Below are 115,343 nucleotides of genomic sequence, written 5' to 3'. Positions count from 1 at the left end.
TTTTCAATATATCCATGGTATACATTATTATTCATGTGTCTTGGGTGCCCATCCGTGGTAATGAAATGTACACGATTTTTTCCGTCAGAAGCATACCTCAAATAGGACCTTCCAGGAAATTCAAAAAGCCTCCCTCCAAATGTCCAGCTATCTCCATAGTCTTTAGAGACCATATAATGTGGGTTGTTGCCATTTCCTCTAAAAAAATTATAGGTTAAATCAGCCTCTTCCAAATAATAGGTGTTGGAATAACAAACCTTGGCATTGGCGATAAAAGAAGATTCATCTGTCCATTCACTAATATCGAATGGGTTAACGGTTGTTCTATACCTAACGGAATCGTCATAGGTGTGTCCAGAGTATACGGTTAAAATTTTACCGTCAGGTCTCAACATAAGTGAACCTACGTTGTGATCATCTGCAGGCAAAGAGCCTTCGGTGATTACCGTGGTTTTAGAACTGTAATCATCCAAATTCCACTCGCTAACGGTGTTGTATCCTTTTGCAGTGACTCCAGTGAAAAACACTTTGTTATCAATCAACAGCGCCCTTTCATCCTGAAACCAACACCAGCTACCATCTTCAGCTATTTTCACTGGTTGATAAGGGTCAAAATTTTCCCCTAGTGAACTTTGAGAATAAGTATTTGTAAACTGAAGGAGTATTAAAACTATGGCAAAAAAGAAGTTTTTTGGATGCGTGATCATATTAATAAATTGGATTGGGGGATAAATCTTACAATAACCCAATTTAAGACATGAAAGTCATTCCTGCATCATAAAAATTATAAAATTAAAAAATACGCTGACCATCGGTTGATTAACGTTACCAATTTATAATCTTAGTGGTGTATTTCTTCCCTTTCAGGCTCATATACATCCACACTACCTTTGTCATTTATTCCTATCAAAGTCACCCTTTTCAATTCATTTATTAAAAGAGGGTCATATTTGGCACTTACCCTAATGTAGTTTTCTGTAAAACCGAACATCTTACCATCTTCAACATCCCCTTCAAACAAAACGGTGTATGTTTTGCCAAGATTCTCTTCATAAAAAGCCCTCTTTTTCTTTTCAGAAAGTATTCTTAGCATTTTTGAGCGCTTATTTCTGGTTTTCATGGCTACTGCTTCGTCCATTTCTGCAGCCCTGGTATTGGCCCGTTCAGAATAGGTGAAAACATGAAGATAAGAAATGGGTAGTTCCTTGAGGAATTCATAAGTTTCCAGAAACAATTCTTCTGTTTCACCCGGAAAGCCGACAATTACATCACCCCCTATACAGCAGTGAGGCATAAGGCCTTTGATTTTGCTGACCCTATCTTCATAAAGTTCCCTTAAATACCTTCTACCCATTTTTCTTAATATTGTATTGCTTCCAGATTGAAGCGGAATATGGAAGTGAGGTACAAAGTTTTGGGATTGGGCGACAAATGAAATGGATTCATTTGTTAGTAAATTGGGTTCTATGGATGAAATTCGGAACCTGTTGATCCCTTCAACCTGGTCCAATGCCTGAATAAGGTCTATGAATTTTTCTTTTCTTTTGCCATTATGAATGCCAAAGTCCCCAATATTTACACCCGTAATTACTATTTCTTTTACTTCGGTAGCTGCAATTTCATTGGCAGCCGCTAGGATATTATTAATGGTATCACTTCTGCTTTTACCTCTTGCAAGTGGAATTGTACAAAAAGCGCAACCATAGTTGCAGCCGTCTTGAACCTTTAGAAAAGTTCTAGTTCGATCATGAATGCTATAAGCGTTGTTAAATACCTCCGCTTCAGTAATGGAAGATGCGTAGACTTTGGCCTCCTGACCAACTGAAAAATCATCTAGTAATTCAATCAACCTGAATTTTTCTGCCGCACCCAAGACCGCATCAACCCCCGGTATAGTGGCTATCTCCTGAGGCTTAAGTTGTGCATAACACCCAATAATAGCAATAAAACCGTTTGGAGAGATCTTTTTGGCTTCTTTAACGATTTTCTTACATTTTTTATCAGCATTTTCGGTAACCGAACAAGTATTGATAATGAAAATATCAGGTGTTTCCTCAAAACCTACCTTTTTATAGCCCTTTTTTTCAAACATACGGCTAATAGTAGAGGTTTCTGCATAATTTAATTTGCAACCGAGGGTATAGAATGCTACTTTTTTCAAACTTTTGTTTTCTTTATATTCCGGTGCAAATTTAGTGAATATCATTGAGTTTTCCATTTTTGCAATAAATTTGACGAATTCGAAAAAAAAGAACCATTCTGATAGATATTTTGAGTGTGTTTGTTGTCAATACTGTAAATATTACCGAAATTGCTTCTAAAAATCACCATAAACGAAAAAAATTCAATTATTTTTCTAATTTTGTAATTAGTTTTTAAACCATAAACTATTCAAATGGCAACATTAAGACAAAAAGCGTTAATGAAAGTGCAAGGCAGAGCTAAGTTAACTGCAGTAGCACCTTCTTTAAAAATTTCTGATTATTTCGGATCTCAGGTCTTTGGCTTAAAAGAGATGCAGGAAACCTTAGCTAGTCCTGTATTCAAAAAAGTCAAAGCTGCGATTGAAAAAGGAACGAAAATCGATATGTCCACAGCTGATGAAATCGCAACAGCAGTAAAAGGATGGGCCATGTCTAAAGGTGCAACGCATTATACTCACTGGTTTCAACCCCTTACGGGATCAACTGCTGAGAAACATGATACCTTTTTCGATGCCATGACCGGAATGGAGAGATTTAAAGGAAGCACTTTGGTTCAACAAGAACCTGATGCATCTTCTTTCCCAAACGGTGGAATAAGAACAACTTTCGAGGCTCGTGGATATACTGCTTGGGATCCTAGTTCACCGATATTTATTTTCGATCAGGCGCTATGTATACCCACTATTTTTGTTTCGTATACAGGTGAAGCACTTGATTTTAAAACACCGCTTATCAGGTCTACTGAGTCAATCAATGCAGCGGCTGTAGAGATTTGTCAGTATTTTGACAGAAATGTAAAAAAAGTAAATCCTTCACTGGGTGTAGAACAAGAATATTTCGTTGTTGACAGAGCATTATATGCTACTCGTCCAGACTTAGTAATGGCTGGTAGAACTGTTTTTGGACATAATCCAGCTAGAGGTCAGCAATTGGATGATCATTACTTCGGGTCGATTCCTTCCAGAGTTAAGGAGTACATGAAAGACTTTGAAATTGAATCATTGAAATTGGGTATTCCTGTTTCAACGCGTCACAATGAAGTTGCTCCTGGACAGTTTGAGGTAGCGCCATTATTTGAAGACATCAATAAAGCCACTGATCACAACCTACTTTTGATGGAGGTAATGGAGAAAGTGGCAGAAAAGCACAATCTTAAAGTCCTTTTCCATGAGAAGCCATTTGCAGGCCTTAACGGTAGTGGAAAGCACAATAACTGGTCATTGATTACGGATACAGGTGTTAATCTTTTCCAGCCTAGTAACTCAGCAAGAGAAAACCTTCAGTTTTTATGCTTCTTGGTAGCTACTATTAAAGCGGTATATGTGAATGCTGATCTTCTTAGGGCTAGTATAGCTTCTGCAGGAAATGATTTCAGATTAGGTGCAAATGAAGCTCCTCCTGCTATCATTTCTATCTTCTTGGGAAGTACGCTTACTGATATCCTAGATGAATTGGAGAAAAATGGCAATTTAAAAATAGAAAAAGGTGACAACATGTACATGAAATTGGGGATTTCTAAAATTCCTGAAATCATTCTTGACAACACTGATAGAAACAGAACTTCTCCTTTCGCCTTTACTGGAAACAAATTTGAGTTCAGAGCAGTTGGGTCTACTGCAAATCCTGCAGGACCAATGACAGCACTCAATGTGATCGTTGCGGATGTCCTTAAAGACATGAAACGAGACATAGATAAGGAAATAGGTGCAGGTAAAGAAAAGAAACTTGCCATAGTTAATGTACTTAGAAAATATATCAAGGAAAGTAAAAAAGTCCGTTTCGAAGGTGATGGCTATTCTGAAGAATGGGCACAAGAAGCTGAGAAAAGAGGCCTTTCTAACTTGAAGAGTACAGCAGATGCCTTGGATGTACTTATTTCGAAGCAAGTAACAGACCTTTACAAAAAGCATGGAGTGCTTAATGAAAGAGAATTACATGCAAGACATGAAATCAGATTGGAGAATTACATAATGAAAGTTCAGATCGAATCCCGTGTAATGGGCGATTTGGCCTTGAACCACATTATTCCTACCGCTATCCTTTACCAAAACAAGCTTATTGCCAATGCAAATGGTTTGAAAGGCTTAGGCCTAGATCATTCAGCAGCCCTTGATACAATTGAGGAAATCTCTAAACACCTTGAGTCACTCAAATCAAATGTAGGCGAAATGGTTGAAGCTAGGAAGCGAGTGAATAAAGAAGAGGATATTTCTAAAAAAGCCAAGCTTTATAGCGTGGAGGTTAAAGATGCCTACTTTGACGTTATCAGGTATGCAGTAGACAAACTCGAATTGCTAGTGGATGACGAGTCATGGCCATTAGTGAAATACAGAGAAATGCTCTTTTTGAAATAAAAAAAAATAAGTTTATTGAAAAGCCCGATACAATCGGGCTTTTTTTTTTGGCTTTTTTTGATAGGGTTAGTGAGGGGCATTCTTCTATTGTATAATTCCACTTAACGCTTTAAAGCCTTCAAATAGCGCTAACACTGTGGCCCAATGAATGCAAATTGAAAAGTATTGCTTGGTTATAATTAATATTGGTACAATGGGATATACCATGAAATGAATTTATCTTCCAGTTTAGGAAGGCATTCATCATTTTGGGCTATTTTATATTTCCTTTGGATGGTCATTGCAAGTTCTGCAAAGTCTATCCCTTGATCTTTAGGATCATTTTCACAGATGAAATAAAGGTCCCTGATGTTACCTTGAATGTCAACGTAAACCCTGGCCTGGATTTTCATGTTTCTAAAGAGGATTTGTGTCTCCTCATCAAAATAACTTGAAATATGACCAAAGTTTAACTCACTACTAAGATTCGTTGTGGAGCAATCAAGGCTCATACCTTCCGTGTCTATCCTTGTAAAGTCCTTTGATTGGGGCTTGACAACGTAGGCATTATTGGTCTTTAAAATTTGGTAGTTACTATTCATTTGTCCATTAGCAAATAATGGAAAAACGATGAAACCGAGGGTCAGAATTAAAAATGAAAACCTATTCATAGATTAAACGCTTTAATTTTCAAATTTCGTAAATAAATTTATCAAGAAACAAAATCAATTTACAAATGGTGGGAAGGGTTTTTGAATGGTAGAAAACCCAATAACTGAATTACACATTCTAAATCAGCACATGTTTTCCTCTTTTGAATTCCTGTTCATGCAACTTTTGGTTTTACTGAAGTAACCATGCAGTAAAACCCCAATAAACCAATATACACGTAGGCATATCCGATTTCAGAGGGTAGAGTAGAGAGGGTTATTGGTAACCTTTAGGAAGTAAAGCTTTAAAATTCTATTAAAGCTTTGATGACTTGGTTTTCAGGATGGGTAAGTTCAGGGAATTTTTCTTTTGTTTGTGAAAAGTCAAATTTATTCGTGGTATAGGAACTAGTAGGAAAAGATTTTCTTTCTAAGGTGGAAATGACATATTGAAAGTCATCTTTAGTGGCATTTCTACTGCATAGTAAGGTTAATTCTTTGGCATGTATTGAAGGGTGGTGAAAAGACAATTGATCTTTGTATAGCCCTACCAAAACGTATTTTCCGCCATGCCCTACGTAGTAGGGCCCTACCTCCATCGCTGATTTGTTGCCAGTGGCATCAATTACAGCATCAAAGCTATTTTTATAGGACTCTTTTAGCGCTGAATTGGCCTCAACTTCTTTGGCATTGATTGTATGACTGGCTTTGAACTCGTCTTTGGCCAACTTTAATCTCCATGAATTGATGTCCAGGGCAGTTACTACTGCACCTGCAAGCTTAGCAAAAACCATGATTGCCAACCCAATCGGTCCGCAGCCCATGACCAAGACCTGATCTCCTTTTTGAATGCCAGCTCTTCTTACTGAATGTGCTGCTACAGAAAGTGGCTCTACAATGGCCATTTCATCCCAGCTTAGCTGAGGTGTTGCAATAAGAATAGACTCAGGAAGGGCCATGAATTCCTGCATGGCACCATCCGTATGAACGCCCAATACTTTGAGTTTTTCACAGCAATTGGTTTTTCCTGCTTTACAAGCACTGCATTGCCCGCAATGAAGGTAAGGAATGACTACAACTGGCTCTCCTTCCTTGAGTGAAGATCCATTGGGTTGGGCTACTTGGGCGGCTATTTCATGTCCAAGTATTCTTGGATAAGTGAAAAATGCTTGGTTTCCTGCAAAGGCATGCAAATCAGTGCCACAAACCCCTAGTTTTTTAATATTGACCAAAACCTCACCCTTTATGGCTTGCGGCATTTCAGTTTCCTTATTAGAGAACAGACCCGGACGTTCACAGCTGATAACTTTCATATAGACGGAGAATCAATTTTTAGTCATGCAAAAAGTAAAAAAAGAAGGAATTAACCAAAAATTTAATTGAGATGATGACTATATGTATTTGATATCAATTTATTTCAAACGATTATTTAAGTAAATTCATATAACCCTTACGGATTCAATAAAGCGATTTCCGACATGGTTTTACTTCAATCGATAGCAAATAAGCCCTATCAAATCCATATTATGAAGAAAAAAGTAGTGATAGTCGGTCTTATATCGCTAAAAATTCTAATGAGTATTTTTTACCCCTGATAAAATTCTTTTACTTTTAATCTGAAAATAAATCTTGACTAAAAAACCGCATGGGCACTAGCAAAAGGATTCCCTTTAAAGTTTTAAAAACCACTTTCACCAAAGTGTTAATAAAGAATGGCTTTGATCAGAAAAAGGCAGAAGTTTGTTCCAAACTATTTGCTACAGCAAGTCTGGATGGGGTGGCCTCTCATGGGTTGAACCGTTTTCCAGCTTTTTTGGAGCAGGTGGAAAGAGGAAGGATATTACCGGATAAAGAGCCGATAAAGGAGTTTACACTACCTATAATGGAGCGATGGAATGGTCAGTTGGGAGCTGGGATGTACAATGCCTCTTTAGCCATGGACAGGGCCATAGCCATGGCTACAAGTAATGGGATGGGTTGTGTAGCCTTGAGCAATACAAATCACTGGATGCGTGCAGGCAACTATGGATGGCAAGCAGCGGAAGCGGGATGTATTGGGATTTGTTTTACCAATACCACACCCAATATGCCAGCATGGGGCGGGAAAGAGCCAAAATTGGGCAACAACCCCTTGGTAATTGCCTTGCCTTATTTGGACAAAGCAGTAGTTCTGGATACTGCAATGACCCAATACTCCTATGGAAAAATGGCGATTTACAGAAAAGAAAATAAAGAATTGCCCTATGATGCCGGTTTTGATTCAGAAGGCAAGCTTACAAAAGATCCATTAGAGGTGATGGCAGAGCAGTTGGCTTTGCCTATTGGTTTATGGAAAGGAGCGGGGCTGTCTATGATGCTGGACCTCTTGGCATCGGGGTTATCAGACGGACAATCTACCCATGAAATTGGTCGGCAGAAAGAGGAGTATGGGGTCTCTCAGTTTTTCTTATGCCTACATCCTGAAATTTTGGGAATCCAAAAGGATAAGCTTGACGAAAGAATTGGTAATGTACTAGCAGATTTGAAATCTTCTAAAGTTTTTGAAGGCATGGGAATAAGCTATCCGGGAGAACAATCCTTTGTTAGGAGAGAAGAAAACCTTCGACTTGGCATCCCTGTAGATGCTGATATTTGGGAAAAGGTCGTCAAAATGATTGAATTACCTTAAAAAATACTCCTCAGAGGCCTCAAATCAGAATCAAATAGATTACTGATTTGAGGTATTATAAGCCAAAAATAATCCCAAGATCAATCAATGTGACTTGTGAAATGGTAAGTGCCAGACCCTAATTTGACAGCCTGTTTCCCTTTGTAAAAGTGGCCCAGTTGTATGTCTTGATGCTGATCTAAACGTATGTCATCTAATGTTACTTCAAGTTCATTTTTAGCGGGGATGTAAACAGTTGCCTGCGTATTCACAGGAATGCTGACTTCCATAAGAAGTTTTCCCTTTTCTTTTTTCCATGAACTTGTGATTTTTCCATGAATAGATTGATGACTTGCCGCCACATAATTTATCGCGTTTTGGGGTATTTCTGGTGCGATTATAAATGTCTTGTACGCCGGCTCTTCTGCCCTAATGCCTGCCATGGTGTTAAACATCCATTCAAATACTGAGCCGAAGGCATAATGGCTAAAGGAGTTCATTCCATTGTTGAGGCTGGCCATTTTTTCGGGATCATCTTTTACATAACTGTCCCATCTTTCCCAAATGGTAGTGGCGCCATTCTTTATTTCAAAGCCCCAAGAAGGGTACTCTTCGTTAAGAAGAAGCTGGTAGGCCAGGTCACTGTGACCTGTAGCGGTTAAAGCAGGTAAAAGTTGTTTTGCCCCAAGGAAACCTGTAGCCAATTTCCCATCATTTTCATAGATTAACTGTGCCAGATGCGCTCCTGCTTTCTTTTTTTGTTCTTCGTTTAGAAAATCTAGAGAAATGGCATTGGCATAAGCAGTTTGTGTATGGCCTGAAAATCCCATTTGGCCATCCACATATCCTTTGCCGTCACCATAAGCAGCAGCATTGGTAATAAGCCTCACGCTCTCTTTGTCCATGTAATGCTCAGCAAAAGCCGATTTAATCTTTTTTGATAAATTCTGGTAATGCATCGCCCTTCCTGATTTGCCTATGGCGGTTGCCATTTCTGACATAAGCTGTGAAACATAACCATAATACATGGTGGCGAGCATATCAGGAGGAGTTTTTTTACCAATTGAAAGCCAGTCTCCATAGCCTCCTTTAGGGCTGAGGTCTGCAAAAGATCCCTCTGGGTAAAAGAAGGTGCCTTTGCTTTTTTTGTCATGGAAAGCCATGAATCTTTCCATGTTTTCCCATCCCTTTTCTATAATGCGCGTATCTCCATAGGCCCTATATTGTTCATAAGGGTTAATTACTCCTGCCTCCATCCATCCTGGGGCATAGGTATCAGAAATTCTAACCCCTGGAGCGGGTGCATAATCTGGGTAAGCACCATAATCCCATTGGGCATCATTTAAATCCTGGATCCATTTTGTAAAAAAGGCAGAGACATCCATATTAATGGCGGCTGTACCCGCGTAGGTTTGCGCATCGCCAGTCCATCCCATTCTTTCATCCCTTTGAGGGCAATCTGTGGGAATGTCTACAAAATTTGCTCTTTGGGTCCAGACAATGTTTTTGTAGAGTTGGTTCACCATTGGGTGATCTGTCTCAAAATGACCTACCCTCGGGGTATTTGATCCCAAAACCAATCCTGTAATACTCTCTTTTTTAGGTTTTTCTGGAAATCCGGTAACTTCTACATATTGAAATCCATGGTAGGTAAAAGAGGGAGTCCATTCTTCTCCATTGGGATCTCCATTGAGAATATAGGTGTCCGTAGCCCTGGCCATGCGTAGGTTCTCATCCATAAGCCTGCCGTCAGGGTGTAGCATCTCTCCAAATCTTAATACAACCTTATCTCCAGCCTTTCCTTTCACTTTTAGCTTGACTAAACCGGCAAAATTTTGTCCCATATTAAATATGAATTTACCATTTTCCCGCTCATAAATATCTACTGGTTTTATAATTTCTGTGACTTGAACAGGCTGTGCTGGGTAAAGTTCCAAATTACGATTTCCGGCACTAATGATTTCAGCATTGCTCCAGTTATTGTCATTGAAATTGGTTTTGCTCCAGTCCTCCGGGACCTTTCTGGCATCGAAAGTTTCCCCGTGAAGAATATCTGATTCCACTAGTCCTCCTGAAGCTGCTTTCCATTCCTCGTTGCTGGAAAAGGTGGCTGTTTTTCCATCGGAATAGGTAACCTCCAATTGTGCTCTCAAGGCAGGAGTGTCGCCATAAAATGCCCTAACTACCGGATTGCCTATCAATAAAGCGTAACCAATATAGCCACTGTACCAGCCTGGAGAAAGGATGGCCTGTAAAACATGTTCTCCTTGGTCCAATCGATCTGTGACATCATAGACATTGTAATAAACCCTTTTGTCGTAATCTGTCCAGCCTGGAGCGAGAAAGTCAAGCCCCACTTTTTCGCCATCAATTCGGTATTCATACAAACCCAGAGAAGTGATATACAATCGGGCTTTGGAAACTTTTTTGGTCAGGTTTATTTTATTCCTTAGAATAGGGGAAGGGGGGAGCAATAATTCCTTGTTCTTGTAGGGAATAGGTAAGGTATTTGATGAAAAATCTTTGCCTATCCATTTACTTTTCCAATCGCTAGCCATTAAGAGACCCATTTCCCAAGTGGAAGCCTCACTCCATTTTCCTGGCTGGTCTTTTTTATCCCAGCTCTGAACTTTCCAGTAGCATTTTTGACGGGAAACAAGCGCCTTTCCCTTGTATACTACTTGGTTGGTTTGGTCACCAGATATTTTGTTCGAGTCCCATAAATCTGCCTTTCCTGGCTCTAAAAGCTCCATTTTACTAGCCACTAAAATGCGATAAGCCGTTTGGTGTTGATTCCTTACTTCAGAAGCTAAAACCCAACTCAAGCGTGGTTCTCTTTCATCAATAAACGGATTTTCAAGGTATTCACACCTTAAGTATTCTGGTGTCAAGTCAGATATTGCCATCGCTTTACTGGAAAGTATAAGTGAAAACAATACCAAGAAAGTTGAGATTTTCATGGGTTTACTTTTGTTTTGAAACCTAAAGTAAGTGAATTCTAAATTTAAAGGCGTCCTGCACTGTGCTGTACAACAATGACCTTTAAAGTACCCTGTACCGATCAAAAGTAGGAGGCAATGGGAACCCTACTTTCGCTCTGGGATTGGCTCCAATCTATAGATGTTATTGGAATCTATAAAGTCGATTGCGATACTTAATGGACGAAAAATAAACCTTTTTTTAGTCCTATGTCCGGCTGTTCTAAGCATGATCTCCTTGAGTGTTTTCAATACCCGAATGGTGTGATTGCCTTTATTGATCATGATACATTCTGCCAAGGAAGCCTGTCCTGCATCCGTGATCTCCGAGCGGGTGGGCATGCCCGATTTTTGAAGGGTTTCGAGCACTTGAGTTGCCCAAACTACTGGTACATGAGCTGCTTCACATATCCAAGAAATCTGATCTTGAATTTCCCCCATGCGCCCAAACCCAATCTCGACGGCCAAATCTCCTCGTGCAATCATGATTCCAAATGGTGGATTTTTCATCGCCTCAAGTAAAAGAGAGGGCAGGTTTCTAACAGACTCAGGCGTTTCTATTTTTAAAATGATGGGAAGAGGTTTTTTAGGTGAAAGTTTTTTTAGCTCATTGGTTAGTTTGGTTACATCACCTGGTGTTTTTACAAAGGAATAGCCCACTAAATCTGCATTTTTGCATATAAAGGGTAAACAGGCTTTGTCATAATCCGTCAGGGAGGGGATATTCATAGGGGTATCGGGGAAATTAATTCCTTTCTCTGATTTTATCTTCCCTTTTTTGGAGGCAACACGAAGCAACGCTACAGCCACTTTTCCTTGTTCCACCTTGGTCACAATACCACTGATTTCACCATCATCGATAAATACCCTTTGCTTCTCTTTTAAAAAAGAAATTATTCCAGGTTCATTGGGGCTTATCACTATGTCTTCAGCTGAAAACCCTTTATTGGTTTCTGCTAACCAAATGATATCACCCTCATGTACCTTAACCTTTCCTTCTTCTTTTCCTTTGGCCAATAGGCAAGTTCTGATTTTTGGTCCGGCTAGGTCAAAGTATATTTTACAGGACTTTCCTGTTTTTTTCTCAGCTGTTTTGACCTGTTTGATCATCGCCTTCCAAACCTTTTCATTGTCATGTGCACAATTGATGCGTGCTACTTGCATGCCGTTGAGTAGGAGCCTTTCCACAAGATCAGCGTTATCGGCAAAATCTGTAGCAAATGTGACCATAACGGAGGGCATTTTCTCTTGCATTGGTTTACCAAACAAGCGTTTGCTGTTGTGTTCTAGTTTCTTCCTGCTAAATTTATAAGTGCATGGGTTCAGAGCCGCTTCTGAATAGACATGACCTAAACGTTCTCTTATCGTTTGTATTTGCCTATGAAGATGATTTTCAGAATTGGAAAGGGCAGAAAATCCATAGTAGTGAAGATGTTCCTGCAATGTTTTTCTATCCTTACTTCTGAAATACAGGTATTGAATTAAATTGGTGGCAGAAACAATCTGAGATTCAGGAAGAGTGTCCAAATAAACATCAAACTCATGGGTAGTTTGTAGTAAAGCCTCTTCCAATTGTGCCATTTCTTTGGCAAGTTGATTTATGGTAGTTTTCATTGGGTTTATATTATAAACTGTTAACTAAATATCCAATTAAAAAGTATAAAGTAAACAGTGTTTTTATTTTGCAGTTAACTAATTCTTGTTTTAAAAACAAGAATTAGAATTTACTTTACTTCTGATTGAAATTTACCATAGCTGTGTCCTGTGAAGAGACTCTTTTACTACCCATGCTCTTTTATCTCCTGAATTTAATTTTTCTGCCAGTCTTTCCAACCGCCTGCATAGTTAAAAACATTTTCAAAACCATTGGCTTTCAATATCGAATAAGCAATAGCAGCCCTGCTGCCTGAAAGGCAATGAACGATAATCGGCTGATCTTTACTTACCTCCTCTAGGTTCTGCTGAAGTTTCCCTACGAATATGTTTTTTGCGCCTTCTATATGACCGTCTTTAAATTCTGTAGCGCTCCTGACATCTATAACCTGAGCATTGTGGTTGAAAATTTTGTCCTGAACCTCTTTCTTATCGATTGGAGTATAGGTTTTTAAATTGCTGTTTTCTGCAGTTTTTAATTCATCAGCACTGATGTAACCAAAGGCATCATCAAGACCAATTCTCATCAGTTTTCTCGACAAGTTTTCCAATTCATGTGACTCAGCAATGAGGGCGAATGGAAGGTCATAATCCATAAACCAACCCATCCAGGTGGCAATGGAATCATTGTTTTCAATGTTAACACTTCCCTTCAAATAGCCCTTCGCAAAAGCCTCAGGAGGTCTGGTGTCTATTATTGGCATTTGACCGAGGACCTTGTCTCTAAATAGGTCGATTGACAAGTGTTTGATTTCTGGTACTTTGGTAAGCAGTTTGCGCTCAATTTTATTGAGTTCTTTCATTTTAGCAAAATAGCGTGGAGGTTCTGGTTGGTCCTCAAGTAAAGTCTTAGTGAAAGTCGCTTCATCGTCCAATAACTGAAAGGCCCAATTCCTTATTTTTTCATAACCAATAGTACTTGAGGGAACAGCACCAAGTGCTTTACCACAAGCTGAACCTGCACCATGTCCAGGCCAGAGTTGAATGAATTCTGGGTTTTTTTGAAATTTATGAAGCGAATCAAACATTTGTGCAGCACCTATTTCCTGACTGCCCTTTACTCCGGCGGCCTGCTCTAATAAATCCGGCCTTCCGACATCTCCTACAAAAACAAAATCCCCTGTAAAAACCATGACAGGTGCATCAGTTGCAGCCTTGTCAGTCAAAAGAAAACTTAAGCTCTCAGGCGTATGGCCTGGAGTAGCTATCACACCAAAATCTAAGTTTCCGAGCATTATATGGTCTCCGTGGATGATTTTTTTATGAGGAAACTCATACTGCCAATCTTCACCCCCCATATCTGAAAGGTACATTTCTGCCCCTGTTAAAGCTGCCAATTCCCGAGATCCCGATAAAAAATCCGCATGGATGTGGGTTTCTAAGATTTTGGTAATCGTAAAATTGTTTTCTTCAGCAATTTTCAAGTAAGTATCTACATCCCTTTTAGGATCTATTACTGCAGCAATACCTCCAGCTTGACATCCAATTACATAACTTGCCTGTGCTAAACTCTTATCATATACACGTTCGAAAAACATATCGTTATAAATTTTATTGATCTTCAGATTTAATTTAGAAAATTGAATCCTTAATTTTAATGAACTTATATAAGGTGCCAATAAGGTGCCAAGATTAAATTAGGCAAAACCATACCATTGAAATGGTTTAACTGGCTGCTCACCTACGTAAAGCAATCTCTGTTCTATTTATTCAACCACCCTAAGCGCTTTGTTGAACATAAAGCTAGCTTAAAATTGGCGGGAATACTGTGACATTAATTACCTAAGCGTGCTTTTACTAATTTTAAGCCCTATTCTTTAATTGAAATTCTAAATGTTTGCTTAAAGATAAGCACGAATGAACCTAGCATCTTGTTTTGATTATTTTAATAAAAGCGAATTTTTAAGGGTTTTACTTTCACTGAATTTCAGTTGATTTTTGTCATGTTTTGATTTTTTTTGCAATGCTTTCCCTTCTCGCGAACTTACAAGCTGTATTTATTGGTTATAAGCTTACAGGCAACATAATTTATTCAATCTAAATAAAGGCGAAAATCCTTATTTTTCCGAGAAAATTATGTTAAAATTGCGCATTGAAATCAAAGATGCAGATTAGTATTTAAAACCGAATCCCCATGACTGCAGCACGACTGAATAACAATACGGTACACGAAATTGCCAGCATAACCAGTTCAAACCTTTTGGTGAGGATGATGGAAATGGGGGTTTTGCCAGGTAAAAAAATTAGCTTATTGAAAAAGGCTCCTTTTAATGGCCCCATGGCATTTATCATAGACGGAAATATACTTGCCTTAAGAATAGAGGAGGCTGATCTGATTCATTTGAAAGCAGAATAGCGAATGGAAATAGCAGAAAAATTGGGCACACGAAGAGTTGCCATAATTGGTAATCCAAATGTTGGAAAGTCAAGTATTTTTAACCAACTCACAGGCTTAAGCCAAAAAATTGGCAATTATCCTGGAATGACTGTTGATAAAATGGTTGGTTATTTCCAAAGCGGTGAGCAGCGATTTGAACTAATAGATTTGCCAGGTACCTATAGCCTTTTACCCAAATCTGAGGATGAGGTAATTGCGCATAAAGTCCTCAACGGCCAAGGAGAGGATAAACCTGATGCTGCGCTAGTGATTTTAGATGCCTGTAATTTGGAGAGAAGCCTATTGCTGGGTACACAAGTAATGGATTTGGGAATACCGATTGCTTTCGTGATCAACATGAAAGATTTGGCAGAAAAAAGGGGCTTAAACATAAAAACATTTGCCTTGTATCAGGAGTTAGGAGTTCCTCTGGTCATGACAGATGCAAGAAACAATCAAGGGTTAGACACGGTAAAGTCTTTGTTTGTTGATGATAAATTTGTCGTTGGGAAACCTTTCCATGAACTGGAATTCCCTGAGTTGCTAGAAGAAGTTCAAGAAAAATTTGGTTTTAGCCAGCCTTATCAGGCTTTTCAACAATTAATCTTCGCTTCTTTTGATCCTACTTTACCTGAGGAAAAAAAGTTGTGGTTAGAAGATCGTGCCTCTGCATTTAATTTTGATACGCAGGAACAGCAGACAAAAGAAACTACTGACAGATACCGAAAAATAAAGGAGCTGCTTAGCAAATCTGTACTTTCGGGAACAAATGAGCCACGAAAATTTCATGGCAAATTGGATGCTATTTTTCTCCATCCAATTTGGGGATACGTAACCTTTTTTGGTATCATGTTGCTTATTTTTCAGGCCATATTTGCCTGGGCTGAGGCACCAATGGATTTTATAGATAGCACTTTTGCTTCTTTAAGCAGTTGGGTGGTAGAAACGTTGCCCCCCGGGGTCTTCACCAATTTATTGGCAGAAGGAATCATAACAGGTATTGGAGGAGTAGTGATTTTTATCCCCCAAATAGCCCTATTGTTCGGTTTTTTGGCTTTCCTGGAAGATACTGGTTACTTCTCAAGGGTGGTATTTCTTATGGACCGTATCATGCGCCCATTTGGATTGCATGGTAAAAGTGTGGTGCCTTTGATCTCAGGAATGGCTTGTGCCATTCCAGGTATAATGGCCAGTAGAAACATTAGCAACAGCAAAGAACGTCTAATAACCATTTTGGTGACTCCTTGGATGAGTTGTTCTGCACGATTGCCAGTCTACATAATTTTGATAGGATTGACGGTGCCTGATGAAGCTTGGATGGGTATTAATTTTCAAGCAATTGCGCTTTTGGTCATGTACCTTTTTGGGACTGCTTTCACCTTGCTAGGAGCCTTTGCGCTTAAATTTATCATTAAAACGAAAGAGAAAAGTTTCTTGATGACGGACCTGCCAATTTACAGAATGCCACGACTGCAAACTGTATTGATGACCATGTTCAATAAGTCTAAAATATTTGTTCTCGAAGCAGGTAAAGTGATTTTGGCAATTTCCATTGTTTTGTGGGTTTTGGCTAGTTATGGACCATCAGGAAGAATGGAAGCTGTGGAGGCCGAAAAAATAGCCATGTTGGAGAAAGCAACAGACAGCGAGAAAGAAGAATTAATGCATATGTATGCTTCAAAGGAATTGGAGTCATCTTATATAGGAATCTTAGGAAAGGCTATAGAACCAGCCATTCGACCTTTAGGTTATGACTGGAAAATAGGCATTGCGCTGCTAACTTCCTTTGCAGCCAGAGAAGTATTTGTGGCAACCGTGGCTACAATATACAGTGTTGGAGAAGAAGTGGAGGATGAATTAACGATCAGACAAAAGCTGGAAAAACAAGTGCATGCAGATACTGGCGAAAAAGTGTTTGACAGGGCTACAGGGTTCTCCTTGATGGTGTTTTATGCCTTGGCGATGCAGTGTATGAGTACTGTAGCCGTGGTTTATAGGGAAACAAAGAGTTGGAAATGGCCAATTCTACAGACTATTTTCATGACGATTATTGCCTATTTAGGTGCTTTAGCAACTTATCAAATATTCTCTTAGGTTATGTGGCAAGAAGTATTGGTTTTCGTTTTATTTATCACCGTTATAGGTGGCTGGGTTTACAGAACCTGGTTTCGCAAGTCAGCTAAACCGCAGACCGGCTGTGGTTGCGATAAATGTGGATAAGCAGCTTAAAAGAAGTAGTTTAAATTAAAAAATTAAGGGGTACTATAAATTCACCAAGTATACTTCATTTGGAGCTATACTTGGTGAATTAAATAGTTTGATAAAGAATCAATAAAGCTGTTTTGATTCAGCCAATGTTAACATTTTTCTGAATTCACTTTTTTGAAAACCAAGCTGCTAACTTAGTTCCAACCACCTCCAAGGTTTCGGTATAATTCTATATTTGCTACCAGCATTTGCATTTTGACATCTACCATATACAGTTCACTTTCTAATGCATTGCTTTGGGCATTGATGACCTCTAAATAGGTGGCATACCCACTGCTAAATAATAAATAGGATTCCTTCACAGCTTTTCTAGCGTTGGTTAGCCGTCTTTCAGCCAATTCATATTCTTCTTCCAATTTTTGGATAGTGATCATTCCATTGGATACATCAGCTACCGCCTGAATCACTTTCTCTCGGAAGGCAAGTTCAGCTATGTCTCTTTCCGAGAGAGATATTCTGTACCTCGTTTTTAATTTTCTGTTTTGAAAGATAGGCTGTGTAAGTGACCCAATAAAGACTCCAAACAGCGAGCTGGGATTCGTGATGTTGGACAGGTTTATCGCATCATAACCCAGCTGGGCATTCAAAGAAAGGGAAGGGTAGCGCATGGCTTGAGAGACGCCTACCTGAGCATTTGCCTCAACCAAAGCCAATTCAGCAGCATAGACATCTGGTCTATTTTTAATAAGTTCCAGTGGTACCCCCACAGCTACTTCACTTAGTAACCTGGTGTCACCCAAACCTCTTTGAACATCAATGGATTCTTTAGGGTACTCGCCCAATAATTCATTCAGCTTGTTTTTTTGCACTTCAAGTTCACGCTCTATTTGAGGTACTAATGATGCGGAGATCAATTTTTGGGATTCTGTTTGTGTAATCGCCAAAGAAGACACTTCACCTGCTCGGTACTGAAGTTTTACAATACTTAGCGTAGAGTCATTCAACCTTAAATTGTATTCAGCAACTTGTTGCTGTTCTTTCAGCATAAGTAATTTATAATAGGAGGTAGCGATTTCAGCGACAACGTCCGTTTTTACTGCTTTGGTATAGGCATTCCTTTGTTCCCATTGGGCTAAATTAGCCTCCTTTAGGCGTCTTAGTTTTCCCCATAAATCTATTTCCCAACTAGACTGCAGTGCAGCCATATTGCTGGCCCTGGTTACATACCATTGGTTGGGTGAATTTGTATCGCCATAGAAATTGACACTTTCTCTAGTGGAAGAATTTCGCGAATAACGATCCTCTCTTTTTTCTAGTACGGCTGTTATTTGGGGTAAGAAGTTTGCTTTTGATTGCTTAAAAGATTCATTGGCTATTTCACTTTCCTTTTCAATTTGCTTTAAATAAAGGTTATTGCTCAACCCATCATCGATCAATTGCAGCAAGGTCGTGTCTTCGAAAAACATCCTCCATTCCACTTTTCCTATGTTAGTGGTGTCTCTTGTAAGGTTGTCTGATTCGTCGGAAGAAAAAGACTTAAATGCGTCAGGAAGGTTTAAGTTTGGTTGTACATAATTTTCTCCTGATTTGCACCCCCATAAGGTCATGATTACCAATAATATAATCGAATGAGCTGGTAGGGAAGCGTATTTTAATTTATTTTTGAATGACATATTTTCAAATTTTAAGCTTCGACAGGATTATTTTTACCTGATTTTCTTCTGGTTTTTTCATGCAGATACTGGAAAACCATATAGAGGGTAGGGATGATAAAAATACCCAGAATTACCCCGAAGAGCATTCCTCCAGCTGCGCCAATACTTACCGATTTGTTTCCCTGTGCCGATGCTCCTACAGTTCTCATCAAAGGGATTAACCCTGCGATGAACGCAAAAGAGGTCATGATAATTGGCCTGATTCGTAATCGAGCAGCTTCTACAGCAGCATCGAAAATGCTCATGCCTTGCTTCCTTTTTTGAGCGGCAAATTCAACAATCAATATGGCATTTTTGGCTAATAGTCCTATCAGCATGATAATACTAACCTGCACATATATATTGTTGTCAATCCCTGCAAGATTTATAGCGACAAATACACCTAAAAGCCCACAAGGTATAGATAGCAACACCGCAAAAGGCAGTAGGTAACTTTCATATTGGGCTGCCAGTAGGAAGAATACAAATACGATACTCAAGATGAAGATAATCGCTGTCTGAATACCTGATTCTTTCTCTTCCAAACTCATTCCCGTCCATTCGTAACTATAGTTGGTAGGAAGTTCTGCGGCAATGGCTTCTATGGCATCTAAAGCATCCCCTGAACTGTAGCCTTCCGCAGGGGTGGCGTTGACGGTGATCGAATTAAATAAATTGTAACGATTTACTATTTCAGGCCCATTCACCTCTTCAAGTGTGACCATCGTATTTACTGGTACCATTTCTCCAACGTTATTTCTCACGAAAATCGCATCCAAAGATTTCTTCTCTGTCCTATAAGGAATATCCGCTTGAACAAAAATTCTATACTGTCGGCCAAATCGGTTAAAGTCACCAGACTGCAACCTTCCAAAGTAAGCCTGCACAGATTTCATCATGTCTCGCACACTGACTCCCATGTTCTTAGCTTTTACATAATCAATGTTCATTTGATATTGTGGGAAATTTGCATTGAAAGTCGTAAATGCCTTTTCGATTTCAGGTCTTTCATTTACAGCTGCGATAAATTTATCTGCTTCTTGGTTGAAGTCGATAAAGCTTTCACCAACACGGTCCTGAATAATCATTTCCAGACCCGAGAATTCACCAAAACCCTGAACAGTTGGTCTTGCAAATACATTGATTTCAGCTTCAGGAATATGGGACAATTCTCTAATTAATTCAGAAATTAAAGAATTGATTTCCTGGGTTTCTCCACGTTCAGCTATAGGCTGAAGGTTGATATAACCCATCCCAAAAGAGGGGCTTGGTGCATTTTCCATTACATTAAATCCTGAAATACTATTGACACTCTTTACGGCTGGGTGCTTTCTAAGTATGGAATCAACCTGGTACATCGGCCCGGAAGTTCTATGCAAAGAGGATCCAGGAGGCATGGTGAGGGAATAGGTTAGAAAACTATCGTCTTCTGCTGGTATAAAAGCACTAGGTGTACTTCTAAACATTATAACCGTCAGCGTCAGCAATACGACCAAAGCACTGAGCGGTATCCATTTTTTATGAAGTAAATAGGTGACCGATCCCACATATTTATTGGTGAAGGCGTCAAACCCAGTTTCAAAAGCAGTAAAAACCCTATGTTTGATGCGAGAAAATTTGCTAGCCGATTTATCTTCATATTCTTTTGCGGGCTTCAACAATAAAGCACATAAAACGGGGCTCAAAGTCAAGGCATTTAAAGCAGAAATAAGAATTGCGAAAATCAAGGTGTAAGCAAACTGTCGGTAAAATAAGCCCACAGGTCCCTCCATAAACCCTACTGGTACGAATACAGCCGCCATAACAATGGTAATGGAAATAATTGCCGTTGATATTTCCTTCATGGCCGCAATGGTAGCCTTTTTTGCAGGCATTTTATCATGGGTCATCTTATGGTGTACCGCCTCTACTACCACAATAGCATCATCCACTACGATACCAATGGCAAGCACCAGTGCAAACATCGTAAGGACATTGACTGAGAAACCGAGTAGTTGTAAAAAGAAGAAGGTACCAATTAACGAAACGGGAATGGCAATGGCAGGAATAATGGTTGATCTTAAATCCTGTAAAAAAATAAATACAACAATGAATACCAGAATACATGCTTCAATGATGGTGTGTACTACCTGGTCTATAGATTCATCTATTTGATTTCTTACTGAATAGGATATTTCATAAGTGATTCCCTCAGGGAAATTTTTGGAAATTCTCTCCATTGCCTCCCTGATTTTCTGATCTATTTCTTTGGCATTTGAATCACTGGTCTGTGTTATATTTATCGTAGCGGCAGCTTTACCATTCACGGTGTTGTCACTACCCATGTTTGAGGCGCCGAGCTCTACCCTGGCAATGTCTCTCAGATAGAGTATAGAGCCATCTTTGTTGGATTTTATAACTATGTTCTCATACTCCTCAGGAGTACTGAAGCGGCCTTTGTGTTTAATAATGGTTTCAAAGATCTCATCAGAAGTTTCTCCAAAACGACCCGGGGCTGCTTCAAAATTTTGATCATTGATTTGATTGGTTACGTCTTGGGGAACAAGCCCATAGAGGGCAAGTTTCTCGGGATTTAGCCATACCCTCATGGCATAGGTTCTTCTCCCAACGAATGAAGCCTGGGCGACCCCTTCTACCCTTAAAAGTTCTCGCTTTACATTTATCCTGGAATAGGACTGGATAAAAGTTTCATCATAGGGAGAATCTTCTTCTGTGGCTATAATGTTGATCGTCATTATATTGCCACTTAGCCGCTTCACCACCGAAATTCCTTCTTGGATTACTTCAGGAGGGAGCTCGCCGATTTCTCTAGAAATACTATTCTGGACATTCACGGCAGCAATGTCTGGATCTGTTCCTGGTTTGAAAAATATATTGATACTTCCTCTTCCGGAGTTGGTGGCTTTGGAACGAATGTAGGTCATGTTCTCTACACCGTTTATGGCTTCCTCTAATGGTAACAATACAGACTTGGCTACCGTTTCAGCATTTCCTCCGGGATAACTTACACCAACATTTACACTTGGTGGGGCAATGTCCGGGAATCTGGTCACTGGGAGGCGCATCAAACTGATCAGCCCAGCGAGAACTATTAATATTGAAATAACAGAGGCCAGGACAGGCCTGTCGATTATTTTCTTAATCATACATCTAAAAGTTGGTGGTAGTTAAATTTTAATCCTCAAAGTGGGGAACTTAAGGAGTAGCTGTCAATTGGTAGCCTTCCACTTTCATCCCATCTTTAATTTTATTGACACCTGATTGAATAATGGTTTCTCCCTCAGAAAGATCACCCTCCTTCAAAATATAGTTTTGACCGGCTTTGCCTGAAATATTTACCTCCTGTCTTTTTACCGTGCTGTCAGCTTTTAGGAGAAAGACAAAGTTTTTGTCCTGAATTTTTGTGATTGATTCTTGAGGAACCATCAAAACATTAGGATGTACTTGTTCCAAAATAATTTTACCTGTGTTTCCACTTCTCAAAAGTTTGTCAGGATTGTTGAATTTTGCCCTTAATGTAATGGCACCTGTGTTACGGTCTATCTGTCCGGCATCCGCATCAATTATTCCTTCCTCTGAATGAATGGTTCCATCCGCTAAGATCAATTTTACATTGGGATTTAGCCTACGAGCGGTTGAATCTTCTTTCATCCTCTTGTAAAACAAGTAGTTGGATTCACTCATTGCAAAATAAACATAGACCTCGCTAATTTCTGATAGTGTAGTTATTGGTTCATCGTCTCCTTTAGACAATAGATTGCCTACTCTCATTGGGATTAGGCCAATATAGCCACTCACAGGAGCTTTTATTTGTGTAAATTGCATGTCTATTTGACTGGTACCTTTCAATGCTTCTGCTTGAGAAAGTGATGCCTTCGCTACTTCATAATTCGATTGTGCCGTTTTCATTTGCACCTCCGAGATGACTTCATGGTCAATTAAAGGTTGGAGCCTCTCCATCTCAATCTTGGCATTTTCGAGTTTTGCTTTTTCAACCTCTACTGCAGCTTGTGCATTTTTGAGACGCTCAACATAAGGCAGGGAATTAATACTGAATAAAAGCTGCCCTTTTTCTACAAAATCTCCTTCATCTACATGTATCTTATCCAATAAGCCCTCAACTTGTGGACGAATTTCAACGTTTACCTTGCCTTCAATTGCTCCCAGGTATTCAAAAGTAGTGACTGCAGAATCTTTTTGAACAGTAGTAACAGGTAATGAAAGTGTTTCTACTTCTACCTGTTCTCCTTTACTGTCGCAAGAATAATTTACCGAAGAAATCATTAAGATTATCGGAATCAACAAAATGTTCTCGTTGAAAATTGATTTAATTAGTCTCATTATTTATATAAAATTTTATTATCCTTATGGTCTGATTTGTTTATAATTGACCATTTGAATGATTTGATTTATCAGTTAATCAAAAAGTATTCCAATAAAGGCTGTGATGAAAGGGTTGAAATTTATTTAACTGGTTTCCTTGTGAGGTGATTTATTAATATACAAAGAAAAAATAGCTTTTAATTGTGTTTAATTGCTTTTTTCAAAATCGACTTTGGATTTTTCTATGAATCCAATAGGGATTAAAAAAAAGTAAATATTTCCCGAATTAATTTTAAAAAATAGAGTTAGGGGTAATTTAGCAAATATTGGTAGGGTTAGGTATAACTTGCATAATAAACGGTTATAGTAGTTTCAATAGGCCTTTTTTTAGGATAATGTTTATAAATTCCAAGCCCTATTCCCGTTGAATCAGTGGAACAAGGAGGGCATAAAAAAACTCACGTAGGATCCCTATATGAGTTTTTGAAATAAATGCTGGTCAAAAGGCCTTTTTGACTAATCCTTACAATTGATAGGCTAGATGAATAGTGTGGTTTCTAAATGGTAAAATAAGGTTAACCATTCTGGTGGTAGTGACCCTTTTGGATTACCTTAGATCCATCAAGAGATAATCAAGCCGAATGAAAGACCGAAAACAATGGTGACTAGTTATTTTATTTCCTAATTACTTTGATTTCGTTAAACATAAATGAATTTTCACTTAACCTTATTTCTTTGCCACTTTTTGTGGTGACATCTTTAAGAATAACCTTTTTGGATAAAACATAAGGGTACTTTTCCTGATAGGACGCGTTTGTATTCTTAGAATTGAAGTTGGTGAAAATAACAGGGCCATTATAGTCCTCTGGATGATTGGAATCATCGATTTGAAGGTTTTCTATAGTGATCTTTTCGGGCATATAACTGGTGTATCCAAAATTATGTTGGCCTGAGTAAGACCCACTAATTAAGGCTGCGCTGCTTGATTTACCCCCGTTTGGAATGAAAACACAGTTGCGGATAATCAACTCGCCTTGCCAGGTACTTCCATAGTCGGAGCGAAGGTTGACTATACTTCTTCCCCGTAATGTAGAATTTTCTACAAGAAGTGTACCGCTGCCAATGGCATTGATGCCCATATGACCTAAAGTGGAATTTCTAATAGTGGCATTTGCAACCCCTTTGTGTGCATCAAATCTAGAAAAGGTACAATTGTCAAATAGCAGGTTCTTACAGTAATTAGACCCCATTATTCCCCAATAATCTCGGTCATCGATGTCATTCGTTTGGCTACAATTAATGAAGGAAACATTTAGGGCATTGCCAACGAGTATATCATAGGTGCCCATGGTGACTGGGTTTCCAGCCGACCCAATGGTAGAGTAGGTTTTATGTCCGGTAAGGATGGTGTTTTTAACCGTTACATAAGAACAGTTTCTAATACTTAAAAACCCCCCATAAGGAGCACCATGTTCGCCTTCTCCTGTTACCTTGTGTTCAAGTCCGTCGATAATTACATTAGAGCGGTTTACAAGTAGGTTTCGACTGTAATAGTTGTATTTCGATTCCGCTTTGTTGGCGATTGTGATGAAATGTCCACCAGTGATTGTTAGCGTTTCTTCATCTATAGGAAGAGCCATTATTTCCGTGATTTCATCAAAGTCCCAAATAATGGGAGCATCCATATCTACTTTACCGTTCTTATCAACAATAAATATATCTGATTGTGCAGAACCATTGTCTTGGTTACTTCCATACCTTATGTAATGTTTTACATTAGAGTTGGATACAGTAATCAGCGATGTTCCGGGTAAGGATGCATTAATTTTTTTCTGATTTCTTTTGAGAGTGGCTATCCCCTCAAGTTTGAAAGGTTTCAAGTTGGAATTAACGGTGAAAACAGCAGCCTTAAGGTTGTCAACGTTGGTGTCGTCAATTATAAAAGTAGCTGTCCCGAAATCAGTGTCTGTCTGGATATAGGCTGTTCTATCTTTTTTTCCTATATAATAGCTCGCTCCATCATCTGCTTTTACTTTTAGGGAATGCTCATTCGCGTAGGCATGCGCTCCGGCGATAGCTTCTATATCATCGGTCTTTCCATCACCTTTGGCACCAAAGTCACTGTACTTGACCAATTTATTTTCTTTGAATTTAAGGATGTCATTTGGTGATACGTTTACGATCAATTCCCCTTTTTCATTGCTGTGGACTTGGGTTATATCTTTGTCGGAGGTGATCACAACAGTTCCAAGTGGGTTTTTGCTCTCCCCCTGGGATACAAAAACAGAGGTGAATACAAAAAACAAAAGGAGCAAATTTTTCATCATGGGTTCATTTAATGGTAATTAGTTCAATTGATAAACCCGAAACAGGCAATGGAAAAACCATCACGTATTTTGGATCATATAGTAAGTTTAAGTATTTAACTGCTCCCAAACTGGTGATTTTTATGGATAAATGCAATAAACATTCCACCAGTGTTTGCCAAAAACTTAAGTAGTTTGAATCTGGAATTTCATGGCATAAAAAAAGGATAGGTAGAAGTTAATCACCTATCCTCATTCTTTAAAGAATATAATTTTTCTTACTAATGGGTTTGCTTGGAAAGGGATTTCAAAGCTTTAGCAGTGTATTCCAGTGATTTAAGCCTTTTGTCATGCTCATAGATATTCGTAGTTACCATCACCTCGTCCAAATCATATTGTTCAATAAAGCCTTCTAAGCCTTTTTGGACTTTTTCAAAACTCCCAATAAAAGCAAATTTTGTCATTTGTTTGATGGCTGCTTCTTCCTGAAGGGACCAAATCTCATCCATATCTTTTACAGGTGGAGACAAGGGGTAGGATCTACCTCTTACAATGCCTAAAGCCATTTGGTAGAATGAGGTGGCCAAATATTCGGCTTCTTCATCCGTGTCTGCAACGATTACATTTACACATGCCATTAGAAATGGGTGCTTACTTTGTTGAGAAGGTTGGAAATTTTGTTTATAATAGGTTGATGCCTGGGCAAAATAGGCAGGAGCGAAGTGACTTGCGAAAACGTAGGGAAGCCCTTTTTTTGCAGCCATGAAAGCACTGTCCATGCTTGAACCCAACAAATAAAGGGGTATTTCATGTCCTTCAGCAGGGTATGCACGAACAGGGGAATCAATGTTTTCATCAGAAAAAAACATTTGCAATTCCTCCAAATCTTGAGGGAATTCTTGGACGGTCTGCATTCTTCCTCTTCTTAATACAGAAGCAGTTTTCTGGTCAGTTCCAGGAGCTCTCCCTAATCCCAGATCTATTCTGCCAGGATAGAGTGCATCAAGTGTTCCGATCTGCTCGGCTACAATCATGGGGCTGTGATTGGGAAGCATAATGCCTCCTGATCCAACTCTGATAGTATTTGTTCCTTGCGCAATATGGCCCATTAAAATTGTAGGCGCTGAACTTCCCACATAAGGCATATTGTGATGTTCTGCTAACCAAAATCGCTTGTAGCCCCAGGACTCTGCTTTTCTTGCCACATCCAAAGCTCTTTTATAAGCGTCTGTGGCATCGTGTCCTTCTTTCAGTAGTGCTAAATCTAAAATTGAATAATTCATATCAAATTGTATTGGAATTAAACCTTAATTTTCTGCTTTTGGTTCCTGAAATTCAACCCTGGCCGCTAAGCCCTTTCGAAGAAAATTTCTAAGAGTATAGGGTCTGTTAAAAGGTAAAAAAATGATTATCTGTGTTTAAAATTAAAAGCATTAATTTTTTAAAAAGCCTCACCATAATTAAGTTACGGTGAGGCCCTTCAAATCAATAAGTAAATTAATGTTCAATTGACGCTATTTCTCTTCTAGTTTAGGATAGTCTGTATAGCCCTTTGTTCCAGGCGTATAAAAAGTGGCCTCGTCCCAAGGAGCCAAATTTTCGTTTTTTGCAAACCTTTCGACCAAATCAGGATTTGAAATATATAACTTGGCATAGGCTACAGCGTCCGCCAAACCTTCCAAGATAAATTGATTGCCTTTTTGCTGATCAAAGCCTGCATTAATAATTATTTTTCCTTTGTAAAGGGGGCGGTACCTTTTGGCGATTTCAGTTTCCGCATAAGGTATTTCTGAAACATCATTGAATGGCTCTGAAAGGTGTAGATAAGCCAGGTTATACCTGTTGAGGCGTTCTATGATGTAGTCAAATGTAGGGATACTTTCTTCGTCCATGGTCATCCCGAAAATTCCATTTAGTGAAGGGTTCAATCTTAGACCAATTCGGTTCTCTGGTACAACTTCTTTTATGGCATCTATTATTTCAAATAAGATTTTAGCCCTATTGGGAATACTTCCTCCATATTCATCCATTCTCACATTTGAGGTACGGCTAAAGAATTGGTGCAACAAGTAACCATTTGAGCTATGAATTTCTACACCATCAAATCCCGCTTCCCAAGCATTGGCAGCTGCATTTTTAAAGTCCTGAATGGTTTTTTTTATTTCGGGGAGGGACATTTCTTTAGGAGTAACAGTGTCCTTAAATCCTTTAGGTGTAAATGATTTCGCTTTGGGATTTATCGCAGAAGGAGCTAAAGGTAGTTTTCCTTCATGGAAATCGGGATGCGAAATTCGTCCTACATGCCATAGCTGTATAAAAATTTTCCCACCTTCATCATGAACAGCCTTTGTTACTTTTTTCCAACCTTCTACCTGCGCCTTCGTGTGGATGCCGGGGGTATTGATATAACCCACTGCCTCTTGAGAAATTTGTGAACCTTCAGTTATAATAAGACCTGCTGAAGCTCTTTGGGTGTAATATTTCACATGTATGTCAGTGGGAGCTTTCTCTTGATTGTCTGCTCGGCTTCTTGTCATAGGAGCCATGACAATTCTATTGTCTAATAATAAATCATCGAGCTTTAACTTTTCTAAAAGTGGTTGGTTTTGCATAGTAAATATTGGTTTTTAAACGAATCTGAAAATAATTTCTGTTCTTAATCAACTAAAAACTTACAATAATGTTGACTTTTTATTGCGACGACTTGATGGCTACAATATCTGAACCAGTAATGCGAAAAAGTGGAAATTAGGTGAAAAAGGGTTGGAAGTGAAGATGCAACAAGTTTTTTAATACGCTTTTATCCTGCCCCCAGGATTTTAGGGTGATTAGGGAATACTAAAAAAAAGCTGGCTTTCTGAAGCAATCAGAAAGCCAGCTTTTTTTAATTTATTTAAAAATGATTAATGAGAACTATGGTCTATAACCCAGTTTTTAGCATTGATAAAAGCAGTTATCCACGGGCTTACGTCTTCTTTCTGTAATTCTTCCGGATAATATGGCCAGTTCCAAGGAGCAATTGCCCGCTCTATATGCGGCATTATTGCAAGATGTCTTCCGTCTTTTGATACCAGGCCTGCTACATTGTGATCTGATCCGTTAGGGTTGCCTGGATAGGCTTCATAGGAATATTCCATACCAAAATTGTAGCTATCTTTTTTGGCAGGCAAGTCAAACTTACCTTCACCGTGAGCCACCCAAACACCCAGTCGTTGACCTGATAAGGTGCCGAACATGACGGAATCATTTTCAGGAATGGTAACATTCACAAATGAAGATTCAAATTTATGGCTGTCATTGTGAAGCATCTTGGTTTTCTTTTCATGTTCAGGATTGATAAGGTCCAAAGCTACCATCAACTGGCAACCATTGCACACACCTAAGCTGAGGGTATCCTTCCTTGCATAAAAATTGTCTAAGGCATTCTTAGCTTTCTCATTGTAAAGAAAAGCTCCGGCCCATCCTTTGGCAGAACCAAGCACATCTGAGTTGGAGAAACCACCAACAAACACAATCATGTTTACATCCTCAAGATTTTCCCTTCCAGAGATAAGGTCTGTCATGTGGATGTCTTTGACATCAAACCCTGCTAACCACAATGAATAGGCCATCTCTCTGTCTCCATTGACGCCTTTTTCACGAATAATCGCTGCTTTGGCACCTGTGGCTGTTTTTCGGTTTGGTGCTAAGCCTAGTGCTTCATAAGTACCCTTCCAATTTACAGGGAAACTATAATGTAAAGGTTGATTTTTGTAATTCTCAAATCTTTCTTTTGCAAGGATTTTACCAGATTGTTGTTGATCCAATAGGTAAGAAGATTTGTACCAAATATCCCTCAAAGCTGAAACTTCCCATGACTTATTTAAACCCTCAATTTTAATGGTCCCTGTAGCATTTACAGTTGCAATTTCCACAGCTGAAATTCCTTGTGAATTTAAGAAAGTAGTAATATCGGCAGCATCATTAACCTGAATGACCAAGCCTGGATTTTCTGCAAACAATGCTTTGACCAAATCTTTTTCATTAAGATTGGAAGCATGAATGTCTATCCCCGTATTCTGGTTAGGAAAACACATTTCTAATAAGGTAGTGATCAAGCCGCCAGATGAAATGTCATGACCAGCTAGTATTTTGTTTTGATTAATAAGGCCTTGAATGGTCGAAAAGACACTTTTGAAATAGGCGGCATCCTTTATGTCCGGTACTTCGTTGCCAATTTTATTTAGCGATTGAGCAAAGGAACTACCACCTAATTTTGCATCATCCTTCGACAAATCTATGTATAGCAATGTTGATCCAGGGCTAGCCTTTAAAGCTGGAGAAATAACATTATTAATGGCTGAACATTCACCTACTGTGGATATGATAACTGTCCCTGGAGACTTTACTGTCTGCCCACTTGGGTACTTTTGAGTCATAGACAAGGAGTCTTTTCCGGTAGGAATGTTTATCCCCAAGGCGATAGCAAAATCACTTGTTGATTCAACTGCTCGGTATAACCTGTCATTTTCGCCTTCATTTTTGGCTGGCCACATCCAATTGGCACTTAGGGATACCCCTTTTAGCCCATCGGTAAGTGGTGCCCATATTAAGTTGGTAAGTGCTTCTGCTATTGCCAATCGAGATCCCGCTTCAGGACTTACTAGTGCGGCAATAGGAGAATGGCCGATAGAAGTAGCAATTCCTTTATTTCCAGAGTAATCCATGGCCATCACTGCCACATTATTGAGCGGGAGCTGAAGTTCGCCAGTTGTTTGTTGCTTGGCCACTCTACCTGTTACTGACCTGTCTACTTTGTTGGTAAGCCAATCTTTGCAAGCCACTGCTTCTAATTGAAGCACATTGGTTATGTACTGCTCAAAATCCTGAACATTGTATTCTGGTGCTTTAAAATCTTGGTGGGCCTTTTTGTCCACCAATACAGTTTTTGGGGAAGACCCAAACATATGATTCAAACTCCAATCAACAGGTTTTTCTCCTGTCTGGGTGTTTTCAAATTTGAATTGCATGTCCCCAGTGGTTTGGCCAATATTATAAAATGGCGCTCTTTCTCGGTCAGCAATCTTTTTAATTTTGTCGATGTGAACATCTTTTACTACCAATCCCATTCTTTCCTGGGACTCATTTCCAATGATTTCTTTGGCAGAAAGGGTAGGGTCACCTACGGGTAATCTCTCCAAATCAATGGTTCCGCCAGTATTCTCCACCAATTCTGAGAGGCAATTTAAGTGGCCACCTGCTCCATGGTCATGTATAGATACGATGGGATTGTCCTCACTTTCAGCCAAAGCTCTGATGACATTTGATACTCTTTTCTGCATTTCAGGATTTGACCGCTGAATGGCATTCATCTCTAAGGAAAGACTAAGTTCCCCAGTGTTCAGCGAGGATACAGCACTACCCCCCATACCTATTCTGTAATTGTCGCCGCCCATAAGGACTATACGGTCACCTTTTTCGGGATTTTTCTTAAGACTATATGGGGCTGCAGTAAATCCAACTCCTCCAGCTTGCATGATTACCTTATCAAAACCCCAATGCAAGTCGCCCTCATTGTGCTCAAAAGTCATAAGGCTTCCGCAAATGATTGGTTGACCAAATTTATTACCAAAGTCACTGGCACCATTAGAAGCTTTAATAAGGATGTCCATGGGAGATTGGTAGAGCCATTTTCGCTCTGAAAGGTCCTTCTCCCAACTTCTTCCAGCTTCCGATCTCGGGTAAGAAGTCATGTAAACTGCTGTACCAGCTAGAGGAATAGAGGCAGTTCCACCTGCCATCCTGTCTCTGATTTCCCCACCTGAGCCCGTAGCCGCACCATTAAATGGCTCTACTGTTGTAGGAAAATTATGGGTTTCCGCTTTTAATGAAATTACAGTATCTATTTCTTTAGTTTCAAAATAATCTGCTTTATCGGAAGACTTGGGCGCAAATTGCAATGCCTTAGGACCTTTTACAAAGGCGACATTGTCACTGTATGCGGAAACGATTCCATTTTTATTGGCCTTAGAGGTTGCCTTTATCAACTGAAACAGTGTCATTGATTTTTCCTCACCATCCAGGATAAAAGTACCATTGAAGATTTTATGCCTGCAATGTTCGGAGTTCACTTGGCTAAAGCCAAATACTTCACTGTCTGTCAATGGCCTGTCCAGCGATTTGCTTACCCCTTCCAAATAGGCTACCTCTTCAGCATTTAATGCTAGGCCTTCCTTTATATTATAGGAGGTAATGTCCTCAATAAACTGAATAGGATCTGGAGTTTTGGCTACTGAATAGACATCTTGACCCACTCCTTTGTAATGTCTCTGAAGCATAGGATCGAAAGAACTGCCTTCAATCCATGGGTAGAAGGCCTCGATCCTACGGATCCCACTTATCCCCATATTTTGACTGATTTCCACCGCATTGGTAGACCAGGGAGTTATCATTTCCTTTCTGGGGCCAATAAATTCACCGGAAATCTCCAGTTTATTTAAATAAACGGAGCCTCCGAAAAGCCAGTTTAATTTCTCCAGTTCATTATTTTTCAACGCCTCATTGGTTTCCAAGGCGTAAAGGGTCTTCTCCGGGGATTGAAAAAACAAAATCTTCATAAAGGGATCAATAGCTTTTTTGAATGGGCAAATGTACAAAAATGGTTTTAAAATTATGCAGTAGACAAGCAGGAAGAAAGGGTTTATGTAGGATATCTTACTTAAACGAGAAAATGGACAATGATAGGAAGTGAGAATCTGAATTTTTCGCTCTTTTTGTCTTCAGTGTTGATTGAGATAAATTTTTAAAAGCCCAATTTAATATAGCATTTTTTCAAAATAGACAGAGTTCCTTTGTACTGTAAAGAATTTTGTACCAAAAAAAAATAGATTTAGCTGAAAAAACTCTGAACCTTTTAAGAGTTTCTCTAGTTTATTGCCTAGGTTTATAATACAATTAGTTGGAGACAAGAAAAAAAATTATACGGTTAGCATTAGGAAATTTCCTAACCTATGGAATCAGGGCGGTTACCATGGATGAAATTGCCAGACTTTCAGGGGTATCTAAAAAAACAATTTATGAAGAATTCTCTAGTAAAGAAGAATTGGTAAATGCAGCTATAGAGGCGATTATTTGCGACTATAAGTGTGATTTAGATGAGATGGAGGCTATGGACGATAGTGCTATTGATCATTTGTTTGGAATGACCAGGTACTTAAGGGAAACGTTTACAAGCATGAATCCATTGTTAATGCAAGAAATACAAAGGTTTTACCCTAATTGTTGGCAGAAGGTAAATGAATTCAAAACAGAAAAAGTACTTCGGAACATAATAATGGTTTTGGATCAGGGAAAACAATCTGGGGATTTCAGAAAGGAAATCAATTCGGAGTTATTGGCACTCATGAGAATGGATCAGATTACCAATACATTTTTCACTAATTACTCCAACGCTGATAGCAGTTTCCTTGATTGTCAGTTGGCGATTTTAGATCATTTTATACATGGAATTCTTACAGACCAGGGAAGGTCTAATTATTATAAGAAACTACAAACACAGGAATTTTAATTTTATGAATTTTAAACCGATTATTTTCACCGTGGCAATTTGGGTTTTTGGCCATTGGTTTACGGATGCTCAGGCCCAGCAAGTGACTTTTACCTTAGAAGAAAGTGTGAACTTTGCATTAGAAAACAATGCTGAGGCCAGGGTTGCCAGTCTAGAAATACAAGCTGCAAAAGGATTAATTGGAGAACGTACAGCAGAAGGCTTACCACAAATTACCACAAGGGTCAATGCTACTAAAAACCTCGAGGTACCTATTTCCCCATTCCCTGCTCAATTTCTAGATCCGGAAGCTCCTGTAGGAACATTTGTAGGAATTCAATTTTCGCCCATCTATTCCGCCAACCTGACGGCCACTGTAAGTCAAATGATCTTTAACGGATCTTACTTCATAGGGCTAAAGGCGGCAAAAACTTACAAGCAATTGGTGGAATTTGACAAGGCCTTTACAGAACTTCAAGTAATTGAAAACGTGAAAAAGGCTTATTTTTCAGTTTTGGTGAGTAGAGAGCGTGAGACTTTAATCCAAGCCAATCTAAATCGCTTAGATAATCTTTTGAAGGAAACAGAGGTTTTGTACGAAGAAGGATTTGCAGAAAAAATTGATGTCACAAGGATAAAAGTTCAAAACAACAATATCAGGACAGAATTAAATAAAGCCAAAACTTCTACTAGCGTGAGTAAAGCTTTATTGAAATTACAAATGGGATTTCCAGAAGAAAAAGAAATTGCATTGGCCAATGACCTTGGGGATTTCAATCAATACTTGGATACCCAAAGCTTATTAAATGAAGAAGGGCAACAAAGAATAGAGGTGGATCAAATTAATACCAATTATGACTTAGCAGTTTTAGATTTGAAAAACAATCAAATTCAGTACATGCCTCGCCTAGATGCCAATTACACATTTCAGAGGAATGCTTTTGGTGGAAATTTCTCTAAGCTATGGTCAGGTGACTGGTTTACAGGTTCAATTCTAGGCGTTACTTTGGAAATTCCAATATTTGATGGATTTACCAAAAGGTATAAAATCCAACAAAACAGGGTGCAAATGAGGCAACTTGAAGTTCAGAAAGAATTTACGATACAGAATATCCAACTTGAGAAGTTCCAAGCCAAACAAAATTTAATAAATAGTTTAGAGGAGTTGGAAGTTCAGCGAGAAAATAGAGATTTAGCTTTAGAAGTATTTGATATGGCTAAGATAAAGTACCAAGAAGGAGTAGGCTCAAACCTGGAAGTTGTAGAGGCTGACGCTACCCTAAAAGAATCGGAAACGAATTATTTTTCTGCACTATACGATACATTTATTGCACGAGTTGATTTAGAAAAAGCTTTGGGAATATTAAAATAAGAAAAGGATTATACATGTTTATGAAAAATACACTTAAGATTTTAACCCTTTCCCTAATGCTGGGGATGTTTTCTTGTGGACAGCAAGAGGATGAACTTTCTTCCAAGAAAAGCCAATTGGATGAATTCAAATCTGAATCAGCAGAATTAAAAATAAAGATTCAGGAGTTGGAACAGGAAATAGCCACATTGGATCCTGAATTCCGAAAAAGTCAAAGAAAATCAGTTCTTGTGACCACATTGAAACCTGTTAATGGGAAATTTGATCATTTTGTGGAAGTGACAGGCTCTGTTCTTTCCAAAAAGAATGTCAATATCAGTGCTGAAGTGTCAGGTAGGGTAGAGGAGATTTTGACCCGTGAAGGCATGTCGGTGAAAAAAGGGCAGGTCATTGCCAGAATAGATGCGGAATCTGTTAAAAGGAACCTTGATGAAATCAAAACGCAGCTTGAACTGGCCACTACGATTTATGAAAAACAAGAAAGACTTTGGGACCAGCAAATAGGAACTGAAATTCAATTGCTAGAGGCTAGAAACAGAAAAGAAACGCTTGAAAAAAACCTGTCTTCCATTGAGCTTCAAAAAGACAGAAGTGCCATAAGTGCGCCTTTCAATGGCACTGTAGAAGAGCTCATCGTTAGGGTGGGCGAATTGGTTCAGCCAGGATCACCAGTACTCAACTTTGTCGGTGAAGATGACCTTTTCATTGAAGGTGATATTTCTGAAAGGTATGTAGGAATTCTAGACAAGGGGGATTCGGTTAGCATTTATTTCCCATCCATTGATAAAACCTTAAAAACCAAAGTGACGGCCATTGGAAAGGTAATCAATCCAGACAACAGAACTTTTAAGATTGAAGTCTTTTTACCTAAAATGGATAAAGTTAAACCAAATATGATTTCGGTTTTAAATATTCAGGATTACAGTGTTGAAGATGCAGTAATCGTCCCATCTTATTTGATTTTAAAAGACAATAATGGGAGTTATGTGTTTGTAGTTGATAATGGGGTAGCCCATAAAAAATACATTGAAAGAGGAATGACATACGATGGCAAAACGGAAATCACTAGTGGTCTTACTGGGTCTGAGGAGCTTATTGATAAAGGATTTAGAGAAGTAGGAGATAACTTTAGTGTAAACGTCTCATCTTAATTAGAATATGGCTTCAGAAGAAAACAAGAAAAAAGGAGTAATCAGGGAATTTGGGATATCTTCACTTTCTGTTGACAACAGAACAAGTGTGGTAATACTTACACTGATCATTACCTTCCTCGGGATGTTTGCCTACAGGACCATGCCAAAAGAAAGTTTTCCGGAAATAGTGATTCCAACGGTTTATGTTGGTACAGCCTATCCGGGAAACTCACCAGTTGACATGGAAAACCTGATTTCAAGGCCAATTGAAAAAGAGTTGAAATCGATAAATAACCTTAAGGATGTCAGTTCTACCTCTATTCAGGATTTTTCATCTATTGTAGTTGAGTTTAATCCCAATGTGGAAATATCCAAAGCCATTCAGGATGTAAAGGATGCTGTGGATAAGGCAAAAAGTGAATTGCCAAATGACCTGGATAGAGATCCTGATGTTTTGGAAGTGAATACATCGGAGTTCCCTATTATGAATGTAAATATTTCAGGGAATTACACAGAGCAAGAGCTTAAAAAATATGGAGAGTATTTAGAGGACGAGATAGAAAAATTAACTGAAATATCAAGTGCAGACTTGAGTGGTACCATTGAACGAGAGATTCGAATTAATGCAGATCTCTATAAAATGGAAGCACTTGGGGTCACTTTTTCAGACATTTCAGGTGCAGTCTCAGATGAAAATGTAACGATTTCAGGGGGTAATATTTTATCCGGAGATTACAGGAGAACCCTTAGAATTGACGGAGAATTTACTAATCCTCTCGAGATTGAGGATGTAATTGTAAAAATCGAAAATAACAATATCGTTTACCTTAGGGATGTGGCTGAGGTGGACGATACTTTTAAGGAACGTGAAAGTTTTGCTAGAAGTAAAATGCTTCCTGTAGTGACGATCAATGTGGTAAAAAGAAGTGGCGAAAATTTATTAGATGCTTCTGATAAGATCAAAGCGCTTATTGAAGAGGTTAAAATTAATAAATTCCCTGAAGATTTAGAAGTTACGATTTCGAATGATCAGTCTAAAGCGACTCGTTCCCAGGTCGATAACTTGGAAAATAGTATAATTTCCGGTGTAATACTCGTGGTATTGGTTTTGATGTTTTTCCTAGGCTTTAGGAACGCACTCTTTGTTGGGATTGCCATCCCATTATCCATGTTCATCTCCTTTTTAGTGCTGAACTCATTAGGGGTGACGCTAAACCTAATGGTATTGTTTTCATTAATCTTGGCCTTAGGTATGTTGGTGGATAATGGTATCGTTGTGGTAGAGAACATTTACCGTTTAATGCAGGAAGGTAAGTCTGCCGTGCGAGCTGCAAAGGAGGGAGTAGGAGAGGTTGCATGGCCTATTATCACCTCTACGGCTACTACATTGGCTGCTTTTCTGCCATTGGCCTTTTGGGATGACATCATAGGGGAGTTCATGAAATACCTTCCTATTACATTGATCATCGTTTTGTCCTCTTCATTATTTGTAGCACTTGTGATCAATCCTGTATTGACAGCATTGTTTATGAAAATTCAGGACGTGGATAAGGAAAAGCCTGTTCAGAAACCTATGATTGTAGCTACGGTTCTGACCACCCTGGCTATAATAAGTTATTTTATTGCCTGGATAGCCGTTGGAAATTTACTTTTCCTTGCTGCCCTATTGGTTATTTTTAATGTTTTCTTTTTACGAAAAGCCATTAAATGGTTTCAGAACGTATTATTGGTTCGTTTAGAAAATTTTTACGAAAAGACGCTTTACTTTGCATTAAAAGGCGTTTGGCCTATTGTGTTTTTAGGAGGTACTGTGGTATTATTGATTATGTCATTGTTTTTACTTGCGGTAAGTGCACCTAAAATCTTGTTCTTTCCTGACAATCAGCCTACTTTAATAAGCATCTATATAGAAAAGCCTATTGGTACGGACATAACCTCTACCAATAAGTTTGTTGAATCTTTTGAAGATGATCTTTTTAAACTTCTGAATCCATACGATGAAATCATAGAATCTGTGATTACTCAGATAGGTGAAGGAACGGCTGACCCAATGGAGGGGCCAAGTCAAGCCTCAACTCCTCACAAAGCCAAAGTTACTATTGGGTTTGAGGAGTACCAATACAGAGAAGGGATCAATACCAATGAGATTATGGAGAAAATCAGGCGATTGGCTGAAGGATATCCTGGGGTATTACTAACTGTTGGGAAACAGCAGAATGGACCTCCTGTAGGTAAACCTATTAATATAGAAGTGTCTGGTGAAGAGTTTGAAAAACTTATAACCTATGTCAATTCGGTTAGAGAGCATATCAATGAATCAGGAATTCAAGGCATAGAGGAATTAAAGACTGATCTTGAGTTAGGTAACCCTGAATTGATACTGGATATAGACAGGGAAAAAGCAAGGCGTTTTGGTCTTTCAACGGCGACCATTGCCAATGAATTGAGAACGGCTCTTTTTGGCTTGGAAGTTTCCAAATTTAAGGAGGGGGAAGATGATTACCCCATACAGCTCAGGTTGGCAGATAAATTTAGGTACGATATTGATGCCTTGTTAAACAAGAAAATAAGCTTTAGAGATAAGTTTGGCAATCAAAAAGAAATACCGATCTCTTCCGTAGCAACATTGGAATACAGCTCCACTTATGGTTCTGTTAAGAGAAAAGACCTAGAAAGGGTGATTACCATTTTTTCAAATGTAAATGATGGATTCAATGCCACTGAGATAAACAACGAAATTAAGCGGTTATTACAAGATTTTGAGGTTCCAGAAGGCATTACACTTAGTTACACAGGTGAACAAGAGGAACAGGCAAAATCTGCCGAGTTCTTGACAAGGGCACTATTGATTTCGGTTTCTTTAATTTTCTTAATTATTGTGGCCCAGTTCAACTCTATTACAACTCCTTTCATTATCATGGCATCGGTAATTCTGAGTACCATTGGTGTGTTTTTGGGACTGGTAATTTTTAACATGGATTTTGTCATTATCATGACAGGAATAGGAATTATTTCGTTAGCTGGAGTAGTCGTAAATAACGCGATCGTACTGATAGATTATACAGACCTGATTCGTTCAAGAAAAAGAGATGAATTAAATCTTTCTGAAGAAGAAAATCTTTCAAAGGAAGATCTTTTAGACAGTATAGTTAAAGGGGGGAAAACGAGACTTAGACCTGTATTGCTAACAGCTGTAACTACAGTATTGGGCTTGATTCCACTGGCAATAGGGATGAATATTGATTTTTATGGTTTGCTGTCTTCTTTTGATCCTAAGTTCTATATAGGAGGGGACAATGCAGATTTCTGGGGGCCGATGGCTTGGACTGTAATATTTGGTCTAACCTTTGCGACCTTTTTAACGTTAATAGTAGTACCTGTCATGTATTTATTGGCAGACAAATTAAATACGGCTGTTCGCAAGAGCAGTTGATTAGATTTAATTAAAGGTTGGTGGTTTTTTTAAGTGTTCAAACCTCCGAGACAATGTCTCGGAGGTTTTTATTTTTATTTCGACCAAAATAGTGCTTTCTTGTTATAACCCTTCAAAAGCTCAAATAGGAAAGGACTTTGATTGATAGAAGGGTAATAAAGCCATTTCTAGAGGCCTAACTGAATTTAGGTCTTGGTTTGAAATTTCTTTTTGCAAACAATATTAGGAGATGCTATTGCATTTAAGTTCAGGCACGCTATTGTCCATAATATGCACCTTCACCATGTTTGCGTTCATAATGTTTTTTGATCAAAGCTTCTTTTAAACGAGGTGCATTTGGATTGATTTGTAGAGTTAAATAGGCCATTCGGGCAATTTCTTCAAGAACCTTACTATTGTAAACTGCCTTATTGGCATCTTTTCCCCAGGTAAAAGGTCCATGATTACCAATAAGCACCATCTCTACTTCTTTATAAGATATTTTTTTTTCATTGAAACAATCCAGAATTTGTTGGCCGGTCATGTGTTCATAATCTCCTGCGATATTGGCATCGCTCATTGGAGGTGCACAAGGTATGTCACTGGTGTTGTGATCGGCGTGGGTGGTTCCAAATAGAGGTATGTCCATTTGTGCCTGGGCCCAAGAAACAGCGTAGCAGGAATGGGTATGACATATTCCTCCAATATGTTCCCAGTTTTTGTATAAAAAGGCATGGGTTTTCGTGTCCGATGAAGGTCTCATTTTTCCTTCCACTACTTTGTTTTCAAAATCGACAATTACGATATCCTCCTCACGTAGGGTTTCATAGGGTACCCCGCTTGGTTTAATGGCAAATACTCCCTGATCCCTGTCTACTGCACTAACGTTGCCAAAAGTGTATAACACCAAATCCAGCTTAGGCAACTCCATATTGGCATTATAACAATCTCGTTTTAGTTCTTTGTAATTATTCATGGTTTATTAAAGGGTTTAATAAATATCGCTTAAAAGAAGTAATGAATTGAACGGAATCCCTTTTCTGAATTTCATATAAATGGTGCAAATTGCAATGAACACAGCTTGGTACTTGCCCATTTTATGAGGGGAGTAACTGATGTTAGGATGACAAATATGTAAAAATGAAATTTAGGATTTAATTTTAAGCTCGAATTTTTCTAGAAATTTTGTTAAAACAGTATCCTATACTTAATTTAAAAGGATGAATTTGAAACAAAAAGAGGTGTGGCTTCTCACGGGAAGCCAACATTTGTATGGAAAAGATATATTAAAGGAAGTAGCTGCACATTCGCAGACCATTTGCAATCATTTTAATAAAGGGAATACCATTGCAGTCACAATAAAGTTTAAGGCAGTAGTGACCACCCAGGAAGAAATTCTACAGGTATTTCTGGATGCAAACCGAGATCAGGCATGTGTTGGTTTGATGGCTTGGATGCATACCTTTTCTCCAGCCAAAATGTGGATCAACGGACTTAAAATACTTAATAAGCCTTTGCTTCATTTGCATACACAGTTTGGTGAAAGTATTCCATGGGAATCCATCGATATGGACTATATGAACTTGCACCAAAGTGCTCATGGGGATAGGGAATTTGGTTTTATTTGCACCAGAATGAAAATATCGAGAAAGGTGGTAGTTGGTCACTGGAAAGACATTGAGGTCCATACAGAAATTGATCATTGGAGTAGGGCTGCATGTGGATGGGATGATTGGCAAGGCGCGCAATTTGTACGCTTTGGTGATAATATGCGGCAGGTAGCTGTCACCGAAGGAGACAAGGTGGAAGCCCAGTTTAAATTTGGCTTTGCGGTAAACACCTATGGGGTAGGTGACTTGGTAAAAGAAATAAGTGAGGTGAATGATGCGGAAATAGATTTACTCATGGAGACCTATACCAACACCTATAAATTGTCTGAGGAATTAAAAGAGGCTGGGCCCATGCATTCCTCTCTTTTGGAGGCAGCAAGGATTGAGCTAGGTTTGAAACACTTTTTAAGGAAAGGCTCGTTCAAAGGGTTCACCAATACTTTTGAGGATTTACATGGAATGAAGCAGCTTCCAGGTCTGCCAGTGCAACGACTCATGAATGCTGGTTATGGATATGCTGGTGAAGGGGATTGGAAAACAATGGCCTTGGTCCGTGCAATGAAGGTAATGGGGACAGGACTTTCAGGCACGAATGCTTTTATGGAAGATTACACTTATGATTTTAAAGAACAGGGTGGACTTGTTTTAGGTGCCCACATGCTTGAAGTAGATGAGGGGCTGGCTGAGGGAGCCATTCGATGTGAAATTCACCCGTTGGGAATCGGAGGTAAGGAAGATCCAGTGAGATTGGTTTTTGATGGTGGGGCTGGTTCAGCCCTAAACGCTTCTTTGATCGATCTTGGCGATAAGTTTAGAATGGTGGTGAATGAGGTAGAGGCAGTGAAACCTCCTAAAAGCCTCCCAAAATTACCTGTTGCCCGTACAATGTGGCGCCCCAAGCCCGACTTTAAAAGTGCTGCCACAGCCTGGATTTTGTCTGGTGGAGCGCACCATACTTGTTTTAGCCAGAATTTGAAAGTAGAAGTTTTAGAGGATTTTTGTGAAATGGCTGGAATTGAGTGTGTCTTGATAGATGAGGAGACCAATCTTAAAAGCTTTAAAACCTATTTGAAAGGTTTTAATTAATTGTATTCAGACAATATATTAATGAAGCTAATAGAAATTCGTTTCTCATCAAATAGAAAGCCTGGTAATATCCCCCCTATTTTTAACCCGAAGCATGGAACAGTAAGTCTATTGCATGTTTCGGGTCAAATCAATCAGGCGTAGGTAGAATAATGAGAGGGGTGTTTCCATCATGGATCAGGTCATTAATAAAAAACCTTCTGAATAGTTTGTCATCTAGATTTCGGGAGCCTTTCTGTAAGACGATAAAATCATCCAAGCATTTACTAAACCTCATTTTAATCTCCCCAAAGGCATCTTTGTTTTCATAAATACTGATTTTATACTTATAGCCACCACCTAATTTGGATCTCATTTGCTCCAGGTATTGATTGCTTGACTCTAATTCTTTTTTGTTTTCGATTATGGTTAATAATTCTATTTCTTTTATTTCCTTTCCTACCGTTTTTAGTATAGCATCTAGTGCTGTTTCATTAACAGGGTGCTTCTCCTGACATGATAGTACCAACTTCCTAGGCACTGTATTATCTATTGTGTGAGGAACAGCTATTATTAAGTGATTTAGATGATTTATTAAAGTTGTTGCCGTACTTCCTATTAATATTTTTTTCAAAAAACCAGTCCCCTTCAATCCCAATAATACGATGTCATTTGGCTTAAGAAATCCCTCCAGAAAGTGAGCAAGTTGGCTGGAAACAGCTTCAAAACTCGTCTTATTGCTATCTGGGGAAAGGGCCCCTTCTTCAAGGCATTTCAAAAATTTAGTATTTGACTCTTTCTTATTAAATTCAATGATTTCATTTATTTCTTTTTTATTAGAAATAGGGAGGGTAGGGGCTATTCCATCCATCTTATGGACAAAAACCAAATCCAGATTAAATATTTCTTGCCAACTACAAGCCAATCTCAATTGAGTAGGAGTATACGGGGAAAAATCTAATAATACGACTAATCTGTTCATCTTGAGTTAAAATAAAGAGGCGTTATTTTTAGTTTGAATATATAAAATTCCTCTTGAAATAGAGAACCTTTGCTGGTATTTATTAATTGAGCCGCCTCTTTGGAAATAATTATTTTTGCTCTGTTTAGCCCCTTCTTCATGGGTTAGAGTCAATGTTGTATTCCTCCCTAAAGCAGCTTTCAAATAAAAAATCACCTGCTTGTGGAATAAGCAGGTGATTTTTTATGGACTGAGTGTACGTACAAAGTCCTAGAATTCACTTAATACAAATTATACCTTAGGAGCCCAATAAGTGCAATAAGCATCAGCGTTTACAGGTCCTTTGAACAATTGGCATCCGCCACATTTACGCTTCGCTGTGGGAGGCAAATACAATTGGCAATTGTTGCAATTGTCATCCTCTAAAGGTGATTTTTCTTCATAACCCAAGCTTTTTCTTTTGGCTATTTCTTCCTCGCTCAGCCCAGTGAGGTCGGAACAGTCGCTTATGTTCTCCAGTTTGTACTCTTCCTGTGGCTTTCCACATTGGGTCATGAAAAACACTACTCCAGTAGAAGCTAATAGGGTTTTTATTGATTTTCTTCTATTCATACTTAATGTGCGGTGGTGCTAATTAATGAAATTAAGTGGACTTAGAAGTGAAAATCAATTCACTTCCAGTGAGAATCCAAATGAAATATTTTAATTATTCTGCTTTAGCCCTTTCGCCTTTACCTACAAGTATATGATTTACTTCTTTCAGGTAATCTTCCTTCCAAGCGGCTTCATTTTCAGAAAACTTGTAATCGTCATGTAGAACTTTCAATATCTCTTCACTTGATCCTACGTTTGAACTTAAAACGCCAAGCCTGAACCATTTGTTTTCTCCTTTTTCTACCAGGGCCTTAGCAAGTTGGTCTGTGGTGAAATCATCCTCAAAATTACCTAAACTAAGAATTGCTTGGAGGGCTACAATTGGGGATTCATCATTGATTTTTGCTGCAATTTCTTCTTTTAAATTAGGGAAGTTTTCAGCAAGAATCAATGCATTTTTTCTAACACCATAATTCGTACTTTCTAAAGCAAGGGCTACCATGCTCTCCTCCAAAGCACCCATTGATTGCAACAAATACAATGCATGAAGTTGCGCATTGGGACTTTCATTGGTCACTAATTTTTTTAGTAGGGGCACATATTCAGGTTTTGGACTTTCCAATATCATTCTTTGAGCAGTCGTTCTCCACCAGCCATTCTTATTGGCCAGGTGAGAAACTAGCGTTTCTGCATCCATTTTAGAAAAATCTTGAACTTGAGCTGTAGAGACTCCTGTTTTAGGAACAATTTTATAGATTCTTCCATGCTCCATTCCATGCATGAAATCCATGTCTTCTTTCAGGTCATCAGGGATCGAAACAGGTGTTTCGATGTGTTGTCTGTAAAAATCCACCAAAAATAGTGCGCCATCAGGGCCTACAGTAAAACCAACTGGTCTGAACCAAGGATCCGTAGAAGCAATAAACTCTTTGCTTACTTCCTCTGTCGCTCTTTTTGCAATTAGCGTAGGACTATTTTTGTCGGCAACAATAATATCTCTGTGTACTAAATTGCCAGCAACATCTCCTGTGAAAACATTTCCATTAAAGCCTTCGGGAAAGCTTCCTCCATCATAAACTGTTCCTCCTGAGGCACCAGTAAAATGATCTTCAGCATATTCTACTCTGTCTAGCTCTTGTTCTTGATATTGTATATTTCTCCTTCGAGTACGTTCTGCTCTCCAATATGGGGGAGGAGTGATCTGAAACATTTCAAGCTCATGGTCTGAAATGTTATAATTTACTGAACTGCTTGACAATTTCCCATGTCGCTCGAGATACCTGCTTGGGATTACCGTTTGTTGGATATGAAGTGTGTTTTGAGTGAAGAATTTATTTCCCCAATCATCAAATGTTTGACCAAACTGTGCCGTACCGCTTTCCTTCTCAAACAATTCTTTATCTAATCGAAATCTAAAATCTGCGCCTCTTAATTCCAAAGGTCCTTCACCAGGAGCCTCGACATAGGTAACATCACTTCGCTGTCCATTATTTGCAGCATAGACCCAATTGTCAATACCTAAACGGAGGTTGGTTATTTGTGCTTCTGAATTATTTTCAAAAAAACCTGAAAAAATCGGCCGCTTCGTGTCAGCCACTCCATCACCGTTGTCGTCTTTTAAATAATAAATATGAGGTGCGGCTGTTACCAGTAGCCCACCTTTCCAAGGCATTAAGAAGGTTGCATCAGCCAATCCTTCTGCAAATACAGTAGAGGCGTCTATGATCCCATCCCCATCAGTATCTTCCAGCCTTTTTATTACCCCTTTTCCTTTGCCTTCTTCAGGTTTGTAAGGATAATCAGGCATCTCCACAGCGTAAGCAATTCCTTTTTCGTCAAAAACCAAACTTACTGGATCCTTTATATGGGGTTCAGAAGCAAATAGTTTTACTTCGAAATTTTCATGAATATCAAATGTAGCAATGGATTCCTCCGGACTGAGGGCTTCAGCATATTTGTCATCCTGACAGGAATATAAACCTATAAAAACGATTGCAAATAAAGTATGGGTAACGTTACCTTTCATAATTTTAGCTAATTATTGACTGATTAAAAGCCTAATATCTTATAATTTTTAAAGGAAATGAAATTTTAGCCTTTACAAAGGGGCGTAAACTTCCTTTTTTTATTTAAATGGGTAATTCAAGTGATTATTTTTCAAAGTCCAGTTTTTTCACAGGCGTAAAACCAAAAACATTATCTAAAAAAGAATAAGCTTCTTTTCGAATGTCTGACGGGAAATCATGGGCAGCTTCAGGATACCTCACAATTAAATTATCTGGGTAACCCAGCCAGTTGTATACTGGTTGTATCTCAGCAATTCCATCTTTAACGCCTTTTACTGAAAAGTTACTGTCATTTATTGGCGCATTGGTAAAAACAGGCCTTGGAGCAATAGAGGCGATAATATGAGTAAAATCAAAGGGTAGCTGTGCTTCAGGCAGTAGTTTTTTGATAGCTGGCATGTACCGGTCTTGAGCCCAAGGACCTAATCTTCCGCCATAATTCTTGATTCCTGCCTCTCCAATATCGTAGTAATCAAACGGTGTCCATCCACAGCTTGTAACCACTGCTTTTATTCTCGTATCATGTGCTGCGACGAACAAGGAATTGTGCCCACCTAAAGAATGACCGATAACTCCTATCCTTTCCGGGTCTACTTCAGTCCTATTGGTAAGTACATCTACGGCCCTCATGTGATTCCATACCGCTAAAATGGTTCCTGAAGCAAATCCATCTGTAGCAAAATCATGTTCCTTTTGTTCTCCAAAGCTTGGGTAATCGGGAGCGATAACTACATAACCTTTTTCTGCCAATTCACTGGCCAGCCCTCTGTTTTCCAGAGGACCTTGTCCATCAACTATCTTTTTCCCTAGGTCGCCTGTACTGTGGAGTACCAACATAGCTGGTGCTTTTACTTTAATGCTGTGTGGAATATAAAGGAAGGCCGTAACCTCATTTCGCTTATCGCTTGCAAAGGAAATATGATGCTTTGTATAATTTGCTTCTACTGTAGCGTCCAAATATTTTACTTCTGGACTTTTTAAGTGAGCTCTTGAAGAAAGCGTACCCATGATTGAAGCCATGTTGTTTTTCCATGAGGCTTTCCTTTCTTCCCATTGTTCCAATGTTCTCAAAGGATTTTCGCTCTCAGATGCCAAAACAAGCGGACTATCCAATTTGTTTTTTGGAATAGCGCTATGAAGCATTTTTTTAATGGCTCCCATAATAATGGGTTCTGCTTCAGCAGTTACGGGGCTGGTACCCACTTCATATCCTCCTTCTGAATAGGCTGAGGAGGGGCCTATATAGAAAGGGCCATAATCCCCATAGGCTGCCATGGTCACAAACAAATCTTTTCTTTCGGCTTTGGCGGCCAACTGGTATTCGATAAAAAGTTCTCCAGGTAAGTGTAGCATTCTTACGTCTCCTATGGCCAAACAGCTAACATCTATCTTTTTACCAAGTGCTTGCCTGTTGTACCAAGCCAACTTTTGAACATTATTGGTAAGCCACCTGGCATTTTGCGTAAGCATTTCTTGGGCAATTTCGGGTAGGCTTTCTTTTGGACTTAGAAGAATGGGTTCTTGTTGCCAATAAACATCCTCTTTGGTGATTTTAGTTTTTACTGTATTTTTCCAAGCCTTTTCCATACCTGCCGCTAGCCTTTCAGCAAGAATTTTGCGGTTAATTTTGGCGCCGTCATTGTATTTTCCGGCAGTTACATTTGCTCCAGCACCATTAAAATGAACATGCATTGCTTCTGGAACGGCCAATTGACGCATGTACCTCGCTATCCCTGGAAAATCTGGATTGGCAATTTTGGTCAGGTAATAACTTTGGGGATGCACTGCATAGTAGCTAAATACCGCCACTGGCTCTTCTTCATTCCAAAAGCTTACCAATGAAACCTCAGGATCTATTATACCTTCTGGGAAATCTCGGATTTTCTTGTCCTTGGTAGCAGATGTTCTAGTATAAGCTACATGTCCATCATCCCCTAGAATTCTTCTATTTGAAGCGACCTTCTCAACAATCCCTTTTCCAGTACCAATATGGCTTATAGGTTTGGCATTCTTTATGCCCTCTTTTATTGCCGCTTCTAAATTTTGCAGTAACACCTTGTCGTAAGAACTTTCATACCCTTTAGGATCTAATCCTGCATCCTTTAAAATTTTCTCCGCCCCCCAATCACTTATAGGAGCATCGTGCTGGTGCAAGGTATGAACTGCAACTCTTGATGGAATGGTAGAAGCAGCTTTAGCAAGCGTTTCCTTAAATGCATCCTGACTTTCATTTGCGATTCCTATCCAGTCAATGGCGCAAATAACGATAGGCAAACCACTTCCAGAAATCACTACGCCTTTAGCACGTAATCCTAAGTCATCTTTCTTTTCTAAGGGATCATAAGCCAGTAAGCTACCGATAGGGGGTGTCGCATCTATATCAAAAACTGCCAAGGTAAGCCCATTTTCTTGACCAAAGCCAACAATAGGGGACTTGCAGAAAGCAATTAGAAATAAAAATAGGTGCAAATTTGATTTGATAAAATTCATAGTGGTTAACTTTAGTAATGCATGTAAGAATTATTACACTCTTTTATGTGATGGCAATGGTCCTACTTTTGCGCCATACGGCTTGTTTAATATTTGATATTCAGTAGGCTTTGCTACTGTACCTTCTATAAAGGAGGCCCTTATCTTTTAGTCAGTTTGATGGCATTTAATCTAAAGCAAATACCAAAATTTTATTAATTAAATCCTATCAATGATTAATCAAGCGGTAATTTTCTTTCTTGACCTATGGTTATTTGCTGGTAAAGTGTTTTGTCAAAAAATCATCATTTTGGCGATTTATTTGATTTTTTGTTGAAAATTACGATTTCATTCGATGTTTTGTCATTAATAGTGCAATCCTACTGAGTTTTGATAGAATATTACACTAATTGTGTGCGATTAGTATCTTTTAGCAATACTTTCTTGAATGGAATGGGAATAATAATATCTTTGTCGAAATTAAAAATAAATCCAATTCTTTATAACAGTTAATAATGGAACAATTATTTCTCTATTTGGTCCCTTTTTTGGGTATTCTTGGCCTAGTGGTTATGGCCGTAAAATCAGCCTGGGTTACTAAACAACCTACAGGTGATGAAAACATGGTGGAGTTGGCTGGTTATATAGCCAAGGGAGCGATGTCTTTTCTTAAAGCAGAATGGAAAGTGATGGGCTACTTTGTGGTGATCGCTGCCATTATTTTAGGTTGGTCCGGTACTTTATTAGACAATTCCAGCCCAGTCATAGCGGTTGCTTTTGTAATAGGAGCTGTGCTTTCCGCCTTTGCCGGATACTTAGGGATGAAGATTGCCACTAAATCAAATGTAAGAACAACCGAAGCAGCAAAGACAAGCTTGGCCAAGGCCTTGAATGTTTCCTTTACTGGAGGAACTGTTATGGGACTTGGAGTTGCTGGACTAGCCGTTTTAGGTATGGGTGGTTTGTTCATTATTTTTTATAACATGTTTGTTGTTTCTACAGGGGGAGATGTCAATGGGCATGAGATGGAAACCGCGCTGGAAGTTTTGGCTGGATTTTCTCTTGGAGCTGAGTCCATCGCTCTTTTTGCTAGAGTTGGTGGAGGTATATACACTAAAGCAGCTGACGTAGGTGCTGACCTTGTAGGAAAAGTAGAAGCAGGAATACCAGAAGATGATGTACGTAATCCTGCTACTATTGCAGACAATGTTGGTGATAATGTTGGTGATGTTGCCGGAATGGGAGCAGATTTATTCGGTTCTTATGTAGCCACTATTTTGGCATCCATGGTGTTGGGTAGAGAAATAGTAAGTAATGATAACTTTGGGGGAATTGCACCAGTGCTATTGCCATTGGTAATTGCTGGCTTGGGTCTTGTGTTCTCTATCGTAGGAACCTTGTTTGTAAAAATTAAATCTGAAAATGGCAATGTACAGGCAGCGCTAAATAGAGGCAATTGGTTTTCAATATTATTGACGGTCGCAGCTTCCTTTTTTGTAATCGATTATATGTTGCCAGAGGGCGATTTGGTAATGTCACGGTTAAATTCAGCCTCATTTACTAAAATGGGCGTATTTGGAGCAGTTTTCATTGGTTTGATTGTGGGTGCTTTGATGAGTATCATTACGGAGTATTACACCGCCATGGGAAAAGGTCCGGTGAATGCTATCATTAGGCAATCCTCTACCGGTCATGCCACGAATATAATTGGTGGCCTGGCTGTAGGCATGCAATCTACAGTACTTCCTGTTTTAGTATTGGCCGCAGGTATTTTTACCTCTTATATGGCTGCAGGTCTGTATGGCGTGGCCATAGCTGCTGCAGGCATGATGGCTACTACTGCCATGCAACTTGCTATCGATGCATTTGGTCCTATTGCTGACAATGCAGGTGGTATTGCTGAGATGGCTGGCCTTCCAAAAGAAGTAAGAGAAAGAACAGATATTCTTGATGCAGTAGGTAACACCACCGCCGCCAGTGGTAAAGGTTTTGCAATTGCATCCGCTGCTTTGACTGCCTTGGCATTGTTTGCTGCTTATGTTGGTATATCTGGTATCTCAACCATAGATATTTATAAAGCAGATGTGCTCTCAGGATTATTTGTTGGAGCCATGATTCCTTTTATTTTTTCTGCCTTGGCTATAGCAGCAGTGGGGAGAGCTGCCATGGACATGGTCAATGAAGTGAGAAGGCAATTCAAAGAGATTCCAGGCATAATGGAGTATAAGGCTAAACCTGATTATGAGAAATGTATTGAAATATCTACCAAAGCGTCCATTAGAGAAATGGTTGCACCAGGAGCCATTGCCTTGCTTTCTCCCATAGTGGTAGGATTTCTTTTTGGGCATGAGGTGCTTGGTGGTATGTTAGCAGGAGTTACCGTATCTGGTGTATTGATGGGGATCTTCCAAAACAATGCAGGAGGCGCTTGGGACAATGCAAAGAAATCTTTTGAAAAAGGGGTAATGATTGACGGCGAGATGTATTACAAGGGATCAGAACCACACAAAGCTTCTGTGACAGGTGATACCGTTGGTGATCCATTTAAAGATACCTCTGGACCTTCCATGAATATTCTGATCAAATTAACCTCTATCGTATCCATCGTGATTGCACCATATATTCCTTTGGACAGTCCGTTAGGTTTAACCCATAATGTAAATACAGAAACGGAGAAAGTAGCTCAAATTATTCCAGAAAAACCTACAACAATTGAAGTAATAAAAATGGATTGAATATTTTAATATTTTTCACAAAAGGCCTCTAAATTTAAATTTGGAGGCCTTTTTTTTAAGAAAAAGGATGATTTCTGAATTTTAGATTCAAGAACTTTTTAGGATTTTTGAATAAATAAAGTATCTTTGATTGGCAGGATATCACTTTATTTTTCAATGTCCCAATCAAGACCTAACAGTTCTATGCAGAAGTACATTTTGTTTATATTTTTTGGTGTTTTCTTAAGTACTTTTTATGGCTGTGTGCCTAACAAGAAAATAATATACCTTCAAAACAAAGAGGGTTTAGAAAACCTTACCGATGGAAAGGTGATCACCTATGAAATTCCGGATTATCGTTTACAATACAACGATATAATCGATGTAAATATAAAAACTGTAGAAGATCTTCTTAGGGATGGGTTCAATGTTTTGGGTGAGCAAACTACTCAAAATTCCATGGTAGGACAAGTTGCACAAAGTGGAGGAGATATCTACTATATGAATGGCTACAATGTAGACAAAGAGGGTTTTGTCCGGCTTCCCATGATTGGAAAGGTGAGCGTGATTGACAAAACCATTGAGGAAGCAAGACTTGTCATTGAGGAAAAGGTCAAAGCTTTTGTAAAAACGGAATTGTATGTGAAAGTGAAACTTGGGGGTATCAGGTACAGTGCCTTGGGAGAATTCAGAAAACCTGGAAAATTTGTTGTTCTGCAGGATAGAATGACCATTTTTGAAGCCATTGCGCATGCAGGTGATCTTACCACTGTTGCCAAAAGAGACAATTTAATATTGATCAGACAAAACCCTGAAGGTACGGAGATCCATACCATTGATTTAACGGATAGAAAGATCGTTCAATCTCCTTATTATTTTATTCAACCCAATGATCAACTTTACGCAGAACCTATGAAGGTGAGAGAAATAGGTTCCGGAGAAAATGCTGCTCAGTCGCTTGCCTTAATTGTTTCCTCTATTTCTGCTGTAGCGCTTATCTTAAACATAGCCATTCGTTAACATGAGCCAAGCCAATTCTTTACCACCGAATTTCATTCCTTTTCAGGTAAATAAAAAGGATGAGTTTGATATCAAAGGAATACTATTCAAGTATTTTAGGCAGTGGCCTTGGATTTTGTTAGGGATAATTGTTGGCCTGTTAGTGGCCTATTATAGCAACAAATCTACCAACCCTACCTATATCGTCAACTCTTCAATTGTAATTAAAGATGAAGAACAGAGTTTGGGGGCTGATATTTTTGGTCCTTCAGGATTCAGGAATTTCCAAACTCGATATAAATTAGAAAATGAATTGGGTATTTTGAAATCCCATGCATTGGCAGAAGAAACGCTTTCCCAACTGAATTTCAATACCATTTATTTAAGAGAGGAGCGATGGAAAAACAGCCAACAATATGGAGATGTACCTATAGTAGTGAAAGCAGATTGGTCAAATCCACAACTTACCAGTGGTTTGTTCAAATTAAGCGTGTTGGATGCTTCTAGTTTCGAGCTTTCAATTGTGGAAAGCACTTTTAGTTTATTTAACCCGCTTGACCCTTTTTACAAAACTTCAGTTGGTTCTGGAAATAATACGCCTGAAGGTATTTATTCTTTTGGTGAAGCAATTACTGGTCAGCATTTTAATTTTACGGTTTCAAATTTATTTGCCAGCAATGGGGAGGAGGTATTGTTTTATTTTAAAGATACACCTTCCTTAGCTACATCCTTTACGAACTTACTTCAGGTCAACTCCTCAAACAATTTTTCTTCAGTTGTAAATCTTTCTTTGGAGACACCCGTAAGGAGAATGGGGCAAGAATATTTAAATACCTTAATGAATACCTACCTCGACCGTGAATTGAGAGAAAAAAATGAGGTAGCGAAGAGTACCATATTTTTTATTAATGAGCAGCTAAGAGGCATTTCTGATTCTCTTTCCTTTTTTGAAGACGAGCTGGAACAGTTTCGTACTGAAAATAAGGTATTCAACCTAAGTGAGGAGGGTGCGCAGATTTTCATGAAGCTTCAAGATCTGGAAAAACAACAATCAGAGGTTGGTGTAAATCTTCAATATTACCAAACCTTAAAAACCTACATAGAAGAAGATAGGGTAGATGGCTTAATTGCTCCTTCTATTGCCGGTGAAGGAGATCCCTTATTGAATGCCTTGGTGGTAGGCTTGAGTGAGTTACAAGCCGAAAAAATCAGGTTAACAGCCAATTATTCGCTTGAAACACCTGTGATCAGGGAAGTAGAAAATAAGATTCAAAGTACCAAAGAAGCCATTGGAGAAAATGTCAGATCGGCCATAAAAAATTTGGAGAATTATCTGGCAGAATTGTCAAATAAAATTTCTATTGTTGAAAGTGAAGTTTTTAAATTGCCTGAAACCGAGAAAGTGATGCTTGGGTTGCAAAGGAAGTTTTCCATCAATGAAAACATCTACATTTATCTTTTAGAAAAAAAGGCAGAATCGGAAATTACCCTTGCTTCAAACAAACCGAATAACAAAATTTTGGATAAAGCAATGGCCGCTTCGGTACCCATCGCACCTAAATCCATGATTAATCTAATAATAGGGTTACTTATTGGATTCTTTATTCCTGTCCTTATCATTACGGTTAAAGATTTTCTATACCAAAAGGTGAAGGACCCAAAAGAACTAGAAAAGGCCTTGGTAGTACCTCTGGTTGGGATGATAGGCCGACACAAGGAGAAAGATTCGCTATCTGTGTTAAATCACCTCAGGTCCACTGTATCTGAATCTTTTCGTAGTCTACGGGCAGATATTCCCTATCTAAGTAATAATAAAAACAAATTGACCTTGCTGTTTACCTCTACCATCTCTGGTGAAGGCAAAACTTTTATTTCTATTAATATGGCTTCGGTTTATTCATTAATGGGAAAAAAAACAATTTTGATCGGTCTGGACCTGAGAAAACCAAAGATTGCAGATGATTTTGGGTTGAAAAATGACCAAGGAATAAGTACCTGCTTAAGTAGAGGGGTTTCTTGGAAAGAAGTTGTTAAGCCTTCAGGTTATGAGAACCTGGATGTAATATTGTCTGGTCCTATACCTCCAAACCCCGCTGAATTACTGCTACAAGAAAATTTCAGTACATTAATCAAGGAAATTCAGGAAGCTTATGATGTAGTGATTTTAGATTGTCCTCCCGTAGGATTGGTATCCGAAACCAAAGAACTGATGAAATATTCAGACATAAACTTTTTTGTTTTTCGACAGAAATACTCTGCTTTGGCGAATATTCAATTTTGTAACGATTTGTCTACGAAAGGGGGTATTCATAAAATTTATGCAGTGCTTAATGATGTACATGGAACCCATGGATATGGTTACCAATACGGCTATTATACTTCAGATGTAAGTGCCTATGGTTACCACGATATACAGGACAAGCCCTGGTGGAAAAAATTTGGTAGGCGATAGTTGCTCCTTATTTATTTCGCAATAATTTTATTGGGAGCTTAATGGTGTCGTATATAAAATCAGTTGGTGTATATTTTTCCGGATATGCCATCGCTTGCTTTTTCTGGTAATGATGTTGTAAATTTTTGATGTAATATCCGGGGTCAAAGTTCCCATTGTCACGATTTAGGTATCGGATATACAAACTTATTAATTCGAAACGACTGTCTCCCCAAGTACAGTTTTGCCATATATTAAACACCATTTTATATACCCTGTTTTCATGGGTTTCCAGTCTTTCTTCAATTGGAGCAGGTAATGAAATGGATAGTAATGTTTTTAAATATTGAAATCCATCCAATAGGACTTGTTGCAATCTATAGCTCCTTGCAGTGACCAGTATGGCTTCCCAATCTATTTGGTTACTGTAGTTTTTCATATAGGCAGAGAGGTCTGAAAGATGGCGCAAACGCATCCATTGGTCTTTACCACCATGGTGAATGATCATAAGCCAGAACAAACTTTCTTTATCTACCTGGAGGACTTTTATTCCATAAAAATCCTTGAAAGTGGCTTTATAAAAAATCGAAGGATAGGGAAAATGAAAGCTGTGAAAGTCACTTTTCACTCCCCACTGAAAATCCAGTAATAAATCTTTGTTGTTTAAAGGCAATTGGTAAATATAATTCAAGGAAAGCAATTTCTCAATATGCTGACCTATCTCAGTTTCTGATTGGTCAGGATTTAAAATTTCGGAACCGAAGCCTTGATCCTTTAAAATATTGATACAAGGAAGCACATCTTTTTTTTGAACCAAAACATCAATGTCTCCCCTTTCTCTTAGTTGAGGATTCTCATAAATTTCAAATTGGTATTGGAGACCTTTATGTAATATGGCGGGTATGCCGGCAGTTTCGAATTGTTGGAGTAGTTTTTTTGTGTGGTAAATATCCTTTAGGTTTTTTAGTGCATTTTGTGTGACAAATATCTTTAGGTATTCTTTGTTTTTTTTAGACAACAAGGCGGTCTTCTTGTCATACTCAAAAAGCAGTGGGCGAATGCGATGAAACTTGGCCAGCTTCAATACTTTTCGTTCATCAACAGCTATTTCAGTTTCTTTCCCATTTGCTTTCTGTACCATATATGCCTTTATGGAAGAGAAAAGCACCTTCATTTCAGGTGAAAAGGAGTAGAGGGAGGCAAGCTGTTGCAATATTTAAAAATAAATAAAATAAAAATAAGTGGTATTAAGGAAAAAGGCTATTTGATGACGATGGCATTTGCTTCAGCCATTTTTTTCAGAAATTCATTGACTGTTTTCTCACATTGTTCCTTTGAAACCTCGTATTCCGCTAATAAAGCTTCGGTTATTTCACCGATGGTCTTTGGGTTTTCTAAGAGCAGCCAAATGCTTTTACCCGTTTCATTTAATGTGGCATAAGAACCATTGCTTACATCCATCATGACAATGTCCCCTTCTATTTCGTTAAAAACATAAGAATCACTTCTGCTAATTTGCTTACTGGTCATGAATAGTTATTTAAATTGAGTTTATAATTTACTGTTTTTTTGTCAAGGTCTTAATCAAACCCATTATATATAGTAAATTTAGAGGATTGAGAATGGAAATTATAATTAAATTTTAAAATAAACGAAAAACATGACTTCATTTTTTGGTTTCACAGGGAAAGGCGATTTTTTAGAACAAATGGCTACCCCGTTGAGACATTGGTCTGCAGACCGAGAGGGCAAGTTTACAAGTGATCAGCTTTCTATGGGCTGCTTAGAAATGTATAATGTACCTGAATCCGACCTAGCACCTCAGCCTTATAAGTACGAAAATTTCATTATTGTAGGGGACTGTCGAATAGATAACCGTGAAGCCTTAAGAAAAATATTAAAGCTGGAACCAGATCAGGTTATGGCCGATTTGGAGTTTATCGTTCGCCTTTATGCGAAAAAAGGCAAGGAGACCCCAAAACTATTGATAGGCGATTTTGCCTTTATTATTTGGGACTGTGAAAAGGAGGAGCTTTTTGGAGCAAGAGATCAGTTGGGGATTAAAATATTTTATTATGCCATTCACTTGGAGCAATTGGTGTTTGCTTCTGAAATAAAAGGGGTTTTAGCTTATCCTGGCATGTCCAAAGAATTCAATGAGCTTGTTTTGGCCGCAACTTTTTTTTTAGATGGACCATCTTCATCCGAAGGAACACTTTATAATGCAATAGAAGCCCAGCCTGCAGGGACTTGGATGCATTTTAAAGCAGGAACTTTAACCCTAAAAAAATATTGGAATTTAGGGGACCATAACATCACAATTCCTGAAACCCATGAAGAAAGGTTGGAAAAATTTAAAGACTTGTTTTTCCTTTCGGTTAAGGATAGGATGAGAGCCAATAAGCGGCTTGGCCTAGAGCTCAGTGGAGGCTTGGATTCTACAGGTATTGGGGCTGCGATTGTTAATTATTTGGGCAAAGGAGGTGATCTGTCCTGTTTTAGTTTCGGTAAAGCCCTTCAGCCTACCCAAGAATTAGATAAATTTGATGAAGGGGATCTAATGCACGAGTTTTGTAAAGAAAACGGCCTCCTTTCTCAGTGGCGAAAATTCGATGAGCGGGATTTTACGGAGAAGGATCATTTAAATTTAATGACGAAAGTACAGGATGAGGTAGATATGAATTTTCTACCCACCCTTACCGCTGCCTTTTTAAAACAAGCCAAAAAAGAAAAAATTGGAGTTATGTTTTCAGGCTGGGGTGGAGACATGGCAGCTACCCTCACTTTAGGTGGCTTTTACAGGCCTTTGGCCTTGAAGAAGAAGTACTGGGCGCTGTGGAAAGACATCAGAAGAAAGCATGATGTTCCCATGGCTTTTATTAAATGGCTTTACTTTTCTATCAAATTTTTGCAAGGGGACTCAGTTCTTAAAACGTATAAAGAAAAAAGCAAAAAAAAGTATGCTTCTAACCCTTTGAAAAGAAAAATAATAGAAAAGCACCAACTTCTGGATAGGGAGCCTTCCATGTACAAAGTGAAATCTACGATAGAGGTAAGCGATTACCTAAGCACTTATCTTATTGAGGTTGGAATCAATAAACGCATAGTAGACCATGGCTTGGTTGGTCGTCATTTCGGGGTGGATTACAGGTTTCCTATGATGGACCTCAGGCTTTTGGAATACATATATGCGCTACCACTTGATACGATAGCCTACCAAGGTAAGAGCAGGTATCTATTTACAGAAATCATCCGGCCTTATATTCCCAACGGAGTTATTGACAAAAGAAAGAGTAAGGTGCCATCAGTCCCTTTTATCAAGGCATTTCAAAGGGATGCCTTAGATCAAATAATAGCCTTTGGTCAAGCTAATTTTGATGAATTAGAGAATATGCCTTATTTCGATAGAGATAAAGTCCTACAGATATTAGAAGAACCTCACCCAGGTAATTTTGGGTATTTATCAAAGCTTATGTTTTATATTATCAAACAAAAATCTAAACTGTAAAGGATGGAATTAGCTTCACCGAAAACTAAACGAAGGGTTGTTTTCCAAATAAAAAAGACTCTCTTCATGTGAAAGCGCATCAGCCACGACTTTTTCATTGAAAGTTATAATTTTTTCTGCGGCCCCATTTTGAGGTTGGTTGTCCACTATATGTTCCCATCCGAATCCACTTCCAAGCATGACCAAGTCGAAAGAAAAAGTGCCAAATATAGTATTCTGTAATTGTTGATTTAAAACATTGTTTTCATTAAAAAATAAAGGGCCATTTTTTTTATAGTAATTCAAATAATCCTGAATGCCTGACAAATCTGTATGTTCCCTAACCATTTTCCAAAAGGGAGTGTCTTTTTTTTCATTGTACTTAAAGTGAAGGGCTATAAACCATTTAATATAGTCCCAGGATCTATTTATTTTAGAATTATATTTGGCTTGTGCTGCTTCAAGGGTTTTTTCATTTTTCAGGTATTTTTCAAACTTTTCCAGCTGAAGGATAATCATATGCAGACCTGTAGATTCCAGAGGCTCCACAAAAGCGAAAGCATTACCTATGGCTATGGTATTGCCTGACCAACTTTTTTCGTATCGCCCCGATTTGAAACGGATTACTTTTTCATCATTTATCTCTGGACAATATTTTCTCAATTCACTTCTGGCTTCCTCTGCTGAGCAAAATTTATCAGAATAAACATAGCCCAAATGATTTTCTCTTTGTGTAGGGGTTTCCCAAAGCCAACCGTGATTCAGGGTTGAGGCTGTGGTATAGGGTTTTATTCCATTTGTATGGCTAGCTTTACCTAAGATGGCTGAGTTAGTCATTAAGCTATCTCCATAGTCCACCCAATTGGTTTTTAAGGCTTTGCCCAATAAATAGCTGGAAAACCCTGTACAATCAAAATACATGTCGAAATTCAACTCTTTCTGTTGATCCGTTTGTATATAATCTATATCGCTGTTATTATTTTTAAGGAATGTTTTTTCAATTTTAGCATCTATATGATTTATTTTGGCAAGTCGAATTTTTTCTTTAAGGTATTTAACAAGTAGCTCGTTATCAATATGATAAGCCATGCCGCTTTTGACTTTTATGGGTAAGACCTCTCCATTTTTGCTGATAAAAGGAGCTTTATCGGCCGCCATCATTCGGGTAGTAAGTGAAGTGTAATCCAAGCTTTGCTTGTATCTTAAAGAAGCAATGGTATCCATTCTGCCAAAAGGATTTAAGTAATGCTTGTCCTCTTTTCTTCCCCAATTAAATTTCACCCCTAATTTAAAGGTTGGTTTGGTGGCGTTGAAAAATTCGTGAACTGAAAATCCCAAGGTGCTGTGAATAAATTTTAGAAGTAGAGGAGTACTCGCTTCCCCAACACCTATTATTGGGATTTTTGAGCTCTCTATAACTGTGATATTTTTATCGCCAAATTTTTTTTTTAGATACAGTGCCGTAAAATAGCCTGCAGTCCCTCCTCCGATTACCCCAATATCTCTTACATCTTTAAAATCTTGCATAATTTTTGGCTGTGATTTAAAATAAAAATTTGAGTTTACGGTTTTATTATTTAAATTTATAAAGAATTAATTTTTAAACTAATAAAAAAATGGCTTCGACAGAAAACAGCAATCAAAAAGAAAAAAAAGAATGGGTTAATCCTGAATTTTTAACAGAAAATATTCAAAAAACCGAAAGTGGATGGGCCGGGGCTCTTAAAGGTGAAGACGGTTGGTATTCTTCTTAAGAAAGGTTTTAAAATAGCCTTACAATTAATAATCAGAGTTATGTTGTGATTTTATTATTGTATCCAATTGTTGTTAACCTTCTAGTACAGCTTTAAAAAATGCTCAGGTGGTTGATGGCTTTCAGAGTGGAATACCTTTTTCCCTGCTTTGATCGAGTAGATTGAATTACCATAGGGAATTGGAACCTTTAGGGTTGGAGTAGAGGATAATTGGTATAGCTCTTTAATTTATATGTTGGATTTTAAAAATCGTCTGTTTTTAATTGTTCAAAATCTTTTTTATAAAAACGACTGATCAAAGACCTTAACTCATCATCATAATAGGCCATATAGGGGAGATGATTAGAAGAATTGATTTTTGCTGGAGATTTAAAAGGTAAATTTAGCCTAAAAAAAATACTTTCAAGGTCTTTATCCATGTTTTCAGTTTGGGCAATAAAATCAACCATCAATTTGCCCTTTTCATCCATAATATAATCACATTGAGGCCTGAAGAAAAGACTGGTATGATTTGATTCTCTCTGAATCAATAATTTCATATATGCCCTGCATTTGGTTGTATTGGCATGTTCTTTGGCTAGTAGCGGGTGCTTAAAAAAACAAGCCGAAACAAACCGTTCATAAGGGTTGCGCATAAAAGCAAATTTTAGATAGCTGGTCCATATTTCCGGACTTAAGTGAGGCTTGATCTCAAGTGCAGTGATATGCCCATTTTTGCGCTTCTGAAAATCTCCCGTTTGTAATTTTGAATGATGAAAAAGTGCTACCTGTTCTTCGTCTCCAACTTCCAGAAAAGGTCTTAGGGCAAAGCGAACAGCATGGGTACCCGTTTTTGGTATGGCAAAAGAAATAAATTTATGGCTATGGCTTATGATCATGGGATTTTAAATTTTAAATTTGAACATGCGCTATGTTCTGGTTACTGTATGTTCTCCTGCCTTTTTTTTAGGTACAAAAGTGCTTATACAATCCTTTTTAAAAGAGAATTCATGGTATGAGGGAGAAATAATTGTTATTAATGACGGACTAACAAGTTATCAAAAAAATGAATTGGAAGAAAGATTCAATGTTTCATTTGTTGAGATCGGTGCGGGTTTGAATGATAAAATCACCCATTTAATTAAAGTATTTCCTCATTTTCAGCATTTTAAATCTAGGTTTTATTCGTTAGAATGTTTTTCTTTTCAAAATTACGACAAAATTTTATTTTGCGACAGTGATTTACTTTGTACAGGTGACATTAGGAGGCTTTATGAGAATGAGGATAATTTCTCTGCAGCCTGGGATTATCGTAAAATCATGGGTTATGTTCGGCACCAAGATTCCTATATGTTCTCAAAACCTGAATTCGTTCCAGAAAAGTTTAAAGAATTTTTCATTTCAGGACTCTTCAATACAGGGGTAATGGCCATTGGAGCCACCTTGGTTAAACAAAATGCCTACCAACGTATATTGGATGAATTAATTCCAGAAACCTATGAGAAGATAAAAACAGGGCATACGGATACGGTGGTTTTAAATAAATTGTTCTTGGATCAGGTGACCTGGTTGGATCAAAATTACAATGCCTATTGGCCTATAACTTCAAATATGGCAACGGTTGAAGGGTTTGTTCATTTTATTGGGAAACAAAAACCTTGGTCTGCAAATATAGACCATAAGAATAAATGGGTTCGTAAATGGTGGGAGTATGCCAATGAATAAGCCCAAAGTATTTTGTGTTGGTTTTCACAAGACGGGAACTACGTCAATCGGGAAAGCTTTGGAAGCATTGGGGCTAAAGAATGTTCATGGTGCTGGTTTGGTAAGAAAAGAGATAGGGGATATTAAAATGATGGAGTTACTATTCAAAAAGGATTACAGGATATTTCTGAAATTGGTCGGACAATTTGATTCTTTCAATGACAACCCATGGTTTAAAATCTATAAGGAATTAGATCAGGCCTTTCCAGGTAGTAAGTTTATTTTAACTTATAGAGAAGATGAGGAGTGGATCCAAAGTGTCAATCGATATTTTGGTTCAAGTACATCTCGGATGAGGTGGTGGATATATGGAAGAGGTTGTCCGAAAGGTAACAATGATAAGTACTTGAGAATTTATCAAAAGCACAATCAAGAAGTTAAGCGCTATTTTTTGAATCGGCCGAATGATTTATTAATTCTACCTTTGAATGCGCAAGGTAAAATGAAACTTTTAACTACTTTTCTGGACCATCCGGCAGTTAGTTTAGAATTTCCACATGAGAATAAAAGTCATGATCATTAGCCATAAACACCGGTTTATTTTTATAAAAACAAATAAAACAGCAGGAACGTCTTTTGAAATAGCCTTATCTTCTATTTGCGGTCCAAATGATATTTTGACACCTATTTCACCAAAAGACGAAAGGGTAAGGGGCTTTTTGGGTTATTGTGGTCCTCAAAATTACCAAAATAAAGATGTATTATTTCGTGCGCACACTTCCGCATCCTCTATTAAAAAGAATATAGCGCCTGAAATCTGGGAAACCTATTTTAAATTTTGCTTTGAGAGAAATCCATGGGACAAGGTAATTTCCCACTACTATTGGAGAGGAGGAGAAATAAAATACAAAGGATTGGATGCATATCTTGAAGCGGGGGAATTGGGGAAAATCAAAGCCTTTTCTCAATATGCTGATGCCGATAAAATATTGGTAGATAAGATTTATAAATTTGAACAATTGAATCAGGCCGTTATAGCCCTTAAGCAACGTTTGGAATTGCCAGAATCGTTTCGTTTACCTGATTATAAAGCCAAATCAGGTTTTAGAAAATACCGGGGAGATTACAGGAATTTTTACACTAAACAACAACAAGAATTAATTGGAAAAACATTCAAGCGAGAAATCAATCTAATGGGATACCAATTTTAATGTATTTAGTTCATGCCAGATCATTTTGAGGAATCTTATTAATTGAGCCATCTAAATATTCAAAAATAAAATGAATTCTGGCTGTTTTTCCGGTGTTTTTAACGCCATGCAATCCCGAATTGTCTACTTCTACCGCTGTTCCTTTGGTGAAATTATAGGAAACACCACGAATGGTAAAAGCCACATCTGGATTGGTGATCATTGGAACATGGATTTTATGAGGGATCCAGCCTCTGGTATTTCCGTCTATATGCTCTGGAATAATGGTTCCGGGTTGCATTTTGGCAAACATCACCCTGGGGAAATAACCTGATTTGTAACCAAAGGGCTTAACAGCTTGCTTCATGATGGGGAGTAAGATAGTTCGGTATTTTTCCCATAAAGGCAAGTCAAAATAGTCTACTGGATCACTTTTTTTATTGCTCCAACGGAAATTAATATGGTTCACCTGGGCCAAAGAATATTTCTTGTTGGGATTGATGGCTGCGTCGGTATCCCATTGCTGCATTAGTTCAGGAAGGAGCTGTAACAAAGGTAAAACATCCACTTCTCCAAGCACCCTTACTGAATTTGTCTTATTGCTGTTTTTTTCCATATGAACCTAAAAATTATTGAAGATAAAATTAAACTAAAAATGACTATTTTTGAGAGATTCAATGGTTTTTTTAGATATAAATTACGTTGCAAGAAACTAAATTATAAATTATTTACTGTGAAATTATACGATTTCAAATTAATATTTTTAGCCTTTACTTACAGTGCTTTTATTAGGTTTCTGATGTGTTTTGTCAAATTTAACCGGTATGAAAAGCTGTTAGGTACAAGAAATCATAAATCACCAATAGTCCAACCTAGGCCGGATGAGTTAGTGCATATTGATCGAATTCAAAAGATTATTTACAGCGTCAATAAATACACTCCCTGGGAAGGTAAATGCATGGTCAAGGCCCTTTCTGCAAAGTGGCTGTTGGCAAGTAAGGGAATAAAAAGTACGTTGTATTTTGGTATATCGCCCGATAGAAATCCAAACAAGCCACCCAAACTCTTTGCCCATGCCTGGTTAAAAGTAGGAGATGAATTTGTCTCAGGGAGAAAAGGGCACCGCAGGTATAAAGTGGTTAATTTTTATAGTTGAACCCATTGTGATAATTACCTAAATGATTTTTCGAAACAGTTAAAACCTTTGTTGTTGATAGAGGTTTTGAAAAATACCTTGCTCACTGGCCAATTGGCTGAATTTACCCTCTTGAGCTATTTTTCCTTCATCTACAACATATATGTGATCGCATTCTTTTAAATTATACAAACGATGGGTGATCAATAAAATAACCTTATCGGCCGCAACCCGTCTAAGTTGTTCGAAGATGTGGTTTTCTGAAAGGGCATCTAAAGCGCTGGTAGGTTCATCTAAAACCACAATGGATGCATCCCGGTAAAAGGCCCTTGCAATGGCTAGTTTTTGCCATTGACCCCCACTCAGTTCCTGCCCTTCAAAGAAAACCCTCCCCATTTTTGTTTCAACTCCATTTTTCAGTTGGTCTATAAAGGTATCCGCATTGGCATCAAAGATGGATGTATCCAACCGATCTGTATTGATCGTGGTCTCATCATCTCCTATGGAAATAATTTCTTTTATGGATAGAAAGTATTTTTGAAAGTCCTGGAAAAGAAAAACTGTTTTCTTTCTAAAATCAGTAGGATTTATTTCCTGGAGTTTATGGTTGCCTATAATAATATCGCCCTCCTGAGCATTGTATAAACCAGCAATTAGTTTCACCAACGTTGATTTACCTGAACCATTGGCTCCCACCAAACCTATCATTTTACCCATAGGTAGCGTCATATTTATGTTATTGAGTACCTCTGGAAAATTTTTTCCATAAGAAAAACTCAGGTTTTTGATCTTAATACTGAAATCTTTGTCTGGAAAAGGGGTACTAGAAGGTTTTTCTACTGTTTCAGCAAGCTCAAAAAATTTAAAAAGGTCTCTGAGAAAAATTCTTTGGTGAAATAAATTGACCAGGGCGAGAAGAAACCCCTTTAGGTTGGATTGAATTCTTTGAAGTCCCTGTATATAGACTACCAATAAACTAATGACAATGGTTTCCAAAAATGCTTGTTGGACCACTCCATATAAAACTATAAAAAGAGCAATAACCTCAAGACTTTCAGCAAGCAGGCTGTAGCGAAGCAATTTTTGCTGAAGTGCTTCTTTTTTGGTGAATATATGCTTTCTTATTTTGCTAAATCGTTTGATAAAGGACTGCCCAAAGTTTAAGGTTCTTAATTCCTTGGCATGTGATGAAGAAGTTAGAATCTGATGGTAATAGGCTGCCTGACGTTCCATCGGAACCAATTTCTTCTCCAAACGATGCAAGACATAGCCATTGTACCATTTCACAATGGCTAAAGGTAAAACCACCAATAAAATAATCCATGCGTAAGTGGTGATAAGTGTAAAAAAATAAGCCATTAAGAACAGCAGGCTAAGAACATTGGTGAACAAGACTTGAAAATGTTGTAAGATTAAGGGCAATTTATACAAAGCTTGCTTCTGGGCAAGGTGAACATTGTCATGGTACTTGTCATCCTCAAAATAAGAAAAGGGTATGCCAATCGATTTTTCCAGCATCAAGCCTATGGTGTGGTCGGTAATTTTCTGCTGTTGAATTTGTCCGAGATAGGTAAGCAATTGTTGAATAAGGTTAACCAGTAGTTGCCCCAGTCCTAAAGCAATCAACCAGAACATTACCTGCTCAAAATCCCTGTCCAACGACATGATTTCATCAAAAAGGGATTTAGTGGCATATAAGATCCCCACAGGTAAAATGGCTACCAATATTTGAAAGAAAAATTGTAAAAGTGTATTATTAGGGCTTACCCTATAAGTAAGTTGTAAGGCCCTGTAAAAATCCTTGCCAAACGATAAAAACCATGCTTTACCTGAAGACCATTTGTTTTTAAATTTTGCCAAGGCGATTAAATTTTATAATAAGGTATATACTAAACGACACATTCATTGTAAATCACAGATAGCCCAAGCTAGCCATCATTTTTTTGTTTTTTTTAATAATCTCATTCACTAAATGGGGAGGTATCTCCTTTAGTCCTCGTCCGGTTTCTCCCTTATTGAAAAAAACTTTATTACTTGAAGGCTTCTCGATAAAGCCAAACTTTTCTTCTTGTTGTTTTAAATTTTCAAAAGAGCAAGCAGTAATGGCTTTCTCTATTTTTGCTGTATTATATGGGATACTCAAAGCTTTCAATGCAAAAGAAAAAGTTTCGTAAGGTTTATTTTTCATGTCTTCATATTTCACCAGATGGACAGGAATTTTCTTTTGATTAAGCCATCCTTCTACATGTTGGGTCCAGGAGCCCATAAACTGGTAAATTTCATGAGAGGAGTTGTTTATTTTGGATAAATATCCTTTTTCATTGTTTATAAACTGCCTTGCGATCTTTTCATAGGATACAGCTTTATGGTTGGCAAAAGAAAGTGCCACATCAAGTGGATTTCTTACAATATAAATGATATGTCGGCTAGAAACTTCAGGAATGATAGGGTTTTGACTTTCAAAGGAAGAGTTGAAGGCATCGTGAATTTTAACAAATAGGGGTTCTTTCAGAGATTTATTCAATTCAATATACGCGAGCTTACGTAAAGGCTGTATTTCATCTATGTAAAGATCATCCAAGCAGGAGTCTAAATATAGTTCGGGCAATCGTTTATTCGAATACCAAAGTTTCCCATGGTTCAAATTGCAGAGGTTCACTTGTCCATCATTGAAAAAAGCACTTAAAAATGCCCTAAACCATGTATTTCCGGATTTCGGGTAGGAGGCTAACCATATGATATTTGGATCAGCCATTTTTTGAAATGATTTGCTTATCGATAGCCTCGGCAAAATCTTTAAAGCTTGTCATTTCTCTAGGTCTTGAAGCCAGCCAGAAAGAGGTGTTTTTTGCTAAATATGTAAGGTCCTTGAATTTTAAATTATTCTTTCCCATTCCGCTAAGCCATTGCTTTCGGTAAAAGTTATCATTTAAATACCCAAAACCTACCTTACCCTTAAGACCGGTAATTTCAATTTTTTCCTCTCCAATTTTTAAGAAAACAAGGCCTGCAATTTCCCTGGGGCTAGGATCAAATGTGTCATGAAACAAAACACCGTATTTTTCTACGGCAGGGCGTATCTGGTAAATACTTTCTTGGTCAAAAACAGTTTGCGCTTCAAGGGTGTTTTGCCATATACGGATCATGGGGTAGGAGGGAGTGACCATGTTTTTATTGGCCGTATTATGAAACATTACTATGTCATCAGAAAAGAGGGGGTAGCCAAGCTGATGCAGCATTAAGGCAGTAGTGGATTTTCCCACTCTGGAAGGGGCCACAAAAAGCCAAACTTTACCGTTTTTATCGATTATACCGGAGGCATGGATGAGTAGTTTGTTTCTTTGAAAAAGAGCTGCTGCCAGTGCATTGGAATAGAAAAAAACCAAGACGGAATCCATGTTATCAGTCAGTGGCTGAATAATTATTTCATTGCCGTTTTTAACAAAATATTTCCCAACTTTTGGCATCTCATATAAAAATTCATCGGCATTGAATTTACACATTGCCCGGGTAGTGGTTATTGACTGGGAGAATAAACCATCCGTTTTACCAATCTTTACAACAATAGGGTCGTTTTCAGTTTCATCATCCACTATAGGTTGGAAGGCGGGTAGCTCAATCTCCGACCTTATGGAGATACCAAAAACGGTGTACAAATAACTCATAGGGTAAATATTGAGCAATTTTTTGTCAAAGCAAAACCTATTTTTCTCTCCATTTGACATCAAATATTTTTCAATACGGTATGTATAACAAAAAATGCAATTCAAAATAATTAAAACGCTTTTTAAATTATAAACAAATTTTGTTTTTATTTTTAGTAAAAATGAAGTTAATATTGGGGTCGAAAGTCTTCATTTATATTTAAATTGATGTGTTTTTGAATGGTTTGAAATAAAACAGAAAACGGAATGAATTGGAATGAAGTGATGGGACTGATGTGGCGAAGCTATGTTTCTGATAATCTACGCTTTAAAAGTTGAGCCAAAAAATTAAAAGTGCAGTTATTTGGAATAGCCTAGAAGTTTTTGGAAACCAAATTCTAGGAATAACCTTAACTGTGGTATTGGCCCGATTACTTTCTCCTGAAGATTTTGGTTTAATTGGAATGGTTTCGGTGATTACAATGGTTTCTTCGGTTATAATAGATGGGGGAATCGCTGCCACCGTCATTCAAAAACCAGATTTGACCAAACGAGGATTGTCTACCTTATTTTTTCTGAATATTGCCTTAGGCACTCTTGTGATTTTTGTTGTTTATATTATTGCTGGGCCAGTTGCCTTGTTTTTTGATGAACCACGCCTTGTATTATTGTTGCAGGTGCTGTCTTTAGGCTATTTCCTGGGGAGTTTGCAAGTGGTACAGTATGGTTTGCTTGCAAGGAAAATGGCATTTAAAACCATAGGGAAAATTAGAATCACCTCCCAAGCCCTTGCCGGAGTTGTTGCTGTTATCATGGCATTTTCTGGCTTCGGGGTGTGGGCCCTGGTGTCCCAAAGCCTTATTTCTGTGACTTTGGGATCCATTTTGTTCTGGAGATTTGGAAAATGGAAGCCTGTTTTATCATTTGAATGGTTAGTCGTTAAGGAAGCCTTTAGTTTCAGTGGATTTTTAATGCTTTCATCCCTAATCAACCAAATGGCGGATAATTTTTATTTTGTTTTGATAGGCAGGTATTTTCCAACACAGCAGTTGGGGTACTATTTTCAAGCGAATAGGATACAGCGGATTCCAGCACTTAAAATAAATCAAGTGGTTCAACAATCCACCTTTCCTGAATTCGCTAGGCTTGCCTCAGACAAGACAGGGTACATCGATTTTTTTTATAAAAGCCTTCAAAATGCTTTGTTTTTCAATATGCTTGTGATGGGCTTGTTACTGGTTAATGCAGAACACCTTGTACTTTGGTTACTGACAGATAAATGGGCAGCAGCAGTTCCCTTTATCCAATGGCTCAGTCTGGCATCCTTTTTTTTACCTGTGATGGCTTTGTGTAAGAATTACCTTCTTGGTGTCGGAAATGCTAAAATGCAGTTTAAAATAGTTTTAGCCAATGTTTTTCTTTTGATTATAGTAGCATTTATCACCATTCCTTACGGTTTGATGCCTTTGATTTATGGGCAAATTATTGTTGCCATTGTGACTGCCGGTATTTATTTGCTCACCATTCAGTTTAATTATAAGGAAAGCATGGGGGAGGTATGGCAATTGATAGCAAAATATACATTGGCCACCATAGTAAGTGCAATGCTGGTGTTTTACCTTCCAGTTCAATGGGACCTTCACCATAGCATTTCTATAATCCTTTCTACTTCTATTTTCACCACTGTCTATATTGTTTTATTAATACTATTAAAAATCAATAATGAATACTTACAAAAAATTAAAAATCTTTTTAAAATAGCATGATAGTAGTAGTGACCACCATTGCATCACCAACAAAATCGATGATAGGTCTTTCCGATTCCTTACAGAACGGGAACAGAATAATTGTCATTGGAGATAAAAAAGGTCCAGATGCATTTGATTTAAAAAATGCGGATTTTTATTCTTTGAATAAACAGCAAACCCTAAATTATTCCTTGGCAAAAATACTGCCTGTTGGCCATTATTCAAGAAAAAACCTGGGCTATCTTTTGGCCATGAGTCAGGGTGAAAAATGCATTTATGAAACGGATGATGACAACCAGCCAAACCATCTGTGGAAAAAAAGATCTCTGGAAGTTAAGGCTTTGCAAGCCAGGAATGATTCTTGGGTAAATGTATATGCTCATTTTTCAGATGAAAAAATTTGGCCTCGGGGATTTTTACTGGACAGGATCAATTGCGAAAAATCACTGCCCTTAGTAGGAGCGCAATTGATTGATTTACAGGCTCCCATTCAACAAGGATTGGCAGATAATTCACCTGATGTAGATGCCATTTGGAGGTTGGTAGCAGATAGACCTTTTTATTTTCAAAATAAACCAAGTATAGCATTGGCTAAAGGGGCATGGTGTCCCTTCAATACGCAATCTACTTGGTGGTGGGAAGATGCTTTCCCTTTACTTTATTTACCCAGTTTCTGTTCTTTTAGAATGACTGATATCTGGAAAAGTTTTATAGCTCAGCGCTGTTTATGGGAAATGGGACATTCTTTGGTTTTTCATGCTCCTGAAGTTGTACAGGACAGAAACGAACATGATTTAATGCGAGATTTTGAAGCCGAAATTTCAGGGTACCTGCAAAACAAGAAGTTGACTGAAATCTTGGAAGAGCTGCCTTTATTATCTGGAACCGATAATGTCCTCGATAATATGATCACCTGCTATGAGGCATTGGTAAAAGCAGAAATATTTCCTGCAGATGAACTGGATTTAGTGTATGCCTGGGCAAACGATTTAAAAGAAATACAAAAAACCAAATGAAGAAAGTCTTAATTACAGGTATCACTGGAATGATTGGCAAGCATCTGTCCAAGTTACTGCAAGCGGAAGGCTATGCCGTAGCGGGATTATCCAGGGCCACTTCCGCTTCGCGTTATGAAGCAACACCCAATGGATTTAAATTTTATCAGGGTGATATTTTGGACAATAAATTTCTTAAAACAGTGTGGACGGATTGGAAACCCGATATCGTTTATCACCTTGCTGCGCAATCTTACAATGGGGAGAGCTGGAAAGCAGAGGACACCACCTATTTTTTTAATATCCAAGGTACAAGAAACGTTTTAGAAGCTTGTTTGGCATACAGCCCGAAAGCACGCGTCCTGCCTGCCTGTTCAAGCGCTTCTTATGGATTTGTTCCAGAAAATCAGCAGCCTATTCAGGAAGATAGCACTCCCCTTAGGCCCATCAGTCCCTACGGAGTTACCAAAGCCAGTATGGAAATGATGGCCAGGCAATTTTATTTCAACTATGGACTGGATGTCATTCTGCCACGCCTTTTTATACATGTTGGCCCTGATCATCCACCAGTCACAGCCCTTCAAAATTTTGCCAGGCAATTGGCAGGTATTAAATTAGAGATCCAGGACCCGCTACTAAAAGTAGGTAACCTGAGTTCTTCCAGAGATTTTGTAGATGTACGGGACGGCGCAAGAGCATTGGTAACATTGGCCCAAATTGGCAAAAGTGGTGAAACTTATAATATCTGTACAGGCAAAGCCTGGACCATGCAGGCGTCCTTAGACAAGCTCATCAAGATTAGTAGTTTAAAGGTCAATGTGGAGACCGATCCTAATTTATTTCGACCTTCAGACGAAAAAGTGCTTTTGGGTGACCCCACAAAAATAATGGGATTGGGTTGGAAACCTGAAATTACTTTTGAAGAAACCTTGCTTGATATTTACACCAATTGGTTAAAAAGGTTAGAAAAATAGATTATGAACAAATTACCTTTTTCATTGGTCACCACTTGTAGAAATGAAAAAAAGTCACTTCCCAGGTGGAAGGAAAATATTTTGTCTCAGAATAGATTTCCTGATGAAATTGTAATTGTGGATGCTTTTTCCAATGATGGTACCTACGAATTCCTTTTGGAATGGCAAAAGGTAGAGTCCAGAATAAAACTTATTCAAGCAAAAGGAAATGCAGCAAAAGGCAGAAACCTGGCCATTAGAAAAGCATCCTATAATATAGTGTTGTCTACAGATATGGGGGTGCGGTTATCTGACAATTGGTGCAGTTCCCTTATTACTCCATTCGAAGAAAATGCGGCCATTGAAGTAGTGGCTGGTAGTACCTGTATTGACATAGAAACGTTAAAGGGGCCAGTTAGCAGGGCCGAATTTTACATAGAAAATGGAGGGATTGCCAAGCTTGAGGAAGGCTTTGTTGTAGGAAATAGGTCCGTAGCATACAGGAAGGATGTATGGGAAGAATTGAAAGGATTGCCCGAGGATTTGACCTTTTATGCCGACGATTCGGTATTTGGAAGACAGGTAGTAGAGGGTAAATTTAAAATGGCACTTGCTCCTGCTGCCATGACCTATTGGGCAAGGCCTGAAAAATTAACTGACTTTTGGAAAGAGCAATTTAATTATGGAAAAGGAGAGGGTGAGGCCAACATTAAAAAGCCTTATTTTTTCAGGTTGTATGAGAATGGAAAACTATTCTGGCCAGTGGCAGTTATAGGCAATGCACTTTGGAATACTTATAAGCAAGCCAACTTTAAAGCATTGGGTAGGGCCATAAGGGTATTCGACATTTCAGCCATGCTTGTCCTTCCTGTATTGGCATTTGGAAATGGTTATTATAGAATAAGAGGTTATAAGATAGGCCACGAACATGGACAGAAAAATTGCATTGCTAGCCGAAATCGATTGCAATTAGAATGGTAGTTTGCCAATAATCTTTACTCATAGTTATAATTTTTATTATTGAATTTAAGCTGAAAGTTTCCGTTATAATTCCCGTTTTCAATGGCGCCGTATTGATAGAAAGGTGCTTAGATGCTGTTTTTTCTCAAAATTTACCGAAAGACACAGAGTTGGAAGTTATTGTCATAGACGATGGTTCCACTGACGAGACGGTATCACTGCTCCATAATTATAGGCATCAAATAAAAGTCCTAGGGCAAAGGCGTAAAGGGCCAGCAGCTGCCAGGAATCAAGGAATTCTGGATGCTACAGGGGATTACCTTGCATTTTTGGATGCCGATGATTATTGGTATCCTGATTTTATTTTGGAGACTACTGGTTTTTTGATAAAATATCCTGCAGCTATGGCAGTATCAGTGGGGCAGTTACACAAGTTCGCCTCCAACGAGGGGACTATACTGCCAGCATTCCTTAGAGGTAAAGAGGCATCCAATATGGATGGTTTGATGTTGAACGATTTTTTTTCTTTTTGGGCCATTCACAATCATATATGCACGGGTTCTGCTCTTATCAGGATGGAAGTGATCCATCAGGCTGGTGGGCAATTAGAGGACATGCGGATCACCGAAGACCTGGAGTACTGGGCCTATTTGTCCACCTTTGGTACCTGGGGCTTTCTACCCAAGGTTTTATTTGTTAGTGATGGGGACAAGGTGACTAAAAAAATTGGCTGGTGGAAAAAAAAGCGGGAGCGTTGGCACAAAGCCCCTGATCTTGATACCTGGGAAAATCGCCTGTTAACAAGGTTAGAAAAACCCTTGTCTGAAAATTATCTTTTCTGCAGGGCCAGGGTGGGTAAAAGTTTGGGCTATGCAGCCTTACTATCGGGTAGATTAGAATCGGGTAGGTCTATTATTTTATCCTGTAAAAATCATCTCCCAAATGATAAGCTATCAATACTATTGAAATACGGTTCCAAAAATAAACTCCAGTGGTGGATTTTATCTAAGGTTTTAATATACAGAGAGAAAAACAGAAAAATTTGAATGCTGTTGCAGAAAATAGGGTAAGTACAAAGATTAGTCTATTGGATTTTTTCATCATTGGCGGGGTGCCAGGTGGAGTTTTTCTTTTTAGGAATTTATTGTATGTGTTGGTATTGCGCCAAAGGGAGGCTGGTGAAATGGCTACAGTGGATGCTTCTGCAGGTGTTCAGGCTGTGTTCTTAGTGGTCGTGTTGCTTGTAGGAACTTATTATTTTATTCATCATGAACTGATCAGGTATTTTATAGGAAACTCTGCTTTCAAATGGTTTTTTCTTTTTTATGGTTTGGGCTTAATAAGTGCCATTTGGAGTGTAGACCCCATACTTACGCTTTACCGTGCTACTGAGGCCATTGCCTATACCTTATTGATATTTGCTGCTGTTTATACCATTTATTGCAAAGTTGGTGCTGAAGGATTGCTACGATGGTTGTTGTGGTATTCTATATATGCAATAATTTTGGGAGCACTGGGGAGAATTAAATTGTTAGGTTTTGGGGCTTTTGGCTTAGGGACTTTTCTCGAACAGCAAATGACGTCAACCCCATTTTTCTTTTTGGCTTTACTTTTCCCTCTATCACTTTGGATAAGAGTACCGATATTAACCATATCCATCTTGAGCTTTTCTAATACAGCTTATTTAGGGATTGTAATGGGAACTTTTGCACTCAAAGAAGGTAGTAATTACCTTAAAGCTACTTTTTTCTTTGGAGGCATATCTTTATTGGTTATCCTGCTTTATTTTGGTGCAGGGGATGTGCTAAAAAATACTGTTTTTTATGGGAAAAAAGGGGTAGGAGTAGAATACACTTCAGGAAGGGATAAGATTGCAGCCCTTTCTTGGGACCAATCGATGAAGCAACCCCTTACTGGTTTTGGCTTTGTTGCTGGAGAGGTTTCTGTTATTTCAGAAAAGAGGGGCTCGGGTGTTATTGGGGCTCACAATGGTTTTCTATCGGCACTTCTGGGAATGGGATTTCCTGGAGCAATTCTATTGGCCGTTTTTTTAGTGAAAATGTGGTTCACTTCAAAATCTGATGTATTCCCACCACTTATACGTTCGGCTTTATATGGCTCTTTTTTGATGATCTTGGTGCATACCATGGGTAATCCTGGAATTGGTTCCCGTGTCTATGGTGCTTGGATCCCTTCTGTTTTGATTTTTGCTGTTATTTCGGTATTATACAACCACTTTAAACAACTCACATTTTATGCGAATTACCTGGATAACCCGGAGTTTTCTGGATTACAGGATACCACTGTACCAAGAGCTGGATAGCTTATCAGGAGGCCAGTTAACGGTTATTTACTTTAAAGACGTAGTTCCAGAACGCTGCAGGAAGAAGTTGGGTAATGTACTAGGTGAAAGAGCCATTGCTTTAAGTGGAGAGTGGAGGTTGACAGGTAAAAAAAAGCAACCCCTGTCTGATGTAAAAAAGCAAGCCATCAGGATACCATTCCAGCCAGGGCTTATGCAAGCGATTAAAGAGAGTAAACCGGATGTGATGATTAGTGATGGATTTTTTCAATGGACTTATGCTCCATTATGGCTTAGAATGGCCCATAAAATTCCACATATCATGTGTTATGAAGGAACTGTTCATACAGAAAAGAATGCTGGGAAAATAAAAACCATTTACAGGAAATTAGCAAAAAATGCCATAGATGAAATCGTCTGTAACGGCAGCTTGAGCAGAGCCTATTTGAACCAATTAGGCATTTCAAATGACCAAATTACAGATGGGAACATGATAGCCGATTTAAGGGCTAAAAGTTACGAAGAAGTTTCAGATTCGCCTTTGAATAAACCAACGAAAAAATCAAATTTGGGTCTGAACCAGTATGTATATGTATACCTGGGACGATTGGTACCAATTAAAGGCATTCAAGAAATGATCAATGCCTGGATTTCTACCATGGGATTGGTTAAAGAAGCAAGTTTGTTAATTCTTGGCGATGGGCCTGAACGACCAATAGTTGAGAAAATCATTGAGAAATCCACCTGTAAAAATATTGTATTTAGTGGAGAACTGGATTATTCAGATGTACCTGATTATCTATCGTTGGGAGATGTATTTTTAATGCCGACCCTTCAAGACAATTGGTCTCTTGTGATTCCAGAGGCCATGTCCTTAGGTTTGCCTATCCTATGTTCGAATTACAATGGTTGTTGGCCTGAATTGGTTAAAAAAGAAAATGGTTGGGTGTTTGACCCGCTTGACAGGGAGAGCTTTAGGCTGGGACTGCTGTCTTCGTGGGAAAAAAAGGACAGTTGGAATAAAATGGGCAAAGCATCTGAAGCCATAATTGCGGCCTATACACCCTCTTCTGTAGCCAATAATATTTTATCACTGAGCAAAAAACTTACCTCTAATCGTGCACAATAAATTTGGCTCAGGAATATACCTGAGGAAATATAATTTTTTTAAACCAGGGGCAAAGAAAGGCTTGGAAGAAGTGCTAGATTTTCAAGAATTATCGAAAGAAGAACAGGATTACCTTAGTTGGAAAAAGGTAGAAGCCTTACTTGAGCATGCTTATAAAAATGTGCCTTGGTACAGACGCAATTTTAAAAACATCGGTCTATTACCAAAGGACATAAGCCGACCTGAATACTTTAGCCAGGTGCCAGTGATAACCAGGGATGATCTAAAACTTAATTTTGATGAATTTATCTCTGACACCCATAGAGGAAGAGAAATTAAAAAAATTACCACTGGTGGAAGTACGGGTGTGCCACTAATGATTGGCGTAAATCCCAAAACCGTAAGAGAACTGCAAAAATGGCAAATGTTTTCCTGGTGGGGCCTAAGTCCTGAAGTAAATATGGCGTCGGTTTACAGAGAAATCCCCATAGGAACTTTGACAAAGTTGGTCCTTAAATTTATCAATTGGCCAAGAAAACTGATTACCTTAAATGCTACTAACTTATCTGATAATAGCATAGAGGTTTTTTTAGAGAAATTTAAAAAGAACAAACCCCAGGTTTTACACGGCTATCTTGGGGCATTAGATACTTTGGCTGATTATATTTTAGACCATGGAATTAGTTTGCCTTCCCCCAACGTCATCTGGTCTACGGCAGCTCCCCTTGCGAAGGTTCAGCAAAGAAAGATTCAAAAGGCTTTTGGAGCCCCTGTTTGTGATCAATATGGTTGTAGTGAAATGTATTTTATCGCTGCATCATGTCCGCAAAACAATGGTCTTCATCAATTTTCTGATGCGATTAAATTGGAGGTATTGAATGGTAAGGGTTCTCCTGTACCTATTGGTGAACATGGAAAAATCACCCTCACCAATCTCAATGAATTTGCTTTTCCACTGATCAGGTATGAGAACGGTGATCAGGGAAGATGGTTAAATAGCAAATGTAATTGTGGGATAAACCTACCACTAATGGGCCAGGTAAAGGGCAGAAAGAGTGACAATTTTAATCTTCCTGACGGTTCAATAATTTCTGGAGAATATTTGACCACCCTTTTTGATGATTATCCAGATGCTGTGAAGAGATTCCAAGTAGTTCAAAACAAAGACCTATCCATTGATTTAAAAATCTCTGCGAATGGAAAACAGGCCAAAGTGGACAAAATCTTGAAGCAGGTAAGACAAGACTTGGTAGAAAAGGTGAAGGGTCAGGTAACAGTAGCGGTAGTTATCACCGATGAGATTCAATCTCATGGTGGTAAGCTTAAATACGTCATTAAGAAGTAATTGTGAATAAAACACACAAAAAGGCAAGTGATCTTCTAAGAATACCATTTTTTAGCGCCAGAAAGGCATTGAACAGGTGGAGGTATATGGCCTTTAGAATGCCTTTTTTGGAACAGAAAATCGTCCAACTTAAGAAAAAAAAAGGAGAGTTTCTTGAAGTAGATAGACAACGTTCTTTGGAAACCGTGCCTCCTGTAAAACTTCAAAATCAACTACCTGAAGGTTTTAGCGTGGGATTGGTAAAAGATTTGGACAACTATAATGGAGAAATTCAAAAAGTTGCACATTGGTATAAATATGAAAGGTTTTTAATTCAAAACAATATTGATTACGATTTTTTCTCTGTCCATAGTAGCAACTGGGTCGATTGTGCACAAAACTTCAATCTAATAGTTTTTAGGCCGGATATTTCTCCTTGGGCTTTACACGAGGCGAGGTCAAAAATTTTTTTTATTGAAGAATATTTAAAAATACAGTGCTTTCCTTCTCACAAAGAAATTTGGTCTTACGAAGATAAAATCAACCTTAATTACCTTTATAAATTTCACAAAGTCCCCCATGTCCCTACTTTTATTTCACATAATAAAGTAGAAACACTTGAATTCCTGAATCAAACGGAGTACCCATTGGTTTCGAAAATAATAAATGGCTCAGCATCTAAAGGAGTGCATCTGATTAAGAATAAAAAGAAGGCTGAAAAATTTGTTAAAAAGGTATTTGCAGAAGGCATGTCTACTTATTGGCCAGGTTTTGGTCAAAAAAACTATGTCTATTTTCAACCGCTTATAAAGCATAAGGGGTATGATCTACGGATTATCATTGTTGGAGATAAGGCATTCGGTTACTACAAAATGGTGCCCAAAAATGATTTCAGGGCTTCGGGAAGCATGCTTATTCGAAAGACCAATTTACCCGTAGAAGCAGTGGAAATAGCCTTGAACATCAAAAATAAATTTAGCCATACCTTTTTGGCGGTAGATTTCCTTGAGGACAGCAAAAGCGGCAATTTTATGGTTTTAGAAACTTCTGTCTTCGTAGACATCTATACTTCCTCTCAGGCCATAGTAAATGGCCTTCCAGGTTACTATAAAATAGCTACGGCTCCTTTTAGAATGGAATTTTGCCAGGGAGAAGTATGGTTACAAGAACTTATTTTAGAAGAATTATTGAATGAAAAAATTACCAAAAATTTGAAATTTAATCTTCCTAAATAGTCAAAGTGCTCACTAGTTTTAATTCATCCACATTCCTTAAATAAATTGAAAATATTATTCATTCACAATGATTATTTTGAACCTTCTGGAGAAGAGCATGCTGTCGAAGGGCTTGCTGCTCTTCTGGAAGCAAATGGACATCAAGTTATTTGGTACAGGAGGGGATCCAGAGAAATGGACGAGATGAAATTCGGTAAATTGAGAGCCGCTTTTTCAAGTTTATACAACCCAAAGGCGGTTAAGGATATAGAATTAATTATCCGAAAGGAGTGTCCGGATGTCGTTCAGGTTCAAAGTGTTTATCCATTTATCTCTCCACGAATATTGAAGATGATAAAAAAGCACAGTCTACCTTTGGTAATGCGATGCCCAAATTACAGGCTGTGGTGTCCTACGGGATTGTTTTTAGATCGCTCTGGTGAGATTTGTGAAAAATGTACTGGTCCTGCAGGAGAATTGTCCTGTATAAAAAATAATTGCACTGGATCAGCTTTAAAGAGCACTGCCTATGCCCTCAGAAATTTTGTTGCCAGGAAATCAGGTGTCTTCGCTAAATATGTAGATACTTTTATTGTTCAATCTGAATTTCAGCGCGAAAAATTTGCCTCCTTAGGGATTCCAAAGGAGAAAACAGTTATTGTTCCAGGATTAACGCCTCCAATGTTACCGAGCACTACCAGGTTTGAAGCTAAATACTATACTTTTATTGGAAGGGTAAGTAAAGAAAAAGGAGTAGAAGATATATTCAGAGCGGCATCGGCTCTCCCAAATTTGACCTTTGCAATTGCGGGAAGGGTTGGCGATATGTTTGATATTTCAGGTGCACCAGCCAATGTGATTTTCAAAGGGTTTCTATCAGGTTTAGAATTAGATGACCTTTACCGAGAATCCAAAGCTATTCTAGTTCCAAGCCGTTGGTATGAGGGGTTTCCAAATGTAATTACAAAAGCAATGTACCATGGCAAGCCAGTTATTACCTCTAATATGGGTTGTTTTAATGATATAGTTTCCCATGGGAAAACAGGTTTGATGTTCGATATCAATAACAGTGGTGGATTAAAAGAAGCCATTCTACAGATAGAGAATGATCCTGTAAAAGCTAAACAAATGGGAGAAGAGGGTAAATTAGTATCCCAAAAAAAATATGGAGACGATCGCATATATAATAAGCTAATAGAGATCTATAATTAAAATAAAGAAGTAACTTTTGAAAAATTCATTCCTCAACCAATTTTATTTAAATGTCATCAAGTTCTGCAGTTAATTTGGTGATTAATGGAAAATCAATGGGTTTTGTAAGTTATGCCAAGATAGACAGAACTAACAAAAATTGTTTTGGAAATTTGATTTTTAGGGCAAATTGAACATGGAGTAAATCACCTACCGTCTATTTTGGGATTAATAACAGCTAAATCACAAATATTATGCTTTTAAAATTTTTAGACTACAAACTGACCACCCAACTCCCTAAAGAAATTGGGGGACGAAAAAAAATACTGGCGAACACATTGAATCCACACTCATATTGTATAGCCAGGGGAGACAAGGAATTTCAAAATGCCCTAAAAGCATCAGAAATTTTGCTCCCTGACGGCATTGGTATTGTTTATGCCACAAATTTGCTCTATGGAAAAAAAATCAAAAAGATTTCTGGTTATGATTTACACCTTCATTACTTAGGGCTTTTGAATAAACAAGCAGGGAAAGTTTTTTATTTGGGCTCTTCCGAATTTGTTTTAAACAAAATCAAGAAAAAAATCGAAGTGAATTTCCCTGAAGTTGAGTGCGCCTTTTACAGCCCTCCGTTTAGTAATAGTTTCACAAATGAAGAAAATGAGTTGATGGTAACTGCCATTAACGCGTTTAAGCCTGACTTATTATTTGTTGGAATGACCGCACCAAAGCAAGAAAAATGGGTTTTAAAAAATAAGGATCGTCTAGAGGTTCCCACCATAGCTGCCATTGGTGCAGTATTTGACTTTTATGCAGGTACTGTAATTAGACCGAATGCTTTCTGGATAAACTTTGGTTTTGAATGGTTAATTCGTTTGCTCAAGGAGCCCAAAAGACTCTGGAGACGAACGCTGATTTCAACGCCAAAATTTGTAATTTTAATTATGGGACACAAGATTAAGGCTATATTTGGGCTCCACTCGAAGAGGGAGAAAATGATTACTGAAACCGAGACAAAATCAAAGTTAAAGATCCATGGGTGATTTTAAAAAACGCACAACTGTAGCCTTAATACTTATTGCTATTCTAACACAATTTATTGCATTTTCCTCAGTAGCAATACCTCTAGGCAAAATAGAGCAGGTGCTTCAAGGCAAAGTCATATGCATAGATCCAGGCCATGGAGGGACAGCAGAGACTGATTCCTACCGAGTAGGCCCTAGCGGAGAAAGAGAGGAGTGGATCAATCTTAGGGTAGCTGTTCGACTCGGTGAAATGTTGCAGTTGGCTGGGGCTGAGGTTATTCTAACAAGAACTTCGGATACTTTTATTCCATTATCTGATCGGAGTAAAATCGCACTGGAAAATAAGGCGGATTTGTTCGTTTCCATCCATCACAATGCAACCGCTGACCCTAAAGTAAATTTCCCTATTGTCTATTTTCATGGCAGTGCTGAGGAAAATCGAGCAAGCGTTGATTTTGGAGAAATGGTGGCCCGAAAACTAGTAAAACATCTCTTTAAAGGAAAAGGGCCCTATAGCCTGGTTTCAGATTACACTATATTTTCTAACTCAGGAGCAAGTGTTCTAAGAGGTACTTATGGCATACCCGGTATCATAGGAGAGGCTACCTTTTTCACCTCCCCAAAAGAAGAGAAAAAGTTGAGAATACCTGATTATAATAATAAAGAGGCCAGTGCTTATTATGAGGCCATTGTCACGTTTTTTGAAGCTTCAGAAGCCATTAAGATATCTGATAAAGAAGATCCTTCTAAAGTGGATCCATTTGAAGTTTTTCAGGAAGCAGACAGGATGAGACCAGAGGCTAAAATGTGGAAAGCAAATTTTTTAGAGGGAAAAAAGCTTCTAAAAAAGGGTGGAGAAGCTCGAGAGGCAGAAGCGTTTGATTTATTGACACTTTCAGCCAGGTCCTTTCCTGATTCCTATGTAGCTAAGGAATGCCATGAATTAAGGGTAGAGATACTGAGGAGACAGGGGAAGGCTGATGCGGTTGAGATGGAAGAAAAGCGTATCCGATATTTTTACCCTTGATCCCAATAACTGGAATCGTAGAAATTATTTATGGCAATAAGAATTCTTGAGGGTTGTATTGTCAATGCCACAGTTTTGGCGATAGGGGCTAAATTTTGGGATTGAAAGTTCTTTCAATCCCTATTGTATATTTTAAGGGACTTGGCCTGGATTATCTCAACACCTTGCGTTTTAAACGTTCTGAAAGCGAAGTTGAAAGGCACTATTTTCTTTTGATCAGTTCAGCTTGCAACTGAAAAATTACAACTTTTAGTCCAGCATTTACTTCCATGATCTTTGAAGATAGTTCTCCCGTTTGATTTTCCATTTCTGCCAAATGCTCTACTTCTCTTATTATGGGCATAAGACTTGTAATTTTAATATTGTCAATACTTGGTTTTATCTGATGAGCCAGGTCACGGATTACTTTATAATTTTTATTTTCCATGGCTTGTTCAAATCCAGGAATTGTATTTTCAGACTGGCTGATAAAAAGCTTGATCATTTCAATTACAAATTCATTACTGCCACCACTTATTTCCTCTAAATTTTCTAAATTATATCGCTTTTCCTGACTGTCTTCCATTTTTCTCTGAGTATAAATTTGTTTGTAAATATACAATTTGCTGGGAAATAAACGAATAATCGAATTCTTAGTTTTTTTACTGTATCCCAAAAAAAATAGCCTTAAATTGCGCTGTATTAAACAAAATCAGGATTTAATTATTTTTATTCATGTCAGATTTGAATCATTATTCCAAGATTGCCACTGAGTTAGGCGTTCGTGAGAAGCAAGTAATCAGTACGGCCAATTTACTGGATGAGGGGGCAACAGTTCCTTTTATTTCCAGGTATAGAAAAGAAGTCACCGGAAGCTTGGATGAGGTAGAGGTAGCTGCTGTTAGAGACAGGTTGCAGCAATTAAGGGATTTGGACAAGCGCAAGGAGGCGATAATAAAATCCATTGATGAACAAGGGAAACTAACAGATGAGCTCGCTGCTAAGGTAAATGCTGCAGAGACCATGTCTGTTTTAGAAGATATTTACCTTCCATATAAACCAAAAAGAAGAACAAAAGGTACCATCGCAAAAGAAAAAGGACTGGAGCCTTTGGCTCAATTAATATTCGAACAAACCGCTATTGATTTAGATAAAACCGCAGAAGAATACCTAAATGAAGCGTTGGGAGTGGGGTCTAAGGAGGATGCTTTAAATGGTGCAAGAGATATTATCGCTGAATGGATCAATGAAGATGCGGAAATAAGAAAGAAGCTAAGAACACTGTTCATCGAAGAGGGTGAATTTGTATCGAAAGTCATCCCTGGTAAGGAAGCTGAGGCCATAAAGTACAAAGATTATTTTGATTGGAAAGAACCTGTTAAAACTGCTCCATCCCACCGTATTTTGGCCATGAGAAGAGGTGAAAAAGAACTTTTCTTGATGTTGGATACTGGTCCGGATGATCTTAGCGCCATAAAGATAATTGAGAAAGCCGTTGTAACTGAAGGCAATGCCTCTTCAGAACAGGTAAAATTAGCAGCTAAGGACGGCTACAAAAGGCTACTTAAGCCTTCCATGGAGACAGAGGTTAGGCTGTATGCAAAGAAAAAAGCGGATGAGGATGCTATTAAAGTATTTACGGAAAACCTTAGGCAATTACTATTGTCCTCTCCACTGGGTGAAAAATCCGTTTTGGCCATAGATCCTGGATTCAGGACTGGCTGTAAGGTGGTGTGCCTTGGTCCTCAAGGACAGCTACTTCAGAGTGAAACCATCTTCCCAAATGAGCCACAAAAGAAGGTCATGGAATCTACAGCTTTGGTGAAATACATGGTTGAGAAAAATGCCATTGAAGCCATTGCTATAGGCAATGGAACAGCGAGCAGGGAAACGGAAAACTTTGTTAAAAGCATAGGCTTACCCAAGGAAATTTTAGTGGTAATGGTCAACGAAAGTGGCGCCTCTATCTATTCTGCTTCGGATGTGGCAAGAGAGGAATTTCCTGATTATGATCTTACCGTTAGGGGAGCTGTTTCTATCGGAAGAAGATTGATGGATCCATTAGCGGAATTGGTTAAGATTGATGCTAAATCTATTGGAGTGGGACAATACCAACATGATGTGGATCAGTCTGCATTAAAAAACTCCCTTGATGATACTGTAATGAGTTGTGTAAATGGTGTTGGCGTTGAAGTGAATACTGCTTCTAAGCAGTTGCTGACCTATGTGTCAGGTCTTGGCCCCTCACTTGCACAAAACATAGTGAATTATAGAAATGAGAATGGGCCATTTAAAAGTAGGGAGGAGATAAAGAAAGTCCCTAGGCTTGGTGACAAAGCTTATGAACAGGCAGCAGGATTTTTAAGAATTCGAAATGGGGCCAATCCACTAGATAGCAGCGCTGTTCATCCAGAGCGATATGCACTGATCAATAAAATGGCCCAAGACATGGGCGTGTCAGTTGATGAGTTGGTGAAAACAGAAGAACTGGTACAGAAAATCCCGCTAAAGGATTATGTCAATGAACAAGTTGGACTACCTACACTTAAAGATATACTTGAGGAATTAGGTAAACCAGGCAGAGATCCAAGAGAAAAATTTGAGGTTTTTCAGTTTGAAGAAGGAGTCAACGAAATGAAAGACCTTAAAGTAGGAATGAAGTTGCCTGGTATAGTGACTAACATTACTCAGTTTGGCGCTTTTGTGGATATTGGGGTACATCAGGATGGCCTTGTTCACTTGAGTCAAATGGCCGACAGGTTTATCAAAGATCCCAAAGAAGTAGTGGCTGTAAGTCAAAAAGTGATGGCAACAGTTATGGAGGTGGACTTACCAAGAAAACGAATTGGTTTAAGCCTTAAGTCAGATCCATTTGCCGCCAATACTTCTTCTGCCCGAAAAGATAAACCTCGTCGCAAGCCGCATGAAAGTCAAAGGGAAGTAAAAGAAAGTATGGAAGATAAACTTGCCCAATTGAGAAAAAAATTCGGCAATTAATTCATTGCTCTTTTCGAATACTTGTAGTAATGTTAAGCCTGTGAGGATATATTCTCACAGGCTTTTTTATGCTTAATTCACGATATGCCTTGACGGATTGTCTAATCTTACTCCTCTTTCTCTGATGGTAATGATTTGCCTATTTGAGATTTTGATACATCAATCTCTAAACTTTTATCCCACTACAATAGGTTAATTAAAATAACATTGCTATTTTTATAATGTTTATTAAACAAACATATTGAAAAAATGAGAGACCCTAACAGCATAAGTTTTACTACAAAAAAATTGATTTCTGGTAATCTCCAGGTGAAATTTCAAATTCAAAATGCCTCTAGACCCAGTTATGGTTACCTTTTGGTCAGTCAGGCTTTTTCTGATGAAGAAATTATGGAGGAAATTAAGTTAAGATTGAATTTGCGGGAAAAATCTAAAATGGACTTATTAAAGTTTACTTTCAAAAATCAATGGAAAGATGACCATCAATTTTACTTGTATACAGCATGAGTTTTTTGGCAAGCAACCTTAAGGTATTGCGTAAAAAGTCGGGGCTAACCCAAACCCAATTGGCAGAAGAACTCGGAGTGCAAAGGACGATGATCTCTGCCTATGAAGATGGAAGGTCTGAACCAAGGCTTTCGACGATTGGCACCTTGACTAAGATTTTTGAGGTGTCTATTGATGAATTGACAAGCTGGGACATTGCGGCCAAAGGGCGTCAATTTTTACAGCGAGAAAAGTTAAAAATACTCACAGTTACCCTAGACCAGAATGATCAGGAACGGATCAGTATGGTAGGAAAAAAAGCCTCGGCAGGTTATCTTAATGGATACGCTGACCCAGAGTACATGGAGAATTTACCTAACTTTGGTCTGCCAAACCTTTCGGCAAATCAAACCTACAGGGCTTTCGAAATAAGTGGAGACAGCATGTTGCCCTTGGTGCCTGGAACCATTGTGGTTGGGGCCTACATTGAAAGCCCAGCGGAAATTAAAAATGGGAAAACATACGTATTGGTGACCAAAAATGACGGGATTGTTTACAAAAGGGTGTTTAACTATATAACTGAGAGAGGTAAATTATTTGTAGTTTCTGACAATCAAATTTATAAGCCCTACGACATTTCTATTCAAGAAGTGATTGAAATATGGGAAGCCAAGGCTTTTATAAGCACCCACTTCCCAGACCCTACACCAAATGCACCGATTTCACTAGAAGAAATAGGTAAAATGATACTAGACATTAAGGCTGATATTAGAAAAATTTCCAGCCCTTAACTTCACCCTAAATTTTACAAGAGGTCATTTAATTTCTGAGTGATTTTTTTCTTTGCGTCAAAAGATTGATCTAGGTTGATGATGCCCTTCTCAAATTCATGCCACAAACCATCTCCACAATCCAGGTAATGGCCATTTTTTTTAGGTTCTTCCTCTATTGCTAATTCGTAATCATAATCTGGAATAAAGATTAAAGAAGCAAGGTCCCTTCCGCTTTCCCAATCCATTTCCTTCTCATTCCCATTTACATTCAGCAAAACTTTCCGAATAGAAAACTTATAAACCAGATCAACCAATGTTTTCTTATCCTTTTTAATTTCAAGGTATCGTATTTGCATCGGTGCCTCTTTTTTGCTGATTTCATAAATGGCTTGGATGAAATCCTGGCAGGTAAAGTACCAATCTTCTTGATTTAGCGGAATGTCACGGATCATCTTTCCATGCACATCTTTTGCTAGCAATTTGATTCCGCCACCTTCTCCAAGGGTTTTTAGATTAGACCATTTTGAAGCAGAATAAAGCTTTTTAAAAATACCCTCCCAAAGTTTAGGGATTTCACCCTTGTACCCATAATCATCAGCCATAGTAAATCCCTCATCAATGATATCTTCAGGACTTAGGCTTTCTCTCTCCGTATACTGGAGGTCGAATTGAGTATTTACAAAATTTTTGCTGAAGGAAAGTTTAAGTTTAAAAATATGACTAAAAGGAGGAGGAACCTCCCCAGTAATAAAATCAATTTCCAATCGTATAATGTCGTCAGATTTTAAATGCATATTTCTAATTATCTATGAGCAAACACAAAATTAACGCTTAATACTAAAAATAAAGGATAAATGTGAAATTTCCATCCTGCCAATTATCAATTAGCCCAATTTCGGGTAAATTAATAATTGGCAAATGTAGATTATTACAGATTATAGTCGACATTTGGCTTTATGGATGATAGGGATAAAAACAATGACAAAGTGGTTCAGGACCTTTATGAAAAAGGCTGGTCGGTCGTGGATAACTATATCTCTGAAGCGTTCAGGAAAGATTTGCTCTGTGAACAAAAAGAGCTATTGATGCACGGGCAATTTAGATTGGCAGGAATTGGTAGTGGAGAAACTTTTGCAATTAAACCAGAGATAAGAAGTGATAAAGTGCTTTGGATGGATGAAAACCTACTGACACCCATTCAAGAAGTGTATTGGAATAAAATGGATCGTCTAAAATCTGCAATTAACCAACGTTGCTTTCTAGGACTTAAATCCTTTGAAGCCCATTTTGCCATGTATCCACAGGGTTCATTTTATTTGCGCCACTTGGATCAGTTCCAATCTGTCCAATATCGGATTGTTTCTGTTATTCTTTATTTGAATGATACCTGGGAGGAATCCGATGGGGGAGAGTTAAGAATGTATTTCACTAGACCAGATGGAATAGAAGAATACCAGGATTTCTTTCCTGTAGGAGGGAGGTTAGTCGTCTTTTTAAGCGGAGAAATACCCCACGAAGTTTTGCCCACAGCCAAAGAAAGGATAAGTATTACTGGATGGATGAAGGATAGAGATTAAGATTTTATCCAATAATTACTTCTATTTATCGGGATTCATTTTAATCTCTCTGATGCGCATGGGCATAGCATCTATGGTTTCAAAAAGTGCCTGCCAGTCAATTGAATCTCCTTCTTTTTTCATTTTTGAGGAACCGTCTTTACCTATAAGGACGTAGGAATGTTCCTTTGACCCCATCTGATAGCGCTGCTTCAACTTTTTTTGATAATCAGAATCAAAACTATGGGCTGAATTACTAATTAGGCTATCTCCAAAATAAAAGTAGATCAGGTATCGGTCCTTCAGATTTACTTCAAGATCTTCTGTCAAACTGAAGTCCATTTCCTTTGCCTTATGATCTGATGGAAAAACCAACAATACACGGTTTTTCCATTGAAGATCGGAGAGGGTAATGTTTGATTGAGACAATGTGCTGGCAATAAGGAATAAAAAAATGATTAGAATATTCATATTTGGTTTGCATATACTTTCGATAAATATAACAATTAAATAGGAGAAATGTTCTGATCACTTTGGAGTTAATCCGCTCTTAATGTTTCAGTAGTCAATTGTCTATTGTTAAAATAATAGCTGGTATACTTGATAGGAAGATGATCAAAACCATTCAGTAACCACGGAAACTCGTCCGTGGTTATTGAAATTCCTCTTGCGGAAATATAGATTGGTTCTTTTTCATTTCTAGTTGCAGCACTGGAAATTCTAATTCCCTTTAAAGGCTAGCATATCCGGATTAAATATTAAGACTTTCCTTCTAGGGTTTAACTAATAGCAGAACCTGGATTGGTCGCTTCGTGTGGGCTAAGCAGTTTTAATTTCCCTTCTGAGTCTTCGGCCATTAAGATCATCCCTTCTGAGTCAATCCCAGCCATCTTTTTTGGAGCCAAATTAAGAAGCATGGTCACTTGACGTCCAACAAGCTCTTCAGGTTGGAATTGCTCTGCAACACCACTAAGTACAGTTTTAACACCAATACCTGTGTCAACCTTTAGTTGAAGCAGTTTTTTGGATTTTTTGACCTTCATCGCTTCCACAACAGTTACGACGCGCAAATCCAATTTTCCAAAATCATCAAATGAGACAAGTTCTTTCATAGGTGCAGCTTTGTATTTTGCAGCTTCATTAAGTTTTTTGCTATCCAAAAGCTTCTGAATCTGTGTTTCTACAGTGCTGTCCTCAATTTTTTGGAAAAGCAATTCAGCTTTTCCAATGCTGTTCCCTTCTTTTACCAAATCCATTCTCCCTGCATCCTCCCAGTTCAATCCGCTTAAGCCAAGCATGTTTTTGATTTTTTCAGAAGTAAAAGGTAAAAATGGCTGAGATAAAACAGATAGGTTCGCTACTATATTGATTGCGACATTTAGTATCGTTGAAGTTCTTTCTTGATCAGTTTTAATTGTTTTCCAAGGCTCTGTTTCTGCAAGGTATTTATTGCCCGTTCGTGCAAAATCCATCATTAAGGTTAGTGCTTCTCTAAATCGGTATTTTTCTATCGATTGAGAAATTTTAGTCGGATACTCATTTAGGGTATTTATAAGTTCCTCCTCTACAGGTGCTAAACCATAATTTTTAGGGACTTTTCCTTCGTAATATTTATGTGTTAACACAAGAGCCCTATTGACAAAATTCCCAAAAATGGCAACTAATTCATTGTTATTTCTTGCCTGAAAATCTTTCCAGGTAAAGTCATTGTCTTTGGTCTCAGGAGCATTGGCTGTCAGCACGTACCTTAAGACATCTTCCTGACCAGGAAATTCCTCTAGGTATTCATGTAACCATACCGCCCAGTTTTTGGAAGTTGATATTTTTTGTCCTTCCAAATTCAAGAATTCATTGGCAGGCACATTTTCTGGTAATATAAAGTCACCAAGGGTTTTCAATATTGCAGGAAAAGTAATGCAATGAAAGACAATATTGTCCTTGCCTATAAAATGAACCAGCTTGGTTTCCTTGTCTTTCCAGTACAACTCCCAATCTTTTCCATTTTCTTTGGCCCATTCTTTAGTAGAAGAGATATAGCCAATCGGTGCATCAAACCAAACATACAATACCTTGCCTTCGGCACCTGGGATAGGTACTGGTATGCCCCAATCCATGTCACGCGTCATTGACCTCGGTTGGAGGCCATCGCCAGACTCAAGCCAACTTCTGCATTGTCCTAAAACATTGTTTTTCCAGTCATTGGCATGCTCATCTAAAATCCATTCTTTCAGAAAAGGAGTAAATTTTCCAAGGTCCAAAAACCAATGTTTGGTCATTTTTAGAACAGGTGTATTGCCACTTAGTTTAGACCTTGGGTTGATCAGATCTGTAGGACTGAGTGATGAACCGCATTTTTCACATTGATCTCCATAAGCCTCTTCATAACCACAATTAGGGCAGGTGCCTTCTATGTACCTGTCGGCCAAAAACTGATTGGCTTCTGCATCATAATATTGCTCCGTTTCCTTTTCATCAAACTCGCCTTTTTGGTACAGTTCAGCAAACAATTGGCTGGCTGTTTCATGGTGAACAGGTGAGGTGGTGCGGGAGTAATGGTCAAAGCTAATTCCGAATTTCTCAAAACTACCCTTCATGATTCCATGATACCTATCAACTACTTCTTGTGGGCTGATTCCTTCGTTTTTGGCTTTGATGGTTATGGCCACGCCATGTTCATCAGATCCGCAAACAAAGGCTACATCCCTCTGTTGCAATCTTAAGTACCGGACATAAATATCGGATGGAATATAACAGCCTGCCAAATGTCCAATATGGAGTGGGCCATTAGCATAAGGCAATGCAGAAGTAATGGTATGTCTTTTGAAGTTCTTTTCGCTCATAGAATGCAAAGATAGCTAAAATTGATTTTGAGTGAAATAGGATGGTGCATTTATCCACTGTCTCAGGGTAAGCTTTTTTAAGATAAACAGGTTGGTACCGGTGAATTTTACGGTCTGGAACAAATGTGAAAGTAAGGTTTGTTTAATGACCCAATCCGAGCAGTTGCTATTTTTAGAAACCTAAATGGGAAACAATGCCCTTCTATTAAAGGTCTCCATCAAAGCCTTTTGCCAAAGCGGTAAGTTTGGCAACTGTTTCAGCATTTTGATGGGCCACATTGTATTTTTCTGCAATGTCTTCATCCAAATTGTACAGGGCTATCTGGAATTCACCATCCGCGTTTTCATTCCATCCGATTGATTTTTTAAGGTGAAGTTTCCATTTTCCAAGTCTTACTGCTTCCAAATCACCATTTCTTGCATAAAAAAAGAACGGGCGCTCAGGGAGTATGGTTTTTTCGGGCGTTAATAAAAAGGCACTAAGGTCTATGCCATCCATTTGTATTTCCTTAGGAATTTTTGAAGAAGATATTTTTGCAAGTGTAGGGAATAAATCCAAAGTACTGACAAATTCATCTGTAACTTTTCCTTTGGGGATTTTACCTGGCCAAGCAATTATTCCCGGTACACGTTGCCCACCTTCCCAGGTTTGGGCTTTTTTTCCTCTCAATGGTTTTGCAGAGCCCTTTGCTGGACCATTGTCGGAAGTAAAAATAAATATGGTATTTTCATAGATGCCTTCATCTTTCAAAGTTTTTATTATTTCACCTGCACTCCAATCTAATTCCATAATTACATCTCCATAAAGCCCATTCTGACTTTTACCTTTAAAAGCTGGAGAAGCAAAGAGGGGGGTATGAGGCATATTGTGGGCCAAATAAATAAAGAAAGGTTTTTGCGCCCTATTTTTGATTTGTTTTATGGCCTCGTCAGTATATTTTTTTGTCAGGTATTGTTGATCAGGACCACTTTCAATTAATTTTGTATTACGGTAAAAGGGTAGTGGCGGAGACTGAAAACCGATTTTTTCATAATTATAGTTGTCCATATCATTTGAATACGGCACCCCGTAGAATTCATCAAATCCGTGATTGTTTGGCATAAATTCTTCCTTGTGTCCCAGGTGCCATTTGCCAATGCAGGAGGTGGAATACCCCCCATCTTTTAGCATTTCTGCCATTGTAAACTCTTTGGGAGATAGGCCACCATCTGAATAAGGAAATAGCACTGCCTCGTGAAGGTTGCTTCTTTTGGGATAGCGACCCGTGAGTAAGCCTGCTCGTGAAGGGGTACAAACTGTAGCGGGTACATAAAAATTGGTAAACATTATCCCCTCAGCTGCCAATTGGTCCAAGTGAGGCGTTTCAAATCCCTCTGCTCCAAAAGTGCCCAAATCACCATATCCTTGATCATCCGTAAAGAAAATAATGATATTTGGTTGATTTTTGGCGTTGCTACCCTTGTCTGTACATGATGAAAAATTGTTAAGTAATAATACCAGAAGTGCTGGCCAGCAAAGGCTTAAATTAATTCTCATATAATCCATTCTTTTGTTAAGGATTGGAAAGTGTTTGTAAATGTTTAGCAAAATGACAATGGCATTTGCTATAATTTTAAATACTGGCCAAATTTACAATTTTATCCTTGTTGTTTAAAGCCCGATTGTATATTGAAGTGATACCTATTCTTGTACCACTTTCGAGCAATTACCTAACCTGGCAAAAAGACAGCCTGAGATCGACAAATCAGAATCCTGTAGAATAACCTGTGTTGAGGATAATATTTTTTATAGTTTTGTTTTTCAAATTTTACTTGATTCAAATTTCATGATTAAAAACTGTTTTTTATCCTTGCTGCTTTTCTTGTTTACCCTTCATTTGACAATCGCTCAGGTCCAACCTGAGATCATCCCGATTCCTGCTTCTTACAAATTGATGGAAGGGGAATTTTTGTGGGACAGTAAAGTAGGGCTTATAAAAGGTGATTTTCCTGAACAAGGCACTTACCTTCAGCAAGAAGCATTGAGACTATTGGGGGTTACAATATCGGAAGGTAAATCTTCAGCGAAGTCAATTAGCTTAAGGAAATCGGAAAATTTAAGTGAAGGCTATAAAATTCAGATACATTCAAAGGAAGTAATCATAGAAGCAGCAGATGAGGAAGGTGCTTTTTATGGCGTCATTTCTTTATTGCAATTGGCGCATGCTGCTGAAGTGAAAAGAGATAATTTATCCTTGCCCAATTGGGAAATTCAAGATCAACCTAAGTATGAATGGAGAGGGGTGATGTTGGATGAATCCAGGTATTTTTTTGGCATGGATAAGGTGAAGCAATTGCTTGATCACATGGCTTATTATAAATTAAATATTTTTCACTGGCACCTGACAGATGCTCCGGGATGGCGCATCGAAATAAATGGTTTTCCAAAATTAGCTACAGTAGGAGGGATAGGTAATGAATCTGACCCTAATGCTCCGGCCACCTATTATACCCAAGAGGAAATTAAAGAGATAGTGCGTTATGCTAGCGAGCGAATGATTACTGTGATACCGGAAATAGACATGCCTGGACATGCAACGGCAGCCAACAGGGCCTATCCGGAACATAGTGGAGGGGGCTCAGAAAGGTATCCCGATTTTACCTTTCACCCAGCCAAAGAAACCACCTATTCCTATTTAAGCCAGATTTTGCGCGAGGTAGATGCATTGTTTCCTAGTAACATGATCCACCTTGGTGGTGATGAGGTGAGTTTTGGCAATCAAATGTGGCCAAAAGATCCACAGGTGCTTGATTTGATAAAAAATGAAGGGTTGAATGGAATGAAAGGAGTGGAAGACTATTTCTTTGAGAGAATGGCGGATACCCTTTTCCAGATGAACAACAAAGTTTTAGCTTGGGATGAAATGGCAGGCGCCAACTTACCCAAGGACCAAACGATAATATTTTGGTGGAGACATGACAAGAAAGAGCAGCTTAGCCTTTCCCTTCAGAATGGCTACTCCACAGTTATCTGTCCTCGGATTCCTTTTTACTTTGACTTTCTGCAACAGGAAGACCACAAATATGGAAGAAAATGGGCTGGTGCCTTTGCCCCATTAGAAGATGTTTATGATTTTGAGGTAAATGACTATGGTGTTAAGCAGGAAGAAGAGTCCCTTATACAGGGAATTCAGGCCAATCTTTGGACAGAAACTGTTGACAATGAACAGCGTTTTGATTTTTTGATGTATCCTAGAATTGCAGCTTTGGCAGAGGTGGTTTGGTCACAACAAGAGGTTAAATCCTACGCTGGTTTTTTGAATCGGCTTTCTGTTCATTTGGAAAAGTACAAAGCTGAAAAGATTTATTATTTCGATCCCTTTGAGCCTAATCATCATCCTGAACCGGTATATGAACCCTAACAGAAGTTCTTTTCTGTCAGGGTTCAGTCTTACAAAATGGGCTGGCTTTAATCGTCTATAGTGGTTCCCACCATTTGTTTAAATTTCCAGCTTGTCTGATCGCCGGTACTTCCTTGCGTTTGCTTGAGAATAATTCCTATGACCTTTTCTTGAGGGTCCGCGAAATATTGAGTGTTGAAATAACCTCCCCATATAAATGTTCCAGGAGAGCCTAGTCCGCCTTTAGCTTGGCCTTGCGCTGTCAAAACGCCAAAGGCAAGCCCATAATGCTGGTCGCCTACTCCAAATAGGTCCATGGTTTGATTGCCCATCATGGTGGCTATGGTTGTTCTGCTTAAGAAACGTTTTCCATTAAGCTCCCCGCCATTGAGGTACATTTGAAGGAATGTAGCATAGTCTTTTGCTGTGCTAGATAGCCCTGCACCGCCAGAGAAAAAGGTTTTGGCACCTTTGACAGGGTAATTAACATCGTAGAAGGTATTGGGATAATTTTTCCATTCATCGTTTACTTTATGCTGGATGGATACAAGTCGATCTGCCTTGGATTCAGGCAAGTAAAAACCGGTGTCATCCATGCCTAATGGTCCAAATAAATGTTGTTGTAAATAGGCTTCGAAGGACATTCCAGAGATCACTTCTATGAAATACCCCAGTACATCAAGCCCCATGCTATAGGTGTATTTCTCTCCAGGATTGTGGTGAAGAGGGAGTTTTGCCAGCTTAAGGACAACCTCTTTGATGGTTACAGGTTCAGTAGTAAACAAGTCTGTTGTGCCTGCTTTTTGGTAAAGCATTTTCATTCTTTCGTCTCCATCTATTAAACCATACCCTAATCCTGAAGTATGGGTAAGCAAATGTCTAATAGTAATTTCCTTATTGGCAGGAGTTGCGGTATAGGTGGTGTCAGCATAGCGGAAACTGGCCAAGACCTTAGGGTTTTTAAATTCTGGTATGTATTTGGAAATAGGGTCATCCAGGCGAAATTTTCCCTCCTCCCAAAGCATCATCACAGCAGTTGAAGTAATGGCTTTGGACTGGCTGGCAATTCTAAATATGGCATCTTTTTGTAATTTTTCCCCATTGGCATCTGCCTTTCCGTAGGCTTCATGAAAAACAATTTTACCGTTCCTGACTATGAGGGCGACTGCACCCGGAATGGTATTGTCCTCCAGAGATTGTTTTAACATAATGTCAATACGCTCCAATCTCTCCTGGGAAATGCCAACACTTGGTGGCGGAGCCACACTCAATGGGCCTGATCGCTTTGAAGTTGAAGTTTGGGCAATAAGCTCTATCCCTGTAAATAAAATAATTATAAGGAAGTAGTATGGTTTTTTTAGATTCATTGGATTGGTTGTCTTTTTAAAGAATTATCAGCTATCAAAGTAGCCAATTTATTATTAATTCCGATACCATTTCCAAGTAAAAATAGGTGTAAAACATGTATTAGGTTAAATAAAATATTGAGTCATAAGTCACAATCTTAATTTTATCACAGAGGCTATTCCTGCGTTTTAGTTTTTCTCATCAAACCAAAAGCAAAATCATTGTTTTAAATTGCTGGTTAATTTTCTCAATCGCCCAAATAAGGCTAATTTTAAACTTTAAATTTTTAGTCAGGTGAATTCAGAAAAACAGCGAATTATTCTTTGGTCAGTAGGCATTAGTATTGTATTACTGGTGGTTAAATTCTATTCCTATATACTGACAGGTTCGAATGCTATTTTAACGGATGCCTTAGAAAGCATTGTAAATGTAGTTGCTTCATTTTTTGCGCTTTACAGTATTCGATTGAGTGCTGTTCCCAGGGATAGAAATCACCCTTATGGTCATGGTAAGATAGAGTTTTTCAGTGCTGGAATAGAAGGAACACTTATCATCGTTGCTGGGATTTTCATTCTCTATCAATCGCTTAATTCACTGTTGTTTCCTCAGCCTCTTATTGAACTGCCTTTGGGAATGATATTGATTGGTTTTTCAGGAATAGTAAATGGCCTTTTGGGCTTTGTATTACAGAAAAAAGGAAAGGAATTAAATAGTATAACATTAGAAGCAGATGGCAAACATATTACTACTGATGCGATAAGTAGCTTTGTATTGATATTTGGCATAGCTATCATCTATTTTACTGGTTGGAATGTCTTGGACAGTGTTATTTCGGGACTTTTTGCTTTTTATATCATTTACAATGGCTATTTTTTGGTTAGGAAGTCGGTGGCTGGGCTGATGGATGAATCCAATCCAAAGTCCATCAATAAAGCCGTAAGAATATTAAACAAGCACCGGCAAAAAAATTGGATCGACATTCACAATATGAGGGTGCAGCAATATGGCGGTGACAGCCATATCGATTTGCATCTTACTTTACCTTACTATTATGATCTTGTTCAGGGTCATGAATGCGTGCATGAGGTAGAAGAGGTGTTGGAAGAAAATCTCTCTGGAAATATTGAGGTTTTTGTTCATGCAGATCCTTGTATTCCAGATCCTTGTTGTCATTATTGCCAGGTGGTCAACTGTCCAGTTAGACAGTTTCCCCTATCTAGGAAAATAGAATGGACAGCAGATAATATGTCCCAAAACCAGAAACATTACCATGAACTTGGTAATGTAACAACAGATTTATTGAAGAGGAAATAATTCCTATTTGTTAGCTAAGGTTAAAAAAAATAATAATTCCTTAAAATAATCCATAGCTTTTATCGTTCGTGCCATTCTTTGGAAGAAATATTAAATTTTTTATAAAAGGAATAGTTTATTTTTTCAGTCATATGTAAAATTATATGTGGCAATTATTTGTTTTCAAGCCCTATATTTTGTATATTAATATCATTAATGGAATTAAAATTCGGGGGCAATGAAAGATAAACAATTTACCGTACTACTAATGGTTTCAGCGCTAATATGGCTGTTGATAATAGGATTTATCATTATTTAAAGCACCAATTTATTTTTTCCTACATACGGACTTAGACAAGTTTTTCCGAAACGAGTTTAAAAGGGGCCCAATCGAGCCCCTTTTGTATTATCAATACGCTTGCATTTATTTTCGAAGTAAGCAAATAGTACCCTTTTGCTCACCGCTAAAAACTATACCTCAAGCCCAGCTCTTTTAATAAGGGCATCAGGTTTGGGTTCTCTACCTCTGAATCTTTTAAACAATATAGAAGGGTGCTCTTTACCTCCCATAGCAAGGATGTTGTCCTTAAAGGATTTTGCAGTTTCTTTGTCAAATACACCCTTTTCCTGAAACAACTCAAAAGCGTCAGCATCCAATACTTCTGCCCATTTGTAACTGTAGTATCCAGCTGCATAGCCCCCTTGAAAAATATGCGAAAAAGAGGAACTCATCAAGGTGTTTTCCACAGGTGCCAGCAAAGCTGTAGGCTTCATTACCTCATTTTCAAATTCAAAAATATCCGCTATGGCTTTGGGATCTGTGGTGTGGTAAGCCATGTCCAATTGCCCGAGGCTGATTTGTCTCGCAGTTTGGAAGCCTTGATGGAAATTGGCTGCTTTTTTTATGTTTTCGATATAGGAAGTAGGAATAGGTTCACCTGTTTCATAATGCTTGGCGAATAGATCCAAGCAATCTGCCTCATAACACCAGTTTTCGAATATTTGAGAAGGAAGTTCCACGAAATCCCAATAGACATTGGTTCCGGACAAGGATCCGTAAGTACCCTGAGCTAACATACCATGGAGGGCGTGACCAAACTCATGAAACAAAGTCGTGACCTCATTGAAGGTAAGAAGGCTGGGTTTAGTCTTTGTAGGCTTGGTGAAGTTGCAGACGATCGAAACATGAGGTCGGTATTCCTTGTTATTTTCGATGCGCTGGCCTCTATAAACAGTCATCCAAGCACCATTTCTTTTGCCTGCTCTGGGAAAGAAGTCTGCATAAAAAACGGCAAGATGGTTCCCGTTTTCATCATTGACTTCGTAAGCTTTTACGTCTGCATGGTAAACAGGAATGTCCTTGTTTTCATTAAATGTAACTCCATAAAGTTTTTCCGCAGTGGTGAAGACTCCATTTATGGTGCGATTCAATTCAAAATAGGGCTTTAACAGTTCATCATCCACCGCATATTTCTCCATTTTTAATTTTTCCGCATAATAGCTAACATCCCATTTGCATAGTTTATCAATATTATCAATTTTGCCTGCAAAGGCTTCTAATTCTTCCAATTCAGCTTTAGCCTTTGGTTTTGCTTTTTCTAATAATTCGTCAAGGAAAGTCAAAACCTGCTCTCCACTTTCAGCCATACGTTCTTCAAGAACAAAAGTAGCATAATTGTCATAGCCAAGAAGTTTTGCTCTTTCATCTTTTATTTTCAAGATGGCCTTAATAATTTCCCGATTGTCCAATTCATCGCCTTTGGCAGATTTGGTGTTGTAGGCTATAAATATTTCCTTTCTTAACTCCCGATTTTTAGCATAGGTCATAAAAGGGACATAGCTGGGAAATGCTAAAGTAAATACCCATTTGCCATCCTTGCCTTTTTCTTGAGCAGTTTGGGCTGCAGCTTCAATTAGTCCATCAGGTAACCCTTCCAAGTCCTTTTCTTCTGAGATAACCAATTCATATTTATTGGTTTCTTTTAATACATTTTCGCCAAAGTGTAATCCCAATTTAGACAATTCCTGATCGATAGCCCTTAGCCTTTCTTTAGCGGCACCTTGCAACAGTGCCCCATTTCTGATAAAAGATTTGTAGCTTTTTTCTAAAAGTGTGCTTTGCTCAGAATTTAGCGCTAGCTGGTCCTTTTTGTCGTAAACAGCTTTCACCTGATTAAAAAGTTCTTCATCTAAAAGTACATCATTGCTATTGTCAGACAAAAGTGGGGAGATTTCACGGGCCAGTTGCTGAATTTCTTCATTGGTTTCGGCGGCATTAATATTGAAAAAAATGGATGCTGCACTTGATAATTTTTCCCCAGAGTTTTCTAGTGCCACAATGGTATTTTCAAAGTCGGGAGTGGAAGCAGTTTTAATTTGCTTTATTTCCTCATTTACTTCAGCAATAGCACTCTTGATGGCTGGAAGAAAATGTTCATTTTTAATCTTATCAAAAGGTGCCGTTTCAAACGGTGTATTAAATTTTGCCAATAATGGATTCATATCGAAAGATTATATTTAAATTTATCTTACAAAATTAACAAAATAATGGAGACTACTAAAGGGCTTATTATTCCTAATACAGGAGACTATCCTCTCTTCTACAAAAGGTATGTTGAACTTGCTTCAGGCAAAGCGCTTAAAGCCCTCTCAGATAATCAGGAAACCTTTATAAAAAAATTATATGGTAGCCTTTCAACAGATCAGGGGATACTGAGCTATAGTGAAGGAAAATGGTCTTTTAATGAGCTTTTAGGACATATAATTGATACTGAGAAGCTGATGCATTTTAGGGCTTTAAGTATTAGTAGAGGTGAAAAAAGTAATTTACCAGGGTTCGACCAGGAGGTATATGTTGCCAATGCTGATTTCAATAATCAAACCCCTGAAAAACTTTTGTCAACCTTCCTAATGCACAGAGAATTACTATGGCACTTTATTGAAGCTATTCCTGTTATACAGTGCGGTAATATTGGTACAGTTAGCTCAAATCCGATGTCTTTGTCTGCCCTTATTTATATTATTTTTGGACACATGGAGCATCATTTAGGGATAATTAAAAAGAATTACCTGCCCGTGATAGGCTTGACTGATCCTCTGTGAGGTAGGTCACTGAGCTTTTAAGTTGATAATCCTATTTTTGTTAAAGATCTTAATAGTAATGTTATGGCAAAAGGAAAGAGTTTTTCGGAAATAATTAAAGGAGACCAGCCAGTTTTGGTGGATTTTTATGCCACTTGGTGTGGACCTTGCAAAATGATGCAACCTATTCTAACAGAAACGGCAGGGAAGGTGGGAGCCAAAGCCAAAATTATAAAGATTGACATTGACAAAAATCCCATGGCTGCCAGTAGATTCCAGGTCAAGAGTGTTCCTACTCTCGTATTGTTTCAAAATGGAAAAGTAGTTTGGAGAAAATCAGGGGTGGTACCTGCGAATCAATTGGTGGAGGTAATCAATAAGCAGGCAACTGTAAACTCCTAAAAGCTATCAAAGATTATTTTCTTTTGAAAGACCAGGTTATATCAAATCGTGCTACCATTTCTTCGGCGGGATTGTAGCCCGTTATGGTTGTTTTAACCATTGCAGTATCACCTGAGTTGGGGAGTCCTTCAAGGGTTTCTTTTATTCGTTGGCCATCCTCGCAAGTCATTGTAATCTGATCATTGGCTTTTTTGAAAAATTGGCCGTTGATATCCACTACAAGCATGGAAAAACCTTCATTGCCTGATAAGTGAAGCATACATAGCATTCCGGAAGCCAATTCTGCTCCACCACATAAGGTGGCAAAGTAAATGGATTTGAAAGGATTTTTTGTGCGCCAATTGAAAGGAATAGTAGTGCTACAAGTATTTAAATTGATGGTCTTTAACCGTACCCCCCAAAAAACAATTGATGGAAGATTTTTAAACATGTACCAGAAATAGGATGAAAACTGGGACATGGAACGAATAAAATACTGTTGATTCTTATTCATGATCACAAGGGTAAGGCTTTGAATTTAGGGAAATTTGTTGACCTGGTATTAAACATAACTATATAATTTCAATTAAAACACTGGATGTCTTTGATTAGGCTTTTATTGTATATTTCATTCTAAGCTTTTTTTTAGGGATTACTCCTCTTAAAAGCCCTCAAATTTTGATTGTTCAAACCTTTCCTTGGGGCTTAAATTCATAAGCAATGCTTTGAAAGTTCAGGAAGGGAGTTCTTGGATTTTCATAAACCAATTATTTATACCTTTGCTATTAATCTGGCATCTTTTTTGGTGCTTTGCAAATAATATTACGTTTGTTTGAAATTAAGAAAACATGAAAAAAATCATAACACTTCTCTTTATAGGATTATTTGCTTACAGCTGCGCTACAGTGCCTTTGAGTGGAAGAAAACAACTGAGTATAGTAAGTAACGAAGAGGTGCTTCCATTGGCCTTTGATCAATACGGACAAGTACTGAAAGAAAGTAAAGTGCTTACAAATACAAAAGAAGGGCAGGAAATAGTAAAAGTAGGTAATCGTATAGCTGAAGCTGTAGATACTTATTTGAATGACAATGGCTACGCTTCAATCACTGATGGATTCAGTTGGGATTTTAATCTTCTGGAAAGTGACCAAGTGAATGCTTGGTGTATGCCTGGTGGAAAAGTTGCTTTTTATACAGGTATTCTCCCCATCTGTGAAGATGAGGCAGGAATCGCTGTGGTAATGGGCCATGAGGTAGCTCATGCCATTGCTAGCCATGCAAGAGAGCGTATGTCACAAGGAATGGTAGCCAATGGTTTGGTTGGTGGACTTCAAGTGGCCATGGGTGAGGATCCAAGTTTAACCCAAACAATATTTTTACAAGCAGTAGGCATTGGTGGCCAGGTAGGTATGTTGAAATTTGGCAGAGACCAAGAGCTTGAAGCAGATCAGTTAGGGCTAATATTTATGTCTATTGCCGGATATGATCCAAGAGAAGCACCTGGTTTTTGGGAAAGAATGAATGCCCAATCAGGAGGTTCAGGGGGAACTCCAGAGTTTTTATCTACACACCCTGGTCCAGAAAGGCGAATTGATCAGCTTAACAAACAAATGGACGAAGCCTTGAAGTATTACAATAAAGAAAAATAAAAAGTATTAAAACCCCTTTCTACACAATTAGAAAGGGGTTTGTTTTTAAACGGATAGTTAGTTATAGTTTCAGCTTAAATCTATTTCAAAGTAGTCGTTGTCATTTAAATCCACAGAGAAGCCAGGGATTTTTTTACATATTTTAAAGGAATGACTACCATCTGGCAAAGGGTCGAAGGAAGAAATTTCATCTAAGAAGGCTACATTGCTTTTCGTTATTTTCAATCCTTTTTCATTCAATGTGGCACTTTTTATAGCTGTTCCATAGAAAAAGACATTGACAGTATTAAATTCACTTTTAAAACTTGTAGCAATCTTTTCAATGGTTAGCCTGTTGTTTTCAAAATCCATAGTGAATAGGGTTTTAGAAAAGTGCCCTTGTTGGTAGGCTGTACTTTTTCCGTCATCTTCATAAACGAATTGCTTAGTAAGGCCCTGTCCTTTGTAAATATGCAGGTTTAAATGCCCGTCATGCATTTCGTCAGCATGATTTGTAGCTGACTGCATGGCGAGTATAGCCCCGGACTTCACAAAAACGGGTAAGTATTCAAGTGGACATTCCCAAAGCATTTCTTGATTTCCTCCAAAACGCTCTCCGGTAAATAGGTGGTACCAATCCCCTTTAGGAAGATAAATTTTTGTGATCTCTTTATTGCTTTCAACAGGCATCACGAGAAGGTTATCACAGAAAAGAAATTGATTTTCAAAGGCGGTATAAAATACTTTGTCGTCAAAAGAGTAATCTATGGATAAACTTTTTGTGACTGGAATACCTGATTTGGAACTGTTGTGAAAAGCGGTGTAGATTGTTGGCATAAGTTTATAGCGAAGCCTAATATAATTTTTAGCAATTTCTTCTACTTCTTCTCCAAAGGCCCAAGGTTCTGATGCATTGCTATTGATCATGGTATGAGCCCGAAAAAGTGGGCAAAAGGTGGCAATAGAAATCCACCTCGCAAATAAATGAGGAGCTGTATTCCCTACAAAACCTCCTATATCGTAGCCAGAGAAGGAAACGCCACTAAGGCCTAAGCTGTTTACAAGCCTCACTCCAGCCATCATATGTTCATTACTAGCTACATTGTCTCCTGTCCAGACGGCAGCATAGCGCTGTATCCCCGCAAAACCTGAGCGAGACAATACAAAAGGTCTAAGGGATTTGGCGTGTCTGGACTGGCCATTATTGGTACTTCTGGCCATTTGCAGGCCATAAACATTTCTGCCTTTCTTGTGGCTGGCACCTTGCCCTTCAAAGAAAAATTGAACCAGATCAGGGACAATTTGTCCCCAAGTGGCAGGTTCATTCATGTCCGTCCAAAAACCATCGACTCCTGCTTCGATATAAAAGTTTAGCTTTTGCTCCCACCAATCTCTGGCCTCAGGATTGGTGAAATCAGGAAACACACACCAACCTGGCCAAACTTTCCCTTCATAGTTTTCACCATCGGGGTACTTTAGATACAAGTCCTTGCTTTTGCCCTCCACATAAGGTAAGTATTCCCCATCTACTTTAATTCCAGGATCCAGAATAACTACAATTCGGAAGCCACGGTCTTTTAGATGCTTTATCAGTTCAGCCGGTTTTGAAAAATTTTTCTTGTCGAAAGTAAATACTTTATATTCCTCCATATGGTGAATGTCTAAGTAAATTACATCTGCAGGGATTTCCTTGTCTCTAAATGTAGTGGCAAGTCGGATTACCTCCTTATCAGGAAAATAAGAGTACCGACATTGTTGGTATCCCAATGCCCATTTAGGAGGGATGGGCGTTTTACCTGTTAAATCTGCATAAGCCGAAAGTACATCGCTTACGGATTCGTCATGCATGAAATAATAATCCAAATCTCCGTCTTCAGCTGTGAAATAGGAGAACCGATTGTTTCCAGCTCCAAAATTAAAGGTGCTTTTGTGGGTGTTGTCAAAAAATATACCGTAGCAGTTGTCATGGTGTAGCCCAATATAGAATGGGATAGACAAATACAAAGGGTCGGCATTGGTGGCATATCCAAAATGATCGGTATTCCAATTGGTATACGTTTGACCATACCTGTTCAATCCGCCAGTTTTTTCCCCCAGTCCTATAAACTTTTCCCATTGTTGTAGCTTTTTATAACTGCTTACTGCTGTTCCCTGCCAATTGATGCCAAAGGATGGATCATCTTCATTGAGGGTTATTCCTGAAGCGTTTTTGAAAATCACCCGAAAATTATTTTTGGCAATATGAACTTGTATTTTGCTAGTCTTTAGTAGGTAAAAATCTTTGTTTTCCTCCCAGGAGAAATTAGTGATTTTAGGCGATGATATAACACTATATGGGTTTGGACTGAATTCATCGTTACGGGTTATCTGTACCCGAACGGTACTTTCATCATAAATCAAAAGCTGAAAAATACATTTTTCCGTTTTTCCTTTGACACCTGTATCGATCAAAGAACAACTTGTAACCCCTCCGGGTACATCCATTCCGAAATTATTACTGCTCATAATATATAATGTTAAGAGACCTTAATTCTCAATAAAAAAAGTGGAACCTATTGCCTGACAGAATCACTTTCCCACGCATAAATATCAGCAAAGGTTGAGACAGGTCAGGCAATGAGCAATCCATTGCATAATTTGGTTTAATTTGAACAAAATAAACCAAATTAAAAAAAGAAATTTTAGGGAATAAAGATGTTTTAGTTGGAATTGATAAAATAGGGTTTTAATAGAATTACCCTAATAATGCAAATAGTCTAGATATACCTGATGGCAGACTAGACTATTTGCTTTAAAAATTTTAAGCACTTACTTTAAATATAGAAAAATAATTCGTTAAGACATCGGTTTCATATAATTAGGGAAACCTTTGTGAAACAATTGTTTAGGTGAAAAATTAAAACTTGAACATAAGCTATTTATCTTCCTCCTTTATGGCTCTCTTAATCAAGTATTGCTTTGGCTGAGGCATCTGAACCTTTTTGTCCAACGTAATTGCTGGTTTGGAAGGAAGCGTGATTTTAATGATTTTGAAATCTTTATAATTGCCCATAGGTGCTACCATAGTAGGAGAGCTTTCAAATGCCATAATTTCTGCATTTGGTGTAGTGACAGAAACTTTATCAGGATCAAGTGCATCTAACTGCATGGCTTCAAATTCCTGGAAATGATATGTATTGTCCCTTGTTTTTCTTTCGATTTCAGGAAGATCCTGTGCGTTTATACCAACGGTAATAAGCAAAAAACAAAAAGTAAATATAGTGGCTGTTCTCATGTCTAAGATGTTTATTTAAATTAAACCTGTCATAAGGTAAATATTTAATGACGGAATTCCCAACAAATAATTAAAAAATATACAATTTATATTTATGTGATCGGTACAATAAGATGTTGAGGGTGGTTAATAACGGATGAAAGGATTGGGCTTCTTTATGGCAAGTGGAAGGTCTAGGCTCTTTTTCAATGTCTAACCTAAGCATGCCAATGCTGTTCTTCCCTATTGGCTAGCCCTTAAAAGTGGAATGCCGTAGGTGACTTCATTCTAACCCTTTCACTGTTTGTAATCAAAGACTTAATTTTGGCAGGCAAAAATTATGGAAAAGTGTGGTGGGACCTCCGTTCTTTCAGCCCTCTGTTTTCTTTACTGAACAGATACCCTATGAATTCTACCTTATTTGGCATTGTAATTTGCGCAAAAAAAATGCCCCCAAGAAGTATTAACTTTTTGGGGGCAATTCATTTTATATGAACTTAGGCTTATTTCGCTGCCCAGGAATTATTGCTTTTGTCAATGTCTGCCATTCTCTCTGAAGCATCTATTTGCAATCCTTTAACAGGGGAAGAGGATTGGTCAATTGTGATTTCAATAGTGGTATTTGTCCAGGGCCATCTTTGGGTCTTGGTCCTTTCAGGGAAACCACTTTCTGCATCCTTGCTTCCTCTCATTATGGTCAAAGGAAAGTAAAGGGTTTCCTTTTTGCCATTTTCATAGGTAACTACCAGGTCAATAGGCATAGGCATCAACCCTTTTCTTTCCAAAGCCACCACAAGGGATTTGTCCTTTTCGTTTACTGAAGAGATCGCATAATCAATGGTTTTGGTAGAGTTTACCCAGTATTCTTTATACCAGTCAAGTTCTAATCCACTTTCTTTTTCCATCACGCGGATAAAATCATTGACGTTTGGATGCCTGAATTTCCATTCGTTCCAATACCTCAACATGGCTTTGGCGCTAACTTCTTCACCAACGATATATCCCAATTGCATTAAAAATAGGGAGCCCTTGGAGTACGCTGCAGCACCATAGGCAGTGTTGGTATGAAAGTGATCGGAATGGGTGGACAATGGCTCCTCAAGTCCCGACTCAACAAGCCTTTCATAACTGGTATAAGAACCTTTTAATGGTGATTCTGAAGATGGTTTGAGGTAATTGGCAGCCATGCTGAGGTTGCTGGCATAGGTAGTAAACCCTTCATCCATCCAAGAGTAAAGAGACTCATTAGAGGCCAATACTCCCTGAAACCAGCTATGTGCCAATTCATGCATCATTACACCTACCAGACTTCCCATTGGTCTATGGCCAGTGATTAAGGTAGACATTGGGTATTCCATTCCACCATCACCACCCTGAATCACTGAATATTGTTTGTAAGGATATGCACCATATCTTTCACTGAAAAAAGTCATGGCTTTTGCCGTATATTCTTTTAGTTCTGGCCAAGTCTTTTGGGTTTCTTTGTCCTTTACATATAGGTGGTGTAGGGTGATTCCATTGTCCATGATCAATTTGTCATGGGTATAATTAGGGTCTGCTGCCCACATGAAATCATGCACTTTTGGGGCATAAAAATGCCAGGTTAAGTTGTCTCCTGAAGGTTTTTTGACAGACACGCCTTCCTCTTCATAGCCATGGCCTATTTCATTGTTATTTTGAAGATACCCCGTGCCACCAAGTATATAAGATTTGTCAATGGTGATTTTCACATCAAAATCTCCCCATATTCCATAAAATTCCCTACCTATATAGGGATTAGCATGCCAGCCCTGTTCATCGTAATTGGCCAACTTAGGATACCATTGAGACATTGAGAACTTTATGCCTTCAGCATTGTCCCTTCCAGCTCTTCTTACTTGCAGCGGTACCTGGGCTATAAACTTGCTTTCTAATAAGACAGTACTGTGTGGTAATATTGGTTCAGGCAACTTTACTTCTAATATTGTCCCTACTTCTTCCATCTCAACGGGTTGGCCATTTAGAAGCAAGGATTCTACCTGGATGTATCCAATTTCTTTAGGGGTCAATTTGGATATTCTTTCTCCCACACGCCTATCAGGATCGGCAATGGATCGAGACCTTACATCCATCATACTGTTCGGTTGAAAGGCATTGTAGTAAAGGTGGAAAAAGAGTTGATCTAAAGTGTCGGGAGAATTATTGCTGTAAGCAATGATTTGAGTGCCCCGATATTGATTGGTTTTTACATCCATTTCAATATCCATTTTGTAACTTACCGACTGTTGCCATCTATCAGATTGTGCGACTACTTTTTGTTCGAATAAGAAAAGAATACTGATAACTCCAATAAAAAGTACCGTGGATTTTTTCATAGGTGCGTAATTTTTGGCTCTAAATTATGGTAAATTCTGCAAGTAGCCAAAACCTTTAATTGGGTTGAGAGTTCTTTTGCGAAAGAATTAGCATTAATAAGGTCAAATAAAAATTATTTTATTAGTTTATTTATCCCCTAATTATAGGTCTGTGTTAAAGAAGGAAAATTACCTTTGTAATATTTGTAGTATTAAAATAGAAATGAATGGATAGGAAAAATTCCATGTGGGCGCTTACTTTTGCAGGTTTACTGTGCTTGTTTTTCATTCTTACCTGGCAAGGAGTGCGCTTTAATTATGATTTTGAAAATTTTTTCCAGCAAGAAGATCCGGAGTTATATTTTTATCAGGAATACAGGGAGGTTTTTCAAAACGACAATGATTATTTATTAATTGCCATAGCGCACAATACTGGAGTTTTTGACAGTGCATTTTTAACAAAAAGCCTGGCCTTTGAAAATGAACTGAAGCAAGTAGATGGGGTTGTGGGAGTTGTTTCTGTTTTGAATCAAAAAGAGCCAATAATCAGTCCCTTTGGGGTTAATTTCAGACCTTTGCTGGATTGGTCCAGTAGGAAATCTCTTGCTGCCAGTGCTCAGAAGATAAAAAAAGACAAGCAATGGATGGGTAATTTGATTGCTGATGATAGCAGTAGCTTATTGCTCTTGGTCCAGAACGAGCAAATGATAGGCAAGGAAAGGGGCGACACCTTGTACGCAAGCATAGAAAGTAAGCTTCAGTCATATAATTTTGATGCCTTTAAGACAGCTGGTAAAATCAAAGCCCAGGGTGCTTTTGTTAATCTTCTTCAACAAGAGTTTGCATTTTTCTTGGGTTTTGCCCTAGTGGGAGTACTTTTTCTACTTTGGATGATGTACCGTTCCTGGTGGGGAGTTGTGTTGCCCTTTATAATAATTGTTACAGGTATTTTCTGGAGTCTGTCTTTTTTACTCTTGACAGGAGGTGAGCTGGATGTAATGTCGGTTATGCAACCTCCGATTTTAATGGTAATTGGACTCAGTGGGATGGTACATGTGGTCAACCATTACCAAATGGCTTTGGTAGCCTCTGAATCAAAAGACAAAGCTATATTTGGTGCCTTCAAAACATTGGGGCTTGCTGTATTTCTTACCGCTCTGACCACTTCTCTTGGTTTTGTTTCTTTGTATTTTACCAATGTTCCCAGCTTGATGTGGTTTGGTTTGTATACTGGATGTGGCGTTATGTTTATGTTTTTGGCCTTGTTTTCGATTTTGCCTTTTGCGCTTTATCACCTGCCTCCCTTACCTTCCTCTAATCGTGAAGTATGGGCCAATCGCTGGAATAAAATTTTAACACTTCTTTTCAATAAAATTACTGCCCACCGAAAAACCATCTCCCTTTCCTTTGTTGTGATCACATTGCTTGCGGGTTTCCTTATGTCTCAGGTTAAAACGAATGGTTACATTCTAGATAACCTTCCCAAAGGACATTCCCTCTTGGAGGATTTTCAATTTTTTGATCATCAATATGGTGGATCGAAACCTTTAGAAATCCAAATTCAAGTAGGGAGCGCAGGGCAGGATCTTTTTGATTATAAGGTCTTGAAAGAAATAGATAAGTTGGAGGATTTTGTCCGAGAAAATTACAATACGGGATTTATTATGTCTCCCCTGACAACGGTAAAAGCAATAAATAAGGCGCAAAACCGGGGAAATCCAAAAGCCTTTGTTCTCCCATCTGCTCTTTCTTACAAGAGGATGGGGACTTTAGTAGATAAAATGGGGCAATCTCAAAACATTCAATTATGGACAAAGGACAAAACTATTGGAAGGCTTTCCTCTAAAACAGCCGACAATGGTAGCCTATTGGGTAAAGCGCAACATCAAAAATTAGATGAATTTGTAGAAAGAAATATTGACAAAGAACTGCTAGAAGTCCGGTTGACAGGTACTTCTTTTCTCATAGATAAGAGCCACGAATTGGTTACCTATAAAGTGTTTACTGGTCTTGGTTTTGCGTTTTTATTGGTAGGAATAATCGTTGGTTTTCTTTTTAGGTCATGGAGGGTATCCCTGCTTGTTATTCTGCCAAACATTGTGCCTTTGGTTTGGATAGGGTGCGTTATGTATTGGTTTGGAATAGACTTTAAACTTTCTACCTCCATCGTATTTGCCATCGCATTTGGCATAGCAGTAGATGACAGCATTCATTTTATGACCAATCTTAGAATGCAAATGCAGGAGAGACATGGGTTGCTTAAGGCACTTTTCCTTACCTATCTCACGACTGGAAAAGCCATAATACTCACGACACTGATTTTGATCTCAGGGTTTGTGATGTTAACCTTCAGTACTTTGGAGATCCCCTGGTTTACAGGTGTTTTGGTAAGCCTTTCTTTGCTTTTTGCGGTGTTGGCAGATTTACTATGGTTACCTGTTTTGTTAATACCTTTTAAGGGGGTGATAGAGGAAAAAATCAATCGCTGGAATTCAATTGACCGGGATAAGCAAACACAGCTGAAATAGGGTAATGGTCTGAATAGTCTACTTCTCGTAAGGTTTTAAATTGTAAAACTTCCAGCGCTTTGTCAAAAAACATATTGTCAATACGTAAGAAAAACAATACTTTGTTGTAGGTAAAACCAAAGCCTCGCCCTTTACTTTCGAAAGCATTCTCCAAGTCTTCCCTAAGGCTGAAGTAGGTGTAACTGTAGGGCAGGTCATTGAAATCTCCAGCCAATATCACTGGGTAGGGGCTTCCAGCGATGTGTTTTTTAAGGATTAACATTTGAGAGGTTCTTAATTTTATCCCTTCTTTTAATTTTCTAATGGTGGAACGGTATTGGTTTTTTATGCCTTCCAGGTTATTAAGATCAGCCGCTCTAATGTTCATTGATTCAAGATGAGTATTGTATACCCTGATGGTGTCTTCATTGATTTTGATATCAGCAAACATGGCCCCATTATTCCTTTTGTTGTCAAAAACTTTACCGCTATTGATGATAGGGAATTTACTGAATATGGCAATCCCATACGATTTCTTTTTTTCGTTACCATTGGCAGCAAAGTAGGCATGCTCATAAGCGCCATTATTACTGATCTGTTTTAGCGCATTTCTTGATGGTGTGGTAAAATCCTGGTAAAACTCCTGGAAACACTTGATGTCTGAAGGGTTCTCTTGTGCCCATTTTATTGAATTCGTTATTTTGATGTCGTTGTCGTTGCCCCAGTTGTTGTTAAATAACATGGTATTGTAGCTCAAAAAAGTAAACCCTTCAGTAACGGTGTCAGGACTGTTCCACTGGAAGGAGACCACTAGAAACTTCCACCCAATAATAAGGGCTAAGATTGGGAAAATAATTAAGCGGAATCTCCCAAAAAACAGTAAGACTATGAGAAATAGGTTCAGGAGTAAGAAAACAGGTATCAAAAGTGGCAGGAGCCCAGTATAATCCCATGTCTCAGGTGAAATATGCACACTGAAAAAGAGGGCTATGGAGATCAAAAAGATTGAAACGATAATGAAACGCATATTGAAGAATTAAATAAATCCCAAATTGGTAATAATTTTGTGCTATACCAATATATTTATTTTTTTACTGCCTTGGATGATTCATTTTGTTGGACGGGTAATTTTTAAAAAATTTAATTCTGACTATTGTAAAATTTTTTCTTTGTAGAAAGGATAATAAAGGCATTTCACTGGATTGTATAAGGTTATGATTTTCGTTTAAACGATAGATTCACCACGGATATTATGAATATGATATTTAACCTACAATGAATGGCTGATTAAGGAAAAAATACATAGATTAGTGTAAAATTTAATCCTAAACAATATGAATTACCTTAAAAAACCACTTTTCAGTACCTATTTTTTTGTGATTTGCTTTGGGGTATTCTCCTGCTCAAATCCATCATCAAAAAGTGATGTGACGGTGGAAGAGGAAACTGTCGAGGAATCAAAAGAACGTGCTAGCCCTTTAAAGTCATCCTCAGGAGTAATTGAAGGAAAAAAAATTACTGTTCAATACAGTGCGCCCTCTATTAAAGGGAGAATAGTTTGGGGGGATTTGGTGCCTTATGGAGAAATTTGGAGAACAGGTGCGAATGAAGCGACGAATATAACCTTTGGTACAGATGTTGTGGTTGAAGGTGAGTTGGTAAAAGCAGGGAAATATTCTTTGTTTACCATTCCCAAAGAAAATGAACCTTGGACAGTGGTACTCAATGCCGATTGGGATTTAGAGCATGGGCATTTTCAGTACAATGAAGAAAATGATGTGCTTAGGGTAGATGTTAGTCCTACTTTTGAATCTAGTAGCCAAGAATCGCTTTCGATTGAAGTGGTGCCAGAAGGTTTAGAAATTAAATGGGAAAAAGCAAATGTATTGTTAAATATTGAATGAAGTATATAGGGTTCTTTTTTTCATTATTGTTTTCATTGTTAGTTGCCGTTGGCTTGTCCATAAATCTGGCAAACTTGCCTCCATTGGCCAAAATTTTTGATCCCTTTAAAGGCTTTTGGCAAAATGCTTACAGTGAAGATTACAATCCAAATAGTGAAGTGTCCTTAGAAGGGCTTGAATCAGAAGTTTCTGTCACTTATGACGAAAACCTGATACCACATATTTTTGCTGAAAATGAAAAAGACCTTTTTAAAGTTCAAGGTTATATTACTGCAACACACCGGCTTTGGCAAATGGAGTTTCAGGTTATGGCCGCAGAAGGCAGGCTTTCAGAAGTAGTAGGATCCATAGCGCTCAATAGGGACAGGGAAATGCGCCGGAAAGGACTGGGCTTTGGGGCAAGGAACAAACTTAAGTACCTTCAAAACAATGATCCCGAAACATTAAATTTAATGTTGGCCTATGCAGCGGGAGTTAATGCCTATATAGATCAACTTTCCCAAGGGGAACTACCACTTGAATACAAGCTTTTAGATTATTATCCCCAACCCTGGAGCCCCTATAAAACGCTTCTTTTTCTGATGAACATGTCAGAAACTTTGTCTGGTGACAGTGATTTGGCATACACCAATTTTCAGAATATTTTTGGAGAAGAATGGCAAAATAAGCTTTTCCCTGATAATCCAGAAGGAGTCGTGCCGGTCATCTCAAAAGAGGACTGGGGCTTTGAGCCTTTAGAGGTAACTGAGCCTGATGAAAGCTCTCTTGATACTATAAGGATAACTCAATTGCTACCTGAAAAAGAGCCGGGTCTAGGCTCAAATAATTGGGCAGTTTCAGGAGAAAAAACAGCCTCGGGCCATCCGATTTTAGCCAATGATCCTCATTTGGCATTGAACTTACCTTCACTGTGGTTTACGGCTCAATTAAGCACGCCGGAATTCTCCGTCAAAGGAGCTACTTTGCCGGGAGCACTCGGAGTAATTATTGGGTACAACCAGTATATCTCTTGGGGAACTACGAATGCCGACCGAGATGTGAAAGATTGGTATAAAATCACCTTTAAAGACGAGTCTAGAAAGGAGTATTTATACAATGGGCAGTGGATTCAAAGTACCCAACAACTTGAAACTTTCATAGTAAAGGGACAAAACGATTTTGTAGACACAGTGATCTATACCCATTATGGACCTGTTGTATACGATAGGAATTTTAAAATGAAAGGGAAAGCGGCAAATTTTGCTTTAAAGTGGACCGCTCATGGCAATTCCAACGAAAGCAGAACTTTTATAGGCTTAAATAAGGCGAAAGGATACGGTGATTTTAAAGAGGCACTTACCCATTATGTAGCTCCTGCCCAAAACTTTGTTTTTGCGTCCAAAGAAGGGGAGATAGCAATGAAAGTCCAAGGTAGGTTTCCCTTAAAATGGAAAGGACAGGGTAAGTTTTTAATGGACGGCAGCAAACCCATTTATGAATGGCAGGGTTTTATTCCACAGGAGCACAATGCCGAAGATAGAAATCCAGAAAAAGGATTTTTGGTCTCCGCCAATCAGCACCCTGTGTCCTATAATTATCCTTACTATGTTTATAACAATAGCTATGAATATTTTAGAAATAGAAGAATTGTAAATCAATTGGCTGATAAGACTGGGCTCACTGTGGAGGATATGAAAGCCCTGCAAATAGATAATTTTAATCTTCACGCCGCTGAAATATTGCCACTAATGCTAGATAGTTTGAAGGTGGAGGTTTCAGAAAAGGGGCTGATTTGGTTGGAGCAGTTGAAAGCATGGGATTATAATGCTTCCGCCGAGAAGACAGCCCCAGTCTTATTTGAATCATGGTGGGATCATCTGGAAAAGGCCTTGTTTAATTCTTGGGATGCCAAAGGATTGCCCATTACCTATCCTAATAAATTCATGCTTTCGAAACTTATGAAAAGCGAGCCCGATGCCGGTTGGTTTGATCAACAAAGCACGGGGCAAAAGGAAAACGCTAACCATTGGATAAATGAAGGCTTCATGGGCATGGTCAAAGAAATGGAAAAGCTGGCGGAGAATGATACGGACTCTATTACTTGGTCGGCCTATAAAAATACCAGTATTAGTCATTTGATTCCGAATTTGAAGGCTTTCGGAAGATTCAACCTACCAATAGGTGGGGGGAAAGGAATTGTGAATGCTTCAGCATCTGATTGGGGCCCCGGCTGGCGAATGGTTGTAGAAATGGGCCCTGACATCAAAGCGTTTGGCGTGTACCCCGGAGGACAATCAGGAAATCCTGGAAGCAAATATTATGACAACTTGGTAGCTATTTGGGCTGCTGGGAAATACCTGCAAATGGATCTGAGGGATAGGAGCAATGCCTCATCAGTTTTGTTTCAAACCAAATTTATCCCTGATTAGCATGAAGTTCATTTCACACATACTTATAGTGGCCTTAATGGCCTACCTCTTGGGATCAATTGTACCTTATTATATCATAATGATTCTGATCTGTGGGGTTTCGGCCTGGTACAGGGGATCGGCTTTGCTAGCATTTATAGCCGGGGCATTAGGTGTCGCTACTGTTTGGATACTGGCTCCATTGATCATTTGGTCTATTTCAGACTCGGATCTGCCAGATAAATTTTCCGAAATCATGGGGTTTTCTAATGGTACAATTTTGGTTGGAATTACTGGATCAATTGGCTTTTTGATAGGAGGGTCAAGTGCTTTGACCGGTAATTTTCTAGGCAAACTATTTGTGGAAAGAAACAATGACTACTAGTCCCTTGAATGGGGCCTAGAATTCCTCTCAATGTTTTTTTTTACTTTCAATTTGTTTATATTAGAATAAACTTAAGAATAACAAAATCCCAAAATAAACGAATAGCATGGTGATCCGTCTAAATTAAATATTCAATTAAGAGGATAGGAGTAGGGCGTATGCTATTTAACTATTTAAAACTGAAGCCAAATACAGTTATCTGTCTCGTTTTAAGATCATAACCAAATTATTATCGCCCGATTAGGGTTTAATGTTAACTTTAGCTTTTGTAAAATTTTTTATATACTAACCAACTTTAAAAAATGTCAAAAACAATAATTGTTTCAAATAGATTACCGATTAGTTTACAACACAAAAATGGTAAGTTTGAGTTTAAGCCCAGTGCTGGTGGTCTAGCCACAGGATTGGGTTCTATCTATAAAGAAGGAGAGAATATCTGGATAGGATGGCCAGGGAACGATGTGGAGGATGAGGGGCAGCGGCTGGAAGTAGCAGATGAGCTTAAGAAATTAAAAATGGCACCTGTTTTCCTTACCAAGAAAGATGTAGAGCTCTACTATGAAGGGTTTAGCAATGAAACCATTTGGCCTGCTTTTCATTATTTCACACAACACATCAATTATGAAGATGAATATTGGGATGCATATTGGCAGGTAAATCAAAAATTCTGTGATGCTATTTTGGCCAAGGCAAATGAGGACGATACCATATGGGTACATGATTACCAACTACTGTTGCTACCCATGATGCTTAGAAAAAAATTGCCAAATGCTACCATTGCCTTTTTCCAACACATTCCTTTTCCATCCTATGAGATCATCAGGATGCTCCCTTGGAGGAAACAGATGCTTGAAGGAATGGTAGGCGCGGATTTGATAGGATTCCATACCTATGACGATATGCGTCACTTTCTAAGTGCTGTAGGAAGAATTTTAGGCTTATCTAATGAAAGTGGGTTTATTCAGGCAGACAATAGATTGATCAATGTGGATGCCTTTCCAATGGGGATCGATTACGACAAATATGAAAAAGCTGCATTGAGTAGCAAAACAAAAAATTACGTTAAGAAATTCAAACAAACTTTAGGTGATCAGAAGTTGCTGTTAACCATCGATAGACTGGATTATTCAAAAGGTATTCCAAATCGAATTAAAGTATTTGAACGCCTCCTTGATGAAAACCCTGAATACCAGGGCAAAGTGTCTATGATAATGGTGGTGGTCCCATCCAGGGATCAGGTAAAATCTTATCAAACACTTAAGGAAGAAATAGATACCTTGGTGGGACATATCAATAGTAAATTTTCTACCCTCAACTGGGTGCCGATTCACTATTTTTATCGCAGTTTTCCATTTAATGAGTTAAGTGCATTTTATAGCATGTCAGACATTGCCTTGGTAACGCCACTTAGAGATGGAATGAACTTGGTCTGTAAGGAATTTGTCGCCAGTAAAACGGACAAGAAAGGGGTATTGATTCTTTCAGAAATGGCCGGAGCTAGCAAGGAACTTGTAGATGCCATATTGGTTAACCCCAATGATCAAGAGGGGGTGTCAAGCGCTATAGTGGAGGCATTATCCATGGATGAGGAGGAGCAGGAGTTAAGGATAAGTTCCATGCAATCCAGTCTGAAAAAATACGATATTTTTCAGTGGGTAAAAGTGTTTATGGATAGGTTGAAATATGTGAAAGAAAAGCAGGCAGACCTTGAATCCAAAGCCTTGGATAAGAAAATCATCAACCAGATGAAATTGGCATTTAAGGAAGCTAAAAAACCCTTGCTGTTTTTGGATTATGATGGTACACTTGTCGGATTTAAAGGCAGGCCACAGGATGCCTTTCCAGATGAGGAATTAAAATCATTGGTAGCCGCCCTTTCAGAGAGATGTCAAACAGTCATTATCAGTGGACGAGACAAAGAAACACTCGGAGAATGGTTCAAAGGACAAAAAGTGGACATGATTGCAGAGCATGGTGTCTGGTTAAAAAGAAAAGATCAAGAAGAAGATTGGATTTTATATGCGGAAGTAGATGACAGCTGGAAAGAAGATATTCGCAAGGTAATGGAATATTATGTATTGCGTACACCAGGAGCCTTGATCGAAGAGAAGCACCATTCCCTTGTATGGCATTATAGAAAAGTAGAGAGCGGGCTGGGAGATCTTAGAATGAGAGAATTGTTCAGTCACCTAAAATACATGGCCAGAGGGCATAATCTTCAAGTACTTGAAGGGAACAAAGTCCTTGAGATCAAACGACCTGATATCAACAAAGGTCGTGCTGCCACTGCCATGATGAAAGGTGAGGAATATGACTTTATTATGGCTCTAGGGGATGATTGGACAGATGAAGATACATTCAAAGCC

Annotated in this window: 83 protein-coding genes (2 of these 83 cut by a window edge); 44 read left to right on the top strand and 39 right to left on the bottom strand. The window is 38.4% G+C overall.

Annotation, left to right across the window (positions count from 1 at the left end):
* A protein-coding gene (locus AAC073_RS15815; protein ID WP_339924758.1) for a BNR-4 repeat-containing protein crosses the window boundary here: on the bottom strand, window positions 1-707 show its 5' portion. The gene continues 1,357 nt to the left of window position 1, outside the view; the window shows 707 of its 2,064 coding nt (coding positions 1-707); its start codon is at window positions 705-707; its stop codon lies beyond the left edge, outside the window.
* Window positions 708-841: 134 nt separating this feature from the next.
* The gene (gene mtaB / locus AAC073_RS15810; protein ID WP_339924772.1) at window positions 842-2,161 is read right to left on the bottom strand and encodes a tRNA (N(6)-L-threonylcarbamoyladenosine(37)-C(2))-methylthiotransferase MtaB; all 1,320 of its coding nucleotides are present in this window, start codon (window positions 2,159-2,161) and stop codon (window positions 842-844) included.
* A gap of 234 nt (window positions 2,162-2,395) precedes the next feature.
* Between mtaB and AAC073_RS15805 the strand changes: the two genes are divergently transcribed.
* Window positions 2,396-4,558 (top strand): glutamine synthetase III, encoded by a 2,163-nt coding sequence (locus tag AAC073_RS15805; RefSeq protein WP_339924757.1) that lies wholly within the window; start codon window positions 2,396-2,398, stop codon window positions 4,556-4,558.
* Between the two features lie 179 nt (window positions 4,559-4,737).
* Here the strand turns inward: AAC073_RS15805 and AAC073_RS15800 are convergent, their stop codons facing one another.
* Window positions 4,738-5,208 carry a hypothetical protein gene (locus AAC073_RS15800; protein WP_339924756.1) on the bottom strand — a complete coding sequence of 157 codons (471 nt, stop codon included), beginning with the start codon at window positions 5,206-5,208 and terminating at the stop codon, window positions 4,738-4,740.
* Window positions 5,209-5,492: 284 nt separating this feature from the next.
* A complete protein-coding gene (locus AAC073_RS15795) occupies window positions 5,493-6,500 on the bottom strand; it encodes a zinc-binding alcohol dehydrogenase family protein (protein ID WP_339924755.1) in 1,008 nt (335 codons plus the stop codon).
* Between the two features lie 332 nt (window positions 6,501-6,832).
* Here AAC073_RS15795 and yiaK point away from each other — a divergent pair, with 332 nt between their 5' ends.
* Complete coding sequence (gene yiaK / locus AAC073_RS15790; protein ID WP_339924754.1) at window positions 6,833-7,855, top strand: 3-dehydro-L-gulonate 2-dehydrogenase; 1,023 nt, start codon at window positions 6,833-6,835, stop codon at window positions 7,853-7,855.
* An 80-nt stretch (window positions 7,856-7,935) separates the two neighbouring features.
* Here yiaK and AAC073_RS15785 read toward each other — a convergent pair whose 3' ends face one another.
* The 3 genes from AAC073_RS15785 to AAC073_RS15775 form a co-directional block, all read right to left on the bottom strand.
* Window positions 7,936-10,794, bottom strand: coding sequence for a family 78 glycoside hydrolase catalytic domain (locus AAC073_RS15785; protein ID WP_339924753.1), 2,859 nt, complete (start codon window positions 10,792-10,794; stop codon window positions 7,936-7,938).
* 126 nt (window positions 10,795-10,920) lie between these two features.
* A complete protein-coding gene (locus tag AAC073_RS15780; protein WP_339924752.1) occupies window positions 10,921-12,426 on the bottom strand; it encodes a pyruvate kinase in 1,506 nt (501 codons plus the stop codon).
* A gap of 194 nt (window positions 12,427-12,620) precedes the next feature.
* Window positions 12,621-14,003, bottom strand: a complete 1,383-nt coding sequence (locus tag AAC073_RS15775) for an MBL fold metallo-hydrolase (RefSeq protein ID WP_339924751.1) — start codon at window positions 14,001-14,003, stop codon at window positions 12,621-12,623.
* 596 nt (window positions 14,004-14,599) lie between these two features.
* Here AAC073_RS15775 and AAC073_RS15770 point away from each other — a divergent pair.
* Entirely contained in the window at window positions 14,600-14,821 is a 222-nt protein-coding gene (locus AAC073_RS15770; RefSeq protein ID WP_339924750.1) for a FeoA family protein, read from the top strand.
* Window positions 14,822-14,824: 3 nt separating this feature from the next.
* Window positions 14,825-16,936, top strand: a complete 2,112-nt coding sequence (gene feoB / locus AAC073_RS15765) for a ferrous iron transport protein B (protein ID WP_339924749.1) — start codon at window positions 14,825-14,827, stop codon at window positions 16,934-16,936.
* A 308-nt stretch (window positions 16,937-17,244) separates the two neighbouring features.
* Here the strand turns inward: feoB and AAC073_RS15760 are convergent, their stop codons facing one another.
* From AAC073_RS15760 to purL, 7 genes are all read right to left on the bottom strand, one after another.
* Window positions 17,245-18,723, bottom strand: coding sequence for an efflux transporter outer membrane subunit (locus AAC073_RS15760; RefSeq protein ID WP_339924748.1), 1,479 nt, complete (start codon window positions 18,721-18,723; stop codon window positions 17,245-17,247).
* A gap of 11 nt (window positions 18,724-18,734) precedes the next feature.
* On the bottom strand, window positions 18,735-21,890 hold the full coding sequence (locus AAC073_RS15755) for an efflux RND transporter permease subunit (protein ID WP_339924747.1): 3,156 nt from the start codon (window positions 21,888-21,890) through the stop codon (window positions 18,735-18,737).
* 49 nt (window positions 21,891-21,939) lie between these two features.
* Entirely contained in the window at window positions 21,940-23,085 is a 1,146-nt protein-coding gene (locus AAC073_RS15750; protein WP_339924746.1) for an efflux RND transporter periplasmic adaptor subunit, read from the bottom strand.
* 656 nt (window positions 23,086-23,741) lie between these two features.
* Window positions 23,742-25,394: a hypothetical protein gene (locus AAC073_RS15745; protein ID WP_339924745.1), complete on the bottom strand. Its 1,653-nt coding sequence runs from the start codon at window positions 25,392-25,394 to the stop codon at window positions 23,742-23,744.
* A 260-nt stretch (window positions 25,395-25,654) separates the two neighbouring features.
* The gene (locus AAC073_RS15740) at window positions 25,655-26,656 is read right to left on the bottom strand and encodes an LLM class flavin-dependent oxidoreductase (RefSeq protein WP_339924744.1); all 1,002 of its coding nucleotides are present in this window, start codon (window positions 26,654-26,656) and stop codon (window positions 25,655-25,657) included.
* 231 nt (window positions 26,657-26,887) lie between these two features.
* A complete protein-coding gene (locus AAC073_RS15735; RefSeq protein WP_339924743.1) occupies window positions 26,888-27,985 on the bottom strand; it encodes an alkene reductase in 1,098 nt (365 codons plus the stop codon).
* 291 nt (window positions 27,986-28,276) lie between these two features.
* Entirely contained in the window at window positions 28,277-31,969 is a 3,693-nt protein-coding gene (gene purL / locus AAC073_RS15730) for a phosphoribosylformylglycinamidine synthase (RefSeq protein ID WP_339924742.1), read from the bottom strand.
* Between the two features lie 341 nt (window positions 31,970-32,310).
* Here purL and AAC073_RS15725 point away from each other — a divergent pair, with 341 nt between their 5' ends.
* The 4 genes from AAC073_RS15725 to AAC073_RS15710 are packed head-to-tail and all read left to right on the top strand — an operon-like array spanning window position 32,311 to window position 38,836.
* Complete coding sequence (locus AAC073_RS15725; RefSeq protein ID WP_339924741.1) at window positions 32,311-32,919, top strand: TetR/AcrR family transcriptional regulator; 609 nt, start codon at window positions 32,311-32,313, stop codon at window positions 32,917-32,919.
* Window positions 32,920-32,923: 4 nt separating this feature from the next.
* Entirely contained in the window at window positions 32,924-34,270 is a 1,347-nt protein-coding gene (locus AAC073_RS15720) for a TolC family protein (protein WP_339924740.1), read from the top strand.
* A gap of 20 nt (window positions 34,271-34,290) precedes the next feature.
* Window positions 34,291-35,421 (top strand): efflux RND transporter periplasmic adaptor subunit, encoded by a 1,131-nt coding sequence (locus AAC073_RS15715; protein WP_339924739.1) that lies wholly within the window; start codon window positions 34,291-34,293, stop codon window positions 35,419-35,421.
* A gap of 7 nt (window positions 35,422-35,428) precedes the next feature.
* Window positions 35,429-38,836, top strand: a complete 3,408-nt coding sequence (locus AAC073_RS15710; RefSeq protein WP_339924738.1) for an efflux RND transporter permease subunit — start codon at window positions 35,429-35,431, stop codon at window positions 38,834-38,836.
* Between the two features lie 256 nt (window positions 38,837-39,092).
* Here AAC073_RS15710 and AAC073_RS15705 read toward each other — a convergent pair whose 3' ends face one another.
* Window positions 39,093-39,791, bottom strand: coding sequence for an L-ribulose-5-phosphate 4-epimerase (locus AAC073_RS15705; RefSeq protein WP_339924737.1), 699 nt, complete (start codon window positions 39,789-39,791; stop codon window positions 39,093-39,095).
* Window positions 39,792-40,035: 244 nt separating this feature from the next.
* Between AAC073_RS15705 and araA the strand changes: the two genes are divergently transcribed.
* Window positions 40,036-41,511: an L-arabinose isomerase gene (gene araA / locus AAC073_RS15700; RefSeq protein ID WP_339924736.1), complete on the top strand. Its 1,476-nt coding sequence runs from the start codon at window positions 40,036-40,038 to the stop codon at window positions 41,509-41,511.
* A gap of 130 nt (window positions 41,512-41,641) precedes the next feature.
* Here araA and AAC073_RS15695 read toward each other — a convergent pair whose 3' ends face one another.
* From AAC073_RS15695 to AAC073_RS15680, 4 genes are all read right to left on the bottom strand, one after another.
* The gene (locus AAC073_RS15695; protein WP_339924735.1) at window positions 41,642-42,472 is read right to left on the bottom strand and encodes a hypothetical protein; all 831 of its coding nucleotides are present in this window, start codon (window positions 42,470-42,472) and stop codon (window positions 41,642-41,644) included.
* A gap of 270 nt (window positions 42,473-42,742) precedes the next feature.
* Window positions 42,743-43,063: a high-potential iron-sulfur protein gene (locus tag AAC073_RS15690; RefSeq protein ID WP_339924734.1), complete on the bottom strand. Its 321-nt coding sequence runs from the start codon at window positions 43,061-43,063 to the stop codon at window positions 42,743-42,745.
* Between the two features lie 94 nt (window positions 43,064-43,157).
* Window positions 43,158-45,071, bottom strand: a complete 1,914-nt coding sequence (locus AAC073_RS15685; RefSeq protein ID WP_339924733.1) for a PVC-type heme-binding CxxCH protein — start codon at window positions 45,069-45,071, stop codon at window positions 43,158-43,160.
* 124 nt (window positions 45,072-45,195) lie between these two features.
* Window positions 45,196-47,601 (bottom strand): alpha/beta fold hydrolase, encoded by a 2,406-nt coding sequence (locus AAC073_RS15680; protein WP_339924732.1) that lies wholly within the window; start codon window positions 47,599-47,601, stop codon window positions 45,196-45,198.
* Window positions 47,602-48,095: 494 nt separating this feature from the next.
* On the opposite strand from AAC073_RS15680, the gene AAC073_RS15675 reads away from it, so the two are divergent.
* The 3 genes from AAC073_RS15675 (at window position 48,096) to AAC073_RS15665 (ending at window position 53,745) form a co-directional block, all read left to right on the top strand.
* Window positions 48,096-50,315: a sodium-translocating pyrophosphatase gene (locus AAC073_RS15675; protein ID WP_339924731.1), complete on the top strand. Its 2,220-nt coding sequence runs from the start codon at window positions 48,096-48,098 to the stop codon at window positions 50,313-50,315.
* Window positions 50,316-50,498: 183 nt separating this feature from the next.
* Complete coding sequence (locus AAC073_RS15670) at window positions 50,499-51,314, top strand: polysaccharide biosynthesis/export family protein (protein ID WP_339924730.1); 816 nt, start codon at window positions 50,499-50,501, stop codon at window positions 51,312-51,314.
* A gap of 1 nt (window position 51,315) precedes the next feature.
* A complete protein-coding gene (locus AAC073_RS15665) occupies window positions 51,316-53,745 on the top strand; it encodes a polysaccharide biosynthesis tyrosine autokinase (RefSeq protein ID WP_339924729.1) in 2,430 nt (809 codons plus the stop codon).
* Between the two features lie 7 nt (window positions 53,746-53,752).
* Here AAC073_RS15665 and AAC073_RS15660 read toward each other — a convergent pair whose 3' ends face one another.
* Both AAC073_RS15660 and AAC073_RS15655 read right to left on the bottom strand, forming a co-directional pair.
* Window positions 53,753-54,937, bottom strand: coding sequence for a nucleotidyltransferase family protein (locus AAC073_RS15660; protein ID WP_339924728.1), 1,185 nt, complete (start codon window positions 54,935-54,937; stop codon window positions 53,753-53,755).
* A gap of 47 nt (window positions 54,938-54,984) precedes the next feature.
* A complete protein-coding gene (locus AAC073_RS15655) occupies window positions 54,985-55,254 on the bottom strand; it encodes a PqqD family protein (protein ID WP_339924727.1) in 270 nt (89 codons plus the stop codon).
* A 130-nt stretch (window positions 55,255-55,384) separates the two neighbouring features.
* On the opposite strand from AAC073_RS15655, the gene AAC073_RS15650 reads away from it, so the two are divergent.
* Window positions 55,385-57,232: an asparagine synthase-related protein gene (locus AAC073_RS15650; protein WP_339924726.1), complete on the top strand. Its 1,848-nt coding sequence runs from the start codon at window positions 55,385-55,387 to the stop codon at window positions 57,230-57,232.
* Window positions 57,233-57,247: 15 nt separating this feature from the next.
* Here AAC073_RS15650 and AAC073_RS15645 read toward each other — a convergent pair whose 3' ends face one another.
* On the bottom strand, window positions 57,248-58,738 hold the full coding sequence (locus AAC073_RS15645) for a tryptophan halogenase family protein (RefSeq protein ID WP_339924725.1): 1,491 nt from the start codon (window positions 58,736-58,738) through the stop codon (window positions 57,248-57,250).
* A gap of 89 nt (window positions 58,739-58,827) precedes the next feature.
* On the opposite strand from AAC073_RS15645, the gene AAC073_RS15640 reads away from it, so the two are divergent.
* Window positions 58,828-58,965 (top strand): hypothetical protein, encoded by a 138-nt coding sequence (locus AAC073_RS15640; RefSeq protein WP_339924724.1) that lies wholly within the window; start codon window positions 58,828-58,830, stop codon window positions 58,963-58,965.
* Window positions 58,966-59,207: 242 nt separating this feature from the next.
* Here the strand turns inward: AAC073_RS15640 and AAC073_RS15635 are convergent, their stop codons facing one another.
* A complete protein-coding gene (locus AAC073_RS15635; protein WP_339924723.1) occupies window positions 59,208-59,843 on the bottom strand; it encodes a sulfotransferase family 2 domain-containing protein in 636 nt (211 codons plus the stop codon).
* 25 nt (window positions 59,844-59,868) lie between these two features.
* Between AAC073_RS15635 and AAC073_RS15630 the strand changes: the two genes are divergently transcribed.
* From AAC073_RS15630 to AAC073_RS15620, 3 genes are read left to right on the top strand one after another with little or no spacing between them, the layout of a single operon-like run.
* Entirely contained in the window at window positions 59,869-60,669 is an 801-nt protein-coding gene (locus tag AAC073_RS15630; RefSeq protein WP_339924722.1) for a glycosyltransferase, read from the top strand.
* Window positions 60,656-61,231, top strand: coding sequence for a sulfotransferase family protein (locus tag AAC073_RS15625; RefSeq protein ID WP_339924721.1), 576 nt, complete (start codon window positions 60,656-60,658; stop codon window positions 61,229-61,231). Before AAC073_RS15630 ends, AAC073_RS15625 begins: the two co-directional genes overlap by 14 nt.
* A complete protein-coding gene (locus tag AAC073_RS15620) occupies window positions 61,206-61,859 on the top strand; it encodes a sulfotransferase family 2 domain-containing protein (RefSeq protein ID WP_339924720.1) in 654 nt (217 codons plus the stop codon). The genes AAC073_RS15625 and AAC073_RS15620 overlap by 26 nt, the downstream gene beginning before the upstream one ends.
* 10 nt (window positions 61,860-61,869) lie before the next feature.
* Here AAC073_RS15620 and AAC073_RS15615 read toward each other — a convergent pair whose 3' ends face one another.
* The gene (locus AAC073_RS15615) at window positions 61,870-62,454 is read right to left on the bottom strand and encodes an aspartyl/asparaginyl beta-hydroxylase domain-containing protein (protein WP_339924719.1); all 585 of its coding nucleotides are present in this window, start codon (window positions 62,452-62,454) and stop codon (window positions 61,870-61,872) included.
* Window positions 62,455-62,571: 117 nt separating this feature from the next.
* Between AAC073_RS15615 and AAC073_RS15610 the strand changes: the two genes are divergently transcribed.
* Entirely contained in the window at window positions 62,572-62,994 is a 423-nt protein-coding gene (locus tag AAC073_RS15610) for a lasso peptide biosynthesis B2 protein (protein ID WP_339924718.1), read from the top strand.
* A 39-nt stretch (window positions 62,995-63,033) separates the two neighbouring features.
* Here the strand turns inward: AAC073_RS15610 and AAC073_RS15605 are convergent, their stop codons facing one another.
* Genes AAC073_RS15605 through AAC073_RS15595 form a run of 3 tightly spaced genes read right to left on the bottom strand, consistent with a single transcriptional unit; the run spans window position 63,034 to window position 66,638 of the window.
* The gene (locus tag AAC073_RS15605) at window positions 63,034-64,833 is read right to left on the bottom strand and encodes an ABC transporter ATP-binding protein (RefSeq protein ID WP_339924717.1); all 1,800 of its coding nucleotides are present in this window, start codon (window positions 64,831-64,833) and stop codon (window positions 63,034-63,036) included.
* A 52-nt stretch (window positions 64,834-64,885) separates the two neighbouring features.
* Window positions 64,886-65,728 (bottom strand): sulfotransferase domain-containing protein, encoded by an 843-nt coding sequence (locus AAC073_RS15600; protein ID WP_339924716.1) that lies wholly within the window; start codon window positions 65,726-65,728, stop codon window positions 64,886-64,888.
* Window positions 65,721-66,638, bottom strand: coding sequence for a hypothetical protein (locus tag AAC073_RS15595; RefSeq protein ID WP_339924715.1), 918 nt, complete (start codon window positions 66,636-66,638; stop codon window positions 65,721-65,723). Before AAC073_RS15595 ends, AAC073_RS15600 begins: the two co-directional genes overlap by 8 nt.
* 314 nt (window positions 66,639-66,952) lie before the next feature.
* Between AAC073_RS15595 and AAC073_RS15590 the strand changes: the two genes are divergently transcribed.
* From AAC073_RS15590 to AAC073_RS15535, 12 genes are all read left to right on the top strand, one after another.
* Complete coding sequence (locus tag AAC073_RS15590; RefSeq protein WP_339924714.1) at window positions 66,953-68,383, top strand: lipopolysaccharide biosynthesis protein; 1,431 nt, start codon at window positions 66,953-66,955, stop codon at window positions 68,381-68,383.
* Window positions 68,380-69,381 (top strand): STELLO glycosyltransferase family protein, encoded by a 1,002-nt coding sequence (locus AAC073_RS15585; RefSeq protein ID WP_339924713.1) that lies wholly within the window; start codon window positions 68,380-68,382, stop codon window positions 69,379-69,381. The genes AAC073_RS15590 and AAC073_RS15585 overlap by 4 nt, the downstream gene beginning before the upstream one ends.
* The gene (locus AAC073_RS15580; protein WP_339924712.1) at window positions 69,378-70,334 is read left to right on the top strand and encodes a GDP-mannose 4,6-dehydratase; all 957 of its coding nucleotides are present in this window, start codon (window positions 69,378-69,380) and stop codon (window positions 70,332-70,334) included. Before AAC073_RS15585 ends, AAC073_RS15580 begins: the two co-directional genes overlap by 4 nt.
* Window positions 70,335-70,337: 3 nt before the next feature.
* The gene (locus AAC073_RS15575) at window positions 70,338-71,294 is read left to right on the top strand and encodes a glycosyltransferase (protein WP_339924711.1); all 957 of its coding nucleotides are present in this window, start codon (window positions 70,338-70,340) and stop codon (window positions 71,292-71,294) included.
* Window positions 71,295-71,314: 20 nt separating this feature from the next.
* The gene (locus tag AAC073_RS15570; protein ID WP_339924771.1) at window positions 71,315-72,319 is read left to right on the top strand and encodes a glycosyltransferase family 2 protein; all 1,005 of its coding nucleotides are present in this window, start codon (window positions 71,315-71,317) and stop codon (window positions 72,317-72,319) included.
* The gene (locus tag AAC073_RS15565; protein WP_339924710.1) at window positions 72,316-73,596 is read left to right on the top strand and encodes a hypothetical protein; all 1,281 of its coding nucleotides are present in this window, start codon (window positions 72,316-72,318) and stop codon (window positions 73,594-73,596) included. The genes AAC073_RS15570 and AAC073_RS15565 overlap by 4 nt, the downstream gene beginning before the upstream one ends.
* On the top strand, window positions 73,529-74,704 hold the full coding sequence (locus AAC073_RS15560) for a glycosyltransferase (RefSeq protein WP_339924709.1): 1,176 nt from the start codon (window positions 73,529-73,531) through the stop codon (window positions 74,702-74,704). The genes AAC073_RS15565 and AAC073_RS15560 overlap by 68 nt, the downstream gene beginning before the upstream one ends.
* Window positions 74,694-76,028, top strand: coding sequence for a hypothetical protein (locus AAC073_RS15555; RefSeq protein WP_339924708.1), 1,335 nt, complete (start codon window positions 74,694-74,696; stop codon window positions 76,026-76,028). Before AAC073_RS15560 ends, AAC073_RS15555 begins: the two co-directional genes overlap by 11 nt.
* Before the next feature lie 2 nt (window positions 76,029-76,030).
* Window positions 76,031-77,242: a hypothetical protein gene (locus AAC073_RS15550; protein WP_339924707.1), complete on the top strand. Its 1,212-nt coding sequence runs from the start codon at window positions 76,031-76,033 to the stop codon at window positions 77,240-77,242.
* 45 nt (window positions 77,243-77,287) lie between these two features.
* Window positions 77,288-78,433, top strand: a complete 1,146-nt coding sequence (locus AAC073_RS15545; protein ID WP_339924706.1) for a glycosyltransferase family 4 protein — start codon at window positions 77,288-77,290, stop codon at window positions 78,431-78,433.
* Between the two features lie 233 nt (window positions 78,434-78,666).
* Window positions 78,667-79,458 carry a WecB/TagA/CpsF family glycosyltransferase gene (locus tag AAC073_RS15540; RefSeq protein WP_339924705.1) on the top strand — a complete coding sequence of 264 codons (792 nt, stop codon included), beginning with the start codon at window positions 78,667-78,669 and terminating at the stop codon, window positions 79,456-79,458.
* Complete coding sequence (locus tag AAC073_RS15535; RefSeq protein ID WP_339924704.1) at window positions 79,451-80,467, top strand: N-acetylmuramoyl-L-alanine amidase; 1,017 nt, start codon at window positions 79,451-79,453, stop codon at window positions 80,465-80,467. The genes AAC073_RS15540 and AAC073_RS15535 overlap by 8 nt, the downstream gene beginning before the upstream one ends.
* Before the next feature lie 202 nt (window positions 80,468-80,669).
* Here the strand turns inward: AAC073_RS15535 and AAC073_RS15530 are convergent, their stop codons facing one another.
* On the bottom strand, window positions 80,670-81,032 hold the full coding sequence (locus AAC073_RS15530; protein WP_339924703.1) for an Hpt domain-containing protein: 363 nt from the start codon (window positions 81,030-81,032) through the stop codon (window positions 80,670-80,672).
* A gap of 149 nt (window positions 81,033-81,181) precedes the next feature.
* On the opposite strand from AAC073_RS15530, the gene AAC073_RS15525 reads away from it, so the two are divergent.
* The 3 genes from AAC073_RS15525 to AAC073_RS15515 all read left to right on the top strand — a co-directional run bounded on the left by AAC073_RS15525 (window position 81,182) and on the right by AAC073_RS15515 (window position 84,720).
* A complete protein-coding gene (locus AAC073_RS15525) occupies window positions 81,182-83,443 on the top strand; it encodes a Tex family protein (RefSeq protein WP_339924702.1) in 2,262 nt (753 codons plus the stop codon).
* Window positions 83,444-83,692: 249 nt separating this feature from the next.
* Window positions 83,693-83,950 carry a hypothetical protein gene (locus AAC073_RS15520; RefSeq protein ID WP_339924701.1) on the top strand — a complete coding sequence of 86 codons (258 nt, stop codon included), beginning with the start codon at window positions 83,693-83,695 and terminating at the stop codon, window positions 83,948-83,950.
* The gene (locus AAC073_RS15515) at window positions 83,947-84,720 is read left to right on the top strand and encodes a helix-turn-helix domain-containing protein (RefSeq protein WP_339924700.1); all 774 of its coding nucleotides are present in this window, start codon (window positions 83,947-83,949) and stop codon (window positions 84,718-84,720) included. Before AAC073_RS15520 ends, AAC073_RS15515 begins: the two co-directional genes overlap by 4 nt.
* Before the next feature lie 14 nt (window positions 84,721-84,734).
* On the opposite strand, the gene AAC073_RS15510 is transcribed toward AAC073_RS15515, so the two are convergent.
* On the bottom strand, window positions 84,735-85,496 hold the full coding sequence (locus AAC073_RS15510) for a hypothetical protein (protein WP_339924699.1): 762 nt from the start codon (window positions 85,494-85,496) through the stop codon (window positions 84,735-84,737).
* A 162-nt stretch (window positions 85,497-85,658) separates the two neighbouring features.
* On the opposite strand from AAC073_RS15510, the gene AAC073_RS15505 reads away from it, so the two are divergent.
* Entirely contained in the window at window positions 85,659-86,279 is a 621-nt protein-coding gene (locus tag AAC073_RS15505; protein WP_339924698.1) for a 2OG-Fe(II) oxygenase, read from the top strand.
* Between the two features lie 21 nt (window positions 86,280-86,300).
* Here AAC073_RS15505 and AAC073_RS15500 read toward each other — a convergent pair whose 3' ends face one another.
* The 3 genes from AAC073_RS15500 to AAC073_RS15490 all read right to left on the bottom strand — a co-directional run bounded on the left by AAC073_RS15500 (window position 86,301) and on the right by AAC073_RS15490 (window position 90,635).
* Window positions 86,301-86,729: a DUF4174 domain-containing protein gene (locus AAC073_RS15500; protein ID WP_339924697.1), complete on the bottom strand. Its 429-nt coding sequence runs from the start codon at window positions 86,727-86,729 to the stop codon at window positions 86,301-86,303.
* Window positions 86,730-87,037: 308 nt separating this feature from the next.
* On the bottom strand, window positions 87,038-89,098 hold the full coding sequence (gene metG, locus AAC073_RS15495) for a methionine--tRNA ligase (protein WP_339924696.1): 2,061 nt from the start codon (window positions 89,096-89,098) through the stop codon (window positions 87,038-87,040).
* Window positions 89,099-89,303: 205 nt separating this feature from the next.
* The gene (locus tag AAC073_RS15490; RefSeq protein ID WP_339924695.1) at window positions 89,304-90,635 is read right to left on the bottom strand and encodes a sulfatase; all 1,332 of its coding nucleotides are present in this window, start codon (window positions 90,633-90,635) and stop codon (window positions 89,304-89,306) included.
* A gap of 289 nt (window positions 90,636-90,924) precedes the next feature.
* Between AAC073_RS15490 and AAC073_RS15485 the strand changes: the two genes are divergently transcribed.
* Window positions 90,925-92,499, top strand: a complete 1,575-nt coding sequence (locus AAC073_RS15485; protein ID WP_339924694.1) for a beta-N-acetylhexosaminidase — start codon at window positions 90,925-90,927, stop codon at window positions 92,497-92,499.
* A gap of 47 nt (window positions 92,500-92,546) precedes the next feature.
* Here AAC073_RS15485 and AAC073_RS15480 read toward each other — a convergent pair whose 3' ends face one another.
* Window positions 92,547-93,845 (bottom strand): serine hydrolase domain-containing protein, encoded by a 1,299-nt coding sequence (locus AAC073_RS15480; protein ID WP_339924693.1) that lies wholly within the window; start codon window positions 93,843-93,845, stop codon window positions 92,547-92,549.
* A gap of 274 nt (window positions 93,846-94,119) precedes the next feature.
* On the opposite strand from AAC073_RS15480, the gene AAC073_RS15475 reads away from it, so the two are divergent.
* On the top strand, window positions 94,120-95,139 hold the full coding sequence (locus AAC073_RS15475) for a cation diffusion facilitator family transporter (RefSeq protein ID WP_339924692.1): 1,020 nt from the start codon (window positions 94,120-94,122) through the stop codon (window positions 95,137-95,139).
* 450 nt (window positions 95,140-95,589) lie between these two features.
* On the opposite strand, the gene AAC073_RS15470 is transcribed toward AAC073_RS15475, so the two are convergent.
* Window positions 95,590-97,620 carry a M3 family metallopeptidase gene (locus AAC073_RS15470; protein ID WP_339924691.1) on the bottom strand — a complete coding sequence of 677 codons (2,031 nt, stop codon included), beginning with the start codon at window positions 97,618-97,620 and terminating at the stop codon, window positions 95,590-95,592.
* A gap of 45 nt (window positions 97,621-97,665) precedes the next feature.
* Here AAC073_RS15470 and AAC073_RS15465 point away from each other — a divergent pair, with 45 nt between their 5' ends.
* Together AAC073_RS15465 and trxA are read left to right on the top strand one after the other, a co-directional pair.
* Window positions 97,666-98,220, top strand: coding sequence for a DinB family protein (locus AAC073_RS15465; RefSeq protein WP_339924690.1), 555 nt, complete (start codon window positions 97,666-97,668; stop codon window positions 98,218-98,220).
* A gap of 63 nt (window positions 98,221-98,283) precedes the next feature.
* Window positions 98,284-98,601, top strand: coding sequence for a thioredoxin (gene trxA / locus AAC073_RS15460; RefSeq protein WP_339924689.1), 318 nt, complete (start codon window positions 98,284-98,286; stop codon window positions 98,599-98,601).
* A gap of 13 nt (window positions 98,602-98,614) precedes the next feature.
* Here trxA and AAC073_RS15455 read toward each other — a convergent pair whose 3' ends face one another.
* Complete coding sequence (locus AAC073_RS15455; protein ID WP_339924688.1) at window positions 98,615-99,094, bottom strand: DUF4442 domain-containing protein; 480 nt, start codon at window positions 99,092-99,094, stop codon at window positions 98,615-98,617.
* A gap of 334 nt (window positions 99,095-99,428) precedes the next feature.
* Between AAC073_RS15455 and AAC073_RS15450 the strand changes: the two genes are divergently transcribed.
* Window positions 99,429-100,229 carry a M48 family metallopeptidase gene (locus tag AAC073_RS15450; RefSeq protein ID WP_339924687.1) on the top strand — a complete coding sequence of 267 codons (801 nt, stop codon included), beginning with the start codon at window positions 99,429-99,431 and terminating at the stop codon, window positions 100,227-100,229.
* 69 nt (window positions 100,230-100,298) lie between these two features.
* Here the strand turns inward: AAC073_RS15450 and AAC073_RS15445 are convergent, their stop codons facing one another.
* The 3 genes from AAC073_RS15445 to AAC073_RS15435 all read right to left on the bottom strand — a co-directional run bounded on the left by AAC073_RS15445 (window position 100,299) and on the right by AAC073_RS15435 (window position 105,815).
* A complete protein-coding gene (locus tag AAC073_RS15445; RefSeq protein ID WP_339924686.1) occupies window positions 100,299-102,713 on the bottom strand; it encodes a glycoside hydrolase family 31 protein in 2,415 nt (804 codons plus the stop codon).
* Between the two features lie 409 nt (window positions 102,714-103,122).
* Window positions 103,123-103,482 carry a hypothetical protein gene (locus AAC073_RS15440; protein WP_339924685.1) on the bottom strand — a complete coding sequence of 120 codons (360 nt, stop codon included), beginning with the start codon at window positions 103,480-103,482 and terminating at the stop codon, window positions 103,123-103,125.
* Window positions 103,483-103,964: 482 nt separating this feature from the next.
* On the bottom strand, window positions 103,965-105,815 hold the full coding sequence (locus AAC073_RS15435; RefSeq protein WP_339924684.1) for a M1 family metallopeptidase: 1,851 nt from the start codon (window positions 105,813-105,815) through the stop codon (window positions 103,965-103,967).
* A 206-nt stretch (window positions 105,816-106,021) separates the two neighbouring features.
* Here AAC073_RS15435 and AAC073_RS15430 point away from each other — a divergent pair, with 206 nt between their 5' ends.
* Window positions 106,022-108,322: an MMPL family transporter gene (locus tag AAC073_RS15430; protein ID WP_339924683.1), complete on the top strand. Its 2,301-nt coding sequence runs from the start codon at window positions 106,022-106,024 to the stop codon at window positions 108,320-108,322.
* Here the strand turns inward: AAC073_RS15430 and AAC073_RS15425 are convergent.
* A complete protein-coding gene (locus tag AAC073_RS15425) occupies window positions 108,273-109,328 on the bottom strand; it encodes an endonuclease/exonuclease/phosphatase family protein (RefSeq protein ID WP_339924682.1) in 1,056 nt (351 codons plus the stop codon). The genes AAC073_RS15430 and AAC073_RS15425 overlap by 50 nt on opposite strands.
* Before the next feature lie 307 nt (window positions 109,329-109,635).
* On the opposite strand from AAC073_RS15425, the gene AAC073_RS15420 reads away from it, so the two are divergent.
* The 4 genes from AAC073_RS15420 to AAC073_RS15405 all read left to right on the top strand — a co-directional run.
* A complete protein-coding gene (locus tag AAC073_RS15420) occupies window positions 109,636-110,205 on the top strand; it encodes a DUF2911 domain-containing protein (RefSeq protein ID WP_339924681.1) in 570 nt (189 codons plus the stop codon).
* Window positions 110,202-112,613 (top strand): penicillin acylase family protein, encoded by a 2,412-nt coding sequence (locus AAC073_RS15415; protein WP_339924680.1) that lies wholly within the window; start codon window positions 110,202-110,204, stop codon window positions 112,611-112,613. Before AAC073_RS15420 ends, AAC073_RS15415 begins: the two co-directional genes overlap by 4 nt.
* Before the next feature lies 1 nt (window position 112,614).
* Window positions 112,615-112,977 (top strand): hypothetical protein, encoded by a 363-nt coding sequence (locus AAC073_RS15410; protein ID WP_339924679.1) that lies wholly within the window; start codon window positions 112,615-112,617, stop codon window positions 112,975-112,977.
* Window positions 112,978-113,279: 302 nt separating this feature from the next.
* Window positions 113,280-115,343: the 5' portion of a bifunctional alpha,alpha-trehalose-phosphate synthase (UDP-forming)/trehalose-phosphatase gene (locus tag AAC073_RS15405; protein WP_339924678.1), read on the top strand. The gene runs 111 nt beyond the window's last position; the window shows 2,064 of its 2,175 coding nt (coding positions 1-2,064); it begins with the start codon at window positions 113,280-113,282; the stop codon falls past the right edge of the window.

Origin of the sequence: uncultured Cyclobacterium sp. (assembly GCF_963977555.1) — a bacterium.
Classification (GTDB): Bacteria; Bacteroidota; Bacteroidia; order Cytophagales; family Cyclobacteriaceae; genus Cyclobacterium.
Note: the sequence above shows the minus strand (reverse complement) of the source record. Positions and strands in the feature narration are given on the sequence as shown.

Coding starts and splice junctions, on each gene's coding strand:
- AAC073_RS15650 (WP_339924726.1), top strand. CDS start 55,385: ATGACTTCATTTTTTGGTTTCACAGGGAAAGGCGATTTTTTAGAACAA.
- AAC073_RS15785 (WP_339924753.1), bottom strand. CDS start 10,794: ATGAAAATCTCAACTTTCTTGGTATTGTTTTCACTTATACTTTCCAGT.
- AAC073_RS15690 (WP_339924734.1), bottom strand. CDS start 43,063: ATGAATAGAAGAAAATCAATAAAAACCCTATTAGCTTCTACTGGAGTA.
- AAC073_RS15560 (WP_339924709.1), top strand. CDS start 73,529: ATGCGAATTACCTGGATAACCCGGAGTTTTCTGGATTACAGGATACCA.
- AAC073_RS15500 (WP_339924697.1), bottom strand. CDS start 86,729: ATGAATATTCTAATCATTTTTTTATTCCTTATTGCCAGCACATTGTCT.
- AAC073_RS15705 (WP_339924737.1), bottom strand. CDS start 39,791: ATGAATAATTACAAAGAACTAAAACGAGATTGTTATAATGCCAATATG.
- AAC073_RS15600 (WP_339924716.1), bottom strand. CDS start 65,728: ATGGCTGATCCAAATATCATATGGTTAGCCTCCTACCCGAAATCCGGA.
- AAC073_RS15455 (WP_339924688.1), bottom strand. CDS start 99,094: ATGAATAAGAATCAACAGTATTTTATTCGTTCCATGTCCCAGTTTTCA.
- AAC073_RS15420 (WP_339924681.1), top strand. CDS start 109,636: ATGAATTACCTTAAAAAACCACTTTTCAGTACCTATTTTTTTGTGATT.
- AAC073_RS15535 (WP_339924704.1), top strand. CDS start 79,451: ATGGGTGATTTTAAAAAACGCACAACTGTAGCCTTAATACTTATTGCT.
- AAC073_RS15435 (WP_339924684.1), bottom strand. CDS start 105,815: ATGAAAAAATCCACGGTACTTTTTATTGGAGTTATCAGTATTCTTTTC.
- feoB (WP_339924749.1), top strand. CDS start 14,825: ATGGAAATAGCAGAAAAATTGGGCACACGAAGAGTTGCCATAATTGGT.
- AAC073_RS15615 (WP_339924719.1), bottom strand. CDS start 62,454: ATGGAAAAAAACAGCAATAAGACAAATTCAGTAAGGGTGCTTGGAGAA.
- metG (WP_339924696.1), bottom strand. CDS start 89,098: ATGAGCGAAAAGAACTTCAAAAGACATACCATTACTTCTGCATTGCCT.
- AAC073_RS15720 (WP_339924740.1), top strand. CDS start 32,924: ATGAATTTTAAACCGATTATTTTCACCGTGGCAATTTGGGTTTTTGGC.
- AAC073_RS15655 (WP_339924727.1), bottom strand. CDS start 55,254: ATGACCAGTAAGCAAATTAGCAGAAGTGATTCTTATGTTTTTAACGAA.
- AAC073_RS15505 (WP_339924698.1), top strand. CDS start 85,659: ATGGATGATAGGGATAAAAACAATGACAAAGTGGTTCAGGACCTTTAT.
- AAC073_RS15675 (WP_339924731.1), top strand. CDS start 48,096: ATGGAACAATTATTTCTCTATTTGGTCCCTTTTTTGGGTATTCTTGGC.
- AAC073_RS15735 (WP_339924743.1), bottom strand. CDS start 27,985: ATGCAAAACCAACCACTTTTAGAAAAGTTAAAGCTCGATGATTTATTA.
- trxA (WP_339924689.1), top strand. CDS start 98,284: ATGGCAAAAGGAAAGAGTTTTTCGGAAATAATTAAAGGAGACCAGCCA.
- AAC073_RS15710 (WP_339924738.1), top strand. CDS start 35,429: ATGGCTTCAGAAGAAAACAAGAAAAAAGGAGTAATCAGGGAATTTGGG.
- AAC073_RS15665 (WP_339924729.1), top strand. CDS start 51,316: ATGAGCCAAGCCAATTCTTTACCACCGAATTTCATTCCTTTTCAGGTA.
- AAC073_RS15715 (WP_339924739.1), top strand. CDS start 34,291: ATGAAAAATACACTTAAGATTTTAACCCTTTCCCTAATGCTGGGGATG.
- AAC073_RS15740 (WP_339924744.1), bottom strand. CDS start 26,656: ATGAATTATTCAATTTTAGATTTAGCACTACTGAAAGAAGGACACGAT.
- AAC073_RS15685 (WP_339924733.1), bottom strand. CDS start 45,071: ATGAAAGGTAACGTTACCCATACTTTATTTGCAATCGTTTTTATAGGT.
- AAC073_RS15425 (WP_339924682.1), bottom strand. CDS start 109,328: ATGCGTTTCATTATCGTTTCAATCTTTTTGATCTCCATAGCCCTCTTT.
- AAC073_RS15640 (WP_339924724.1), top strand. CDS start 58,828: ATGGCTTCGACAGAAAACAGCAATCAAAAAGAAAAAAAAGAATGGGTT.
- AAC073_RS15470 (WP_339924691.1), bottom strand. CDS start 97,620: ATGAATCCATTATTGGCAAAATTTAATACACCGTTTGAAACGGCACCT.
- AAC073_RS15795 (WP_339924755.1), bottom strand. CDS start 6,500: ATGAAAGTTATCAGCTGTGAACGTCCGGGTCTGTTCTCTAATAAGGAA.
- AAC073_RS15430 (WP_339924683.1), top strand. CDS start 106,022: ATGGATAGGAAAAATTCCATGTGGGCGCTTACTTTTGCAGGTTTACTG.
- AAC073_RS15410 (WP_339924679.1), top strand. CDS start 112,615: ATGAAGTTCATTTCACACATACTTATAGTGGCCTTAATGGCCTACCTC.
- AAC073_RS15645 (WP_339924725.1), bottom strand. CDS start 58,738: ATGCAAGATTTTAAAGATGTAAGAGATATTGGGGTAATCGGAGGAGGG.
- AAC073_RS15680 (WP_339924732.1), bottom strand. CDS start 47,601: ATGAATTTTATCAAATCAAATTTGCACCTATTTTTATTTCTAATTGCT.
- araA (WP_339924736.1), top strand. CDS start 40,036: ATGAATTTGAAACAAAAAGAGGTGTGGCTTCTCACGGGAAGCCAACAT.
- AAC073_RS15585 (WP_339924713.1), top strand. CDS start 68,380: ATGATAGTAGTAGTGACCACCATTGCATCACCAACAAAATCGATGATA.
- AAC073_RS15530 (WP_339924703.1), bottom strand. CDS start 81,032: ATGGAAGACAGTCAGGAAAAGCGATATAATTTAGAAAATTTAGAGGAA.
- AAC073_RS15630 (WP_339924722.1), top strand. CDS start 59,869: ATGCGCTATGTTCTGGTTACTGTATGTTCTCCTGCCTTTTTTTTAGGT.
- AAC073_RS15750 (WP_339924746.1), bottom strand. CDS start 23,085: ATGAGACTAATTAAATCAATTTTCAACGAGAACATTTTGTTGATTCCG.
- AAC073_RS15515 (WP_339924700.1), top strand. CDS start 83,947: ATGAGTTTTTTGGCAAGCAACCTTAAGGTATTGCGTAAAAAGTCGGGG.
- AAC073_RS15525 (WP_339924702.1), top strand. CDS start 81,182: ATGTCAGATTTGAATCATTATTCCAAGATTGCCACTGAGTTAGGCGTT.
- AAC073_RS15480 (WP_339924693.1), bottom strand. CDS start 93,845: ATGAATCTAAAAAAACCATACTACTTCCTTATAATTATTTTATTTACA.
- AAC073_RS15780 (WP_339924752.1), bottom strand. CDS start 12,426: ATGAAAACTACCATAAATCAACTTGCCAAAGAAATGGCACAATTGGAA.
- AAC073_RS15760 (WP_339924748.1), bottom strand. CDS start 18,723: ATGTCATTCAAAAATAAATTAAAATACGCTTCCCTACCAGCTCATTCG.
- AAC073_RS15670 (WP_339924730.1), top strand. CDS start 50,499: ATGCAGAAGTACATTTTGTTTATATTTTTTGGTGTTTTCTTAAGTACT.
- AAC073_RS15800 (WP_339924756.1), bottom strand. CDS start 5,208: ATGAATAGGTTTTCATTTTTAATTCTGACCCTCGGTTTCATCGTTTTT.
- AAC073_RS15575 (WP_339924711.1), top strand. CDS start 70,338: ATGAACAAATTACCTTTTTCATTGGTCACCACTTGTAGAAATGAAAAA.
- AAC073_RS15450 (WP_339924687.1), top strand. CDS start 99,429: ATGAAAAAAATCATAACACTTCTCTTTATAGGATTATTTGCTTACAGC.
- AAC073_RS15775 (WP_339924751.1), bottom strand. CDS start 14,003: ATGTTTTTCGAACGTGTATATGATAAGAGTTTAGCACAGGCAAGTTAT.
- AAC073_RS15510 (WP_339924699.1), bottom strand. CDS start 85,496: ATGCATTTAAAATCTGACGACATTATACGATTGGAAATTGATTTTATT.
- AAC073_RS15445 (WP_339924686.1), bottom strand. CDS start 102,713: ATGAGCAGTAATAATTTCGGAATGGATGTACCCGGAGGGGTTACAAGT.
- AAC073_RS15745 (WP_339924745.1), bottom strand. CDS start 25,394: ATGATGAAAAATTTGCTCCTTTTGTTTTTTGTATTCACCTCTGTTTTT.
- AAC073_RS15540 (WP_339924705.1), top strand. CDS start 78,667: ATGCTTTTAAAATTTTTAGACTACAAACTGACCACCCAACTCCCTAAA.
- AAC073_RS15755 (WP_339924747.1), bottom strand. CDS start 21,890: ATGATTAAGAAAATAATCGACAGGCCTGTCCTGGCCTCTGTTATTTCA.
- AAC073_RS15415 (WP_339924680.1), top strand. CDS start 110,202: ATGAAGTATATAGGGTTCTTTTTTTCATTATTGTTTTCATTGTTAGTT.
- AAC073_RS15485 (WP_339924694.1), top strand. CDS start 90,925: ATGATTAAAAACTGTTTTTTATCCTTGCTGCTTTTCTTGTTTACCCTT.
- AAC073_RS15520 (WP_339924701.1), top strand. CDS start 83,693: ATGAGAGACCCTAACAGCATAAGTTTTACTACAAAAAAATTGATTTCT.
- yiaK (WP_339924754.1), top strand. CDS start 6,833: ATGGGCACTAGCAAAAGGATTCCCTTTAAAGTTTTAAAAACCACTTTC.
- AAC073_RS15635 (WP_339924723.1), bottom strand. CDS start 59,843: ATGATCATAAGCCATAGCCATAAATTTATTTCTTTTGCCATACCAAAA.
- AAC073_RS15620 (WP_339924720.1), top strand. CDS start 61,206: ATGAGAATAAAAGTCATGATCATTAGCCATAAACACCGGTTTATTTTT.
- AAC073_RS15805 (WP_339924757.1), top strand. CDS start 2,396: ATGGCAACATTAAGACAAAAAGCGTTAATGAAAGTGCAAGGCAGAGCT.
- AAC073_RS15440 (WP_339924685.1), bottom strand. CDS start 103,482: ATGAGAACAGCCACTATATTTACTTTTTGTTTTTTGCTTATTACCGTT.
- AAC073_RS15490 (WP_339924695.1), bottom strand. CDS start 90,635: ATGAGAATTAATTTAAGCCTTTGCTGGCCAGCACTTCTGGTATTATTA.
- AAC073_RS15625 (WP_339924721.1), top strand. CDS start 60,656: ATGCCAATGAATAAGCCCAAAGTATTTTGTGTTGGTTTTCACAAGACG.
- purL (WP_339924742.1), bottom strand. CDS start 31,969: ATGAAGATTTTGTTTTTTCAATCCCCGGAGAAGACCCTTTACGCCTTG.
- AAC073_RS15770 (WP_339924750.1), top strand. CDS start 14,600: ATGACTGCAGCACGACTGAATAACAATACGGTACACGAAATTGCCAGC.
- AAC073_RS15595 (WP_339924715.1), bottom strand. CDS start 66,638: ATGAGTTATTTGTACACCGTTTTTGGTATCTCCATAAGGTCGGAGATT.
- AAC073_RS15580 (WP_339924712.1), top strand. CDS start 69,378: ATGAAGAAAGTCTTAATTACAGGTATCACTGGAATGATTGGCAAGCAT.
- AAC073_RS15465 (WP_339924690.1), top strand. CDS start 97,666: ATGGAGACTACTAAAGGGCTTATTATTCCTAATACAGGAGACTATCCT.
- AAC073_RS15695 (WP_339924735.1), bottom strand. CDS start 42,472: ATGAACAGATTAGTCGTATTATTAGATTTTTCCCCGTATACTCCTACT.